Raw genomic sequence first — 89,904 nt, forward strand, 5'->3', positions numbered from 1 at the left:
CCGCCGTGTCACGGGACACGGTTACGGTCGTCGGCTCCGCGCCGTCGGGCAGTGGACGCGACCAGCGGATGTCCAGCGGCGCCGACATCTTGGCCCGCTTGGCGAAGAAGTTGCCAAACGCGGTCTGGAGGTGACGCAGGGCTTGCTGAAGCGGGACCGACGACACCTCGGTGACGAAGGCGAGTTCCCCGGTCTTCTTCCACTCGGTCAGTGCGGCGGAAGACTGGACGTAGGAGATTCGGCGCTGCTCGCCATACCAGGCACGGGTGCGCTCTTCAAGCGCCCGGTTGTAGACGAGGCGGACGCAGCCGAACGTGCGCGACAGCTCCGCCGCCTGCTCGTCCGTGGGGTAGAAGCGGTACTTGAAAGCCCGCTTCACCGTCTGCGTTGTGTCTCACATTCTATCAGTTCCCTTGTGAGCACCGTCCGTTGTGAGAATGGCGGAACGATCTCCGCCGCTGCGCGACTCCGCTCCGAGGATGCGTTCCCTCCCAGCCCTGAAGGACAGGGTTTCCACGCCAGGAGATTCCGATGAGCGTGGAGGACAGGGCACGCACCACCGGCGCCGAAGCGGCCGGCATAGCGCTGACCTGGCGCGAGGCGCCGCTGCCGGTGAAAGTGGTGATTGCCGGGATCATGGTGAACCGGCTCGGCGGCTTCCTCCAGGTCTTCCTCGTGCTCTTCATGGTCGCGCGCGGATTCCCCGAGGTGCAGGCCGGATTCGCGCTCGCCGCGCACGGCGCGGGCGCGGTTGCCGGCATTCTCCTGGGCGGCTGGCTCATCGGCCGTATCGGCGTCCGTCTGTCCATCGTGTTCTCGATGGCGCTCGCCGCCGCGCTCACCGTCGCGCTGCTGTACGCGTCCTCTTACCCGGCGATGATGCTGCTGGCGGGCGGGGCCGGGGCGGCGAGTCAGGTCTACCGGCCCGCGTCGGCGGAACTCGTCAGCAGGCTCACCGGTGAGCAGCGCCGCGTCATGGTCTTCGCGATGTACCGGCTCGCCACCAATGTCGGCACCACCGCGGCCCCGCTCATCGGCGCCGCGCTCGTCGCGCACTCGTACACGCTGCTCTTCTGGGGGGAGGCGGCCGCAGCCCTCGCGGTCGCTGTCCTGGCCCACCGGTTGCTGCCCGCCGACCGCCCTGCGGCCTCGCCCCGGGCGTCCGACGGCTCACCCGAGAGCCCGCTGCCGCCTCGCCCCCCGGACGGGGGCACCGGATACCGCACGGTGCTGCGCGACCGCTCCTTCGTCCTGTTCCTGGCCGCCATCCTCGGCTTTTCCGCCGTCTACACCCAGTACCTGTCGACACTGCCCCTCGCTGTGCGCGCCCACGGCTTCGACACCTTCGTGTACGGCAGCCTCGTCGCCGCCAACGGCGCCATCGTCATCCTGTGCGAGCTGGCCGTGACCCGGTGGGTGCAGCGCTGGTCCGCCCGGCTCGCCGCCGTCGCCGGCATCCTGTCGGTCGGCGCCGGACTCACCGCCTACGTACTCCCGTTGGGCGTCGCCGGGCTCGTCGCCGCCACCGTCGTGTGGTCCCTGGGCGAAATCATCGGCTCCCCGACCATGACCGCCTATCCCGCGCTGGCCGCCGCCCCCGAGAACCGCAGCCGGTATCTCGGCGCCGCGCAGGCGACCTTCGGCATCGGCTCCGCCGCGGGCCCCGCCGCGGGCGTCGCCGCCTGGGCCCTGATGGGTGACACCGTCTGGCTGCTGTGCGGCACCGTCGCCGCGTGCGCCGCCCTCGCCGCGTACTACGGGATGCCCGCACGCAACGGGCAACCGGCCCTTCCCGACCAGGAGAAGTGAGACCTCCATGCCCCCGGCCGTGCCCCGCAGACACTTCCTGAAGGCGACCTCGGGAGCAGCCCTGACCGGCGCGCTGCCCAGCGACGGCCTCGCGGCACCTGCCGGCGCGGCCCCCCACCGGCCGGAACCGGCCGCCGCAGCCTCCGACGAACCGGTGCGCCTGCGGTTCACCGACACCACCAACGGCGCCGCCACCGCCACCGCGGGAGGCGACCGGGTCGTCGCCGAGGTGCAGGGCGTGCTGTGGTCGGTGCCCGGCGACGGCTCGGCCGCAACCGCCCTCACCCCGCCCGACCTGGAGCCGAACCGGCCGGTGTTCTCGCCGGACGGACGGCAGCTCGCTATGAGCGCCTACCGCGACGGCGCCTTCCACCTCTGGCTGATGCACGCGGACGGCTCGCAGCTGCGCCGCCTCACCGACGGCCCCTTCGACGACCGCGCCCCCGCCTGGGCGCCCGACGGACGGACCCTCGCCTTCTGCTCCGAACGCGGAGGCGACCCGGTCCACGGCAGTCCGTACCGCATCTGGACGGTCTCCGTCCACGACGGCGCACTGCGCCAGGTCACCGGCCTCCCGGCACAGGATGGGCCGGTCCAGGACGGACCCTGGGAGGACTTCGACCCCGTCTGGTCCGCCGACGGCTCCCGGCTGTTGTTCGTCCGCGCCGCATACCGTGCCCCCACGCTCACCGCACGGACGATCGTCTCCGTCGTCCCTGACGGCACCGGGGCGCGCACCGAGCACACCGCAACCGAGGGAAACCTGCTGACGCCCGCCGTCTCGCCGGCCGGGCGCCTCGCCTGGCTGCGGAGCATCCCCGGGCCGCCCAAGACCGAGGCCATCGCGCTGTTCGTGGACGGCCGGCAGGTGGCCCTCGACGACGAGCTGGCGCCCGCGCCGCCACGCTGGATCGACGACGAGCAGCTGCTGGTCACCGTGGGCGGCCGGTTCCGGGTGATCCGCCCGCACCACGACGGCACGGGCCGCGAACTGGCCTTCCACGCCGCACTGGAGATCGCCCGGCCCAGCTACACGGTCAAGACGTACGCGCTGGAGGCCGAGCGGACCCGCCCCGTGCACGGCATCCACCTGCCCAGTCCGTCCCCCGACGGCCGCAGCGTGGCCTTCGCCGCGCTGAACGCCCTGTGGGTGGTCGACATCGCGGGCGGCACCCCCCGCAAGGTACGGCAGAGCGCGCCCACCGAGTACGTCCAGGGCCCGGTGTGGACGCCGGACGGCCGGGCCCTCGTCTACACCGACGACCGGGAGGGGCTGAACACCGTACGCCGCCGGGACCTGACCGACGGCACCGAGAGCGTGCTCGCACCCGGCGGGCGGGTCCACGCGATGCTCTCGCCCGACGGCACCCGTCTCGCCTGCCTGGACATGGCCGGCAACCTCCTCGTGCGCGACCTGGCCACCGGAGAGGAGCGCACGCTCGCGGCCCCGCTCGGCGGCGGCGGACTGCCCGGGCGGCCCAGCTGGTCACCGGACGGCCGCTACCTCGCCCTGTGCGACCGCAACCGCCTCAACTTCCGCTTCCGCGAAGGCCACAACCTCATCCGCGTGGTCGACACCAGCACCGGCGAGGACGTCCGCCATGCCCTCGCCCCCCACGCCTCCCTCTCCGACCGCTATGCCTCCGGCCCCGTCTGGTCTCCCGATGGGCGGGCCATGGCCTGTGTCAGCGAGTCCGCGCTGTGGCTGCTGCCCGTCACCCCCGACGGCACCCCGGACGGCGAGGCCCGCCGCCTCACCGACGAGCCCGCCGACCATCCCGCCTGGTGCGGCGACTCCCGCACCCTGCTCTACCAGTCCGGCGGCCGGCTGCGGTTGCTGAGCCTGGCCGACGACGGCACACCGGCCGGACCCGCGCGCACCGTGCCCGTCACCCTGCACTACCGCCGCCCCACCCCCGTCGACACGATCGTGCAAGCCGGCCTGCTCTGGGACGGCACCGGCTCCGCAGCCCGCGCGGACGTGGACATCCTCATCCGGGACGGCCGCATCACCGCGATCGAACCGCACCGGCCCGGCCGCGCGGCCGCCCGCACGGTGGACGCCTCCGCCGCCACCGTGCTGCCCGGCCTGTGGGATGCGCACGTCCACCCCTGGCAGTACACCTACGGCGCCCGGCAGGGCGCCCTCCAGCTCGCCTACGGCATCACCACCACCGTGTCCCTGGGCGGCTTCGCCTACGAACAGGCCCGGCTGCGCGAGGACATCGCGGCCGACCGGCTCTACGCACCCCGCCTGCTCGCCACCGGCGAACTGCTCGACGGCTCCCGCGTCGGCTACAGCATGGGCCGCGCCCACCGCACCGACGAGGGCTTCACCCGCTCGCTGGCCCGCGCCCGGGACCTGGAATGGGACTTCGTCAAGACCTACGTCCGAGCCCCCTTCCGGCACATGGCACAGGCCGCCCGCCACGCCCACGACCAGCTCGGCGTACTCACCGGCACCCACCTGTGCGCCGCCGGAATCCACGCCGGACAGGACCTCACCACCCACCTGCTGTCCACCGACCGCGCCGAGTACGGCCACGGCGCGAGCGCCGAGGGCTACACCCACCAGGACACCCTCGAGCTCTACAACCGCGGCCGCTTCCACCTGATCGCGACCCCGTTCACCGCCATGCCGCTGATCGGCGCCCACCCGGACGTCGCCGAGGACGACCGGGTGACCCGGATGATGCCGCCCTGGGACGTGGACCTCGTCCGGCGGATCGCGGATGACCCCCCGACCGGCCCCGAACTGGCCGTCCTGGAACGGGAGATCGACGCCTACCGCCGGGTCGTACGCGGCGGCGGACAGTTGCTCCTCGGCACCGACGCCCCGCTCTCCCCGGTGGGCCTCCAGCTCCATCTGGCGCTGCGCGCACTGCACCGCTATGGTCTGACGCCCGCCGAGGCCCTGACCACGGTGACCCGAACCCCGGCCCGGGTCTTCGGAGTGGACCGTGACCTCGGCACGGTCGAGCCGGGCAAGCTGGCCGACTTGACCCTCGTCGACGGCGATCCGTTCCAGGACTTCGACTCCCTGATCCGCACCAGGGGTGTCGTCCGCGGCGGCGTCCTGCACGAACGGTCGGGCCTTCAGGCGGCGTTCAGCCGGCCGACAGCACGGAGGGCACCGCACGGAGGCTGGAGCGCGGTCACCGAACAGATGGTCAGGGACGGCTGCTGCGAGGATCACCGCATGGAATGATGACGGCATGCCGACCCCCACTCCTCAGTCACTCGCCGAGATCCGTGACCTCATCGACACGCTCGACGGAGAGCTGGTCGACCTGCTCGCCCAGCGCCAGAACCTGGTGAGGGCCGCGGCGGCCCTGAAGACGGACGAACAGGCCGTGCGGGCCCCGGACCGCGCCGAGCGGGTCATCGCCGCCGCCCGGGTACGGGCCGAATCCGCCGGCCTGGCGCCCGAGGTGGCCGAGGCCGTGTGGCGGGCCATGGTCGGCGCGTTCATCGAGCTCGAACTGACCGAGCACCGCCGGACCACGGTGCCCGACCATGCCTGAGCGGCGCCGGTGACCTGTTTCGAGCCCGACCGAATCATTCCAGGTCGTCCCATGACCACGCAGGAGCAGGGTAGCCATCGGGTTCGCGTCCGAGCCGGAACTGCTCTGGGTTACCGATGAGCCCGATGAATCGATCGAAGTGCCCCGCGGCAGGAAGCCGTGCGGCAAGGGCATCGGCCTGCTCCTGTGCCCCCCTTCCGCAGCGTCTCCAGCAGCCGGGCTAACGCGTACGAATCGTCGAGGGGGGCTTGGGCGACGGCCCGCGCGGCCAGCGCGTCCACCTGCCCCCGCGCCCCGACCTCCCGCAGCGCGTTCAGCAGCGAGGCCACTACGTACGGTTCGTCGAGCGGGGCGTGGGCGGCGGGGTCGTGGGCCAGCAGGGCATCCACCTGCTCCTGCGCCCCCACCTTCCGCAGCGTCTCCAGCAGCGAGGCCACTACGTACGGGTCGTCGAGGGGGCGTGGGCGGCGGCCCGTGTGGCCAGCGCATCCGCCTGCTCCTGCGCCCCCACCTTCCGCAGCGCCCTGAACAGCAAGGCCATCGCGTCCGGCTCGTCGCCGGCGACGTGGGCGGCAGGGCTGCGGGCCTGCAGGGTTCTCGCCTGGTCCTGCGCCCTCACCCACCGCAACTGGTTCGGCGCCCAGGCCGCCACAAACGGGCTGTCGAGGGGGGCGTGGGCGCTGGCCCGTGCGGCCTGGTTGGAGCACTCGGCCATCTCATCTGCGTGGCCTCGCTGCCCTCGGTCAGCCTGGGCGTCATCCCCCTCGGTACTCCGCGTGACGCGGGCTGGCCGGTGGAGTCGTTCACGATCCACGACGACGCCCAGGTCAACGTGGAACTCGCTTCCGCGCACCTCACCCGCGTCGGTGCCGTTGATCGCCTGGTCCGCGTCACCGAAGGCGTCATAGGCCCCGCCGAGCCGTTCGTACTGCAGGTGCGCCAGCAGCCAGGCCGTACGGGCCCCGGCACGGTCCCCGCGGTCGATCGCGTCGTGCAGTCGGCCCGTCAGCCGTGCCACTTCGCCCAAGCCGTGGCCGACCCACTTCCGGTAGTCGAGCGCGGGAGGGATCAGGTCGTGCTCCATGACCGGGGCTGCGGCCGGCCCGCTACGGCCCTTGTCGATACGGACCGTGGGCCCGGTGACGGCGTCGGCGTCGTGGGCACACACTTGAAGGCGTACGAGCCTTTGCCCAGGCGGACGGTCAGCTCGCGTGTCGTACCCGGACCGACGCCCTCCGCCTCGTCGTACACCAAGCGGCTCTTCGGATCCTCGAGGAACACCTCGGCGGTTCCGTCGGACGTGTTGTGCAGCTCGAAGACCTGCACACCGGTCGACGGCGTGTCCCAGCCGTGTCCGCAGGAGCCGGGCGACACCTCGATGGTCGTGCGCGAAAGCCCGTCCGTGCCGGGTGCGATCCGTGTGTCAGGGTCAGGGTTCCGAGCACGGTGAGTAAGACAACGGGACTGACGACCGCATACAGGGAACGCGACCGCCGTCCGGGCCCCGGCAGGAGCACTCCGGGCCTTCCTCGCGTCGTACCGTTCGTGATCGCCTCATGCTAGGCACCGGCACGCACTCGAACGATCGCCCAAGAAAGTCCATGGACCAAGAGTTCCCTCCCGGTTCACCGATGATCTTACGAATCCATGGCCAAGGCTTTATTCGGGTACCGAAATACTGCACCTACGCTGGCATGCGCCTCCCACGCGCACCGGCACGGCGGACATGCGTGCCCTCGGAACACCGCAAGGACGATCATGAACAACAGGCGCAGGCAGCAAGTGCTCCAGTCGGTGACCCCTCTGCTCGCCGAGGGCGAGCGGGTCGAACTCACCTCCCTGGCAAAGGTCGGGTCCGTCTCCGTGAAGCGGCGGGTGATGACCACCGCGCTGGTCGGCGTCCTCACCGCAGGCGCGGTCATTGCCACGGTGCAGCCGCGTCCCATGTACTGGGCGCTCACCGACCGGCGGCTGCTGTTCTTCGACGCCAAGACTGCCACCGGCCGACCTGGCAAGCTGCTGATGGCCCTGCCCCGCGAGCTGACGGCCGCCGCCCCGGTGAGCAAGGCGCTGCTCGGCCTGGGCGTGCAGACGGTACTCACCCTCGAGGGGCAGGAGCAGGGACTGAAGCTCACCTTCCCGCCCGCCTATAAGACTGCCGGCCGGGACCTCGCCGCGCGCATGGCGGTCGCGGCCTGAGCCCACCGGTCGCGCTCGGCCACCCACACCGCGGGCGCGGGCCGCGGGCGCACGATTGAGGCACGTGCTGCCTTCGAATCCGACGGGACAACAAATGACCGCCGGGTCGTCGGCCCGGCGCTTCGTCAGCCACGCCACCACACCGGAACACGCTGACTTCTGTGGGCGGGGCACGTTCACAGCGTGGTGGTGAACTTCCCGTCGGCCGGCTTGCGCAGCCAGGCCCGCTCGGCCGGCCGGTTCAGCTTCGAACGCAGCGTCTCCGAGCGGGCTGGCTCGGTGGACATCCCCAGCTCGGCGCAGACCTGCTTGATCATGACCGGTGTATCCGCCCGCCGCGCCACGTCCATGATCCGCTGATGGTCCGCGGGCCGGACCGCCTCGTCCATGCCGCGCTCGCGCTGCGGCACCAGCAGTACCGTACGGCCCGCGACCTGCCCGGCAGGCTGTGCCGGCACCGCTTCTCGTTCCGTTTCGGCGTGCAGGTGTTCGGCCAGCCGACGCGCGACCCGCTCGGCGACGGCGAACTCCTCCAGTTCGTTGCGCACCTCTTGAAGCTGCTGGCTCAACTTCTCTGCCTGCGACTCCAGTTCGGCCCCGCGAGCTGTGATCAGCTCACGAAGGCCCGGTTCCGCAATCCCTGGCCAAACTGACGCACCTCCCGCCTGGATCGTACGGACAGGCACCTCGCTCACGCCGCAGAAACCGTGGATCCGTCATCGCCGGAACGGCAGATGATCTTGAGCTCCGGCAACCGCCCAGGACCAGCACGAGAGCACGATCAGCGACCCAGACCAGCCCTGTGTCCGTCAACTTCAACTTGGCGACGGGCTCACCCGGTCTTGGGGTAATGACCAGGCACTGGATGACTTGGCCTTCGTTGCGGTGGCGCAACCACCCGCAGCGAGGGTACGTGGGAGAGCGGGATCACTCCTGCCGGTCCCGTTCCACAGCTTGTTCGCGGTAGTAGGTGCGCCAGATCAGCCGGTGCACTCGCGTCCAGCGCGGAACGGATCGCACTCCGGGGGTGAAAGGCACGAGCATCAGGCTCAGGCTGAGCAGGGCCATCAGGCCCCAGATCAGGGCGTCGGCGTTGCCGGAAGACTTGAAGGGGGCGATCTGGTACCAGAAGGTGTAGAGCCACAGCCACGCCTGGCCCGGGTAGTTCCCGGTTTCGTTCATCATCCCCCACTGGTCGCCGCCGAGATGCTCGGCACGGGCAAGGGACTCGAGGTAGGAACCGTCGGAGAGGAAGAGCAGCGGACGGGTGTAGTCGGTCTGGTAGAACGTGCCCTCCGCCTGGAGTTCGCCATCCAGTGCGCCGCTGCGGGCCAGACCGAGAAGGCGTGCGATGAGGACGCGGACCGGGCCGTAATCGTCCTTTGCGGGGGTGCCGCCGCCGGCCTTGGTCAGGGCGTCGGAGTAGGCCGAGGTCCATGCCTGGTGCCGGGCCGCCGGAGCGCCGGCCCAGGTGGCGAGGGCCGCGCTGACGGCGGGTGGTTCCGGGGCGTCGCGCAGTGGACGCAGCACGAAGTCGTTTGCCGTGTCCACCGGGATGCGGACCCCTGCGGCGCTCTGCAGCCCGACCGGCCCGAGTTTCTGCGCCGCGCCCGGCGTGTGGTTGTACGGCGGCCCGTACTCGGCCGTGCCGCTGGTGCCGCCGAGCTCGGTCACGGCGGTCGCGGTGAAGTCGGCGCCGTCGGCCCGCGCCCAGGAGGCCAGGGTTACCGGCTTGACGTCGGGCGAGGAGAAGACGGCGGCCAGGCCCGCGGTGAGCAGCGCGACCACGACCAGTGCGATCGTGAACTCCTTGACCAGGTCGTAGGACCTGGTGGGGAAGGCAGCCGGGGCCGGCACGGCGGACTCACGGTGGCGTCGTTTCATCGCGCTGCCTCCCGCGTGGTTGCGTCCGCGGGACCGGTGGTGGCGTCGATCGGCGGCACGATCCCGCGCAGCCGGACCAGCAGGATGTGCCAGATCGTCAGCAAGGCCAGGGCGCAGGGCAGCAGGACGATGTGCCACATCAGCATCTGGCCGAAGTCCAGCACGTTGAAGAACGCGCCGATGCCGACCGCGTTGAGCCCGTCCTTGGCCTGCCCGGCGATCCACTGGGAGTCGAAGTTCTGCTGGACCAGGTAGCCGGTGAAGGCCGTGCCGATCGAGGCGAAGAAGCACACCGCACCGGTGACCCAGGTCAGGGCCCGCCGACCGCGCCAGGCGGCCATGAAGAATTTGCCCCACAGGTGGATGACCATGAAGAACATGAACAGCTCGACGCTCCACAGGTGCAGGCCGTTCACGTACTTGCCGGTTCCCGAGACATGCCACCATGCGGGCCCCTTCAGGGCCAGCACCCCGCCGGTGACCAGGACGACGATCAGCGCGGCCACGGTGAGCACACCGAAGACGTAGATCCATGAGGCCATGTACGCGGGCTGGGTGTCCGGCAGCAGCTTGTCCGGGGGCAGTGCCCGCACCGCCCGCCGCCGGACCGCCCCGGTCCAGCCTCCGCCGGCTCGGCCTGCCTCGCTCATCCTCGGCCTCGCCCTCGGGGGAAGGGCAGGAGCACGGCCGCCACGAAGACGACCAGCATCACCCCGATGACCACGAGGTTGGCGACAGACAGCTGCACCACTCCCCAGTGCACGTAGTGCCCCGTCCCGCTGAGATCGATGGGCGCGGAAAGCACGCGCTCGACAGAGTGCGGATGTCCTGTCATGAGCCGACTCCTCTCGAAGTCCGAGAGCAAGTAGAGCGCCTTGCAAGACACTCGGCCTGCTGACCCGGCCGGGCCATGGGCCGAACGGCTCAGTCGCGCGTTGTGCATCGGCCCACGGAGGTCCACCTGGCACGGATCGAGCTCCACCATGCAGCGCCACCAGGCAGCAAGCATGCTGCCGACGCGCCAACAGGTCACTGTGAGGCAGCACGATGTCGGTGCCGCAAGGAAGACCGCTAAGGAGGCGTCAAAGCTCCGTCGGGAACACATACTTGACCGTGGCGGACGATTCTCACGGGCGGCCGGCGTATGTCGTGCACTACGACAGCCGATCGCCGGACGGCACCATCAACATGAGCCGGCACAGCCAGACCGGCATGGGCTTCGGGTTCGTCGAGGTGATGGTGCTGGAGTTCGAGCGGCTGGCGTCCGTCTACGGGCGGGTGGTGGTCGGGGTGGCCATCCACCAGGGGACGGCGGCCCCCGCACCTTCGGTGACATATCCAACGCGGGGGTGGTCGTCATCGAGGGATACCAGCAACTGCTGGCGGACGACTTCGGCCGGGTCGCCGACGCCACGTCCGCGACGGTCGCCGAGTTCACCAGGAACACGTCCGGGGCGTTGGGAACTGCACGAGATGATCCGGGGCTTCGACAGTGACCCCGTGCTCCTCACCACGGAGATGGGCCGCATCGCGCAGTGAGCACGGCTGGTGCCACTTCCGGTCGCTCGGCGCATTCCGTACGTGTCGACGCGCGACGGGATGGCCGCGAGGCGGCCGAGCCCGGCCAGTGTGAAGGCGTTCGAGCCGAAGAAGCGGATCTCCCACGAGGCACTGGGCGTGATCCCGAAGTAGAACAGTCCCTGCACCAGGCAGGACACGCCGGTGAATGGGGCGCCGAGTCCGTGGACCCAGGGATGCGTGACGCGGCTGCGTGCCCAGGGGAAGGTCCACCCCGTACGCGTGCACAGGGCTCCGTGGACGACGAGCGCCAGGCCCGGCGTCATACCGACTCCCACGAACCACTTCATCGCCACTCCTCGGCTCGATTACGCGGGGCCGATGGCCGCAGGCCCTGGCCCGGTCGGACCATGCCGGGCCTCGGCAGTGTTCGGTGGCGCCGCACTGCCTCCCCGCCTCGCAGGCGCTGCCGTCAGAGCTCCTTGGCGGGCCAGTCCAGCAGCCGGGCGCCGATGACGGCGGTCTGGAGCATGTAGCGGTGGGCGGGGTCGGCGGGGTTGGCGTCGGTGAGCTGGTAGATGCGTTCCAGGCGGTATGTCATGGCCCTCACGCTCAGGGAGAGGCGGCGGGCGGCTTCGACTGCGACGCAGCCGGAGTCGAAATAGGCGATGAGGGTGTCGAGGAGGGGTTGGGCGCCGCCTCGGGCAGTGGTGAGCGGGCCGAGCGTGTTCACCACGAGGTCGGCCATGGCTTGGCGGTCGCGCGTGAGGACGGGATAGACGAGCAGGTCATTGGCGCGCAGGACCGGGTCGTCGAGGCCGAGGCGTTCAGCTATCTCCAGAGCGCTCAGGGCTTCTTCGTACGACTGGACGACTCCGCTGGGTCCGGGCTGCGGGCGGCCGATGACAACCCGGCCGCCGTCGGTGGCGGCGTGCGCCTGTTTGGCGAAGTAGGGCAGGACCTCGTCCTCGTGCCCGGGGGCGATGCACAGCAGCCGGCCGTCCTTGGTGGTGAGCAGGACGCTGCGGTTGCCGAAGCGGGCCAGCAGCGCCTGCTCCACTTGCCGGGCAACCGCGCTGCCCTCGTCGTAGGCTGCCGGGCCTTGCGCGACGGCGACCGCGTGGGCGTGAGACAGGCGCAGACCGAAGCGTTCGGCACGTTCAGCGAGGTGGCCCAGGTCGCTACGGCCGTAGAGGAGGTCGTCGATGAACTCCCGGCGGGCGGCCTCCTCCTGGCGCACGGCGAGACGCTGGGCGCGTTCGTAGCCCTCGGCGAAGGCGTCGACGACCTGCTGCACGGCGGCGAGCGTGCTGTCGGCCGATCCCGGTGTGTCCGGCCAGGCGGCGCGGGCTGCGGCGAGGTGGGCTCCTACCAGGGCGCGCAGGCCGTGGCCGGCGTCCGCGGCCCGTTCGCCCAGAACGCGCCGGGACTCGATCTCCTCGCGGGTGAGGCGACGGCCGGTGGCCGAGACCTCGGCCAGGATCCGGGCATAACCGTCCAGATACTGCTCGGGTATCTCCCGCTCCGTCACGCCGTCCCCCGGAATCTTGATGTGTCGGTGATGGTTTCTTAGCGGTTCACCGGCATGCAGACCCTAATGAACACTGCCGGGGACCGGCAATGCGCGGGTGCACGCCGGCCGGGCATCATGCCGTGCGGGGAGCACTGCGGAGGGTTCCGGTGCCGGACACCGGCAGGTGCCCGGGCCGGGGCCCGAGTGGAGGCGGTGCGCCGTCCATATGCGCTGTGTACGGGGAGGGGGTCGGAAGATGCGGACGCTCGTGGAGGCCGCCACCGGCTTTCCCCTGATCCTCTTCACTGCCGCCCTCGTCGTGGTCGTGTTCTTCTGGCTGCTGGTCGCGTTCGGCGTCATGCGCTCCGGCAGTTTCGACGAGGACCTCGACCTGGACGCATGGGGGATGGACGGGGTGCCGGTGGCGGTCGCGCTGTCCCTGTTGACGGTGTTCGCCTGGTTTCTCGGCGTCGGTGCGACAGCGCTGCTCGCGGCGCTCGTGCCGGCGGGAGTCGTGAGCGGGGTTCTGCGCCCGGTCGCATCGGTGGCCGCGCTGTTCGTCGCCTGGCGGCTGTCCTGTCTGTTCGTCCGGCGGCTGCACCGCCTCTTCCCCGACGAACCCGGGTCCGCCCGCCGCACGACTCGCGATCGCACCGGCTGAGCCGCGGCTCACCTCCGTCAGGGCCCTGCACTGCTTCCTACTTCAACTGCCTTACGCATCAAGGACGTATGCCATGAATGTCGTCGGTGTGCTCGCCGCTGTCTGCCTGCTTCTCGTTGTCACAGCACTGTTGGGCCTCTCGCGGCTGTTCCGCAAGGTGGAGCAGGGCAAGGCGCTGATCGTCTCGAAGATGCGGAAGGTCGATGTGACCTTCACCGGGCAGGTCGTCCTGCCGGTGCTGCACAAGGCCGAGGTGATGGACATCTCGGTGAAGACCATTGAGATCACCCGGGCAGGGCGGGACGGCCTGATCTGCCGGGACAACATCCGCGCCGACATCCGGATCTCGTTCTTCGTGAAGGTCAACAAGACCGTGCAGGACGTCATCAAGGTCGCCCAGGCGGTCGGCACCGCACGGGCGAGCGACCAGAAGACGTTGCAGGACCTGTTCCACGCGAAGTTCTCCGAGGCACTGAAGACGGTCGGCAAGCAGCTGGACTTCACCGACCTCTACACCAAGCGCGAGGAACTGCGCTACAAGATCATCGAGTTGATCGGCGTCGACCTCAACGGCTACCACCTGGAGGACGCGGCGATCGACTACCTGGAGCAGACGCCGCTGTCACAGCTGGACCCGGCCAACGTCCTTGACGCGCAAGGCATCCGCAAGATCACCGAGCTCACGGCCGTGGAACACGTGCGTACCAACGAGGCCCAGCGCACCGAGGAGAAGGAGATCACCCGGCAGAACGTCGACGCCCGCGAGACGATCCTGGAGCTGGAGCGCAGGCAGGCGGACGCCGAGATCAAGCAGCGCCGGGAGATCGAGACCTCCCGGGCTCGCGAGGAGGCCGAGACCGCGCGGGTGGTGGAGGAGGAGCGGCTGCGGGCGCAGAGCGCCTTCCTGCGCACGGAGGAGCAGCTCGGCGTGCAGCGCGAGAACCAGGCCCGTGAGGTCGCTGTCGCGCAGAAGAACCGCGAGCGGGTCATCGCCGTCGAGAACGAGCGCATCGAGAAGGACCGCCTGCTGGAGGTCATCGGACGCGAGCGCGAGACGCAGCTGACGAAGATCGCCGCTGAGAAGGAGGTCGAGGCGGAGAAGCGGGACATCGCCGAGGTCATCCGCGAGCGCGTGGCTGTGGACCGTACGGTCGCCGAGCAGGAGGAGTCCATCAAGAAGCTGCGTGCCCTGGAGCAGGCGGAACGCGACCGCCAGGCCGTGATCATCGCCGCCGAGGCGGAGGCCCAGGAGAAGCTCGTCAAGGACATCAAGGCCGCGGAGGCCGCCGAGCAGGCCGCCACGCACCGCGCGGCCGAGGAACTCACCCTGGCCGAGGCGCGGTTGAAGACGGCCGACCTCGATGCACGGGCCAAGCTGCGGCTGGCCGAGGGCGTCCAGGCGGAGGCTGCCGCCGAAGGTCTGGCCACAGTCCAGGTCCGCGACAAGGAGGCCGAGGTCATCGAGAAGGCCGGCCGTGCCGAGGCGGCCGCCACCGAAGCCCGGATGCGGGCGGAGGCGGAAGGCACCCAGGCACAGCTGCGGGCCGAGGCCGAGGGTGCCCGGGCCAAGGCGCTCGCCGAGGCCACGGCCATCGGCGAGAAGCTGAAGGCGGAGGCGGCCGGCCTGACCGAGAAGGCGGCGGCGATGGCTGCCCTGGACGAGGCGTCCCGCGGTCACGAGGAGTACCGGCTCCGGCTGCAGGCGGAGAAAGAGATCCGGCTGGCCGGCCTGGACGTGCAGCGGCAGGTCGCCGAGGCGCAGGCCACGGTGCTCGCGACCGGGCTGGAGAACGCCGACATCGACATCGTCGGCGGCGAGTCGGTCTTCTTCGACCGGCTGGTCGGAGCGATCGCGCTCGGAAAGGGTGTCGACGGCTTCGTCGAGCACTCCGGGACCGCGCAGGCCCTGGCGAAGCCGTGGCTGGACGGTACGTCGAGCTTCACCGACGACCTGAGCCGGATCCTCGGCTCGGTCTCGACGTCCGACGTACAGAACCTGACCGTGTCCGCGCTGCTCATGAAGCTGATGAAGTCCGGCGGCACCGACGCCGGCCAGGTGCAGCAGCTCCTCGACCGCGCGGGCGAGCTGGGCCTCGCGGACACCCCGCTCACCGCCCTGAACGGCAAGGCCAGGGTCTGATGATCCGCGGTGCCGGAGCTGCCGCACAGGGGACGGCAGCTCCGGGCCGCGACCTTTGAAGGGATGCACGATCCATGGCAACCGCCTTGGAGGCGACGTCGTACGACGCCCTCGACACCGGCACGTACGAGGTGCTGCGCGACCGGCTCACCGCCCAGGCCGCCGAGCTGGCCCGCGGAGCCGAACTCCTCAACGCCCGTCGCGTCGAGGAGTTCGGGGCCCCGCGGCTTGACCTCACGGGGACGGGCCCGCTGCGGACCGAGCACCCGTGCGTGCCCCGGGACGTGGTCTTGGTCGGGAACCGCCTGCTGTTCGGATGCAACGCCGGCCGGTCCGATCCGCAGGTGGCAGACGTCCTCGCGCTGTACGACCGCGACCTGGGCCGATTGCCCGAGAACGCCGTGCCGGGTCTGCTCGACGACCCCTCCTTCGTACGGGAGTTCACGGCTCTGCATCGCTACTACCGTCAGGCCCGCCTCCTCCGGCTGCGCCGCGTCGACGGCAGGCTACTGGCCGTCTTCCAGACCGGCGACACGACCGACGACATCCGGGTACTGCGCTGGACAGTGACCGAGGACGGGCAGGCGACGTTCCTGGACGCGCGCGGCGAGCGCGACCACGTAACCCCGCCCTCCCACGACTTCACCTGGGCGGAGGCGACCCGCGAGGACCATGTCCTGGGCCGTCACCCGCGGGTCTCCGTTCGGGGCGAGGTGTTCGTCTCTACGGTGGGCGGCACGCTCACCGTTACCACGGAGCAGGACGCGGAACTCTACAGCGAGCCTGTGGACGAGCCGCTCCAGTCCCTCGCCGACGCGGACATCGCGCACGCACGCGTGGGCGCGCTGATCCTGCTGCGGATCCGCCCCTACAAGGAGGACTCCCACCGCTATCTGGTCTTCAGCACCCTCACCAGGACCGTGGTGCGCCTCGATGGCGTCGGCCAGGCGTGCCGCCGCCTGCCCGAGGACCAAGGGATCGTGTTCCCCGGCGGCTACTGCCTGGCCACGGGCACCCACAAGACCTACGAACTCGACACGGTCGGCCTGGAGTTCGCACACGAGGTGCGCTCGCCCTACGGCGAGGACATCCTCTACGCCTTCCACGCGGGTGCCGCGGGACGCAGCCTTCTGCTGTCGTACAACATGATCCGCAAGGAGGTCGCCGCGCCGCTGCCCTGCCAGAGCTGGGCTCTGTTCGACGACGGCACCCTGATGCTGCTGCGGGCCGACGGCGAGGAGACTGCCCGAGTACATCCGCTCCAGCTGTGGTCCTCCCCCTACGTGTCCGACACCCACGCCGCCCCCACCGGTACCGGCCCGCTGGGCCGCGTGGGCAACACCGACCTGGTTCGCGGTATCGCCGACTGCCTGTCCATCAGCCACGCTGTCGCCGAGACCACGCCGACGGTCGAGGTGTACGAGGCGCTGGTCGCCGCCTGCGTCGGGGCGGCCGACAGCCACCACTGGCTGGGCGAGGCCGAACTCGGCGACCTGCGTGCCCCACTGGACTCCGTACGGGCCACGGCCGAGCAGGTGCTCGCCGAGTTCCGGACCGTGCAGGCGCTGACCCGTCAGGCCGCGGACGCACTCGACGAGGCCGCGGACAGGCTGGCGGCGGTGGTACGCCGGCTGCGAGGTGAGGCCCCCCGCGGTGCCGCTGCCTGGGCGAGCGGCCTGAGCGAACTGCGGCACGCCCAGGGCCGTGTTCTGACCCTGAAGGAGATGCGGTACGCCGACGCCGACCGCATCGACGAACTTGCCGCCGAGGCAGAGGCGGACCTCGCCTCATGCGGGCAGCGGGCCGTGGCCTTCCTCGCCCGCGAGGACGCCTTCGCCGAGCACCACACCGACGTCGAGCAGCTGGCCGCGGACGCCGAGTCGATCGGCAGCGTGGCCGGGGCGGAGCCCGTCGCGGCCCGGCTCGACGACCTCGCGGACACGCTGCGCACGGTCACCGAGGTCGTCGCCGGCCTCGACATCGGCGACGCCACCGTCCGTACGTCCGTCCTGGAGCGCATCGCCGAGGTACTCGGCGGCGTCAACCGCGCCCGCGCCCTCCTCGACGCCCGCCGCCGCACCCTGCGTGACAGCGAGGGACGCGCCGAGTTCGCCGCCGAGTTCGCGCTGCTCGGCCAGGCCGTCACCGGCGCGCTGGCGGCGGCCGACAGCCCCGAGTCGTGTGACGAGCAACTCACGGGCTCGCTGGTTCGGTTGGAGAACCTGGAGTCCCGTTTCGCGGAGTTCGACGATTTCCTCGGCGAACTCGCCGACAAGCGCACCGAGGTCTACGAGGCGTTCTCCGCCCGCAAGCAGAGCCTCCTCGACGCCCGTGCCCGCCGCGCCGAGCAGCTCGCGGCCTCCGCCGCCCGCGTCCTGGAGACGATCGCCCGGCGCGCGGCCACGCTCGCGGACGCCGACGTGGTCTCCACCTACTTCGCCTCCGACCCCATGGTCGCAAAGGTCCGCCGCGCCGCCGACGAACTGCGCGAACTCGGCGACCCGGTCCGGGCGGAAGAACTCTACGGCCGCCTGAAGGCCGCGCGCCAGCAGGCGGCCCGTGCCCTGCGTGACCGCGCCGACCTGTACTCCGACGGCGGCCGCACCCTCCGATTGGGCACCCACCGTTTCGCCGTCACCACCCAGCCACTCGACCTCACCCTGGTCCCGCACGGAGCTGGCCTCTCCTTCGCCCTGACCGGCACCGATTACCGCTCCCCGGTCACCGACCCGGAGTTCGCCGCCACACGCCCCTACTGGGACCGCCACCTGCCGTCGGAGTCTCCCGAGGTCTACCGCGCCGAACACCTCGCCGCCCGCCTGCTGACCGAACACGGACCGGCCGCCCTCGCACTGACCGACGACCTGCCTGCCCTCGTCCGCAAGGCGGCGGAGGAGGCGTACGACGAGGGCTACGAGCGTGGCGTCCACGACCACGACGCCACACTGATCCTCACCGCGCTCCTCCCTCTGTACCAGCAGGCCGGACCGCTGCGCCACGAGCCCGCCGCCCGCGCCGCCGCGCAGCTGTTCTGGACGCACGGCACCACGGCCGAGGCGCGCGCGACGTGGACCCGGCGGGCGGTGTCCCTCGCCCGGGCCCGCGACACGTTCGGCCCGGCGCCCGCGATCGCCGACCTGGAGGAGGAGCTGGCCGGGGCGATCGGAGCATGGTCCGGGCAGGACACGCCGGCATCGGCGTCGTACCTCTTCGAGGAGCTGACAACCGGCACCGACGGCTTCGTCCTCAGCGTCGGCACACGTACGCTGCTCGACAAGTTCCGTCTCGCTGTGGGCAGTTCGGCGTACGACGAGGACATGGCCGCCCTTGACGACCTCGCCGACCGTCGCCAGCTGGCCGAGGCATGGCTGTCGGCGTACGTCTCCGCCACAGGCGCACAGGTCGCCGTCGGAGACCTGGCCGAGGCCGTGGCCGCCGAGTTGTGCCCGGACCTGTCGCGCTACGGGTCCGACACCTCACCGGTGACCACGGTCGCGGGACTGCTCGGCACGCATCCGCGCATCACCGGTTACGGCCTGACCCTGCGGATCGACGAGTTCCTCGCCCGGACCAGGCGGTTCGCCGAGCAGGACGTGCCCGCCTTCCGCGCCTACCAGCGCCGGCGCACCGCCCTGGTGGCCGCCGCACGCACCCGCCTCCGGCTGGACGACCACCGCCCGCGCTCCATGGCCACCTTCGTCCGAGGCAGGCTCATCGACGAGGTCTACCTGCCGCTCGTCGGCGACAGCCTCGCCCGGCAACTCGGTACCGCGGGCGAGACCAGGCGCACTGACACGGGCGGTCTCCTGCTGCTCGTCTCTCCGCCCGGCTATGGCAAGACGACACTGATGGAGTACGTCGCCGACCGCCTCGGCCTCATGCTGGTGAAGGTCAGCGGCCCGGCTCTCGGGCACACCGTCACCTCGCTCGACCCGGCCGAGGCACCGAACGCCACAGCGCGCCAGGAGCTCGAGAAGATCAACTTCGCACTGGCGGCAGGCAACAACACCCTCCTTTACCTCGACGACATCCAGCACACCTCGCCCGAGCTGCTGCAGAGGTTCATCCCGCTGTGCGACGCCACCCGGCGCGTGCACGGGGTGTGGGACGGCGAACCCCGCACATTCGACCTGCGTGGCAAGCGCTTCGCGGTCTGCATGGCGGGCAACCCCTACACCGAGTCCGGCGAGCGCTTCCGCGTGCCCGACATGCTCGCCAACCGCGCCGACGTCTGGAACCTCGGCGACGTCCTGACCGGCAAGGAGGACGCCTTCGCGTACAGCTTCCTGGAGAACGCGCTCACCTCGAACCCGGTGCTCGCCCCGCTCGCCGGGCGCGACCGCGCCGACCTCGACCTGTTCGTCCGGCTCGCCACCGCCGACCCCTCGGCCCGAGCGGACCAGCTCGCGTACCCCTATGCGCCCGCCGAGGTGGAACAGATCGTCGCCGTACTGCGCCACCTGCTCACCGCGCGTGAGACAGTTCTCGCGGTCAACGCCGCCTATATCGCGTCCGCCGCGCAGTCCGACGCCACGCGCATCGAGCCGCCGTTCCGGCTCCAGGGCTCGTATCGCACCATGAACAAGATCGCCCAGCGTGTGCGCCCGGTCATGAACGACGCCGAACTCGCCGCGGTCATCGACGACCACTTCGCCGCAGAGGCCCAGACCCTCACCAGCGGGGCCGAAGCCAGCCTGCTCAAACTCGCCGAACTGCGCGGCAGGCTCACGCCCGCACAGGCCGAGCGCTGGGCCGAGCTGAAGACCGCGTACGTCCGCACGCAGGCCCTCGGCGGCCCGGCAGAAGACCCCCTCACCCGGGCTGTCGCCGCTCTCGGTCTGCTCGCCGACCGCGTGGCCGCCGTGGAATCAGCCATCACCCGTGTGACGGACCCGCGCAACCTTCTCGCCAGCCCCAAGGCCCCACACGCGGCCGAGCCCAAGGAGCAGTGATGACGTCCTTCCTTGTCCCCCTCGCCACCGCCGCGCTGATCGTCGCGGTCTGCACGGCCGTGCTCGTCCGCCGGGACCGACGGCGGATGCCTGCGCACCCCGAGACCTTGCGCATCGAGTCCGCCGCCACCCGCAACATCCGATCCACACGACGCAGGGCCCATGCCTACCAGAACCGGTTCCTGCGTGAGCACGAGTGACGCCGGCACAGGGCTTTCGGCCTTCCTTCGCCTTGACTCGCTCCCGCCCAGGCCGGTCCTCGTTCGCCCAGTGCGCAAACGAGGACCACGCGCTCCGCGCGTCCGACCGCTCCCTCACCGGAGGCGCGGCCTGCTCTTGGGAGGGCGCGGGTGGTGACGGCTGGTGGGCGTGAGGGGGTGACGGCTCATGGCGAAGGGGCGGACCGGACGCCGATGTCCGACCGTGACCCTGTGGCGTTGGCGGCGCAGCCCGCTGCGGCGGACCAGCGATCTCGTCGAAGCCTGGGTGCTGGTCGCCGCCTGGGTGCTGGCTCTGCTGGGCGGTGCTGCCGCGGGTGTGATGACGGCGGTGGTGGCTGGCCGGGACTCGGAGGGAAAACGGGCGGAGCGCCGGGAGGTCGTGGCTGTCGTCGTCAACATTGTGTCGGACGGGGTGGCCACCCGTTTCAGTGATGGCAGCCGAGTACCGGACGAGGTGCGATGGACGGCCCCGGACGGGCACACCCGCACCTGACGGACCAAGGTGACAGCTGGCGGCCGTGCGGGGAGCCAGGTGCAGATATGGACAGACGCACGGGGCGAGTTGGCGGCGCAGCCCGCTGATCCGCCGGAGGCACGGTTGCGGGCAACCATGGTTGGCGTGCTGGCAGCGGCTGGCACCGGCGGTCCGGTGTGGGTGGGCCCGCGTGCGGTGCCCGGGGCGCTGGACCGGCGGCGTCCGGGGCAATCGGTCATGGAATGGGAGCGGATCCATACGCACTGGGGTGGGAAAGCCGGCTGAGCCGGCGGCAGCCGACGAGTCCAGCCTCGAGGCGGGTCGACGGCAGCCCACACACACTCGGTGATCGATACAGCTGGAAGCGGTGTTCGACCTTTCTCTGCCTCAACTCCATGGTGTGCACGGCAAGTTACGCATCGATGCTCGTCCGGCACGGCTGCTGTCGTGTGCACCTGTTCAGGTGCCAGAACGGGGTCGGCGGAGAGCCACCCACGTCGATTGCATCACAATGTCAGGGGAACCCTCGCGCGACGGTTGGCCCACGTGCTGCGTGCCGCGGCCCGTGACGCTTCCCTCCGACGCGACACAGAACAATCAGGAGCCGACCGTGCGGGCACGAGACCTGGCAGTGGAGTACGAGACCGTGGGCGTCGACACCGACGCCATGGCGGCGGCACGGCTGATGGCCGAACACAGGCTGCCCGCCCTGCTTGTCCTCGATGAGCAGGGAGCGCCGAAGGCGATCCTGCCCGCCTCCCAGATGATCAAGACCTTGGTGCCGGCGTACGTCATCGAAGATCCGACGCTGGCTGCGGTGGTCGACGAGCGCCACGCCGACCGGCTGTGCCAGGCGCTCAAGGGCCGTACGGTGCGTGACTGCCTCTCCAAGAGCGTGCCCGCGCCGCCGGTCGCCGAGTCCGACGCGACCGCGCTGGAGGTCGCCGCGCTGATGGCGCAGGTCCGTAGCCCGCTGGTGGCCGTGGTCGACAAGGACAAGAGCGGCGTGCGGCTGCTCGGTGTGATCACCGCCGCTCACTTGCTCGAACGACTACTGATCGCCGCCTCCTGAGCCGAACGGGCCGTCCCCTTCGTAGAGGGGGAGGACTCGCTCCAGGCCCAGCCGGCTCAGCGTCCTGTGGGCCTGGGGAGGGGTATGGGTGACGACCACCCGCATGCCGTACAACCGCGCTGTGCGCAAAGCCATGAAGAAGACCGCATCGCCGTCGGAGCTCAGGTGCGACACGTTGCCCAGATCCATCTCAAGGACCTTCGGCCGGGATCGCAGCACGTCCCGCAGACGGTCTCCGACCAGCCCGGCGTTCCTGGACGTGATCTCCCCGGAGAGCCGGAGGAAGACATGGTCCGGTGACGAGGTGGTTATGTGACCGCGGCGACGGAAACGGTGCAGTGGATGCCGCATCGGTGGCTCCAGGACAGAGGACGGCCGACCGCCGACCAGCCGTCCCGGCACACCTGAGCCTCAATACAGGTCGCACGGCCTGCCCCCGCGGCGTGGGCCGGCCCGGCCGGCACCTGACATTGCCGGGCTCCGGCAATGTTCGCGCCGGAGGGGTGCGCATAAGGAGCCTGTCAGAGATGCATCAAGGACAGGTAAGGTTCTACCCGGTGTGCCGGGAAGCCTGGTCGGCGAGTTGAGGACAGTTCTCTCTTCCGATCGGGGCGTTTTGCCATGGTGCTGGTGGTGGTGTTCGGCGTCGCGCTGCTGGTGGCGGTGCTGCTGTCGGGCCTTGCGGCTCGGACGGTGCTCTCCACGTCCTTCCTTTTCCTGGTCGGCGGTGCGCTCGTCAGTGACGGCTTCCTCGGGCTGATCCACATCACTCCGGACAGCGAGATCGTGTCGGTGACGGCCGACCTGGCTCTTTTCGCGGTGCTGTTCACCGACGGCATGCACGTCGCATTGCCGAAGCTGCGTGCGAACTGGAGGAACCCGGCGCGCGCCCTGGGCCTGGGCATGCCGCTCGCGTTCGTCTTCATGGCCCTGGTGACCCACTTCCTGGTGGGCCTCGACTGGACGACGTCGTTCCTGGTGGGCGCGGTCCTGGCGCCGACCGACCCGGTGTTCGCCTCGGCGATCGTGGGCCGCAGCGAGGTCCCGGCCAAACTGCGTCAGCTGCTGAACGTGGAGAGCGGCATCAACGACGGACTCGCCCTGCCGGTCGTGATGCTCCTGATCGCCGCGGCCGGTCCGACGGCCACCGGCCTGGAAGCGTCCCCCGGGAAGATCGCGCTGGAGCTGTTGCTCGGCCTTCTCCTCGGCGTCGTTCTGCCCCTGTTCGCTGGCGGGCTGGTGCGGTTCCGGCTGCTGGGCGCGGAGCCCAAGCTGCAGCCCCTGCTGCCGCTGGCGACGGGGATCATCCTCTATGCGACCTGCCACCTCACACACGCCAACCCGTACCTTGCGGCCTTCTCGGCGGGTGCGGCCCTCGCGCACGTTTCGCCGGAGGCGAAGGCATCCTTCGAACCGCTCGGCGAGGCGCTGGCGGAGCTGGCGAAGTTCGCAGCGCTACTGGTCTTCGGCGCGCTGCTCACACCCCGGCTCTTCGGTGACCTGTCGCTCGGCGGATACGCCGCCGTGATCCTGGCGATCTTCCTGATCCGCCCGGCATCGCTGCTGCTGTCCCTGCTCGGTACCACCATCTCCCGCAAAGAGAAGCTCGTCGCCGCCTGGTTCGGCCCGAAGGGCTTTGCCTCCGTGGTGTACGGGCTGCTGGTGCTGCAGTCCGGCATCCCGCAGGCGAAGGAGGCGTTCACACTGATAGCCGTCTGCATCGCCTTCTCGATCATCGCCCACAGCTCCACCGACGTGCCCATCGCCCGCGCCTTCGACGTCGAGGACCTGGCGGGCATCCCGGACGGGCGCGACGACGCGGACGTCCCGAAGACTCCCCAGACCACGGCTCTGCAGGCCCACGGAGGAACCGGAGGAACGTGAACGACTGGCACAGCTGGGCCGCGATCGTCGTCTTCGTCGGCGCGTACGCCCTGATCATCAGTGAGAAGATCCACCGTGTCGCCGTGGCACTCGGCGGCGCGGGCCTGATGCTGGCGATCGGGGCGACCGACGACGTCTCGGCGTTCTACTCCGAGGACTCCGGCATTGACTGGAACGTCATCTTCCTGCTCATGGGCATGATGATGATCGTCGGCGTGCTGAAGAAGACGGGCATGTTCGAGTACCTGGCCATCTGGGCAGTCAAGCGCGCGCGTGCGAAGCCGTTCCGAGTCATGGCCATGCTCGTCATCATCACGGCCGTGGCCTCGGCGCTGCTCGACAATGTGACCACGGTCCTGCTGGTCGCCCCGGTGACCCTGCTGGTGTGCGAGCGCCTCGCGCTGCCCGCCGCGCCGTTCCTCATCGCCGAGGTGATGGCCTCGAACATCGGCGGAACCGCCACCCTGGTCGGTGATCCGCCCAATATCATCATCGCCAGCCGGGCCGGCCTGACCTTCAACGACTTCCTCGTCCACCTCGCCCCGCTTGCCGCCGTCCTGGTGGCCGTCCTTCTCGTCCTGTGCCGGGTGATGTTCCGCAAGTCCTTCGTCTACGACGAGGACCGCGCCGCCGAGATCATGGCGCTCGAGGAGGGCGAAGCCATCAAGAACCCGCGCCTGCTCGTCCAGGGACTGCTCGTCCTGGCCCTGGTCGTGGCCGGTTTCGTCCTGCACCCCGTGCTGCACTACGCGCCCAGCATCGTCGCCCTGCTCGGCGCGGGGCTGCTCGTCGCCGTCTCCGACGTCGACACCCACGACGTCCTGGCCGAGGTGGAGTGGCCCACCCTCGCCTTCTTCGCCGGCCTGTTCATCATGATCGGCGGCCTCATCGACACCGGCGTCGTCAGCCAGGTCTCCCAGAAACTGGCGGACGCGATCGGCGGCAACGAACTCGGCGGCTCCCTGGGCCTGCTGGGCGGCTCGGCAGTGCTGTCCGGCATCGTCGACAACATCCCGTACGTCGCCACCATGGCCCCCATCACCAGCGACCTGGTCCGCGCCATGGGCGGCTCCAGCGACCACGTCCTGTGGTGGGCGCTCGCCCTCGGTGCCGACCTGGGCGGCAACGCCACCGCCATCGGCGCCTCCGCCAACGTCGTCGTCCTCGGCATCGCCGAACGCAACCGGCAGCCCATCTCCTTCTGGCGGTTCACCAAGTACGGCCTCGTCGTGACCGCCGTGACCGTGGCGATCTCCCTCGGCTACGTGTGGCTGCGGTACTTCGCGTTCGCGTGATCGACGGCCGACGGATCGCGGTCGGCGTCAAACCCCCCGTCAAGGGAACCTGAGCAGGCGTCAGAGGTGTGTCAACGAACGCCGTCAACGGTCCGTGGCGTGACGTTGGACGGCTCGTGTCGATCATGGCCGGCACCACGCGCAGTCCCGAGGCGGGGGCCGGGACTGCCGCGCAGACAACGCACGGAACCGTCGCCCCCGCTCCAGGCCACCGGGGATCGCGGCCGAGCGGGGGCCGAGGCCGAACGGCCCGAGCGCCGCCTCCGCCGCGAGGCCGTGGTCGTGTGGGCCGCTCTGCGCCGCCGCTACTGGGCGACCGTGCCCGCGCGGCTGTGTCTTCTGCGCGCCGCCACGGCCTTGCTCGGCGTGCCCTTACCGGGACTCTTGCAGAAAGCCCCGGCGTTCACGCCGGGGATGAATGCATCTCAAGACCGCCGTGGAGGACATGCCGACGCCCGCCGCTCCATCGGCCACCAGCTGCGCACGCCGGCCGTAGCCGGTGAGGGCGACCGCCCGCCGAGAAGACCGAGGAGTCCGTCACCGACGACTTCGCGGAGTACCAGGAGCTGATCGGCCGTGCTCTGGCCACCGTGGCCCAGGCGGCCGCCCGCTGCGCACGGGTCGGCCGTCGCACGCCCGGTAAGTGGAACGCCCGAGCCTCGGCGAGCGCCCAGGGCAGGCCCGGTTGAGGAGCGTCCAGGATCGCGGGCGGACGGGCCGCGGGGAACAACTGCACATGGACGCTGGTCGTCTGTCGCCTCAGCTCGCAATCACGCGGTCGCGGCATAGCGCCTCCACTCCTGCTGGGCGCGTGGTGGTGCGACGGGCGGCGGTCCGCCGTCGAGAGGCGCGCACCGGATGGTCCCGTCGATCCGCGCTTGGCCAATTCCTGTGCCGACTGGTCAGAACGGGCCGTGGAGACTGCCCAGTCTGTCGGTCAAGCGCAGGTTCTCGGAGTAGTCGACCGGACAGGCGATCACGGAGACCGTGTCGTCGTCGAGGGCGCGGCGCAGCACGGGCAGCAGTTGGTCGGCGCTCTCGATCCGGTAGCCGCGAGCGCCGAAGCTCTCGGCGTAGGCGACGAGGTCCGGGTTGGTGAACCGGGTGTGGCTGTGGCGGCCGAGTTCGAGTTCCATCTTCCAGGTGATCAGGCCGTATTCCTGATCCACCAGGACGAGGACGACCAGCGGGATCCGCTCGCGGACGGCTGTCTCCAATTCCTGGGAGTTCATCAGGAACGAGCCGTCACCCATCATCGCCAGCACGCGCCGGTCCGGCCTCGCCAGCTTGGCGGCAATGGCGCCCGGCAGCGCGAATCCCATGGTGGACAGGCCGTTGGAGACCAGGCAGGTGTCCGGTTCGTAAGTGGGATAGAGGCGGGACATCCACATCTTTCCGGCGCCGGTGTCGGCGAGCACGATGTCCTGGCGGTCCAGCGCGGTGCGGACATCGGTCACCACACGCTGGGGCACCAGCGGGAAGGCATCATTGTCGCGTCCGTACTGGAGTTCCTCGTCGAGCAGGGTGCGGATCTTCTCGCTGCTTCCCGAGTCGTAGGTCAGTCCGTCGGGCAGTGCTGCCGTCAGTGCGTCCAGTGCCTGGGAGGGGTCTCCTTCGACGCCGACCGTGACCGGGTAGTGGGCGTCCACTTCGGCGGGGAAACAGTGCACGTGCACGATCCGCTTGTCGCCGTTCGGGTTGATCTTGGCCGGGTCGAACTCCTGGATCTCGTAACCCACACAGATCAGCACGTCGGCCGTGTCGAAGCCGAAGTTTCCGTAGTCGTGGCGCATGAAGCCGACCGCGCCGAGGGCGTTCGGGTGGTCGTCGGGGAAGACGCCCTTGCCGTGGAACGTGGTCGCCACCGGGATGTTCAGCCGCTCGGCGAAGCGTACGAGAGCGGCCGAGGCGCCTGTCCTGGCGGCGCCGTGGCCGGCCAGCACAACGGGGTGTCGTGCGGCGGCGAGCACCTCCACGGCCCGTGCGATCTGTGAGGGAGAGGGCGCATCGGCCCGCACCGCGTCGATCTGCAAAGGCGCAAGCGGCTCGGTGGGACCTTCGGCCTCGATGTCTTCGGGCACGGCCAGGAACACGGCTCCGGGCCGTTCGCTCTGCGCGGTCTTGAAGGCCTTGCGCGTCATCTCCGGCACCGCGTCCGGACACTCGATGCGGGCCGCCCACTGGGTGACGGGAGCGAACATCGACACCAGGTCGATGACCTGGTGCGACTCCTTGTGGATGCGGCGAAGCGATCCCTGGGCAGCCAGGGCCACCATGGGTGCGCTGTTGGTCGTGGCGTCCGCGGTGCCGAGCAGCAGATTGATCGCACCGGGCCCCAGCGTGGCCGAGCACACCCCGGCCCGGCCGGTCAGCCGACCGTAGATCTCAGCCATGAACGAGGCAGCCTGCTCGTGGCGCACCAGAATGTACCGGATCCCGGAGTTGTTCAGCGCATCGACGAAGCGGATGTTCTCCTCGCCGGGGATCCCGAAGACGTACTCCACGCCCTCGGCCCGCAGACAGCGCACCAGCAGATGCGCGACGTCCTCCACTGCTGCCGTGTTCCGCGACCCGGTCGCCCCTTCGATACCCATAGGGCGAACGTAGGCATGCCTCCAGGCCCCCGACCATTTGACGCAGCCGATCGGGGCAGCCCGTGGTGGGCGGGCGCACCACGGCTGAGTTCAAGCAACGCTCGGGCCATTCGGAGGTGCTGCGGTAGCACCTACCGAGGCTTGACCGGACGCTGGATTCGGATGTGGACGTCGCCGCCCTTCGTGCGGCAGCAAGTCTGGGAGGACCGTGTGACCGCTTCCTCGCCCGCCACCGACGCACCGCCGGCCCGGTACGACGACCTGCACGCGCTGGTGTTCAACTGCACCTTGAAGCGCTCCCCGGAGACCAGCAACACGCAGGGACTGATCGACCGCTGCACCGGCATCCTGGACGCCCAAGGAGTGCACGTCGAGGTCGAACGGGCCGTCGACTACGACATCGCCACCGGGGTGTGGCCCGACATGACAAAGCACGGCTGGGAGACGGACGCCTGGCCCGGCCTTTACCAGCAGGTCCTGGCAGCCGACATCCTCGTGCTGGCCGGCCCCATCTGGCTGGGCGACAACAGCTCCGTGATGAAGCGCGTGATCGAACGCCTCTACGCCTGCTCGAGCCTGCTCAACGAAGCCGGCCAGTACGCCTATTACGGCCGTGTCGGCGGCTGCCTGATCACCGGCAATGAGGACGGCGTCAAGCACTGCGCCATGAACGTGCTCTACAGCCTGCAGCACTTGGGCTACACCATCCCTCCCCAGGCGGACGCCGGCTGGATCGGCGAGGCGGGCCCCGGCCCCTCCTACCTCGACCCCGGATCGGGCGGCCCGGAGAACGACTTCACCAACCGCAACACCACCTTCATGACCTGGAACCTGCTGCACCTGGCCCGGGCATTGAAGGACCTGGGCGGCATCCCCGCCTACGGCAACCAGCGCACCGCCTGGGACGCCGGCTGCCGCCGCGACTACGAAAACCCCGAACACCGGTAGGAGAACCAACGGCTGGGGCAGCGCGCCCGTCCGACAAGCAGCGTCTGACCCCGAGCCAAGGCGGGAGAGGAGAACGCAGGAGAGCCGTCACACGTATCCCTCCCCGGGCGCTCCTGATACCTCCCGACTTCACGTCCCGCACACGGGTGGTCGCGTCGGGCCCGGTCCTCCTCGAAGGACGGGCGGTCGGATTCGCTCCGGTCACGTCGGCGCACGTCAGTACGGACGACGCGGCGACCTGGCGCCCCGCCGAACTCGAACCGATCACGGTCATCGCTGGCTTGGCGTGGGTAGTCCTGCATAGGGTTCGCAGTCCCTGGCGACCACGCTCTCAGCGCCCGCGCCATGGACGCGGTGGGGAACACCCGGCCCATGGAGCGGACTTGGAACCTGGGCGGCTTTGCCAACAACGTTGTCCACTGCGCTCCAGTGTTCTGCCGGACCCCGTCGACACCGCGTGACAACCGTTCTGGCGGCGAGCCGCGGGGTTGCCCGAGGCAGTGGTTCGACCGTTCGGCTGGCGGTCGACACCCGCTTGCACCTCAGGCCCGGACAGCCCACCTGACCTGTGCCGGCTTGGAAGTGTCCTTGTTGACCGGAGGAGGCGGCCGATGGAAAGTCGCGGGCACCCGCCGGTTCGGACCCGTCCAGTGGGCCTCGGCGCCGGAGACCGGGCGACAAGTCGGCGGGCGAGTGGCTGAAGCGCGTGCGCGGCGCCGTGGCGACCGCCGGTGCGGCGAGCGCTGCCTGGGCCCATGCGGCGGCGCAGCGCATCGGACAGATGCCCCCGCCCCCGGGTCCGTTCCGTCCAGGGTTCTGGCGCAGTCCGATGCGAGGGCCTTGGCTGACGTCGATGTTCGGTCTGGTCTTCCTGATCGGGATTCCCTGCTGTTCGTCACCGGACTGCTCTCCTACGCCTCCTGCAACCCCGGGCTGAGCCCGCTCAACGACGAGACCCCAGACAAGGGCGTGCTGGGCTTCTACCTCTTCAGCCGGCCCACGCAGCCGTACTGGCTCTATCGGTTGCTCCAAGCCGTGCGCGTGACGCTGGGCGTGGTCCTCGTGCCAGTGTTGCTGGCCAAGTCGTGGTCGGTGATCCCGAAGCGGTTCGAGTGGCTGCCGATGCGCTCCGTCGCCCACGCATTGGAGCGGCTGTCCCTGCTTCGTCTGCACTTCTACGGCGCCTCGGTGTGCATCGACGCCTTCGTCGTCCATGTGAGCTTCAGACTCCGCCGGATGACACGGGCCCTGCGCCCTCACAGCCTTGCCGCCGAACTGCGCACCGACCTCGCCCACACCGTGCCCGAACTCCCCGATCCCGACGGCCTGGTGGCGGGATCCGCCCTCCCGCCGACGATGACCCGCCGCGGCGCGGTGGGCACGGTGGGCGCCGGCTCGCGGCTCCTCCCCGTGGTGACCGCCGGACAGAGCATCGGCGGCCTGATGCGCGGCACGGCGCTGCTCGCACCACACAACCGCGACCCAGACCGCGGCCCGAACGGCTTCCAGATCAACAAGACGGCGGCGAAGGTTGGCGTCACCCCTGCGCTGGTCGGCCCCAGCTGGCGCCTGAAGGTGCACGGACGCGGAGCCCCGCCTCCGGCTTGCCGATCTCGCGGCCATGGCAGGCATGCCGGACGCCGGAAGTGTCCTGGTCGAATCCATCCAACCGCCGGGGCCCGTTCACCAGGGTCGTGCTGAAGGGCAACCAGATACGCGGCGTGAACAACACCAAGTGGGCCCACCGGCTCACCTTCAGGGGCGTGACCATGGCACGATGCGTCCGCTGGTACGGCTCCGGACCCCTGCGCCTTATGGTCCTGATCGCCTCGTTCGCCCTCACCGGCTACGCCATGGTGCGCCTGTTCGCCGTCCGGCCGCTGGAGGTGGCGCTCTGGTTCGTCGGTGCGGCCGTCCTCCACAACCCCATCCTGCTGCCCTTGTATGCGCTGGCCGACCTGCCGGCGCTCTCCGGGCTGAGGCACCGTGCCACCGACGCACCGATGGTGCCCAGGATCAACTGCCTGCGTGTCCCGGCCTTCCTGTCAGGTCTGCTCCTGCTGGTCTGGTTCCCCCTCGTCTTTCGTCTTGCTGTGCCCTACCCCGGTGACACCCGGCTGTCCGACGGCGTCTACCTCGGCCGCTGGCCGGCCGTCACCGGCGTGCCCTTCGCTGCCTCCGCTGTGGCCTTCGCGCTCAGGCTTCGCCGCGTACGGCGGGTCGGCCGCGGCGACGACAGCCGACCCGTCACCAGTCACGGCGCCACAGCGTGACCACCGATGAGGACGAGCTGTACGGCGCCGACGGGGATCCCTACGCGCTGGCTCTGCGACCGAGCCCGCGGGCCGGTGTACCTGCGGCCGGCGGCCGGGCACCGTGTCCGGATGCCGGCCTACCGCTGGCACGCACGGTCCACAGTGGCCGACAAGACCGTGCTGGAACGCTGCGTCGGGCCCGTCCTCGACGTCGGCTGTGGGCCAGGCCGTTTGCGCAGAGAACTCCTCGGCCCGGGAGTCTTCGCCCTCGGGGTCGACATCGCACCCCGCGCGGTCGCGCTGACCTGTGCCCTGGGTGGGCTTGCACTCTGCGGATCGGCCTTCGATCAGCTGCCGGCCGAGAGAGGCTGGCAGACTCTTCTGCCTCTTCTGCCTCTTCTGCTCATCGACGGCGACATCGGTATCGGAGGGGACCCGCGCAGCCTGCTGCACCGCTGTCGTGGGCTCGTCGCGCCGACGGGTCGCCTCGTCGTCGAGGCAGGGGCGCGCGGGCCGGGGCGCTGAGCGGTCAAAGTATTTAGTGTGTGAGTGGCGATTCAGTCGTTCATCTACCTAGACGAGTGTTCCGTGACGGAAGAGCAGCGGGCGCCCGAGTTGCCCGGCGCGCTTGGAGCAGAGCAGGCCGCGGACCTGCCGTACCAGCAGTCCGCCTTGGACGCTGCTCGCGTCGTGGCTCAGGGCGCCGCCGTTGTTGCTGCTGTGCTGGGTGCGGCGGGTCTGTTCGGCTGGGTCTTCGGCATCGACGTCCTGAGGCGCGTGCCCGGTGCCGACGCGACCATGAACGCCAACACCGCCGTGGCGCTGTTGGCACTCGGAATCTCCCTGTTTCTGGTGGCTCGCAGATGCGTCACGCCGTGGTTGATCACCACGGCCCGTGGGGCCGCAGCCCTGGTGGCCTTGATCGGCGGGCTCACCGTTGTGGAGTACGTGACCGGGGTGGGCCTGGGCATCGATGAGCTGCTCTTCAGGGACGACACGGTGCGGGTGGCGGCAGAGGCGCCTGGACGGATGGCACCGAACACGGCCACGGCACTGGTGATCGGGGGCGTGGCAGCCCTGTGCGCGAGCTCGTCCCGGCTTCCAGCCTGGACGAGCCAGGTCCCGGGCCTGGCCGTTCTCACGCTGGGAATGCTGCGGCTGTACGGGTTCGCGTATGCCGTACCCGAGCTGGAACGGTTCGGCGCCTACAAAGGCATGGCCCTGTACACCGGCCTGGCTCTGGTGCTGCTGGGCATGGCCGCCTTCCTCGCCCGGCCGGACCGGGGTCCTGCCGGCCTGCTGATGAACGCGGGTACGACGGGGGCGCTGGGGCGCCGCCTGTTCGCCACCGTCCTGGTCGTACCGCCGCTGCTGGGCTGGCTCGTCCTGGCCGGTGAGGACGCGGCACTGTTCGGTTCGCGTCTGGGCACCGCGCTGCTGGTCTGCGGGCAGGTGGCTGTGTTCACCGCGGTCATCTTCTCGGCCTTGCTCGTGGGCCGCCGTATCGAGGTGGCCCACGCCCGTGCGGAATGGCAGGTGCGACAGAACGAACTGCTGCAGGCGTTCATGGACCACACACCCGCGGTGGTGTTCATCAAGGACCTGGACGGGCGCTTCCTGGCGGTCAACACCACGTTCGAGGAGAGCCTGGGCCTGTCCCGCGAGCGGGTACTGGGCCGCCGGGACCGGGATGTCATGCCGTCCGACCTCGCGCGTCAGGCGCGGGCCGCAGACCTTGCCATGCTGGCAGGGGGTACCCCCGTGCAGCGGGAGGAGTTGCTCGCCCTGCCGGGCGGCCCACGAGACCTCCTCACCACTCTGTTCCCGCTCACCACGCCGTCCGGCAAGCCCTACGCCATCGGTGGCGTGGTCACCGACATCACAGAACGAGTCGCGGCCCAGCACGAGGTCCGGCGCGCTCACCAGCGCTTCCTGGCACTGCTGGAATCCGCGCCTGACGCCACCCTGATCACGGACGGCCACGGCACCATCATCATGGCCAACGCTCAGGTGCAACGATTGTTCGGACATGCGCCGGCCGACCTCGTCGGCACCCAGGTCATCGATCTGGTCCCCGTCCCGCGACGTCGACGGCACAGTGCCTTCCTCGGCGCCTACCTGCGGCAGGCGGACCCCAAGCCGATCGTCCTGGACCAGGGTCTGTACGGGCTGCACACCGACGGCAGTGAGTTTCCCGTCGAGGTGAGCCTCAGCAGCCTCCAGGCCGATGAGGGGAGGCTGGTGTTCCTGTCCGTGAGGGACATCACCGAACGCAGGCAGGCCGAGGCCGAACGCGCCGAGCGCTACGAGGAGCACCGACGCATCGCCTACACCCTGCAGCACAGTCTCATGGGCGAGCCGTCCCGTCTGCCCCACTTGCCCAGCGCCCACCGGTACCTGGCGTCCGTCCAGGACCCCGGAGTCGGCGGCGACTGGTTCGACGTCATTGCCCTGGACCGGGAGCGCACCGGCATCGTCGTCGGCGACGTGATGGGCCGGGGGCTGGAGGCAGCGGCCGTCATGGGGCAGCTGCGCGCAGCCTCCCACGCGCTTGCCCGCACGGGCATGCCTCCCAGTGAGCTGATGGCCGGGCTGGACGCGTTCGTCAATGACCTGGCGGACCAGCTCGTCACCTGCGTCTACCTGGTGGTGGACCAGAGCGGCCATGAGGTCACCCTGTGCTCGGCAGGACACCTCCCGGTAATCGTCCTGCCCCCGAACGGGCCCGCCCGCCGACTGCAGGCACCGGTTGGTGTGCCGCTGGGCGTCAATGATTCGTGCGGCGGCGGCGTGCCGTTCCGGCAGACGACCCAGCCGCTGCCACCGGGCAGCACTCTCGCGCTCTACACCGACGGACTGGTCGAGAGGCCCGGTACCGACATCGAGGCCCAGATCGACATCCTCGCCCACACTCTCAACGATGCGCTGAAGGGCGCTCCCACAGATCCGGACAGCCTCGATCAAGCCGCTGACCGGCTGATCAGAATCCTCATCCCGGAGACGGCCAAGCATGACGACGACGTGACGCTGCTCCTGATCGGGGTGCCCAAGCCCGATGCGGCACACTCCCGCAGTGAGCGTGTGAGCCCCCCCGCGCGCCGTGTTTCCGGCCCACAGTGACCGAAATCTGTACATTTATCTTGTAGGAGCTACGAGCTGTCAGGCGTGCGACGGTGGCGCCCGTGCCCAGAGACCACGCAGGTGAGGGCAGTATGTTCGACTTGAGTGCGCCGATCGTGGTCACGTTCCTCGTGTACGTGGCCGTCATGGTCGGGACAGGTGTCTGGGCGTACAGCCGCACTCATACCTTCGCCGATTTCGCCCTCGGGGGCCGCAGGCTCAGCGCGTTTGTTGCCGCCCTGTCCGCAGGGGCCAGCGACATGTCCGGCTGGCTGTTTCTCGCGTTTCCCGGCGCGGTGTACGCGGCCGGTGTCGGCGCCAGCTGGATCGCGGTCGGTCTGGTGCTCGGTACCTATCTCAACTGGCTGCTCGTTGCGCCGAGGCTGCGCACCTATACCGAGCGCGCCGGGAACGCCGTGAGCCTGTCGGCCTATCTGGAGGAGCGGTTCGAGGACCGCACCTGGATGCTTCGGATGGTCTCGGCGGTGGTCACGCTTGTGTTCTTCACCGTCTACGTCGCCAGTGGGCTGGTGGCCGGCGGGCTGCTGTTCGAGCAAATCTTCGATGTCAGGTTCGGGCTCGGAGTGGCCCTGACCGCCCTGGTGATCGTCATCTACTCGTGCCTGGGCGGCTTCCTCGCCGTGAGCCTCACGCACGTCATGCAGGCCACGCTGATGTTCCTTGCCCTGCTCGTGCTCCCCGTCGTCGGCATCGGGGTACTGGGCGGCTTCGGTGCGGTGCGCGACACCCTCAACAGCAAGACACCCAGCTTGCTGGACATGGGTGCCAGGGTCGACTTCACGGACGGACGGTGGTCGGCAGGCGGGTCGCTCGGCGTCGTTGCGATCACCTCCCTGCTCGCCTGGGGTCTGGGCTATTTCGGTCAGCCGCACATCCTGGCCCGCTTCATGGGCATCCGCAGCACCGGCGCCATCCCCACAGCCCGACGCATCGAAACCGGGTGGGTGGTCGTCGTGCTCACCGGCGCCACGCTCGTCGGCCTGGTGGGCATCGCGCAGACCGGCGCGCCGCTCAACGACCCGCAGACGGTGTACATCACCCTGAGCCGCACACTGTTCGATCCGTGGGGCGCCGGGGTGATGCTGATCGCCGTACTGGCCGCGATCATCTCGACCGCGGACAGCCAGCTCCTCGTGTCGTCCGTCGCTCTCACCGAGGACTTCTACCGCGCGTTCCTCAACCGACGCGCCTCGGACAGCGCACTGGTGTGGGTCGGTCGCGCCGCTGTCGTCGTCGTGACCGTGGTGGCCTTCGTGATCGCGCTCAGGGGCGGCGGGTTGCTGGGCATCGTCGCGTACGCCTGGGCAGGCTTCGGAGCCGCCTTCGGGCCGGTCGTCCTTCTCTCGTTGTACTGGCCGCGCATGACCTGGGCCGGGGCCATGGCCGGGATCGTGTCGGGTGCGGCAACCGTGCTGCTGTGGAAGAAGATCAATCCGCTGCTCGGCCCTCTCGAGTCGGGTGTGTACGAAATGGTCCCGGGTGTCGTGGTCGCCACGGTCGCCGCGCTGGTCTTCGGCAGGTTCGTCGGTCGGCCCCCGAAACGGGCCTTCTGGCGGATGCCGGGTGGCGGCGTGAGCCAGCTGGTGCTCACTCCCTTCCTCGCCCACGCACCGGTCGGCATCGCAGTCCTCGACACGGACCTGCGGTATGTGTGGGTGAACGAGCCGCTGGACCGAGAGATCCCCCTCGAGCGGCGGCTGGGCCGACGGCTGGCGGAAGTGCTGCCCAAGGCGGAGGCCGAGGCCCTTGAGGAGAAGCTGCGCGGGGTTCTGGAGACCGGCGATTCGGTGATGGACTACGAGTACCGCGGCCCCAGCCACACCGACCCCGACCACAGCCGCGCGATCTCCGCCTCCTTCTTCGCCATGAAGGACCGCCACGGCCGGAACGTGGGTGTCTGGTACATGGTCATCGATGTCACCGAGCGCTGGCGGGCGCAGGAACGCCTGGCCCTGCTCAACGACGCCGCTGCCCGTATCGGCAGCACCCTGGACGTGACACGGACCGCGCAGGAACTGGCCGACAACGCCGTGCCGTCCGTTGCCGACTTCGTCGCCGTCGACCTCTTGGACTCCGTCACGAGAGGTGAGGAGCCGGCCCCCGGGCCGGTCGGTATGGCGCCCGTCATCCGGCGCGCGGGGCAGCAGTCGGTGCGTCAGGGCTGCCCCGAGGCGACGCTGGCAGTGGGAGAAACGGTTCGGCGCGCACCTTGCTCACCCGTGACCCGATGCCTGCTGGAGAGCAGAACCCTCGTGGAACGGACTCTGGACCAGACCGCCAGCCTGTGGGTGACCCAGGACGAGTCGACAGGCGCGTCCATCCGCGACTACGACATCCGATCGGTGATGGTGGTTCCGGTGCGGGCGCGCGGGGTCACCCTGGGCGCGGCGACGTTCGCCCGTTCCCGGCGACTGGGCCCGTTCGAGGAGGACGACGTACGTCTCGCCGAGGAACTCGTCTCCCGCGCAGCGGTGTGCATCGACAACGCGCGCCGTTTCACCCGCGAGCGCACCGCGGCCCGTTCCATGCAGCGCTACTTGCTGCCGCAGGAACTGACGGGAGGGTCTGCTCTGGAGGTGGCGTCGTGGTATCTCCCGGCGGATGCCCCCACTGGTGTGGGCGGCGACTGGTTCGACGTGATTCCGCTCTCCGGGGCACGCGTCGCACTGGTCGTCGGAGACGTGGCCGGGCACGGCATCAACGCCGCAGCGACCATGGGACGCCTGCGCACTGCCGTACGCACGCTCGCCAACCTCGACCACTCTCCGGACGAACTGCTGGCTCATCTGGACGACCTGGTCATCGGCCTCATGGGCGCCCAAGGCAGCGACGGATCGACGGCGGCCGAGGACGCCGCCGCGGGTACCGCGTTCATGGGAGCCACCTGCCTGTACGCCGTCTACGACCCGGTCAGCAGGCGGTGCACGCTGGCCCGGGCCGGTCACCTCCCGCCGGTGATCGTCGGTCCCGACGGCAGCGCCGAAATCGTGGACCTGCCCGCCGGACCGCCACTCGGCCTGGGGTACCTCCCCTTCCAGTCCGTCGAAATGGAACTGGCCGAAGGCAGCCTGATCGCGCTCTATACCGACGGCCTCATCGAGTCCTTCGACCGGGACATCGACGTCGGACTCTCTCGGCTGGGTAATATCCTCGCCGCGCCTCGGCCGACACTGGAGGAGAGCGGCCGCAGGGTGATCGACGACTTGCTGGCCAATCCGCCGTCCGACGACGCGGCACTGCTCCTTGCCCGGACCCATGCCCTGCCCCGGGACCGGGTCGTCTCCTGGGATCTGCCCAGCGATCCGGCCACCGTGGCGCACGCCCGCGCCCTCGCCGCCCAGCAGTTGACGGAGTGGGGCATACCCGATCTGACGTTCACCACCGAGCTCATCGTCAGCGAACTGGTCACCAACGCCATCCGCCACGCGAGTGGACCGGTCTGCCTCCGCTTGATCCGGGAACGCAGCCTGATCTGCGAGGTCTCCGACGCCAGCAGCACCTCGCCACGCCTGCGCCACGCCCGGACCACCGACGAGGGAGGGCGGGGCTTGCTGATCGTGGCCCAGCTTGCCCACCGTTGGGGCACCCGCTACACGACGACCGGCAAGATCATCTGGGCGGAACAGGCTGTTCCGGACGGCGCCGCCACCTAGCCACCTCGCCCGCCACACCACCTCGGCTACACCACCGGGCGGGACGCCGATCCGCTCCGCGGTCACCGTCGCGGGTATCGTCGGCGTCTCCCGAAGAAGCTCGCGGATCTGCACCTCGACCGCGTCCACGGCCGAGCCCTGTTGTTCGAGATGCCCAGATGCCTCGCGATCGCCCTGATCGGCAACTGTCCGGCCGGTGCAGCCTGCGGATCTCTGCCCAGCCTTCCACGTGGATCGCCTTCCCCTCTGACCTTGATCACCAAGGCCAGGTCAGACGGAGATCACCAAGTAGGTAAGATTTGATACGCCGTCAGTGAGCCCGTGTCGAGCCGTCGCCGAGACGGGAATGGTGAAGTCTTGCTGGATCCCCCGCCGGCGTGAGAGGGCGAGATGTGCGCGGTCAGCTCGCCGCCGGCCGCCGGCCAGGGGCCGTCCCCGAGCGCATCCTGATGCTGCTTCGGGGAGTGTGGGGGCGCTGCCCCGCCTCCGGCTCGGCGCGGAAGGCCCCGCTCGGTAACCCGGGGCGGAGGTGGTGCTACATCTGCCTCAGCTCGGCGTGCACCGCCTCCGCGACGGCTGCCGTCGCGTTCTCCGCGAGCAGGATCGTGTAGTGGTTGGTGTCGTCGATCCGGCGGGTGGTGATCCGGTCCGGGTCGAGGTCGCCCGCGGCGAGGCGTCCCTCGTCGTACAGGCCCTGGGGTTCGTTCATCACTCCGCGCTGTGCCCACAGCAGGGTGCCGCGCACCTGGGGCTGGTGGACGGCGGCCAGCGTCTCGGTGTCGCCGAGGGGGCCCGCGCCGTCGGCCCGGATCGCGTCCAGGACGCAGCTGCTGTGCATCTCGGGGGGCTCGCCGGTCAGATCGCGGTCCACGTATGCCTGGACGTGCGGGCCCCAGTGGGCGGTGAGGGACGGGTGCTCGCGGAAGTGTGTGTGGTACGCCTCGAGGTTCGGGAAGGTCTCCTTGAGCCGGCGCATCGCGGGTCCGATGACGGACTCGATGGCCTCGTCGATGTCCGTGCCTCCCGGGATGGGGAAGCCGAGGCCGCCGTCGACGAGGACCACGCGGGGGAAGCGGTCCGGGTGCCGGGCGGCGGCCACCGCGGCGATGAAGGCCCCGAGCGAGTGGCCGACGAGCAGCGCCTGTCGCAGGTTCAGGTGGTCGAGCAGGGCGAGGATGTCCTCGACGTGGGCGGGAATGCCGTACGGCCCCGGCAGTGCGGCGCTGTGGGCCCGGCCGCGCAGGTCCGGGGCGTACAGGTCGACGTCGCCGAGCTGCTCGGCGGCGGCGACGAAGGCCAGGCCGTTGGCGGTGATGCCGTGCAGCGCGATGACCGCGGGCCCCTTGCCGGGCCACCGGGTCACGGCGAGGTCGCCTCCTCGCACCGGGACGGCGAGTTCCTGCGCAGTACGCATGGTCATGCGGACTTCCTCCTTCTGCCCGGTGCGGCCAGGCCGCCCGGGGCCACATGGACGGCCACCACGAACAGTGTGCCGAGGACGAGCATGGGTTCCACGCCCAGGTGCCAGCCCGGCAGCCGCTGGTCGAGGTAGGTGAACAGGACACCGCCGACGACCGGTCCCCAGCGGGTGCCGCTGCCGCCGAGCACCACCATGACCAGGAGCGTGAGGGTGAAGTCGGGTGTGCTGGTGCGGGGTGTGGCGCCCTCGGTGACGAGCAGGTGCAGGGCGCCGCCGAGCACGGCCAGTGCGCTGGCCAGGGTGAAGGCGGCGAGCTTGTACGCGAAGGGGCTGCGGCCGAGGACCGCGACCCGCTGTTCGTTGTCCCTGATGCCCTGCCAGGTCCGGCCGATCGGCCGCGCCGTGGCCGTCCACACGACGGTGGCGACCAGGGCGAGGTAGCCGAGGGCGAGCCAGTAGACGTTGACCGTGTTCTGCACGCCGACCAGCGTCGCGGGCACGCCCTCGGTGCTCAGCGTCAGGCCCTCTTCGCCGCCGGTCAGGCCGCCCGGGTTGCGTTCCACCCAGATCGCTCCGGCCTGCGCGAAGGCCAGCGTGACCATGGCGAACCCGATCGGTCCCAGGGCGACGGAGCGCAGCGAGACGGCGCCGATGAGGACGGCGAGCGCGGTCCCAGCGACCAGAGTGAGCAGCGCGGCGGGCAGCAGCGCCAGACCGAGATGGGTCATGGCCAGCTGGGTGCCGTACGCGCCGCCTGCCACGTAGAGGGCGTGCCCGAAGGAGAGCAGTCCGGTACGGCCGAACATCAGGTCGTAGCTGAGTGCGAGCCCCGCGAAGAGCAGGCAGAGCGCGAACAGCTGAAGGGATCCGGGGGAGTTGACGGGTCCGTCCAGCAGCACGGGGATGTTCAGCGCCGAGAACGGCAGCAGGAGCAGGACGAGCAGCACCGCGGCGGGTGCCAGGACGGTCCGCCCGCGGCGCAGTGCTCCCGGTCCGCCCGGCTCGGATGGGTTGGCGGGCGGTGCGGGTGCGGTGTTGGTGAGGGTCATGCCGTACCTTCCGGGTGCGCCCCGCCACCGGGGCGGGAGGATGCCTTTGCGGCCTCGGGGGGACCCGCGCCGAGCAGCTGCCGCAGCCTCCTCGGCAGGGTGGAGCCCCCGGCGGGGCGGCCGAGCACGACGACGGCGAGCAGGACGACCACCGCGAGGTCGCCGTATCCGCCCGCGTAGAAGTTGGCGTACTGCTGTACCAGCCCGACGACGAGCGAGGCCAGCGCCACCCCCGTCAAGGAGCCCAGGCCGCCGATGATGACGACGACGAACGCGAAGATCAGGTACGAGGTGCCGCCGTGCGGGGAGATGGAGCCGAAGTACAGCCCGCCCAGCACGCCCGCGAGCCCGGCGAGCGCCCCGCCGAGGGCGAAGACGAGCGCGAACGCACGGGTCACGTCGATGCCGAGCGCCCGCACCATGGCCCGGTCCTCGACACCGGCGCGCACGATCAGGCCGTGGCGGGTCCGGTTGAGGAAGAGCTGTACGGCGATCAGCACGGCGACGGCGGCCGCGATCAGGACGAAGCGGTTGACCGGCACCCGGGCGCCGAGCACACCGACGGTTCCGGTCAGCGCGTCCGGGACGGGGAAGGTGCGCGCCTCGGCGCCCCACGCGGTCTGCACCAGGGCCGGGACGGCGAGAGACAGGCCCACGGTGACCAGGATCTGCTCGCGAGGGCGGCCGTAGAGCCCTCGGATGAGTACGAACTCGACGACCAGGGCCAGCGCGAGCCCGACCACCGTGCCCACCACGACGGCCAGCAACAGCCCGGGCATCCCGCCGACGGTGGACGTGGTACGCCAGGCTGCGTAGACGGCCACGGTGAGGAAGGCGCCGTGGGCGAAGTTGAGCACGTCCATCAGTCCGAAGATCAGGGCGAGTCCGGAGGCGAGCAGGAAGTACAGCGCGCTCAGCCCGAGTCCGGTGAGGGTGAGCAGGACCAGGGTGTCCATCAGACGGCTCCAGGGGCGGTACGGCTGGCGACGCCGAGCAGCACGGTGGCCAGCTCGCGGTCGGCGAGGAGTTCCTGGGCACCGCCGGTGTGCACTACGTGTCCGGCGTCCAGGACCACGGCGTCGTGGGCCAGGCGCCGTACGACGGCGAGGTTCTGCTCGACGAGCAGCAGCGGTACCCGCTCGGCGGCCCGTTCGAGCACCTCGGCGACCTCGGTGACCACGCGGGGGGGCCAGGCCCTTGGTGGGTTCGTCGACGATGATCAGACGGTTGTCGTTGAGCAGGGTGCGGGCGATGGCGACCATCTGCTGCTGGCCGCCGGACAGGGTGCCGGCGGCCTGGTCGCGGCGGGCGTGCAGTTCGGGGAAGAGGTCGTGGACCAGGTCGTAGTGGTGGTGGGTGTCCGGTCGTTCGGCCAGGGCCAGGTTCTCGGAGACCGTCAGGCCCGCGAAGACGCCGCGGTCCTCCGGGGCGTAGCCGATGCCCGCACAGACGATCCGGTGGGTCGCCTCGTGGGTGATGTCCCGGCCGTCGAAGACGATCCGGCCGCCGGTGACCCGGCCGCCGTCGGGCAGCAGCCCCAGCACGGAGCGGACCGTGGTGGTCTTGCCGACCCCGTTCCGGCCGAGCAGGGCGGTGACCCCGGTGGCGGCCACCTCGAAGCCGACGCCGTGCAGGATCCGCGAGCCGGCGATCTGCACGCTCAGCTCGCTCACGGTGAGGACTGCGGTCACAGCTCGGCCCCCATATATGCCTCCTGGACGGCCGCGTTCGCCATCACCTCGTCCGGACTGCCGGTGGTCAGCAGGGTGCCGTGGTCCATGACCGCGACCCGGTCGGCGAGGCCCAGCACGATCTCCATGTGGTGCTCCACCATCAGTACGCCGCGGCCCTCCTGTCGGTGCAGTTCCCTGATCACGTCGGACAGTTCGCCGGTCTCCTCGGTGGCCGTCCCGGCCATCGGCTCGTCGAGCAGCATCAGCCGCGGCCCGGACGACGTCCCGCGCAGGGTGGGCGCGAGCAACATCGCCAGTTCGAGCTTGCGCCGGTCGCCGTGCGAGAGGTCCGCGGCGAGCATCGGCGCCCGCTCGGCCAGCCGTACGCGCTTGAGTACGGCGCGCACGTCCGCCGGGCCGACCCGGCCGGACCCGGCGGAGCGCGCCGCGAACTCCACGTGCTCGGCGACGGTCATGGTGGCGAAGACCGAGGAGGTCTGGAAGGTCCTCCCCAGCCCGCGCCGGGCCCGCCGGTGCGGCGGCAGGCCCGTGATGTCGGCACCGTCGAGGCGGATCGTGCCGCCGGTCGGCCGGGCCAACCCACTCACCAGGTTGAACAGCGAGGTCTTGCCCGCACCGTTGGGTCCGATGACCGCGAGGAACTCCCCTTCGGCCACGGTGAGCGAGACATCGCTGAGGATGCGGGCCCCGCCGACCGCCCAGCTGAGCCGCTCTGTCTGCAGTACGTCCGTCATCGCCTCAGCCGATCGGCTTCTCGGCCGGTGCCACCTGCTGGGCGGTGAAGGTCTTCTCGACCTTCGGCAGGTCGCCGGTGGCGCCGAACTTGGCCTGGAACATGGGCTGGAGCAGGGCGTGGTCGGAGGCGCGCACGGTCATCCGCCCCTTGACGCCGGGGAAGCTGAAGCCCTCCAGGGACTTGACCATGGCGCTGGTGTCGTTCTTCGCGCCGCCGGCCATTAGGGCCTGCACCACCATCTGGGCGGCGTTGAACCCGTCGGGCACGAACAGGTCCTCCTCCCAGCCCTTCTTCTTCAGGTACGCCCGCATCGCCTGGGCCTGCTCGTTGTCCGTGGCCTCCGGCACGTAGTGGGCGAGCAGCGTGATCTTGTCCTTGGCCTTGCCGAGCACGGGGTAACTCGCGCGCACGTCAAGGCCGGTGACCACGGTGGAGGAGTCCAGCACGCCCTGCTGGTCAAGGGCGTTCCACAGCGCGGTCGCGGTGGTGCCCGCCCACGAGACGAAGACCAGATCGGGCTTGGCCGACTTCACCTTGCTGGCGGTGGGGGTGAAGTCGGCGGCGGTGGGGGAGACCAACTCGGCCTGGACGTGGGCCCCTTCCGCTCCAAGGATGCTCTTGACCGCGCCGGAGCCGGCCTGACCGAAGGTGTTGTCCTGGGCGACGACGATGATCTTCTTGCCCTTGACGTCGCCGAGGATCGGCTTCGCCGTCATCACGTCCTGGTAGGTCTGCCGCCCCGACCGGAAGACGTACTTGCCCACCCCGGTCACCGCGTCCGTCGCGGCGGGCCCGGAGATGTACAGCGTCTTGTTCTGGGCGGCGAGCGGGGCGACCTGGACGGCAACACCCGAGGAGATGGTGCCCGCGACGATGTTCACGCCCTCCCCGACCCGCTGCTTCACCAGGGACACCGCCTTGGCGGGGTCGGCGCCGTCGTCGTCCTGCGTCACGGTGACCTTGACGCCGTCGACCTTGCCCGTCCCACCGGTTGCGTAGTCGAGGCCCGCCGCGAAACCGTGCAGGTACTGCTCGCCGTAGGAGGCCAGCGGGCCGGAAGTGGTGCTGACCAGAGCGACCTTGAACTCCTTCGGCTTGTCGCCGCCAGAGACGCCGGGGCTGGAACACGAGGTGACGAGCCCGGCGACCGCGACGGCCGCGACGAGGCTGGGGGTGGCAGATCTGCGCATGGCGGGACGGCTCCTCGGTACGGAGTGGGGGTCTGGGTGAGTTGCCCGTAGCGTCCCCGTCACCGTCAGAACCTGACAATGTGGGTATCCACCACCCGTTGTTGGACAGCAGTGGATGGCACATACATGCCGGGTGGGCTCCGTGCGGGTCCGCGAAGGGGGCGCCTGTGGATCCGGGGCACACCCGCCCGTCCGCAGAAGTGTTCGACTCATCCATTAGCGGTGCAGGCAGCGCGGTCGTAACGTCACGGAAACACCCCGGTCGCGTCGCCCCCCACGGCGCAGTCGGCCGACGGTGGCGTCACCGTCCCTTCCCCTGACGCCCCGGCGCAGTTGGGCTGCACCGGGACGGAAATGGAGACAGCGATGCGCCTACGACCACACAACCCTTCCCGCAGAGCCGACGGCCGACGCGCTCCCGCACTCGGTCTGATCCTGTGTCTGGTCGGTTTGCTGCTGGGCCTGTTCCCCGCACCCGCCCAGGCCGCGACCCTGACCGAGGTGACCGGCTTCGGCTCCAACCCCGGGAACCTACGGATGTTCCGCTACGTCCCCGACGGGCTGCCGAGCGGGCGGCCCCTGGTCGTCGCGTTGCACGGATGCACGCAGTCCGCGGCGGACTACGACGACGAGACCGGCTGGACGAAGTGGGCCGACGCCTGGGGCTTCGCTCTGGTGCTGCCGCAGCAGCAAGCAGTCAACAACGCCAACTCCTGCTTCAACTGGTTCCAGTCCGCGGACCTCTCCCGGGGCCAGGGTGAGGCGCTGTCCATCAAGCAGATGGTGGACAGGACGGCCGCCGACTACGGCACCGACGCCTCGCGCGTCTACGTCACCGGTTTGTCCGCCGGCGGTGCGATGACCTCGGTGATGGCGGCCTCCTATCCGGACGTCTTCCGCGGTGCGGCGGTCGTCGCCGGCCTTCCGTTCGACTGCGCCCGCTCCGTGTCCGCGGGGTTGGCCTGCATGAACCCGGGCTCGGACCTGAGCCCGCAGCAGTGGGGCGACAAGGTGCGGGCCGCCTACCCGTCCTACTCGGGCCCGTATCCGACCATGTCGGTCTGGCACGGCTCCAGCGACACCACGGTCAAGCCCATGAACATGACCGAGCTCGTCGAGCAGTGGACGAACGTGCAGGGCACGGACGCCGTGGCCGACGTCAGTGACACGGTCCAGGGCTACCCACACAGGGTCTACCGCGACGGCTTCGGCCGGGACGTGGTCGAGTCGTATTCCATCACGGGCATGGCCCACGGCCAGCCGGTCGACCCCGGCAGCGGGGCCACGCAGTGCGGTACGGCCGGCCAGTACCTGCCGGACATGAACATCTGCGCCTCCTACTGGATCGGGCGGTTCTGGAGCCTGCCCGCCCTCGACGGCGGTGGCGCGCTGCCCGCGCCGTCAGGTCTCGTCGTGACCGCCACCACCGACACTTCGGTGTCCCTGTCCTGGAAGGCGGTCGGCGGCGCCGCCTCCTACCGCGTCTACCGGGACGGCACGCAGGTCGGCTCCCCGTCCGGCACGTCCTTCACCGACACGGGCCTCGCGGCCGGTACGACGTACAGCTACACCGTCGCCGCCGTGGACGGCACCGGGGCGGTCGGGGCAGCCTCCGCCACAGTGGAGGCGACCACGACCGGCACCACCCATCAGTGCCACACCGGCAACAACTACGACCAGGTCCTCGCAGGCCGCGCCCACCAGAGCCTGGGCCACGTCTACGCCAACGGCTCCAACCAGTACATGGGCCTGTACAACCTGTACGAGACCCACACTCTGGAGGAGACTTCCCCGGGCTACTACGTGGTCGCCGACTCCGGCTGCCCGTCCTGACCCGCGCGGCGGCGGCTCACCGCGTACAGGCGCGCGGTGCGACACCGTGCTCCTCCCGGCTCTTCCCGTCCGGTCATCTTCTCGGCGTTGCTCACCGTGTCAACTCCTTGGTCCATCCTGTGGGGTGCGTGCTTTGAAGGGATCTGGAACCATACTCGGACGACCTCGGGCCGCTCGCCCGCCTCGTACCGCTCCAGCAGCTCCTGAAGCGCCCAGATGCCGCCGACATCGTCGCAGTCCGGCAGCGTCCGCCGCCCGCCTGTGCCCACCACGTGCCCCGGCCTCATCCGGGTCGGCCGGGCGGACCTCATCGACGGTGATCCGGTGCTCCCAGTCGTCCCCGAGGTCGTACGTGTACGACAGCCGCACCCCGGCTCGCGGCAGCACGTCCGCCAGCGACACGTCGTCCTCGTCGTCCCACCCGGAGTCGAGGGCGCCGCCGAGCGGGTCGCGGCGCGGACCCCACGCCGCGCGCCGTCCGTCCTCGAAGAGGTGCAGATGTATTCCATCCCATCCGAACAGCACCTGGACCACCTCGTGCAGGCCGCCCAGGGAGAGCCGCGAGGGAACCCGCACCCGCCGCCACACCGGCGGACGCAACCCGCGAAGTTCGATCTTCAGCTGGTGGACGGTGGGCCTGTCAGAAACCGCAGTGCTCGGCATGCGCCGGGATCTTCCCTTGCTCGGGACGTGCTCAGGGTGCACATCACCGCGCCCTCGACGAGCGGGCGACGTGCGCCGAATGGCTGACCCGCACCATTCTGGCAGCTTCGCCGGAGGACACGGTCCGGGTTGCCAATTGCTGATTCGGTTGTTGGCCGTGGTTGGCCAGGTTGTCCCTCGATGGGGTGAACGGGGGCTGATTGCCGAGGTCTTGTGCATGCGGGGAGCGCGGGAGCTGCCGTGGCGGCTGAGTTCGATGCGATCAAGCGGGGGACATTCGCGCCCGAGGAGTCGGTGGACTGCCTCCAGGCACGGCTGTCGCCCGGCGGGGACGGGGACGGGGACGAGGACGGGGAACTCGGCGCTCTGGCGCATGCGCTCGGCCACTTCCCGCTGGCGCTCTCCCAGGCCGCGGCGTTCCTCATCGACACCGGCATGCGCCTCACCGCGTACCGTGAACTGCTGGACGACCAAGGCGAGAAGCTGTCCGATCTGCTGCCGGCCACCTCTCCGGCCGACGAGCACTGCGGCACCATGGCAAGCGCCTTCCAACTCGCCCTGGAGCGGGCTGAGGCCCTGGCTCCCGCAGGGAGTGCCAGGGCGGCCCTCGAACTGCTGTCGATGCTGGCGCCGGACGGCGTCCCGGAGGCGGTGCTGCACACCACGGCGGCCCACCGCTGGATCACCGCTGGCACAGACGGCCCCAGCGACAAACCCCACCTCCGGAACCGGATCGCCGAACGGACCACCCTCCTGTCGTTGCGCGCCCTGCACCGGCTCAGCCTGGTCACGCACGACGTCTCCCGTAGGCCCGTCTCCGTCGAGGTGCACGCACTGGGGCAACGAGCGGCGCGTGAGACCGTACCGCAGCAGGCCCGCCCCTTCCTCGCACAGGCCGCCGGCGACGCACTGGAGGAACTCTGGTCGTCCACAGCGGAGTTCGAGCCCCGGCCGGAAACCGAGGCGGCCCTGTACCGCTGCGTCGAAGCCCTGCGCCGGACGACGGCCGCCGACCTGCTCTGGGACGGGCGCATGCATCCTGTCCTCCGTCGCATCGGCCCCTACCTGGCTGGACTGGGCCGTGACCGTGCAGCCCGGGACATCTGCCAGGAGTTGCTGGAGCAGGCGCGTGTCCGGCTCGGAGACCGGAATCGTGGCGTCCTGTTTCTGCGGTGCCAGATCGCTCAGGCCACCGGCGAGTTGGGGGAAGCGGCCTCGGCTCACGCGTCCTTGCGGGAAATCCGGCGGGAATCCGAACAGACCCTGGGCGCCACGGACCCCGACACCTTGGCGGTACGGCTGTACGAGGCCCGTTTCCAGATGGAAGCGGGCGCCGTGGCCGCCGCTCTGGAGCGCCTCACCGAGCTCACCGACCAGGCGGCCGAAGCGCTCGGCGCCGACCATGCTCTGGTGGTCGGGGCACGCAGCTATGGGGTTCTGGGCCGTGGTCTGGTGGGGGGCGCCGCTGGCGAGCGGGACGCCTGTGCCACACTCGTCGCCGAACTGGAGCGGAGCCTCGGTGCCGGGCACGCCCTCACTCTGAGAATCCTTGGCGACCTGGGCCGGTGGGCCGGCGAGGCGGGAGACACGTCCGCGGCTGTCGATTCGCACGTGCGGGCCGTGGCAGGGCTGGAGGCCGCCGCCGGCCGACTCCATCGGGACACCCTGATAGCCCGGCACAATCTCGCGTCCTGGCGGGGACTGGCGGGCGATCGCGAACGAGCGGTTGAGGAGTTCTCCATCGCGGCGCAGGACGCGGAGCGCGCGCTTGGTGCCGACCACCCGACCACGCTGACGTACCGCGTCAACCTGGCCTTCTGGCGCGGACTCGCCGGTGCCCCGGCCGCTGCGCAGGCCGACCTGGCCGACCTCCAGACCGCCGTCGACAAGGTGTTCGGCGCCGATCACCCACGTGCCCTGCGTACCCGGCAGCAGCGGGCGGAACTCTTGGAACTCTCCGGTGACCGCGACGGAGCGACCGCCCTGCTCACCGCCCTGCTGGCCGATATGATCCGGGTCCAGGGCAGCGACCACCCTCGCACCCGCGAGGTCGCGGAGTCGCTGGCCCACTGCCGCGACCGAGCGTCCTCCACCCGATGACCGCCAAGCCGCGCGGGCGGTGAGGCCGCAGATAAGCCCCCCACAGGCGCAGGGAGGACCCTGCGCCTGCCAGCTCTGAGTCCGGCTGTCCCGCCCCGTTCAGCGTAGCCCGGCCGCCGCGGGGCTGCTGTCGAGGAAACCGCCCGACTGGTGCTGCCACAGTTTTCGCGTAGGTGCTGTCCAGGGCGGGCAGCTCCTGGTGGGTGCCCTGCTCGACGATGCGTCCACGGCCGAGGAACTTCCGCTCCGGGGAGGGCCCGGACCGACCTTCGTCGGTCACGGCCGTCGGGGCCGGTGCGGGCGCCGTTGCCGACGGCGGGCGTCCGGTACGCCGGCGCGCCGTGCAGTCCCACTTCGCGGTGATGTGCCGACGTGGCCGGCGACCAGGGTGGCGGGGGTGACCGCAAAGACCTCGCCCCAGCGACGCCGGGGTATCAACCCGGAAAGGGCAGCGAAGCAGAACCGGTCCGCGGGCTCATAGCGGACCGGGCGGGCCGGCTGACGGCGCAGCACCGCGTTCTCGTGCCGCAACACGACCCCGCGTCCTTTGCCGCCTCACTGCGGAGCCGCACCGATGGGATCACCTGCAACGACGACTTTTCGAGCGGTACAGCCCGTTTGCTGCACACCTGAAGGGCGACGGGGAGCGTCCCGGCTAGCCGGAGACGGCCTTCGCCCAGCCCTGCGTGACCGTCTCCTTAGCCTTCTCCAGTTGCGCGTCCGTCGGGAACTGCGGCGTTCCCTCAACCGTCGGCAGTCGTGCGGCGGCGGCCTTGTCGAGGGTGCCGTCCTGCCTCATGGCGTCCATGAGCACCGGGCGGGCATAGGCGCGCAGTCGGAGGTTTTGGCCCTCTGGGCTGAAGAGGTACTCCTGCCACAGGCGGGCAGCCGCCGGGTGCGGGGCGTACTTGTTGATCGCCAGCGCGAAATACTGGGCGAAGCTGCCGTCGAAGGGGATCGCGACCTGCCAGTTCACGCCCTTGTCGCGGAGTTGGTCGACGTAGTGGAGGTTGATGTAGTCCCAATTGATGCTGATGGGGGTCTGGCCGTCCTCGACCGTTGCCGAGTCGGAATTGAGGGGGTTGAAGTTGCCGATCCTCTTGAGCTTGGCGAAGAAGTCGAGACCGGGCTGGATGTCGTCGAACGACCCGCCGTTCGCCAGCGCGGCCGCGTAGACGCTGTCGAAGGCGGTCGCCGACCGGGGCGGGTCGCCTTCGAGTGCGACCAGGCTCTTGTAACCGGGCTGCAGAAGATCCGCGAAGGTCGCCGGACAGACTCTGACCCGGTTGGCGTCGCAGCCGATGGAGATGTAGCCCCCGTAGTTGTTGTACCAGCGGGCCTTCGAGTCCTTCTGACTACGCGGGATCGAATCGTAAGCGGCTACCCGGTACGGCGCGAGCAGATTCTGCGCCGCGGCTTTCCGCGCGAACGTCTCGCCCACGTCGATCACGTCGGGTGCTGTCGGCCGGTTCCCCCTCTTCCTCAAGGTGTCGACCTCGTCCTCGCTGTGGCCCAGCGGATCCTCGACCGTGACCTTGATCCCGTACTTCTTCTCGAAGCCGTTGATCAGGCCACCGTAGTCGGCCCAGTCACGCGGCAGCGCGATCGCTCTGAGCGTGCCCTCCTGTTTCGCTGCAGTGATCAGTGCGCGCATGCCGCCCACGTTCTCGGCGGACCTAGCCACTGCGGGCTTCGCGACTCTGGCGGTCGGTGTGTTCTCGCAAGCGCTCAGGCCCAGTGCCACGAGAGCGAAGCAGCTGAAGGCCGCCGTTGCTCGGGCACACGGTGTAGTCACGACTGCTCCCGGGCATGGGGAACGAACTGGTCACCTCGACCGGCTGCCGACAGCACCACCGGGCCCGGAGCAGGGGCCTTACGCTGCGCCTCCCGGCTTCGTTGGGTCCATTGCGCCGACGAAGTGGTCATCGAGGCCAGGGTACCCGGCCGTCTCGATGGCGGAAGGTTGCTTGGGAAGCCTGCGATCAGCGTCTTTCCCCGGTTGAACGCGGCATTCGTACGCCCCGAGCCCAGCCGCACCCACGTCGGCACGCGGAATGCGTGAGTGTGGAGGAACGGGACGTACACGCTCACCTTAGGTAGCCGTGTCGTCCCATTGGCCGAACAGGATCTCGTCGAGTCCTTCCGCTTCCGGCGTGGCGCCGTGGTGCAGGGACCGTTCGGCCCAGATGACTTTGCCGGTGGGCGTGTAGCGGGTCCCCCAGCGTTCGGCGAAGCGGGCGACCAGGAAGAGACCGCGGCCGCCTTCGTCGGTGACCTTCGCTCGGCGCAGCCGCGGCGAGGTGCTGCTGCCGTCGGAGACCTCGAAGATCAGGGTGCCAGCGGCGGGGTCGCTGATCGGCACCGTGCGGAGCAGCCGTACCGCGATGGGCTCGGCGCCGTAGCGGATGGCGTTGGTGATCAGCTCGCTGAGGATGACTTCGGCGGGGAAGGCGACCTGCTCCAGCCCCCACTCCGTCAGCCGGCGGGCGCATGCGGTGCGCACCGGGGCCACCGCCGCCGGGTCACGGGGCACGTCCCACTCGGCGACCTGCTCCGGTCCGAGCCGGTGCGTGCGGGCGACCAGCAGCGCGATGTCATCCCTGGGACGGTCGGACAGCATGGCCTGCATCACCGCCGCGCAGGTGGCCTCCGGGGTGCGACCGGGCCCTGCCAGAGCAGCGCGCAGGGCCTCCTGACCGGCATCCAGGTCCCGGGTGCGGTCCTCGATCAGTCCGTCGGTGTAGAGCACCAGCCGGGAACCCTCGGGCACGGTGAGCTCTGCGGTCTCGACAGGTAGGCCGGCGCCGAGTCCCAGTGGCGGGGAAACGGGCAGCTGAGGGAAGTCGACGGTCCCGTCGGGCCGAACCACCGCTGGTCCCGGATGGCCGGCGGTGGCCATGGCCAGCTGCCCGGAGGTGGGGTCGTAGAGGGCGTATTGGCAGGTCGCCCCTGTGATCATCCCCTGCCCGTCCTCCGCGGCGGCGACCTCCTCGGCGTCGATCTGCGCCACCAGCTCGTCCAGCCGGCCCAGCAGCTCCTCCACGGGCAGGTCCAGGCTGGCGAAGTTGTGCACGGCGGTGCGCAGCCGGCCCATGGTCGCCGCGGCGTGCAGACCGTGGCCGACGACATCGCCGACGACCAGTGCCACCCGGGTGCCGGACAGCGGGATGACGTCGAACCAGTCCCCGCCCACCCCAGCCTGGGCTGGCAGGTAGCGGTAGGCCACGTCGAGGGCGGACTGCTCGGGCAGCGCGCGTGGCAGCAGGCTGTGCTGCAGGGTGACGGCCATGGCGTGTTCGCGGGTGTAGCGGCGGGCGTTGTCGATGCACACCGCTGCCCGGGCGGCCAACTCCTCGGCGAAGGACACGTCCTCGTCCTCGAACGACGGGGAGCCCATTGCGCGCCAGAAGTTCACCACTCCCAGCACCACGCCGCGGGCTCGCAAGGGAACCACGAGCATGGAGTGGATGCCGTGATCGAGGATCCGCCGGGCACGTTCGGGTTGTTGGGCCTGCCAGCCGTCGGAGGCGCTCAGTTCCCCGACCAGGACCGGTCGGCCCTCGGCCATCGCTGTGGAGACGGGGTGGGCCGGGACGAACCGGATCAGCTCGCGGACGGAGTGGAGCGGATGGTCCGCGTCGAGACCGGCGGCGGCGCTGCGGCGCAACTCGGTGATCCCGGCGGTCGCACCGGAGGACTCCTCGCCGCGCAGGACCGGATCCAGAAGTTCGACGGTGACGATGTCGGCGAACCGGGGCACCGCCACCTCGGCCAGTTCCTCGGCTGTGCGCTTCACATCGAGCGTGCTGCCGATCCGGAGCCCGGCGTTGTAGAGCAAATTCAACCGTTCGCGGGCCAGTTCCGCTCGGCCGGAGAGGGCCCGCAGCTCGGTGGTGTCCCGGAGCGTCACCACGCTGCCGACCGGTCCGTGAGGTGGTGTGAGCCGCTTGCTGACGGCGAGCAACCGATCGGCCGCCAGGTACACCTCGTCGGTGGCGGGGCGGTCGGAGGCCAGCAGCCCAGTGAACTCCTCATCCAGCCCCAGATCGGTGATGTGTCGGCGTTCCGCGTCCGCCGGCAGGTCCAGGAGCCGTCTTGCCTCGTCGTTGGCCAGCAGCAGCCGGCCGTCATCGCCGACGATCAGGACTCCTTCCCGCACTGCGTGGAGCACCGCGTCGTGGTGCTCGTACATCCGGGTCATCTCCATCGGCGCCAGGCCATGGGTCTGCCGCCGCAACCGCTGGCTCACCAGGCCCGACCCGCCTGCGGCGACGACAAGGGCCGTGGCGGTGCCGCCGATGAGGACCGGCAGCTGTCGGTCCACCCGGTGCTGCACCGTCTCGACTGTGACGGGCACGGAGACGATGGCGACGACGTTCCCGTCAGGACCCCTGACGGGAACCGCCGAGATCACGGAAAGCCCCAGGGAGCCCTTGAAAGTACTCGTGAACGGCTTGCCGGTCGCCGCCGCCGCGTAGGGCCCGATGACGCGTCTCCCGATCTGATGCCGGTCGCTGTGGGCGAGGGTGATCCCGTTCAGCCCGTACACGATGATGGCGTCGACGCCTGCGGCCTTCCGGGCAGCCTCGACGTGCGGCTGCAGCACCGCGGTCGGGTGCGCGCTGTTCAGTGCCGCCACGATCCCCGGGGAGTTCGCGAACGTCTGCGCCGCGGTGAGCGTCCGGTGGCGGGCGTCCGCCATGACGTCGCGTCGGGCCTGCACCACGAGCGCCACCAGGGCGGCGCCGACGAGCAGCATCACGACCGCCAGCTGGAGCAGGAAGACCTGGCCGGCGAGGCTGTGCATGCTCAGCAGCGAGTCCGACCGCCACGCCTCTCCCCCCTGACGGGGCCGACCGGGCCGATGAGTCCTCATGGACACATCAGACATACCGTGTCTGGATTGTCCAGAAGCATCGCTCATATTCCCTTTCTATCGTTTCTGGGTGACCGACCACACAGCGACCGTGACGGACCGGGCGCGCAGGGACGGCGACGAGCGCATGGGCCCTGCCGGGTGCCCGCAGTCACGCACAGTGCCTGATGTGCGGTGCGAGCCCTGCCCTTGCCGGAAAACTCATCCGCAGAGGTCAGGCCGCATGTCGATGCTCATGGAGGATGCCGCCGAGGCGGGCGCGGCTGGGTATGTCGAAGTGGGCGATGGCGTCCGGGTCGGTGACCGGCGCGGGGGAGCGGGTGCAGCAGGCGGGCGTTGCCGCTGCCCTGATGGGGCCGGTGGACGTTGTAGAAGTCTTCGAACTCGCGCAAAGCGCTCAGCAGATGGCGCTGGTTCCAGATCAGCACGCGGTCCAGCAGTTCGCAGCGGCAGGTCGTTACCCCGCGTTCCATGAGCGCGTTCATCCGCGGCATCCGGACACCGCTGAGCACGACCTGGATTCCCGCGTCCGCGAGGACGGCATCGAACAGGGCGGGATACTTCCCGCTCCGTTCCCGGATCAGGAACCCCTCGGCGGCGCCCAGGACGCGAATGCGCCTGCTGGCGTGCTCGATCACGGCGAACAGGTAAAGGCGCGTGCCGGTCAGGGTGACCGTCTCGAGGAAGTCGCAAGCCAGCAGGGGATGCGAGGAAGGGTGTGGCGCGGCTGTCACTTCTCGGTCGGGCGTGATGATGCCACGTGCCCGGGCCGCATGATGCGGATCACGCGGCCCTCACAGGCGAGGCAGGGTGGCGACTGCAACGGCGACGGCATGAGCCTGCCGTCGAGGTAGTAGGTGGCGGTGATCTGTGCGACTTCGTCTACCGTCACGTCGATGTCTGGGTCGGCGCGGACTGACGGGTCGTTCTGGCACTGCTGTGGCACGGTCGGCGACCGCTCCCGACGCGGATGTCCCGCCGCACATGCCGGTTCTTGCTGCGGGTGCCGGTTCATAATGAGAGCAGCAGCAACACGGAGCACTCGCGATGCCGGATCCCATGCAGACAGGGAAGCCGATGGCGGCGGCCGGGCAGGCCGCGGCTTGGTGGAACGTGCTGCCCGTCGCTTTGATCGTCTTCGACGGGGCCGGACGGATCATGCAGTGGGCGAAGGCCGCACCCGAGCTACTCGGTTACACGGCGGATGAGGTCATCGGCCGTGACGGTACCGACCTCGTCCCCCCAGACAGCCGGCGGGAGGCCGGCGCCGTCCAGGAGGCGGTCGCTTCAGGACGCAGCGTGACCGGGCACATCCCGGTGCGTCACAAGAACGGCTCGATTGTCGAGGTGGAAGTGTGGGCGTGCCCCGTCGCCGCGCAGAGCGGGGAGGGGTGGGACGTGCTGGTCCTCGCCGCCGACGTTCGTGCCGCGCGTCAGGTGCGCGAGGTCGGTGGCCTGCTGGACAGCCTCTTTGCCAGCTCGCCGGTCGGGTTGGCGGTCTTCGACACCGAGCTACGGTTCCAGCACGTCAACCGCACTGTGGAGGTCATGCACGGGCTACCCGGCTCGGCGCACGTCGGACGGCGGCCGTCGGAGGTACTGCCGGGGGTGAACAGCGAGCAGATGGAGGAGGCGATGCGCCGGGTACTGGCCACCGGCGACCCCGTGGTGAACTTCCGCCGCGTAGGCCGCACCCCGGCCGACCCCGACCACGACCGCGTCTGGTCCTGCTCCTACTTCCGCCTCGAAGACGCGGGCGGCAAGCCGCTGGGGATCAGCGCCTCGCTGATCGACATCACCACGCAGCAGAAGAGCGAGCTGGAGGCCGCCACGGGCCGGCAGCGCCTGGAACTGCTCAACGAGGCCACGCTGCGGGTCGGCACCACCCTCGACGTACCCCGTACCGGGCAGGAACTGGCGGACATCGCCGTACCGCGCCTTGCCGACATCGCCACCGTCGACGTCCTGGCCGACCTCACCGAAGATGCCGAGCCGATGATCAGCCTGTCCAGCGGCGCAGTCCTGCGCCGCCTCGGCAAGGCCCCCGTCTACGGCCTTGCGGCCGCCGACGTCCTCGCCCCCATCGGCCAGACCCTGCACTTCCCTGCAAGCGCCCCGTACACGCAGGCCGTCATCGACCGTCGGCCCTATCTCCTGCGTCGTATCGACGCCCGTGTCATCGCTCCCGCCGCCCGCTACACCGGCACTCCCGAACGGCTCCTCTCCCTGGGCGTGCACTCGATGATCATGGTTCCCCTCGCAGCCCGCGGCCTGGTCCTCGGCGTCGCCACCTTCCTGCGTACAGGTGACCGGCCAGCCTTTGACGCCGCCGACCTCGCGCTCGCCGGTGATCTCGCCGCTCACGCCGGTGTCTGCATCGACAACGCCCGGCTGTTCCACCGCGAACACGACACCGCGCTCACTCTGAAGCGCAGTATGCTTCCCGGCCGCCCGAAACCCCCGGCAGGCATCGAGATAGCCCACCGCTACCGGCCCGCCTCCGACGTCCACGAGGTCGGAGGGGACTGGTACGACGTCGCGACGCTCGCCCCCGGCAAGGGCGCCATCGTCATCGGTGACGTCATGGGCCACGGCATCCAAGCCGCCGCGATCATGGGACAGATGCGCACCACCGTACGCGCCTTCACTCACCTGGACCTGCCCCCCGACCAGCTCCTGCACCACCTCGACTCCGCGCTGCAGGAACTCGACAGCCCCCTGCTGGCCACCTGCCTGTACAGCGTCTGCGACGCCGCGGCCCATCGCTGTCACCTCGGCCGCGCAGGCCACCCCCCACCTGCCCTCGTGACACCCGACGGCACCGCCCGCCTGCTCGACCTGCCCCCCGGAGCCCCCCTGGGCATCGGGGGCATCTCCTACGACACCACCGAGATCACCCTCGACCCCGGCAGCATCCTCGTCCTGTACACCGACGGCCTCGTCGAAACCCGCGCAACCGACCTGGACGAGCGTCTGAACGAGCTGACCCGCCTCCTCACCGGCACCCACCGCGACCTTGACCAGCTGTGCGACACCCTCATGGACCACCTCGCCCCAACCCCCGCCGAGGACGACATCACCATCCTCGCCGCCCGCATCGGCACCCCCACACCCTGACAGGCTGGAGGTGTCCTCGGGGGGCCGCAGTCCCGGAGCCGAGCGCCACGCCGGAGGCTGGTTCTGACCGTGGCCGCTCGCTGCAGTGCTCGGCTCATGGCCTCAGGGAGCCATCCACACGTGGGCGCGCGTCGGCGCAGCGCGCGCGGAGCGGGCAGAAGGCAAGCAGCGCAGCCGGGTGTCTTGAACCCGCCCTGGAACGGAAGCAAAGCCAACCCATGCATGACGACGAGCTGTTGACGGTGCCCGACGTGTTGAGGCGGCTGAAGCTCGGCCGCTCCACGGTCTATGACCTGATCCGCTCGCGCCGTCTGCCTTCGATGGCCATCGGCCGTTGCCGCCCCATCCGGGCACGTGCCGTCCACGACTACAGCACCAACGAACTGTAGGCAGCCGCCTGATGGCCCAGCAACGCAAGCGGAACCCCAACGGCGCCGGCACCATGCCCAAGCGCAAGGACGGCCGCTTCCAGTGCGCGGTCTACGTGCTCCAGCCGGACGGCAGGATCAGGGGGGCGTGACTCTTGACTTGTCTTGGTGGCGGGCGCCAGGCAGTGCGTCCGGGGATCGTGCGTCGCGACCATTCTGAAGCGGCGCCCTCGACAGTGCATCCTGGCCGCATTTCGCATGCCATTCGGCCCTGGTCGTGACGTGGAGAGTGGTACGGCTGCCAGTGGCTTCCTTTCTCAATAGCATGGATGGGTGGGTTCCGCAGATCGCTTCGACGCGTTCCGGGCCCTGGCCGCCCGGCGCGGGCGGCCGGGAGGCCGGCGGATCGAGTCGCTGACCGAGGCGGCGGTTCGCCGCACCCGCGCCCGGCACAGCCGCCTGTCCGGCGGCGAGCAGTTCGTCTCCCTGCGCCTGCCGCTGTTCGCCGCCGCGCACGCCATGCTCAACTTCGCCCACCCCGACGCCCTGCGGCTGCTCGCCCTCGACGGGGCGTTCGCGGGCGTCGACGACACCGGGCGCGGTGAACTCATGTCGCTGGCCGCACAGTTCGACCTCGACCTGTTCATGACCGATACGACCTGTGGGCCGTGCACGCCGCGGTCGGCGCTGCCGCCCACTACGACCTCGCGCACTCCGCCGTCGACCACACCGTCTCCGCACTGCTGCTGTGGGACGGCGAAGGCCTGCACGCCGACGAGACCGAAGAGCTGACCGCCGTCCTCGGCTCGCCGGGCGCGCGCGGCGTCCACCGGGCGCGGAGGACGGAGGCGGGCCTTGTCGACTGAGATGCCGGCCGAGACGTACGGGGAACTCACCGGCGAGGGCTGGCGACGACTGCTCGCCGCCGCGCGCCGCAGGCTGGAGCGCACCGGCGGCGCCCTGGACGGCGAGATCGGGCTCAGCGCCCCCGGCGAGGCCGAACGCCGCACTGTCATCGGCGTCACCGGCCGCTACCGCCCCGAGACCGCCAAACGCCTCACCGTCCCCCTGCGTGACCTGGACAGCTACCTGTACGACCACCGCGCGCCGCAGGCTGGAGCGCACCGGCGGCGCCCTGGACGGCGAGATCGGGCTCAGCGCCCCCGGCGAGGCCGAACGCCGCACTGTCATCGGCGTCACCGGCCGCTACCGCCCCGAGACCGCCAAACGCCTCACCGTCCCCCTGCGTGACCTGGACAGCTACCTGTACGACCGCTACGGCACCGGCCTGCTCCAGACCCTGGGCCGCCTGCACGGCCCCCTGCGTGACCGGCCCGCCGAACGGGCCGACGAGTCCGCCCTGCGCACCCGCACCCTGGAGGCCGCCCGCGCCAGACCCCTTGCCGACCAGCACTGGTACACGGCATGGCTGGCGCGGATCGCCGCCGACGGCACCCTCACCCGCCTGGTGCGCCGCGGCGACGCCCCCTGCTCCAGGACGCCGTACGCGTCCTGGACAAACTCCCCAGTCTGTCGGGCCGGCGGGGCGACTCGCGAGCGCGGGGACAGGGTCTTCTCCCGCTGCCCGTACTCGCCGAATGGGCCACCGGCGACACCAAGTCCCTGATGCCTGGCAGCCCGCTCGAACAACTCGTCCTGCGCGCCCTCGCCCAGCGGACGGCCGGTGCCGGGAACGCCGATGCCGTACCCCGTGACCGGGCGGGCCGCCGTGCCCTGTGGGAGAGCGCCGGAGCCGTCGCCGACGACCTCGCCAGCCAGGTCCTCGTCCTGAACATCGGTGCCCAGGGCGAGAACGTGGTCTGCGACTGGCTGCGCGACGTCGCCGGCTTCGGTATCCCCTTCCGACTCACCCTCCACCGATTGACCCGCGACGACGTCGTGCCCGCCGCATGCGACATCCACGTCTGTGAGAACCCCGCCGTCCTGCGCGCGGCCGCCGCCGAACTCGAGGACCGCGCCGCGGCCCTGGTCTGCACCGAAGGCATCCCCTCCGCCGCCTGCCACAAGCTCCTCGCCGACGCCGTCCGCGCCGGGGCCCGCCTCAACCGGCGCGCCGACTTCGACTGGACGGGCCTGCGCATCACCGCCACCGCCGTCGAGTGTCACGGCGCCCGCCCCTGGCGGATGACCGCCGCCGACTACCGGGGCGCCCTGGACCAGGGGGAGTCCACCCCGCTCACCGGCTCACCCGCACCCAGCCCGTGGGATCCCGAACTCGCCCACGCCATGCGCGTCTCGGGCCGCTCCGTCATGGAAGAGCGCCTACTGCCCACGCTCCTGTCCGACCTTGGCTGAGGCGACCACCGCGTACGAGTCCGCCGCGGGCCGACGTCGGCTACGGGTGGACGGCTGGGCGCGCTGACGGTGAGCGCGGCATGATGATCGACCGTGTTGCTGAGACTGGCGTATCTAGGCGTGACGAACGCGGTCGCGATGCTGAGGCTGCGGCCGATGAGCGACCGAGAGAAGGATGTTGAAATCCTGGCTCTCCGTCATCAGATTCCGGTTTTGGATCGGCAACTGAGCGGGCAGCGGGTGCGGTTCCATCCCAGTACGACAGCCGGAGATCTTGAGCAGTTGGACCTCACGCCTCAGCCACCTCTGGTTGCCGCGAGCACGAACCTCAGACTCTTCGAGAAGGGACCTCCCACGGGGCGGGCGCCGGTGAGCCGGTTGCACCGCAGGGAGGGAGAAGCCCTGGAGAACGCTGTGCCGGACTGGACGTGCAACGCGACAGCGTGGTGCCAACGTCCGCGTTCCCGAGGAACCGCCTGAGGGAGTCACCCAGACCTTCGGCACCACGTGGCCCGACCTGCTCGCGCTGCGCGACTGGCTGACGGCCTACCACGTCGCCCTGATCGGGATGGAATCGACCGGCGTGTACTGGAAGCCCGTGTACTACGCCCTGGAGGACGCGGCCGAGTGCTGGCTCCTGATCGCCCGGCACATGCACAACCTTCCCGGACGCAAGACGGATGTCGCCGACGCGGCCTGGATCACCCAGCTCATCCAACACGGCCTGGTCAAACCGAGTTTCGTGCCGCCTAAGGACATCCGCGAAGTACCGGGCAGCGTAGCTGCGCGTTGTGCCTGTGCGGAGTTGTCGCGTGGACGCGGTCCGAGATGCCGGCCGTTAACCCGCCAGCCGTCGAGCGGAATCAAGCGGAAGGCCGGATGCCATGGCCTGGGAGTACCTGGCTTCGGGACTGCCTGGTCTGCAAGCCGGACGGCGCCCGCCCCCTGGGGGGCGCCGTTTCGTGCGGTTGCCGCGGGTGGGGGTCCTATCCGGTCATGGAGGGGGCGATGGGCGACAGGGCCGGGGCGAGCTGCATGCCGGGGGCCAGGCCGAGGGCGATGAGGGCGTCGGGCAGACCGCGTCCGGTGCGGGCCGCCTCCAGTGTGCCGGGGGTGGCCAGTGGGCGGCAGCTGGCGGCGATGATCTCGAAGAGGTGCTGTACCCGGCCGGGGCCGCGGGGCAGCAGCTGGCCGTGGAAGTCCTCGTGGTGGGCGAGGACGAGCGCGGTGAGGCCGGCGATGTGGGCGGAGGCTGTGATGGTGCTGTCGAGGATGGTGTAGTCGCCTTGCGGGGCGCACGAGAGGACCGCCACGCCGGGGGCGGCCGCGTCGATGCCGGGCCCGTGGCAGCTGAACGGGGCGGCGAACAGTCCTTCGGGTGTCAGCTGTGGCCCCGTGTGGGTGGCGGGGGAGGTGTCGGGCGGGTAGGTGCCGTAGGCGCCCAGCGCGCCCACGGCGAACACGGTGGGCAGTGAGGCGGGGAAGATGATCGGTCCGCCGGTGTCGCCCGCGGGGGCGATGCAGGCGATGCCCGCCGCGGCTGCGTCGGCCAGTTTGCGGGAGACCAGCGTCGACGGGTACAGGGCCGCCACCTGGATGTGGGCGATGTCCACCTCGCGTTCGATGCAGTGGTCGAGGGCGGCGATCAGGTCGCTGAAGTGTCCGCCGGGCAGCACCTGGCAGACCTCGAGCTCGGCGTCGACGGCAATGCCCAGGATTCCCTTGCCGGTGTCCGCGCCGGCGATGATGCCCGCCGCGTGGGTACCGGTTCCGACCGGGTCGTGCGCCCAGCCCTCCTTCGTGCCGTGCACGAGGTCGATGCCGGAGTGCACCCGTTGTTTCAGGTCGGGGTGGTCGATGCCGACACCCGTACCGATGACCGCGATCTTGATGCCGAAGGCGCGGAACGTGGGTGGCAGCCGGTCCAGCCGCATGGCCTGCTGGCCCCAGCCGTAGGCCTGCCGTTCCTCCAGTTCCGGGTACACCTGGGACAGCGGGGTGAGGGTGACGACGTTCTCCTGGGTCGCCGACAGGTCCGGGCGGTGGATCCACCGGTCGGTGTATCCGCCCGCGGGCCGGACGTAGAGGGACTGGAGGGACTGTTCGGTCTCTGTGGCCAGGGTGAGGGTGACCCTTCCGTCGGCGGCGGTGATGCCCTGGCTGGGCCAGGTCGCCCCGATGAGGAACACAGCGGCGCCGGCCAGCGGTTCGCCGTCCGGGCCGCACACGCGCAGCGAGATCTCCACGGCCTCGTCCAGCGGCGCGACCAGCCCCGGATCGGGCAGCGGCAGCATGCCTGCGGTCGGCGTGGTGGCGGGCACGGCTGCGGTCAGCGGCAGGTCCGGCTCGATGTGCACGTGCAGCGTCCGCATCACCGGCAGGTGGGTCTCGGCGGCCTCGACGACCGCGACTTCCGGGCAGGAGGGCAGGACCCCGGCCGACTGCAGCTTCTCCGACGGGATGAGTCTGCGCACCACCGTGACCTCTGGCATGCTCTCCAGCCGGTCGCACACCGCGTCCATGCCGACTTCGGGCACTCCCGGCGGAAAGAGCTGCTGCGGCAGTGGCGTCACCATGTAGCGCTGCCGACGCGGCTGCACCGCGATCGGTGACGGTGCGCCCTTCTTGCGTGGCGCCGCTTCCTCTTCGGGGCCCGGCCCGCCGGCCCCTGCGCCCTCGGCCTCGCTCTGGCGGTTGTTTTGGGGCTTGCTTCCGGGCATGTCCTTGACCATCACGTTTACCTTCACCACGTCTGTGTCGGTTGTTGGGTTTCTGATCCGGATGACGGGCGGCTCGCGCCTTCCACGGCTGTGCGGTGTGCCCGGGAATCGCTCCGGGCACACCGCACAGCGCGCCGTCTTATGTCAGCCGATGCCGAAGGGCTGGCTCATCTGGCCGAAGCCGGGCTGCTGGTACTGCTGCGGGTATGACTGCCCGAACTGCGGCTGGCCGAAGCCGCCACCCCACTGCTGCTGGCCGAAGCCGCCGCCCCACTGCTGCTGGCCCTGCTGGCCCTGCTGGCTCTGCTGCACCAGCGCCAGGATCGCGGTCGGCAGCGCCTGCTGCACCGACTGCTCCACAGCGCTGCGCACGCCCTGCAGCAGCGTCGTGTGCAGCGCCACAGCCAGGTACGGGTGCGCCTGGTGGGCCAGGCCCTGCTGCTGCAGCTGCTGCTGGACCTGCTGGATCTGCTGCAGTGTCTGCTGCATGCGCTGCGCGATCTGCTGGCTCGCCTGCTGGCAGGCCTGCTGGATCGTCTGCTGGACGACCTGCGTGAGCTGCTGCTGCGGGCCGGCGATCTGCTGGCCGAACTGCTGCAGGGGCGGGGTAGCGGTCATGACCGACATGAAGGCTCCTTCGATGCCATGGGAAAGCCAACATAAGGGGACAATGTTGGCTTTTTCGGAACAATTCCGACGCGCTGAAACTATGGCGACGTCGCGCCGCCCGCAATCGGGCGGGCCGCTCAGAAGCAAGGAATCCCCCCGATCGGATCCGGCGGCTGCTCCGCCCACCCCTTACCGCACACACAGCGTCACGGAGTTGCGGGCAGCAGCCACGAACCGCGACACCTCGACATGCGACTCACGGTCCCGAGGGCCTACTACAACAACCCGCCCGACACTCCCGGCACACATCACGGAACATCACGGAGAGCATGCGTAGATTAGGCAAGGCCGTGCCGCGATACGCGGTAGAGGCACGCCCGGTCGACCGGTGCTCCCACGGTCTTCGGGCACATGGGATATGGGGTAATTGGCAGCCCGACGGTTTCTGGTTCCGTTAGTTCAGGTTCGAGTCCTGGTATCCCAGCCAGCAGGGATGCCGCCGTGCCCCCACGGGGGCACGGACCGCCGACTGGGGACTGGGGACTGGGGACTGGGGCAGCTTACCCAGGATGGGGCGGCCCTCGGCGGCCTGCAGCACGCCACAGCAGCAGTGCGGCCGCTGCGGTCAACGAGGGGCAGCCGTCCCCACGCCCGCACCAGCCCAACCCCCCTTCCGGCGGGTCGCGGTGCAGCAACGGCAGCCCCAGGGCCTCACGCTGGCGATGATCACGCCGCCCGGGTCGTCGCCAGCGCGAGCTAAACGCGGTTCAGACAAGCACTCCCACCAGCACGGCGGCTCTCACCGTGAGCACCGCGATCGTCAGTATGACCACGCAGCCAGCACAACTGCCAGCCAGGTCCATCGCATGCCGCTCACCGTTCCGCCGGCAGAACAACGCACGGCACCAGCGACAATCTCCGCCGGCACCGTCCAGCCAGTAGCAGCAACGTGCTACCACCGAACATCAGCCCGTAATCCGCCAAAGGACCTTGACCAGCAGGCCCGGCCCCACCTTGGAGGTGGCCCAGCCGGGCGACTGGGCGCAGGCTGGAAGGCGTGAGCATGGATCCCCCTCCCGGCGCTGAGGGTGTGCTGCTGATGGCGCCAATGCTGGCGGTGATCGGCCCGCCGCCCGAGCCCGAGACGGAGGCGGAGTACGCCTACGAGACGCTGTGGAACGGGGCCCGGGTCATCGCCCACCTGCCCGGGGACGCAAGCCTGCGGCTGCTGTCGCAGACCGGGATGGATGTCACCGCCCAGTACCCCGAACTGCAGATCCTGGCTTCCCTGCTGCCGGGGCCGGAAGCGGTGCTTGACGGGGAGATCGTCACGCTCGATGACGGCGGGCGGCCGTCGGTGGAGCGGCTGCAGCAGCGCATGAATCTGCACCAGCCAGAGGCGGTCACCCACGCCCGCGAGGATCTGCCCGTTCAGCTGATGCTCTACGACATCCTCTACCTCGGCGAACCGGTCGTGCAGCTGCCCTACACCGCCCGCCGCGATCTCCTCGACGACCTGGGACTCGCCGGTCCGGGCATCAGCGTGCCGGCGGCCTGGCCCGCGCTCGCCGCCCAGGCCCTCCAGCACAGCCTCGCCGAGGGCTTCGACGGCGTGGTCGCCAAGCGCCTCACCAGCCCCTATCTGCCCGGCCGCCGCACCCGCGACTGGATCAAAATCAAGCACATGGAAGATAAGAAGCCATCCACATTCGTGGGCCGTTAATGTAACGAGCTTTTCGTCGCTGCCGTACAACCTGACCCAGTCGCGCCAGGTGCGGCGGGCGGTTGTGCCGTCGGCTCACTCCCCAATGACCGCCGGACCGCTGGCCACGAACTGAAGTCGGACCAGGTGCTTTGTCTCGCCGCCCGCCGGGCGCCAGCTCATGGCCGCTCTCCCAAGGCGCGGGCCTGACGGCGCAGCTCCACCCTGGCCGCCGGGTTTCGGTCCGGGCCCGACCAGTACGGGTGCCGTGGCGTGCACAGCGGGGCACGGCGAGCGCCGCGTACGTACGCTGCCAGTCCGCTTGCAGCGCGATCAGGTCGTGGGGGAAGGGGGCGTGCTCCATACCCCAAATTAGGTCCAAGTCGGCATGCCGGATCCGGCCTCCCGGCATCGTTAGTGTTCTCTGACGCTGAACCTTGACCGATGGCCACTGATTCCCACTGATCTCCTCGGCTTGTTGTCGGAGGTGACGGGTGCTGATCCCTGCGGTAGGCCGGTGGTATGCGGTACGCGCAAGGTGGCGGACTGACCGCCGAGCGGCGGCAGTTTCGCGAGCGGATCCGGTATGAGGCCGGCGAGCGGTTTGCCCGCGGTGCGAAGACCGCGGTCATCGCGAAGGATCTGCGCGTGAGCGAGCGGTCGGTGGAACGCTGGCGCCGTGCATGGCGGGAGGGCGGGATGGAAGCCCTCGCCTCGACGGGGCCTGTCAGACTTCCCAGGCTGTCCGATGGCCAGTTCGCCGAGTTGGAAAAGGAGCTGGCCCTCGGCCCTGCCGAGCACGGGTGGGAGGACCAGCGGTGGACCCTGGCCCTGATCAGAGCGCTGATCGCCTTCACGTTCGGCATCGACTGCTCCATGGCGGCGGTGTGGCGGCTGCTGCACCGGCACGGCTGGTCCTGGCAGAGTCCCGCCTGCCGTGCGCTGGAACGCAACGCGCAGGCGGTCGCTCTGTGGAAGAAGGACGTGTGCCCGCACGTGGAATGACCGCGGCGGCGCTGGGGGCCTTCGTCGTCTTCGAGGACGAGGCCGGGTTCTCGATGACACCACCGCGGGCCCGCACCTGGGGCCGGCGTGGGCACACGCCGGTGGTGCGGGTGCGGGGCAGGTCCTGGCGCCGCTGGTCGATCGCCGCCATGTGCTGCTACCCGCCGGGCGAGCCCTCCCGGCTGATCTACCGGCCGCGCCAGCACCGCAAGCACCGGGGCAAAGGACGCAACAGCTTCGCCTGGAGCGACTACCGCAACCTGGTCGTCCGCGCCCTCTCAACACTCACCTCGCCGCCGGGATGCGCGGGTACGCGGACGCACACGACTGGCTCACCATCGTGCAACTGCCCTCCTACGCACCGGATTTGAATCCGGTAGACGGGATCTGATCGCTGTTACGGCGCGGCCCGCTGGCCAACACCGCCTTCACCGACGACAACCACCTCGAACGCACCCTCCGCCGAGGCCTGCGCCATATCCAACTCCACCCCGACCTCATCGACGGCTATCTTGTCAGCACCGGACTCACCCTCACCCGCCACCCGACAACAATCCGAAGAGATCTGTAATGCCGTTTGTCAAGCAGCGAGGGCAGCCGGCGGCGTGAGCTCGTAGGGTCGTCCGTCACGCAAGAGGGCCCAGAGGACGTTGACGCGGCGGCGGGCGAGCGCGAGGACGGCCTGGGTGTGGCGCTTCCCCTCGGCTCGCTTGCGATCGTAAAACCGACGGGATTCCTCGCGCTTGCGGAGGTGGGGCAGGTCACCATGTCACCCGATCGTGCAGCAGACCCGAATGCTTCTGGCATCGCTCATTGCCGGGGTGATCCGGAAAGGGTTGGCCCGCCTCGCGGCGTGGGTGGCGAGGCGGGCCTGATGAGGGGGACCGATGCTGGGTTGATGCGAGGTTCACTCTGGCACCGGCAGCGTCGCGTGGCGGGTATCCGCGGCCGTGGAGACCCGTGAGGGTGACGTGTGGTCACGCGTGTGGAGAGCGTCAGGGGTCGGGTCCGGTCGGGCAGCGGTGATCCTGGGCGTGCCCCTCCCGGTGTGGGAGGGGCACTGCTGCCGACGGCGTACCCGCTGCGCAGTGCCTTCCGGCCGGGCCGGCTGCCACTGGAGAAGGTCCTGCATTACAACGAATGGCAGGGCGGCGGCAGCAGGTGACCTACGACCGGGGCCCTTGCGTGTGTTGCCACGGGGCGGTCCCCGACCGTGACGGTCAGCAGGTCGCTTGCCTCCGTGTCCTCCTGGGAGTTTCGTGCGGACGCATTGCGCATTGTTGGCGCAGATCCTCACGTCCCAGGGCCATGACGCTCCGGTGGAGTGGCGACGAGCCGCTCACCCTGCAATGGCTCCTGCCGCGCGCCTCCACTGAGTCCACAGGGCCCATCGCAGCCACTGCGGCGGAGTCAGGGCCGACCGCCAAGCGGAGACTTGTGATCCCACATTCGATCAGCAAGCCGCAGCCCAGCGCCAGGGCCGGCGCCTTTGCGTCGAAGACGGCGTGGTGGGTTGTGCCGCAGATTTGTGCGATGTGCTTTGTTCGTCCAATCCAATGTAATGTATTGCATTTAATGCAGCACTGCTCGGTCGTGAGTACCTCAATATGCGCTGGTTGCGGCCTTTAGATGGCGCGCCATAGCACTGAGGGACGGAAGTCGCCGTTCGGTGACTGCGGCAGGGATGTGCCAGTTCGGTCGTGCCAGGAGAGACGGTTTTAATGTATTCAGACTGACAGTAATTGTCTGTCGAATTGCTGCTGAGATCGGCTCGGTGAGTGGATTTTTCGGACCGGACCGGTGTGCTGCAGCAACGTATCGAACCAGCCCTGTATCCCTTGGACGCAATGTGAGGCGAAGGAAGGCTGGAGACGATGATTGAGCGAAGGAAACTCCTCATGGCCGGTGCCATGGGGGCTGCGGCCATGCTTCCACGGGGTGTTCTGGGAGCGCGGGCGTATGCGGCGATGGTGCACCCGCCAGCAGGGTGCAAGGACCCCGCGGGGACGCCCAACACCCCTGCGCTGGAGAAGTTCGTCGACCCGCTGCCCAGGCCGATGACAGCTGTCCCGGACCCTTCCGTCTATCCGGGCGCCGACTACTACGAGATCACGATGCGACAGGGATCGTGGCGCTTCCACCGGGATCTCGGGCCGTCACCTGTGTGGGGTTACTGGGCCACTAACCCGCACGACCCTCATAAGCCGATCGGCATGGGCTATCTCGGGCCGACCATCAGCGTGATCACGGACCACCCGACGGTCGTCAAGTGGCGCAACGAGCTGCCGACCACCCATCTGTTCCAGTTCGTGATCGACGCCATTCGCAACGGGAACCCCCAGCTCACCCCGATCCCTCCGCCTCCCTACAAGCCCGTACCGCCTTTCCCCCCGAACATCAACGTGTGGAACGTCGTACACCAGCACGGCGGTTACACAGCACCACAGTCCGACGGCATGCCGCTGCAGTCGTTCAGCCCGGACGGCTTCCATGCTGAGTCCTACACCACCCTGGACCCGAGCCGGGTCAAACCCAACGAAGCGATCTACGGCTACACCAACCACGACCGTTCGTGCATGCTCTGGTATCACGATCACGGCATGGGGATGACGAGTCTCAACGTCTATGCGGGCCTTGCCGGTCTGTACTTCATTCGGGATTCCGCCGACGAGCGGCTCGGGCTGCCGCGAGGCGAATTCGAGGTCCCCCTCATTCTGCAGGACCGGACCTTCCACCGGGACGGCTCACTCGCCTACACCATGACCCAGAGGGAAGGCGAGGACACTCCGGTCGTCAATGGGAAGGCATACCCCTTCCTGGTCGTCGAGCCGCGACGCTACCGGCTGCGCATTCTCAACGCTTCGAACGAGCGTTTTTGGCGGCTGAGGTTCGACGTCGTTCCCAGAGACGTACTGCTTGAGCCCCGACTGCCGTTCTGGCTGATCGGAACCGATGGCGGCTTCCGCACTCCGCTGCAAATGCACGATTTCCTGATCAGTCCAGCTGAGCGGTACGACCTGATCGTCGATTTCAGTCGGATGCCCATGGGTACGAAAGTCACATTGACGAACTACCCGGGAACGCAGGTCCACTTCCCTGGCATCCCCGGCTGCGGACCGGAAATCGCGGAAATCATGCAATTCCAGGTCACCAAGCCACTGTCCGGAGGTGGGGACAGGACGACGCCCCCCAAGAAACTCAAGCTGCCGACCATCGCGCCCATCAAGGCGACACCGCGCACCCATCGGCGGGAATGGGTCGTGTACCAGCATCAACTCTTCGGCACAATGACGTTCAATGCGGTGCCCTTCATGGAGCCGTCCCAGGACTTCATCAAGGAGGGCTCGACCGAGATCTGGGAGTACATCAATCCCAATCACGACGCCCATCCGATGCATGTCCACCTCGTCAACTTTCAGGTGCTGGACAGGCAGCCGATCGACGCGGTCCGCTACCAGACGGATTACGACAAGTGGATTTACGGTGGCCGCAAACCGGAGGACCGACCGGTGTTGGCGAAATATTTCACTGGCCCACCGATTCCGCCGGACCCGGATGAAGCAGGGTCCAGTAAGGACACGGTCAAGGCTCATGCGGAGATGGTGACCAGAATCATCATTCAGGAATTCATCCCGCCGACGGATACGATCGCGTCAATTCCGGGCAGCGGCGCTGAGTTGCCGGCGACATACATCCACCACTGCCACATTCTCGAACACGAAGACGACGACCTGATGCGCCCATGGACGATCGTCGGCCACGGCGACCATGGCGATGGCGGCCACGATGGCGGCCACGGCCACTGAGGGGATCGATCGACCCGCGTGTGCCGGCCAGCGCCCAAGGGGCCGGGACCACGACTGACACCGTGCCCCAACCCTCCCCGGATCGTTGCAGGTACGGCACCCGCAAGAGGACGGATGTTCTCGACCCTCGGATACCGCACCCTCGGAATACTGTACTGACCGCGGGTCAGGTCACGGACAGTCCGCAGTTCATCCCGGTGCTCAAGAAGTTACGGGCCCCCGCGACCCGTCGGCCGCCCCCGCACCCGGCCGGACGCCGTCGCCGCCGACAAGGCCTACTCCTCCCGCGGCAACCGGGCCCACCGGCGCAGACGCGGCATCAAGGCAGTGATCCCGGAGAAGAAGGACCAGGCCGCCAACCGGAAGAAGAAGGGATCGTCCAGCTGGAACCTCACCTGCCCGGTGAAGCTGATCGCTGACTCGGTGCCGTCCGGCGTCGGCTTGGGCACGAGTTCGACGGCCGGCTCCCCCTGGGCATCGGCGGAGACTCGAACAGCGGCGGGTGGGCCGGGCCCTGGCCGGACAGCACCATGCCGACCCTCGAAAACCAAGCCCGCCTGCTCGACCAGGGCGTCGGTTTGCTCGAATGCGCCCGCCGCCTCCAACTGGCCCTGAAAACCGTCAAACGCTACGCCCGCGCAGACCGGCCCGAACGCATGCTCCGCGTCCCCAAGTACCGCGCCAGCCTTGTCGACCCCTACCGCGAACACCTGCGCAAACGCGGCGCAGAGGACCCCGGCGTCCCCGTCAAGTACCTCTTCGAAGAGATCAAAACCCTCGGCTTCACAGGCTGCCTGAACCTCCTGCACAAGTACATCAGCCAGGGCCGCGCGGACGCCGACCGCAGCCACATCTCCCCGCGCAGGCTCGCCCGGATGCTGCTGACCAGGCCCGACAACCTCAAGGCCGAGCAACACAAGCTTCTGGACAAGCTCACCACCGCCTGCCCCGAGATGACCCAACTGGCCACCGACATCAGGGACTTCGCCCCGCTCCTTACGCCGCACGCCGACAATGCCGACGCGCTCACGTGCTGGATCGCCCAAGTCCGAGCAGCCGACCTGCCTCATCTACATGCCTTCACCCGGGGCCTGGACCGGGACATCGACGCCGTGATCGCCGGGCTCACGCTTGCGTACTGCAACGGTCCCACCGAGGGCGTCAACACCAAGACCAAACGGATCGCACGCCAGATGCACGGACGAGCAGGCTTCACCCTGCTTCGCCACCGCATCCTTCCCGGATAACGGCACGCTCCGTCACCACCGAAAGCGAGACAGGGCCCGGGCAACTATGAGTCTGCGGGTAAGAGTCCGTCGGGCCGCACCCGCCCTGGCGATCCATGGCTCAAGGGCGTGCTGGGCCAGGCCGCGATCTCCGCCTGCCGGACCAAGGGCACCTACCTCGCCGCCCGCTACCGACGCCTGGTCGGACGGCGCGGCCGTCGGCGGGCGCTGGTCGCTCTGCAGCACTCCATCCTGATCTCGATCTGGCACATGTTCACCCGCGACATCGAGTACACCGACCTCGGCGGTGAGTACTTCCTCGAACGCACCGGCAAGGCCCGCGCCACCCGCCGCCTCGTCAGCCAGCTCAACCGCCTCGGCTACCAGGTCAACCTCCAGCCCGTCGAGACCACATGAACGCTCCTGGCCTGCACAGACGGGGGATTTTCGTATCAGAGGTCGAGGACGACTTCGCTGGTGGGTTGGCTGCAGCAGACGAGGATGGTGCCGGGCTCGGGGAGTTGGAGGGGTGGGGTGGTGTAGGTGGTGTCGCCTGCCACGAGGTGGGTGACGCAGGTGTGGCAGACGCCTGTGCGGCAGGACCAGCGGGTGGGGATGTCGCAGGCTTCGGCGAGGTCGAGGAGTGACGCGTGGGCGGGTGACCACGGGGTGGTGATGCCGCTGCGGGCGAAGGTGATGAGCGGGCCGGTGCCCGGTGGACCGGGTGGTTGGTGCGGCCGGATGGCGGCAGTGGCTGTGACGCCCGGGTTGATGGCTGGCAGGGCGCTGAACTGCTCCGTATGGATCCGCCCAAGAGGCAGGCCGTGCTCGCGCAGGAAGCCGCCGAGGTCGTCCATGAAGGCGGACGGTCCGCAGAGATAGGCGTCGGCCTCGGTCGGGATGCCCATGGCCGCGAGTGATGGGGCGGTCGGACGGCCCTGGGTGATGTGCGGCTCGTCGGGATGTGGGGCTTCGGAGGTGTAGTAGATGTGCTCGTGGGCGTTGGGGAGTTGCGCCAGGAGTGCCTGGGTCTCGTCCGCGAAGGCGTGGTGGGCGCGGTCGTGGGCGGTGTGGATCCACCAGACGGGGCGTGGGTCTCGTGTGTCGGCGAGTCGGTGGAGCATGGCAAGCACGGGAGTGGCGCCGATCCCCGCGGAGATGAGGACGATCGGGCGGGTGTCTCCTTCGAGTACGAACGTTCCGCGGGGGCTGGCGATGTCCACGAGGTCCCCGCGGTGGAGCGTGGCATGGATGTAGCTGCTGACTTTCCCGTGGGGCTCGTGCTTGACGCTGATGCGGTAGGTGGTGGCCGTGGGCGCGGAGGACAGGGAGTAGCTGCGCACTGCGGGGGCGGCATCGCCGACGGTGAGGCGGATGGAGAGGTACTGGCCGGGTCGGGCCTCGGGCAGGGATGTGCCGTCGGTGGTGTCGAGGTAGATCGACGATACATCGGGGGTCTCGGGGACGATGCGGGCGACGCGCATGGCCTTGAAGCCCGGCCATCCTGGCACTTCCTTGGGCTGCTGGGTGCTGGCGCGTTCGCCGGGCCATCCCGGTTCCTGTTTGGGCTGCTGGGCGGCGGCGAGTTCGTGGAAGGACTGTTGCCATCCTGGGCTGAGGGCGGGGATGTTCAGAGCTTTGCACAACTTCGCGGGATCGCGGTCGGGGAGGTACAGCAGTGCGTCGGTGTCGGCGACGCTGAGTTCTTCGGGGCCCTTGCGGATGAGAGTGATCTCGTCGCCGGCCTGTACGTGTCCATCGGTGAGGACGCGCAGGTAGAAGCCGGGGCGGTGGTGGGCGACCAGCAGGGCGGCCATGGTGGGTTCGCCCAGGCGCAGGCCGACGCGGTAGCAGGTGACGCGGGGCTGGGTGACTTCGAATTCGGCTTCGCCGATGCGGTACCGGTCGCCGATGCACACCTCGTCGTCGGGCAGGCCGTCGACGGTGAAGTTCTCCCCGAACATCCCGTAGGTCAGGTCGTCGCGGCCCAGTTGCTTTTGCCAGTACTGGTAGGACTGCAGCTGGTAGACGAGGACGGCACGTATTTCGCCGCCGTGCCCGGCCAGATCTCCTTGGCCGTCTCCATCGATGTTCAGCCGCCGCACCATCCGGGGGCCGTGCACGGGGGACTTCCAGGCTCCGGTGTGGACGGTCCTGCCCTGCCAGGAGACGTCCTTGGGCATTCCTACGTTGACGGACAGCAGCGTCGCCATTGCGGACCTCCTGCGGGATGGCCGACCGGGGACAGCCCCTCATGGCGCTGTGATCTGTGCGCTCGGGCCGATCCTAGTTCGTTCGCCGGGGCCGCCGCGATTCCGTGATCATGAATCGTTCGGTGCGTTCGCTGAGATTCTTCGAACGGTGGGACCGGCGCGGAAGGCCATGCGCATTCGTTTTTCCTCGGTGGATCATTCATTTCGCGCATGCCTGCAAGGTGGCGGGGCTGTGCCGCGCTGCACCACACTGATCACATGGAGTACAAGTTCGAGGTCGTCATCCTGCCCGTGAGCGATGTCGACCGCTCTTTGGCCTTCTACACCGAGCGTCTGGGTTTCAACCTCGACGTGGACTACGGACCCAGCCCCGATTTCCGTGTCGTGCAGCTGACGCCTTCGGGCTCCGCGTGCTCGGTGCAGATCGGGGTCGGTCTCACCGACGCAGAGCCCGGCTCGGTCAAGGGCCTGTACCTGGTGGTCCCCGATCTTGAAGCGGCGCGGGCCGAGCTGGCCGGTCGCGGCGTCGACGTCGGGGAGATCCGGCACAAGGCGCCTCTCGACACCTGGCAGGGCGGCTTCGAGCCCGGCGTCGACCCGAAGCGCCGCGACTACGCGAGCTTCGTCGAGTTCACCGACCCCGACGGCAACGCGTGGACGCTGCAGGAGCGCGGTTTTCGTCCCTCGTGAGGTGAGGTCGCCGCTTCCGGCTTCCTGACTTTGCTGTACGTTTCCGGGCCTGTGCCCGCTCATTCCGGCTCGGCGGTCCGGCCGTACGGCGGGGTGCACCCGTAGCCGATCACTAGGAATCACGCATGGCCACTTTGCGGGCGCTGGAGTGCCTGGTGGCGTTGGTCGACGAGGGTTCGGTGACCAAAGCCGCAGGTGTACTGCACATGTCGCAGCCGGCGCTGTCTCATCAGATCGCGGCGCTGGAGAGGGAGCTGGGCACCCCGGTGGTGGAGCGGCTCACGCGGGGCATCCGGGTCACGGTTGCCGGGCGGGCCGTTGCCGAGGAAGCCCGCGTGGCCTTGGCGGCCGCCTCGCGCGCGGTCCAGGTGGGGCGGCGCGTGGGGGAAGGGGTGGGTGGCCGTTTGCGGATCGCGTGCGCGGAGACGATGACGGCCTGGCTGCTCGTGCCGGTGCTGCGGCGCTGGCGTACGCACTGGCCTGAGGTGCGGCTGGACCTCATGGAGTTCACCAGCGCGGACCGCATGATCGAGTATCTGATGGGCGACGGCACGGACCTGGTGGTGGGGCCGGAACCGACGGCCACCTCCGCGCACGTCGACGTGCTGGGCCGCGAGGAAATGGTGGTCGTCGCCTCGCCCGGACACCCGTTCGCGGACCGGGCGTCCGTCGCGGTGGAGGAACTGGCCGGTGAACCCTTCGTGCACTACGACCCGGAGAACGGCATGGGCGTGTGGATCGACCAGTTCGTCGCTACCCGGCAGACCGATCTGACCGTCGTCCTGCGGACCCGCAGCCCGCGGACCGCCGCCCAGCTTGCGGGGGCCGGCATGGGAGTGACCATCGTGCCGGTGTCCGCGCTGGCGGGACGGCCCTCGGCCCTGGTACGCCGTCTGGAACCACGGGTGCACCGCGATATTCTCGCCGTCACGATGGTTCCCTCCGACGCGCTCGTCCGAAGGTTCATCGCCGACCTGCGGCGGCGGGGACTGCCCAAGGTGAACACCGCAACAGGTGACCGGCCGGGCGATCGTCCTGCCGCGAAGGAGTGAGCCCCGCCGCCGGTCAGCGCCTGAGAACAACCCGTCCACGCGCCTCCCGACCGTGAACCGGTGCGTCCTGGCGTGCCCGGCTGCCACACCGGCAGTGCTCCCTGCACCGCTGGAGAAGTTCCACCCGGTTGCTCGCGAAGTAGCGTCCGGTGCCCGAGGCTGGGGCGATGACAGAGCCTGTTCAGGAGCCAGGAGAGTCAACGCCGTTCGGCGAGGAGCGCGATCCTGCCCGGGTGGTCGCCTTCAGCGATGCCGTCATCGCCATCGCCATCACACTGCTCGTCCTGGAGATCCGCCCGCCGCACGACACTCGCGACCTGCTGCACGGCCTCGCCACGCTCTGGCCGTCCTACCTGGCCTACGCCGTCACCTTTATGCTGATCGGGCAGGTGTGGGCCAACCATCACATCATGTTCGACCACATCCGCAGCGCCGACCGGGTGGTGCTGTTCCTCAACACCGTGCTGCTGATGGACATCGCGTTCCTGCCCTTCGCCGCCTCCGTTCTGGCCGAAGCATTCCGCGACGGACACGGGCAGCGCACCGCCGTCGTCTTGCATGGCGTCGCGTTCGAACTCGCGGCCGTTCTGTTCAACGTCATCTGGTGGCACGCTCGCCATGATCGCCGGCTGCTCGCCACCACCATCGATGCGGCCGGCGTGACGGCGATCAGCCGGCGCTTTCAGCTCGCCCTTGTCTGGCTCGGCACCGGGACCCTGCTCGGCGCCCTGCTTCCCGTACTCGGCGTGGCCGTGATCTCCGCCTTCATCCTGTACTACTGGCTGCCCATCGCTGGCGAGATCGCCAAGGCGAGGCGTCGGCGTGACCGCAGGGATCAGACATGACCGCCGATGGTGTTACCCGGCGGCGCCGTCGCGGGTGCGCTGGTAGTGGCGCCGTGCCTTCATTCGGTTGCCGCAGACGGCCATCGAGCACCAGCGTGCCTTGTTGGTCTTGCTGCGGTCGATGAGGAAGAGCCGGCACTCCGGGTTGGCGCAGGGCCGCAGCCGGCCGGGCATCGTCTCCAGCAGTGCGCTCCAGGCCAGGACGGCCTCCACTGCCATCCGGCGTTCCGCGGGGGCCTCCAGTTCCCACGACACTCCCGCAGACGAGAGGTGAGGACGGGAGGTGACGTCTTTCAGGAGCGGGGCCAGCGTCGGGGCGGGCAGGCTGCCGCGCACCACGCCCTGCAGGCCATCACGCGCCTGCAGGAGGTGTCGGTGCTCTTCTGTGCTGCCGCTGCCGCCGTGGGCCTGCTGCCAGGACTTGGCCGCTTCCGGATCTGCCAGATGGTCTTGGACGACGCCGTTGACGACCGGCGTGGAGTTGAGGAGCTCCAGCAGTGCGTCCTGCTGTTCTCGGCCGCTCACCATTGCCGCCTCCTAACCAGATCGATTCGCTTGACAGGTTACACGACCACGGTCAATCTAACTAGGTAAATAAGTTTGATCGGTTAGTTTCATGCCTCGCTGAGCAGCTGCACCAGCCGGACGGGCAGCAGCGGCGGCAGGAAGGACAGGGACTCGTGATCGCGTGCCAGGACGTCACCGACGCCCCCGACAAGCAGCACGAACGGCTGCGCCTGGCGGCGGGCACCGACCAGGCGGCCGCCAGGTCAGCCGACCGCGTCCCGGCGACACGTACGACGCTTGCCACCGAACGCGTCAAGGCCCTGCTGGCCGCTGAAGCAGGCGGTGCCGTGGCCTTGGTGGCCGCCCTCCTGGCTGCTCTGATCTGGTCCAATGCGTTCCCCGGCGCCTACGAGGCAGCGTGGGAGGCCCGGCTGAGCCTGGGTCTGGGCAGCGGCCGACTGGGCCTGGATCTGCGCACCTGGATCGACAGCGGCCTGATGACCCTCTTCTTCCTGCTGGTGGGTCTGGAGGCACGGTCGGAACTTGACCTGGGTGAGCTGCGGGAACGCCACCGTCTTCTGCTGCCCGTGGGAGCCGGGGTGGTGGCGATGGCCGTGCCGGTCGGGATCTACCTCGCGGTCAACCACGCCGGCCCCACCGCCCACGGCTGGGGAGTGGCCATGTCCACCGACAGCGCTCTGGCGCTCGGCGTCTTCAGCGTCATGTCCCGCCGACTGCCGGCCAGGATCCGGACGTTCTTGCTCACGCTGTTTGTCGTCGACGACCTGGTCGCCCTCGTGGTGATCGCCGGCTTTTACAGCCACCGCCTCCGGCTGCTGCCCCTGGCCGTTGCCGCCGGTGCCTTCGCGGCCATCCTCGCTGGCCGCGCACTGCGCCCGCTCCGCCGGGGCGCCGTCGTTGTCGCTCTGGGCGCCACCATGTGGGCCGGATTGATGGGCAGCGGCGTCGACCCGGTCGTCGTCGGCCTGGCGATTGGTTTGGTCACCTCCGCCTACGCGCCGACGCGCAGCGACCTGGAGCGGGCCACCGGGCTGGTGCGGCTGTTCCGTGAGCAGCCCAGTCCCCGTCGCGCCCGCTCCGCCACGGCGGGGTTGGTCTCCACATTGTCGGAGAACGCGCGGCTGCAGCACCGCTTCCATCCCTGGACGACCTATGTGATCGTCCCGCTGTTCGCCCTGGCCAACGCAGGCGTCACGGTTGACGCCGGGCTGCTGGGGGGTGCTGTCACCGCACCCGTCACCGTGGGCATCTTCCTCGCCTACGTCGTCGGAAAGCCCGTCTCGGTCGTCGTCACCTCCTGGGCCGTGGGGCGTCTCAGTGGCGGTCGGCTGAGGCCGCCCGTCGGCTGGGCCGCCATCGTCGGCAGCGGCGCCCTCGCCGGTATCGGCTTCACGGTCTCCCTGCTCATCGCGAACCTCGCCTTCACCGGCAGGTCACTGCAGGAGGCCAAGGTAGGCATCCTGGCGGCGGTCGTGGCATCCAGCGTGCTCGGCTGGGCGGTCTACCGCTTCACCGCGCTCCTGCCCCGTGCGGCCCGTCGCCGCGCCCTGCTCGGGGCGGAGCCGCCGCTCTCCGACCTGGTCGGCAGTGTCGACCCTGCCCTGGATCACATCCGGGGGCCACAGGACGCGGCGGTCACCGTCGTCGAGTACGGCGACTACGAGTGCCCGTACTGCAGCGACGCCGACCCCGTCACCCGCGACCTGCTGCTCTCACGCCCCGACGTGCGCTACGTGTGGCGCCACCTGCCGCTGAGCGATATCCACCCGCACGCACGTCTGGCGGCGGAGGCCGCGGAAGCCGCAGCGGCGCAAGGAGCCTTCTGGCCCATGCACACCCTTCTGCTCAAGCGCCAGAACCGGCTGGAGATGAGCGACCTGCTCGGCTACGCCGCGGAGTTCGGTCTGGACGTACGCATGTTCTGTGAGGATCTGCGCCGCCGGGTCCACGCCGGCCGGGTCGAGCGTGACATAGCCTCGGCCGACGCAAGCGGGGTCTCCGGGACACCCACCTTTTTCTTCAACGGTCAGCGCCATCACGGTGCTCACAACCTCGGCGCACTCACGCAGGCCCTGGAGGCGGCGCGCGAGGCAGCCGAGCATGCCCGCTCAGGGCCGGTGCCCAGGGAACAGCTCTGCGTCCTGCGTATGGCAGCACGCCGGTACCGGACCCGTGTGCCGCGTGAGCTCACCGGGCCGGGCCGCTCGGGTCGCCGCACTGCTGCCCGCGCGGGTACCAGGCCGGTGCCCGAGCATCTCGGGCCGGTCGGCCACGAGAGCCCGCAGAACCGGGCCGACGCGCCTCTGCTGCAGCGCGAGCCGGACAGGCGGTCATCTGCCGCCTGAGTGGACGCCAGGCGGGCGGCTGCGCTGGCTGATGCCCTTTCACGAGCGGAGTCTTAGGGCAGGCCGACGTCGGGCCGCCTGGGCGCAGCGTAGTCCCCGACCACAATGAAATCTAACCTATTAAATCGTCTTGACAGGTTAGATCGGGTGTGCTCGACTGAATGTAACCGCCGAAACTCGATAGAAGGGTTAGTGAGATGGCCTCCGCAGTCCACCACCGCACCGCCACCGTCAACGGTCTCGAGGTCTTCTACCGGGAGGCCGGCAATCCGAAGGCACCCGCCGTGGTTCTCCTCCATGGCTTCCCGACCAGCTCGCACATGTTCCGCCACCTGATCCCGGCGCTCGCCGACCGGTACCACGTGATCGCCCCCGATCACATCGGGTTCGGCCAGTCCGCGATGCCGAGCCTCGAGGACTTCCCGTACACCTTCGCCGCCCTCACCGAGGTCACCTCCCGCCTGCTCCAGCAGTTGGGTATCGAGCGGTTCGCGATGTATGTGCAGGACTACGGAGCCCCCATCGGCTGGCGGCTCGCGCTCCAGGCCCCGGACCGCATCACGGCGATCATCACTCAGAACGGCAACGCCTACGAAGAGGGCTTCGTCAAGCCCTTCTGGGACGGCGTCTTCGCCTACGCCAAGGCCCCGGGACCGGACACCGAAGCTCCCATGCGCGGCGCTCTGACGGCCGAGATCACCCGTTGGCAGTACATCAACGGAGTCGCCGACCCCAGCCTTGTCAGCCCTGACAACTGGGTGCACGACCAGGCGCTGCTGGACCGGCCCGGCAATGACGAGATCCAGCTCAAGCTGTTCCGCGACTACCCCACCAACGTGGACCTCTACGGGCAGGTCCACCAGTACTTCCGCGACTCCCAGGTTCCGCTGCTGGCGGTCTGGGGAGCCAACGACGAGATCTTCGGCCCCGCTGGCGCGGAGGCGTTCTGCCAGGACCTGCCCGATGCCGAGATCCACCTGCTCGAGTCCGGGCACTTCGCCCTGGAAAGCCACCTCGAGACCATCACCGAGTACATCCGCGACTTCCTCGCCCGCGTCCTCGCCTGACGCGCAGGGCGTCGATGCGGCTGCGGCGGCCGCGGTCACCCCCTTCCGCCGCAGCCGACAAAGGACCCGCCATGCGACACCTCGCCCAACACGCCTTCAGCGCCACTCCGCAGACTGTGAGCACTGCTCGCGACTTCGCGATGCGGGCCCTCGACACCTGGGGCGGGTGCCGACGCCGCGACGACATCCGGGCCTGCGTCTCGGAACTGGCCGGCAACGCCGTCCAGCACGGCAGCCCGGATGGCCGCGACTACCTGCTCCGCCTTGTCCGGCACCCGCACTGCCTGCACGTCGAGGTCCACGACAGCGCCCGCCACTCCCGGGTCCGCATCCCGTACGCCTCACTGAGCGGGGAATCCGGGCGAGGCATGCGCATCGTCCAGGAGCTCTGCGACGACTGGGGAGTCCGTGACCTGACCGGCGAGGGCAAGGCCCTCTGGACCTGCTTCCGCCGCCCCGAGGCCCGCACCTCCCGCTGCTCCTGCACACCCTGACCGTCAACAAAACAACCAGCCCGGGGTGCGGCCACCGGCACCCCGCAACCGGAAGGAACCCGTCATGGGACTGTCCTGGCAGCAAGGCCCTCTCTCCGCCGGCGCGATCGGGCACTTCCTCACCCCTGAACCCCTGCCCGAGCGTCTCCTGTTCGCCGAGCGGTTGCGCCGGCGCATGCGCGCGAAGTTCAACGACATCTGGATCGCTGACAGCGAGAACGTCATCCTGCTGCACGAGCCGGGCCGCTACCCCGTCGCCTACTTCCCCCGCGAGGACATCGACGACAAGGCCCTGGTTGCCAGCGGCAAGGTCACTCACCACAAGGACCTCGGCGACACCGCCTGGTACGCGGTGCACACCGGCGACCGCAGCACCGAACGCGCCGCCTGGGAGTTCACTGCGCTGCCGGAGCACGCCACCGAACTCCAGGACCGCATCGCCTTCGCCTGGCGCGCCATGGACGCCTTCTACGAAGAAGACGAACGCATCCTCGGCCACGCCGCGGACCCCTACCACCGCATCGACATCCGCAACACCTCCCGCCTCCTGGAAGTCCGCCTCGGCGACACCGTGGTGGCCCGCTCCGAACACCCCGTCGTGCTCTACGAATCCGGCTTCGCCCCGCGCTGGTACGTTCCCCGCTCCGACATCGACGAGACCCAGCTGCACGCCGTCGAAGGCCAGACCTTCTGTCCCTACAAGGGCCTGTGTGACTACTACGACATCGGCGACGTGCACCGCGCCGCATGGTCGTACCGCAACGCCTACCAGGAGGTCGACCGGATCGGCGACCTGGTGTCCTTCGAAGCGGACAAGGTAGAGGTCTATCTCGACGGCAAGCGCCTGCACCTCGAGCCCGGGCAGACAGTCGTCCCCCACGGCGTCGACCGCGGCCTGGACGTCGACGAGGTCAAGGCCCACTGACCCCCACGAGCGCCTCCGGCCGACGCGCGGAAGACGGGCGTCGTCGTCCGTACCGCCCGCATCGCCCGACACCTGGCCCAGCCGGAGTACCACGGGCCACAGCTCCCGACGACGCTGCGGGAGCAGATCGAGGAGTACAACCGGGTCTCACCGCCACATCGGGTCGGTCCGCACGTAGGTCTCCTCGCGATCGAGGCTTGATCACAAGGAGGTGAGGATCTTCGCCTCCTTCTCCGGGGCGATCCCGTGCTCTGCCCACCGCGGGTGGTCCACGGGACGCCCGTCTGAAGCGAGCCAGGCCCACGTGTCCTTGATGGTCTCAGCAAGGGGCCGGCAGCGGAGCCCGGCGGCCACCGCTCGGCTGGAGTCGACCGACCACACGCCCGCGTGCGTCCGCCACAGCGGCAGCTCGGTCCACTGGCGCACGCCCTGCTCGCCCAGGACGGCCGGCTCCACCCATACCGGCTTCCCGGCCCCGCCGGTAACGGCAGGCACTCGGCGACGAAGTCAGCGAAGCTGATTCCCTGCGGGTGGGTGACGTTGAAGCCGCCCCTCGTCTCGCTCGCCGCCTGGTCCAGGGCGAACGCGGCCACGTCGCGGACGTCGACCGGCTGGATAAGCTGATTGCCCGGCGCCGGGATGAGGATACGGCCGCCGCACTTGGCTCGAGTCAGCCACCAGGGTAGTCGGCCAACGTACTCGCCGGGGCCCAGGATGACGCCCGGCCGCAGGAAGACCGCCCCTTCGCCGAAAACCTCGGATACGGCGCGCTCCCCGCCGGCCTTCTGGAAGCCGTACCTCGTGGGGCTCCCGTCCTCGCCCGTGTACCCGAACGTGCTGTCCGCGTCCGCCGGACAATCCAGTAGCGCGGAGTCGTCCGTGAGGGGCTCGTTCGGCCACCCTTGGTACACGGACACGGTGGAGATATGCACCCAGCGCCGGGCCGCTTCTCGGAGAGCCTTTGTGGCCGGCAGGACCTCGCGGGGCGGGAAGTCCGAGCTGGACGTGTCAATGACCGTGTCCCAAGACCCCTGCTGGGCAAGGCGTTTCAGTCACCGAGATCCGTACGGTCCCCGTGGATCGGCTGCACGCCGTCAACGTCGCGTCCGGGGCGCCCACGGTTGAAGGTGGTGACGTCCCACCCCCGTTTCAGCGCGTACTCCGTAATTGCCTTGCCCAGGAACCACGTTCGCCGATGACGAGATCCTCATGCGCCGATCCTGCCTTGTCCCTGGACAGGAACGACAGAGGCGGCCGGGTCAGGTGATGGGCTGGCGCAAGGAACGGAGTCGGTCGGCGAGCTGGTACGAATCCATCTGCAGCGTGCGAATGTCGTGCAGCAGGTCTCGCCGGACCTCGGACTTCGTGTTCGTCGGGGCTCTCCTTCATCGAGGCCTGGAACAACTACCTTTGGCCGACCCTCATCCTGTCCAAGAAGCCCGACTCGCTCATCCAGATCGGCGTCCGTTCCTTCCTCGGGGAGGCAGGTGACGACTGGGGCGCGATGATGGCCGCCGCGGGCCTGGCCTGCATTCCGATCTTCCTGATCTACATCTTCCTGCAGCGCTACATCGTGGACGCCTTCGTCCGCTCCGGCCTGCGCTGACCCCTACCTGCGATCTCACCGACGTGTGCTTCAGGGCAATACGGGCCGCAGCATGTCAAAGGTGCTGAGGATGTGAGACTCCAACGCGACGCGGCCGAAGTCTGCGTCCTCCGAGCACCGCGCTGCGCGCCATCGGCAGGAGGCTCGACGGGACGAAGGCCTCGACCGCCACCGCTCTCAGGAAGCGTGCGGCACTCTCGGGCGGTTCAACTTCTCGGTCGGGTCCGGCTGTCTGAGGAACAACCCGCTCACCCTCATCGCCACCGGCGCCGTGCTGTGGCCGGCCACTGCACTGCTCACCGCGGTGCTCACCCCTCACCGATCCCGCCAGGAGGGCGTCCTCGGTCTCGCAACTGGTGCTGAACCGGCACCCGTTGACCGTGTTCTGCGCGCGGGAGGGGGAGTGGCTGCCGGAGGTCAGGAGGGCGAGGCTGTCGATGTCGATGTCGATGTCGATGTCGATGTCGATGTCGACGTTGCCGAGGTCGGCGGCGGTGCGGTGCAGCCGGACGGAGTGGGGGCCGGCGCCGAGCGTCAGCGGCAGGCGGGCCACGCCCCAGGTTCCAGTCGGACGTCGCGGGAAGCGTGAACGTCTTGTCGGCGCCGCCGTCCACGCTGAGGCTGAGGGTGCGCGCCTCGTGGTGGCCGTCGCTGCCGACGGCGTTGGCGTAGCGCACGGCAAGGTCGTAGGTACCGGCACCGGTGAATTCACGTCAGCGGCCAGGGAGTTGTTGTCCACCTCGAAGCCGGCGAGGAAGCCCTTGCCGGTGGATCCGCTGTGATCGGAGGCCAGGCCGGGGCCGTCGTACTGCTGGTCCTCGGCCTCGCACAGGGCGTCGACGGCGCAGACGTCGTGCTGCCAGGGCGCCGCGAGTACAGGCGTCTGCCCTGCCTTGAAGGATGTGGTCAGGTTGTCGGCGTCGAAGGGGCCGGAGCCGACCCGGTAGCGCAGGGTCATGGCGCTGGTGGTGATGGTCAGCACGCCGTCGTCGACGAACGAGGTCTAGGGGGGCGGTGTGAAGGAGCTCCGGCCGATCGCGTTGAAGGTGGCCCGGTCCTCGAAGTGGCCGTCGCCGGCGTACTCGGTGCGGATCAGGGTGGGTGACAGGACCTCGAACCGGGCGTCCTGCACCGTCACCGTCACCGTCACCGTCGCGGTGCGGGCTTGTGGTGCGCGGTGCCCGCTGTGGCTACGCCCGCTGTGACCAGGCACAGACCCACCACGGCACCGGCCGCGACGACAGCCGGTGCGCGCAGCGTGCGGCGGGATCTCGACGAGCAAGGTTTCACAGCACTCTCCGCCTCCGGCCCAGCCACGTCTGGGCGACGACCACCACGGCCAGAAAGGCACCGCTGACGACCTGCTGGTATGCGGAGTCGAGCGAGCCGATCTGGTTGATCACGTTCTGGATGACCTTGAGCAGCATCACGCCGACGAGCGAGCCGCTGATGAATCCGAAGCCGCCGCTGAGCAGGGTGCCGCCGATGACCACGGCCGAGATCGCCTCCAGCTCCATGCCGGAGCCGAGGATGGTCACGCCGGACACCAGCCAGGCCGCGTTGAGGGCGCCGGCGAGCCCGGCGCACAGGCCCGACAGCGTGTAGACGGAGATCTTCGTACGGGCCACGGGGGCGCCCATGAGGGCTCCCGCGTCCTCGTTGCCGCCGACGGCGTAGACGTACTGCCCGAATCGGGTCCGGCGTAGCACGACGGCGCCGAGCACGAACAGTGCCACGGTGATCCACACGGGCACGCCGATGCCGAGCAGAGAGCCCTGCCCGAGGGTGGCGAAGAAGGAGTCCTTGTCGACGAGGTACGTCTTGGAGCCCTCGTCGGTGATGGCCAGCAGGATGCCGCGGGCGCCCAGCATTGCTGCGAGGGTGACGATGAACGGCGCCAGCCGGACGCGGGCGATCAGCAGTCCGTTGACCAGGCCGATCAGTCCGCACACGGCGAGCGGCAGCAGGAGCGCGACCGCGGTGCCGTACTGTGAGCCCCAGGCGGCGAGGACGCCGCCGAGGGCGAACAGGGAGCCGACCGACAGGTCGATGCCGCCGGTGACGATCACGAAGGTCATGCCGAGGGCGACGATCGCGAGGAACGCCGAGGACAGCGCCATGTTCTCGAGGTTGTCGCCGGTCAGGAAGGTGTCGAAGCTCAGCGACGCCACGGCCATGGCGATCACGAGGGTGACCAGGGCGCCGTGCTGCTGGGCGAGCGCGCTCAGCCGCTCGGAGCGGTTCATGCGCCCGGGGTCGTTGTCCTTGGCGCTCACGGTGTCGGCCGGTGTGCCGGCCTCTTCGGTGTGCGTGGTCATCTCCTGCCTCGTTCCCGGGCCGCGTAGACGGCGAGGACGATCACCACGGCCTGGGCGATCTGGGTCCACGACGGCGGCAGATCGTGCTTGATGAGCGTGGTGGTGAGCAGCTGGATGAGGACGGCGCCGGCGACGGTGCCACCGATGCGCACCCGGCCGCCGCTGAGCGGGGTGCCGCCGACGACCACGGCGGTGATCGCGGACAGTTCCATCAGAGTGCCGAGGGAGGTGGGGTCGCTCGCGGTGAGGCGGGCGGTGGCGAGGACGCCGGCGATGGCGGCGAGGGCGCCGGAGCAGACGTAGACGACGACCAGGACTCGGCGGACGGGGAGTCCGGCGAGGCGGGCGGCCGGGCGGCTGTCGCCGATGGCCAGGACCTGGCGTCCGAAGGTGGTGCGGCGCATCACGAAGGCGACGAGCAGGGCGAGGGCGGCGGCGATGAGGACCAGGTAGGGCACACCGAGGACGTCGCCGGAGCCGAGCGAGGCGAGGCCGGGGTCGCGAACGTCCTTGAGCTGGGGCAGGAGGACGAGGGCCAGTCCGCGTCCGGCGACCATCAGGGCGAGGGTGGCGACGATGGGCTGGACGCCGACGAAGGCGATGAGCGCGCCGTTGGCGACGCCGACGACGACGCCTCCGACGACCGCGCTGAGGGCGGCGATCCAGGGGCCGTAGCCGAGGTAGAGCGAGAGCAGGGAGGTGGACAGGGCCATCACCGAGCCGACCGACAGGTCGACGCCCTCGGTGCCGATCGCCAGTGCCATGCCGAGGGCGACGATGAGGACGGGGGCGACCTGGACGGCCTGGGTGCGGAAGTTGGCCGCGGAGGCGAAGTGCGGGGTGAAGGCGAAGTTGAACAGCAGCAGCACCAGGACGCCGGCGTAGACGCCGTAGTCCTGGAGCAGGCGCAGCAGCCGGTCGCGGTCCAACGAGCCGCGTGCGAAGGTGAGTTCAGCCATCCTTGCCTCCAGCGGGTACGGCCGCGATGGCGCGCATCAGCTCGTCCTCGGTGACGGCGTCGCCGGTGAGTTCGCGGACGACGGCGCCGTCCTTGAGGACCACCACTCGGTCGCTGCCCTCGATCAGCTCCTCGGTGTCGGAGGAGATCAGCAGCACGGCGAGGCCGTCGTCGGCGAGTTCGTCGATGAGGGCCTGCACCTCCGCCTTGGCGCCGACGTCGATGCCGCGGGTCGGCTCGTCCAGCAGCAGCACCTTGGGGTGCACGGCGAGCCAGCGGGCCAGCAGCACCTTCTGCTGGTTGCCGCCGGAGAGTTCGCCGACCTTCTGGTGGGGTCCGGCTGCCTTGATGCGCAGCCGCTTCATGAACGTCTCCACGATCTTGTCGACGCGGGTGTCGTCGACGAGGCCGAAGCGGGAGAGCGCGGGCAGTGCGGCGAGGGCGATGTTCTCGCGCACCGACAGTCCGGGCACGATGCCCTCGGCCTTGCGGTCCTCGGGCAGCAGGCTGATGCCGGCGCGGATGGCGGCGGCGGTCGAGCCCGCCCGCACCGGGACGCCGGCGACGACGATCCGGCCGGCGCCGGTGGGCAGCGCCCCGGCGATGGCCTTGGCGGTCTCGCTGCGGCCCGAGCCGAGCAGCCCGCCGAGGCCCACGACCTCGCCGGGCCGGACCGCGACGGACACGTCCTGCAGTCGGTGACTGACCGTCAGCCCCTCGGCGCGCAGCACCGGTGCGGCGGCGGTGTCGTGCGAGCCGGAGAACTTGGTCATGCCCTCGACGCGGACCTCGCCGATCTCGCGGCCGAGCATCATGGCCACCAGTCGCAGCCGGTCGAGGCCGGCGAGCGGTCCGGTGTGCACCACGCGTCCGTCGCGCAGGACGGTGACGGTGTCGCAGATCTCGTAGAGCTCGTCCATGCGGTGGCTGACGTAGATGACCGCGACGCCGCGCTCGCGCAGCATGCGGATCACGCCGAACAGGGTCTGGACCTCTCGGGGTTCGAGGGAGGAGGTCGGCTCGTCCATGATGACGACGCGGGCGTCGACGGCGACGGCGCGGGCGAGGGCGACCATCTGCTGGGCGCCGACGCCGAGTTCGCGCAGCGGGCGGCGTACGTCGACGCGGATGCCGAGCCCGCGCAGGGCCTCGTCGGCCTCGCGGTGCATGCGCCGGAAGTCGATCAGGCCGAGGCGGCCGAGGGGTTCGCGGCCGAGGTAGAGGTTGCGGGCCACGCTCATCAGCGGGACGAGGTTGACCTCCTGGTAGATGGTGGAGATGCCGGCCTGCTGGGCCTGCAGGGGGGTGGCGAAGCGGACCGGTTCGCCGTCGTACGTCACTTCGCCGGCGTCGGGCCGGTAGACGCCGGTGAGCAGTTTGATGAGCGTCGACTTGCCCGCGCCGTTCTCGCCGACGAGAGCGTGCACCTGCCCGGCGCGCGCGGTGAAGTCCACGTCGGACAGCGCGCGCACGCCGGGGAAGGTCTTGGACAGGTGGGTGACCGAGAGCACGTCAGTAGGCCTTGGCGAGGTCCGACTGAGCGTTGCTCTTGGCGTAGGAGCTGTCCTTGATAACGATGTCCTGGCCCACCTTGTCGCCTTTGGTGAAGGTGTCGAGGGTCTGGAAGGCGAGCGGCCCGAAGCGCGGGTTGGACTCGATCACGCCGTAGATCCAGCCGTCGACGATGCCCTGGACGGCGTTGCGGGTGCCGTCGATGGTCACGATCTTGACGGCTCCGGGCTTCTTGCCGGCGCCCTTGAGGGCGTTGACGGCGCCGAGGCCCATCTCGTCGTTCTCGGCGTAGATGCCGGTGATGCCGGGCCTGGACTGGATGAGGTTCTCGGTGACCGACTGGCCCTTCTCGCGGGCGAATTCACCGGTCTGCTTGAACACGATCTTCAGGCCGGGGGCCTTCTCCTTGATGCGGTCCTCGAAGCCCTTGGTGCGCTCGGTGGTGACGTTGTTGCCGGCCGCGCCGAGCAGGATGGCGATCTCGCCCTTGCCGCCGGTGGCTTCGATCATCGAGTCGGCGGCCCGCTTGCCCTGTTCGACGAAGTCGGAGCCGATGAAGCTCACATAGTCCTTGCAGGCCGCCGCGTTGATCTTGCGGTCGATAGTCACGATCGGGATGTGCTTGGCGGCCGCGGTGCGCACCACCGGCTCCCAGCCGTCGGAGTTGAGCGGGGCGATCACCAGCAGGTTCGCGCCCTTGGCGATGAGGTCCTGGACGTCGCTGATCTGCTTGGAGAACTGCGACTGGGCGTTGGCGGTGAGCAGCTTCACGCCCCGCTTCTGGGCCTCGGCCTTGATGGAGGCGGTCTCCGCGATCCGGAAGGGGTTGGCTTCCTTCTCGGACTGGGAGAAGCCGACGGTGACGCTCTTGAGGTCGAGCTTCTGGCCGCCGTAGGCGTCGATGGTGCAGGTCGGCCCCGAGCCGGTGCCGGGCGAGGCGACCACCTGGCCGGCGTCGTCCTGCTTCGAGGCGGAGCTCCTCTTGTCCGAGTCGTCCTCGGACTTGGTGCATCCGGTCGCGAGGGCGAGGCTCGTCACGAGGCCGACGGCGAGGAGGGTTCGTGCGGAGGTGCGACGGACAAGTGCGGTGGGCTTCATGGGTGTCCCCAAACGGCGCGGGCCCCGGGAGGTGAGAGCGCTCTCGGGGAGGCTGGCTCTTGCGATCAACTCGGCGTGCACGTCGTTCAGGGGAGGTTTTTACATCGTTGGAAGAGTCGTGTAAAGCCTTCCGTCCGAAATCTCGTCACCTCCGGCCGAGGGTGCTCTCCCGCTCAACAAGCCTGAACTGTGCGGCCAGTTCACGTCCGCCGGGCTCCTCACGGCCCGACAGGCTGCGCAGAAGCGAGCCGACGGCCATCTTCGCGATGGCCTGCTTGTCCGGCGACACGGTGGTCAGAGTGACGGCGCCGAAACGCCCCTCGGCGATGTCGTCGAAACCCACCACGGCCACGTCCCAGGGCACCCGGAGACCGCGCTCGTGCAGCACCCGCATCGCCCCGATCGCGATCAGGTCGTTGAAGGCGAACACGGCATCCGGGCGCACGCCGGCGTCCAGTAGCTCGGCCATCGCCCGCGCCCCGTCGTCCCGGTCCCAGCCGCCGACCGGCACCACCAGGCTGTCCGCCGCGGGCACCCCGGCCGCCGTCAACTCCTCGCGCCAGCCGTCCAGTCGCAGGTGGGCGGGCCGGTTCACGGAGTCGGTGCGCACGCCGAGGTAGGCGATCCGGGTCCGGCCGCGGCCGAGCAGATGACGCACCGCGCACCGCGCCGCGGCCACGTTGTCGATCGCGATGTGGTCGAAGGGCAGGTCGTACTCGCGCTCGCCGAGCAGCACCAGCGGCACGTCGTCGGAGCGGCCCTGCAGATCCTCGGCCTCCAGCGCCAGCGGGCTGAGGATCAGCCCGTCGATCACCCGGCCGCGAAAACCCTGGCTGACCAGGATCTCCTGCTCACGCTCGCCGCGCGTGTGGTCGAGCAGGACGGTGAACTCGTGCTCGGCGGCGGCGTCGATCACGGCGCCGGCCAGCTCGGCGAAGTAGGGGTTGCCCAGTTCGGGAACGGCCAGCGCGATGATTCCCGTACGACCCTTGCGCAGATGACGCGCGGTCAGGTTCGGCCGGTAGCCGAGCTCTTCGATGACCGCCTGCACCCGGGCCCGCATCGCCGGGGTGACGTGCGGATAGTTGTTCACAACGTTGGACACGGTCTTGATCGAAACGCCCGCGCGTTCCGCCACGTCCTTCAGGCTGACCCGCAAGGGATCTCCTCAGCATCGATGGGTGCCCCGGCCACGAGGCTTTGTCATGCCCCCTGGACAGAGGCCGGGAGCCGTGCTCTCATGCCAACTGCCGTTCCTTCCAACGTTGTACAGACTGAAGCAACGAGCCGCCACCCTTCCTCAGCCAAGGAGGATTCGTGCGCATCAGCCCCGTCCATAGACCCGTCCGTCAACGCCTCGCCCTGCTGCTCGCCGTGGTACTGGGCTTCGCCGGCCTCGCCGCGGTGCCCGCCGCGAGCGCGACCGACGATCCCGTGGAGGTCCACGGCCTGAAGGGCGAGTACTACACCCAGTCCGCCCCGGGCGCCTTCGATTTCGACCAGCTCAAAGCCACCGGATTCGACCCGAACCTCGACTTCGACACCCTGGAGCCGCGCCTGAACTTCGCCACCGGCCGGTCGGACGACGTCAGCGTCCGCTGGACCGGCAAGATCGTTCCGGAGGAGACCGGATCCACCACGTTCTCGATCATCGGTGACAACGGCTTCCGGCTGTGGGTCGACGGAAAGCTGGTCATCGACCACTGGGTCGACGACTGGGACCGCGAACAGACTGGCGCACCGGTCGAGTTGACCGCGGGCAAGGCGTACGACATCAAGGTCGAGTACTTCGAGCACTACGGAGGCTCCAACCTCCATCTGCGCTGGACCCCGCCCGGCGGCACCAAGACCGCCGTCCCGCAGTCCGCGTTCCGCCTCCCCGACGGATGGGCCTACGACGGCGCCATCTCCACCAACGTCCTCGCGAACGGCCGCACCCTCAAGCTGGACTTCGCGCAGCCGCTCGGCGCACCCCCGGCCGGCCTCAGCAGCCACTTCGACGCCGTGATCGGCGGCGCCACCTGGCCCCTGGGCGACGCGAAACTGGACCCCGCCGACCCGCGGACCCTGCTGGTCGTGCTGAAG

67 protein-coding genes, 1 tRNA gene and 10 pseudogenes are annotated in these 89,904 nt (G+C 69.7%); 43 read left to right on the forward strand and 35 right to left on the reverse strand.

Annotated features, from left to right (window positions below; all coding sequences use genetic code 11):
• Positions 1–379: transposase (locus AB0I54_RS38640; RefSeq protein WP_363300983.1), on the reverse strand; the 379-nt coding region annotated here is incomplete at its 3' end.
• Positions 380–531: 152 nt separating this feature from the next.
• On the opposite strand from AB0I54_RS38640, the gene AB0I54_RS38645 reads away from it, so the two are divergent.
• From AB0I54_RS38645 to AB0I54_RS38655, 3 genes are read left to right on the forward strand one after another with little or no spacing between them, the layout of a single operon-like run.
• The gene (locus AB0I54_RS38645; protein ID WP_363300984.1) at positions 532–1,809 is read left to right on the forward strand and encodes an MFS transporter; all 1,278 of its coding nucleotides are present in this window, start codon (positions 532–534) and stop codon (positions 1,807–1,809) included.
• Positions 1,810–1,816: 7 nt separating this feature from the next.
• A complete protein-coding gene (locus AB0I54_RS38650) occupies positions 1,817–5,017 on the forward strand; it encodes an amidohydrolase family protein (RefSeq protein ID WP_363300985.1) in 3,201 nt (1,066 codons plus the stop codon).
• Between the two features lie 7 nt (positions 5,018–5,024).
• Positions 5,025–5,333, forward strand: coding sequence for a chorismate mutase (locus tag AB0I54_RS38655; RefSeq protein ID WP_363300986.1), 309 nt, complete (start codon positions 5,025–5,027; stop codon positions 5,331–5,333).
• Between the two features lie 436 nt (positions 5,334–5,769).
• On the opposite strand, the gene AB0I54_RS38660 is transcribed toward AB0I54_RS38655, so the two are convergent.
• On the reverse strand, positions 5,770–6,501 hold the full coding sequence (locus AB0I54_RS38660) for a hypothetical protein (RefSeq protein WP_363300987.1): 732 nt from the start codon (positions 6,499–6,501) through the stop codon (positions 5,770–5,772).
• A gap of 590 nt (positions 6,502–7,091) precedes the next feature.
• On the opposite strand from AB0I54_RS38660, the gene AB0I54_RS38665 reads away from it, so the two are divergent.
• On the forward strand, positions 7,092–7,532 hold the full coding sequence (locus tag AB0I54_RS38665) for a hypothetical protein (RefSeq protein ID WP_363300988.1): 441 nt from the start codon (positions 7,092–7,094) through the stop codon (positions 7,530–7,532).
• Between the two features lie 176 nt (positions 7,533–7,708).
• On the opposite strand, the gene AB0I54_RS38670 is transcribed toward AB0I54_RS38665, so the two are convergent.
• From AB0I54_RS38670 to AB0I54_RS38685, 4 genes are all read right to left on the reverse strand, one after another.
• Positions 7,709–8,080 (reverse strand): hypothetical protein, encoded by a 372-nt coding sequence (locus AB0I54_RS38670; RefSeq protein ID WP_363300990.1) that lies wholly within the window; start codon positions 8,078–8,080, stop codon positions 7,709–7,711.
• A 379-nt stretch (positions 8,081–8,459) separates the two neighbouring features.
• Positions 8,460–9,416: a hypothetical protein gene (locus tag AB0I54_RS38675; RefSeq protein WP_363300991.1), complete on the reverse strand. Its 957-nt coding sequence runs from the start codon at positions 9,414–9,416 to the stop codon at positions 8,460–8,462.
• On the reverse strand, positions 9,413–10,066 hold the full coding sequence (locus AB0I54_RS38680) for a cytochrome b N-terminal domain-containing protein (protein ID WP_363300992.1): 654 nt from the start codon (positions 10,064–10,066) through the stop codon (positions 9,413–9,415). The genes AB0I54_RS38675 and AB0I54_RS38680 overlap by 4 nt, the downstream gene beginning before the upstream one ends.
• A complete protein-coding gene (locus AB0I54_RS38685) occupies positions 10,063–10,251 on the reverse strand; it encodes a hypothetical protein (RefSeq protein ID WP_363300993.1) in 189 nt (62 codons plus the stop codon). The genes AB0I54_RS38680 and AB0I54_RS38685 overlap by 4 nt, the downstream gene beginning before the upstream one ends.
• A 281-nt stretch (positions 10,252–10,532) precedes the next feature.
• On the opposite strand from AB0I54_RS38685, the pseudogene AB0I54_RS38690 reads away from it, so the two are divergent.
• Positions 10,533–10,955, forward strand: a pseudogene (locus tag AB0I54_RS38690) (TerD family protein); the annotation flags it as partial.
• Positions 10,956–11,406: 451 nt separating this feature from the next.
• Here the strand turns inward: AB0I54_RS38690 and AB0I54_RS38695 are convergent.
• Positions 11,407–12,465 carry a helix-turn-helix domain-containing protein gene (locus tag AB0I54_RS38695; RefSeq protein ID WP_363300994.1) on the reverse strand — a complete coding sequence of 353 codons (1,059 nt, stop codon included), beginning with the start codon at positions 12,463–12,465 and terminating at the stop codon, positions 11,407–11,409.
• A gap of 238 nt (positions 12,466–12,703) precedes the next feature.
• On the opposite strand from AB0I54_RS38695, the gene AB0I54_RS38700 reads away from it, so the two are divergent.
• From AB0I54_RS38700 to AB0I54_RS38725, 6 genes are all read left to right on the forward strand, one after another.
• Positions 12,704–13,108 carry a hypothetical protein gene (locus tag AB0I54_RS38700; RefSeq protein WP_363300995.1) on the forward strand — a complete coding sequence of 135 codons (405 nt, stop codon included), beginning with the start codon at positions 12,704–12,706 and terminating at the stop codon, positions 13,106–13,108.
• A gap of 73 nt (positions 13,109–13,181) precedes the next feature.
• The gene (locus AB0I54_RS38705) at positions 13,182–15,248 is read left to right on the forward strand and encodes a flotillin family protein (RefSeq protein WP_363300996.1); all 2,067 of its coding nucleotides are present in this window, start codon (positions 13,182–13,184) and stop codon (positions 15,246–15,248) included.
• Between the two features lie 74 nt (positions 15,249–15,322).
• Positions 15,323–20,200 carry a DNA repair ATPase gene (locus AB0I54_RS38710; protein WP_363300997.1) on the forward strand — a complete coding sequence of 1,626 codons (4,878 nt, stop codon included), beginning with the start codon at positions 15,323–15,325 and terminating at the stop codon, positions 20,198–20,200.
• Positions 20,200–20,400, forward strand: a complete 201-nt coding sequence (locus AB0I54_RS38715) for a hypothetical protein (protein WP_363300998.1) — start codon at positions 20,200–20,202, stop codon at positions 20,398–20,400. The genes AB0I54_RS38710 and AB0I54_RS38715 overlap by 1 nt, the downstream gene beginning before the upstream one ends.
• A gap of 223 nt (positions 20,401–20,623) precedes the next feature.
• Positions 20,624–20,914 (forward strand): hypothetical protein, encoded by a 291-nt coding sequence (locus AB0I54_RS38720; RefSeq protein ID WP_363300999.1) that lies wholly within the window; start codon positions 20,624–20,626, stop codon positions 20,912–20,914.
• A 592-nt stretch (positions 20,915–21,506) separates the two neighbouring features.
• Positions 21,507–21,968, forward strand: a complete 462-nt coding sequence (locus tag AB0I54_RS38725) for a CBS domain-containing protein (RefSeq protein ID WP_363301000.1) — start codon at positions 21,507–21,509, stop codon at positions 21,966–21,968.
• Here AB0I54_RS38725 and AB0I54_RS38730 read toward each other — a convergent pair.
• Positions 21,948–22,319, reverse strand: coding sequence for an STAS domain-containing protein (locus AB0I54_RS38730; RefSeq protein ID WP_363301001.1), 372 nt, complete (start codon positions 22,317–22,319; stop codon positions 21,948–21,950). The genes AB0I54_RS38725 and AB0I54_RS38730 overlap by 21 nt on opposite strands.
• Before the next feature lie 270 nt (positions 22,320–22,589).
• On the opposite strand from AB0I54_RS38730, the gene AB0I54_RS38735 reads away from it, so the two are divergent.
• Both AB0I54_RS38735 and AB0I54_RS38740 read left to right on the forward strand, forming a co-directional pair.
• Positions 22,590–23,852, forward strand: coding sequence for a cation:proton antiporter (locus AB0I54_RS38735; protein ID WP_363301002.1), 1,263 nt, complete (start codon positions 22,590–22,592; stop codon positions 23,850–23,852).
• Complete coding sequence (locus AB0I54_RS38740) at positions 23,849–25,147, forward strand: ArsB/NhaD family transporter (RefSeq protein ID WP_363301003.1); 1,299 nt, start codon at positions 23,849–23,851, stop codon at positions 25,145–25,147. Before AB0I54_RS38735 ends, AB0I54_RS38740 begins: the two co-directional genes overlap by 4 nt.
• Before the next feature lie 902 nt (positions 25,148–26,049).
• On the opposite strand, the gene AB0I54_RS38745 is transcribed toward AB0I54_RS38740, so the two are convergent.
• Complete coding sequence (locus tag AB0I54_RS38745) at positions 26,050–27,741, reverse strand: acetolactate synthase large subunit (protein ID WP_363301004.1); 1,692 nt, start codon at positions 27,739–27,741, stop codon at positions 26,050–26,052.
• A gap of 210 nt (positions 27,742–27,951) precedes the next feature.
• Between AB0I54_RS38745 and AB0I54_RS38750 the strand changes: the two genes are divergently transcribed.
• The 6 genes from AB0I54_RS38750 to putP all read left to right on the forward strand — a co-directional run bounded on the left by AB0I54_RS38750 (position 27,952) and on the right by putP (position 37,738).
• Positions 27,952–28,689, forward strand: coding sequence for a flavodoxin family protein (locus AB0I54_RS38750; protein WP_363301005.1), 738 nt, complete (start codon positions 27,952–27,954; stop codon positions 28,687–28,689).
• A gap of 840 nt (positions 28,690–29,529) precedes the next feature.
• A complete protein-coding gene (locus AB0I54_RS38755; RefSeq protein WP_363301006.1) occupies positions 29,530–30,390 on the forward strand; it encodes a hypothetical protein in 861 nt (286 codons plus the stop codon).
• A 20-nt stretch (positions 30,391–30,410) separates the two neighbouring features.
• The gene (locus tag AB0I54_RS38760; protein WP_363301007.1) at positions 30,411–30,962 is read left to right on the forward strand and encodes a hypothetical protein; all 552 of its coding nucleotides are present in this window, start codon (positions 30,411–30,413) and stop codon (positions 30,960–30,962) included.
• Between the two features lie 111 nt (positions 30,963–31,073).
• On the forward strand, positions 31,074–31,469 hold the full coding sequence (locus tag AB0I54_RS38765) for a class I SAM-dependent methyltransferase (RefSeq protein ID WP_363301008.1): 396 nt from the start codon (positions 31,074–31,076) through the stop codon (positions 31,467–31,469).
• A 63-nt stretch (positions 31,470–31,532) separates the two neighbouring features.
• Positions 31,533–34,064 (forward strand): SpoIIE family protein phosphatase, encoded by a 2,532-nt coding sequence (locus tag AB0I54_RS38770; RefSeq protein WP_363301009.1) that lies wholly within the window; start codon positions 31,533–31,535, stop codon positions 34,062–34,064.
• A 92-nt stretch (positions 34,065–34,156) separates the two neighbouring features.
• Positions 34,157–37,738: a sodium/proline symporter PutP gene (gene putP / locus AB0I54_RS38775; RefSeq protein WP_363301011.1), complete on the forward strand. Its 3,582-nt coding sequence runs from the start codon at positions 34,157–34,159 to the stop codon at positions 37,736–37,738.
• Positions 37,739–37,783: 45 nt separating this feature from the next.
• Here putP and AB0I54_RS38780 read toward each other — a convergent pair.
• From AB0I54_RS38780 to AB0I54_RS38810, 7 genes and pseudogenes are all read right to left on the reverse strand, one after another.
• Positions 37,784–37,973: pseudogene (locus AB0I54_RS38780) on the reverse strand (IS21 family transposase); the annotation flags it as partial.
• A 300-nt stretch (positions 37,974–38,273) separates the two neighbouring features.
• Positions 38,274–39,158: an alpha/beta hydrolase gene (locus tag AB0I54_RS38785; protein ID WP_363301012.1), complete on the reverse strand. Its 885-nt coding sequence runs from the start codon at positions 39,156–39,158 to the stop codon at positions 38,274–38,276.
• Positions 39,155–40,207, reverse strand: a complete 1,053-nt coding sequence (locus AB0I54_RS38790) for a branched-chain amino acid ABC transporter permease (RefSeq protein ID WP_363301013.1) — start codon at positions 40,205–40,207, stop codon at positions 39,155–39,157. Before AB0I54_RS38790 ends, AB0I54_RS38785 begins: the two co-directional genes overlap by 4 nt.
• On the reverse strand, positions 40,204–41,163 hold the full coding sequence (locus AB0I54_RS38795) for a branched-chain amino acid ABC transporter permease (RefSeq protein ID WP_363301014.1): 960 nt from the start codon (positions 41,161–41,163) through the stop codon (positions 40,204–40,206). The genes AB0I54_RS38790 and AB0I54_RS38795 overlap by 4 nt, the downstream gene beginning before the upstream one ends.
• Positions 41,163–41,898 (reverse strand): annotated as a pseudogene (locus tag AB0I54_RS38800) (ABC transporter ATP-binding protein). The gene AB0I54_RS38795 and the pseudogene AB0I54_RS38800 overlap by 1 nt, the downstream one beginning before the upstream one ends.
• Positions 41,895–42,635 (reverse strand): ABC transporter ATP-binding protein, encoded by a 741-nt coding sequence (locus tag AB0I54_RS38805; RefSeq protein ID WP_363301015.1) that lies wholly within the window; start codon positions 42,633–42,635, stop codon positions 41,895–41,897. The pseudogene AB0I54_RS38800 and the gene AB0I54_RS38805 overlap by 4 nt, the downstream one beginning before the upstream one ends.
• Before the next feature lie 4 nt (positions 42,636–42,639).
• On the reverse strand, positions 42,640–43,827 hold the full coding sequence (locus AB0I54_RS38810) for a substrate-binding domain-containing protein (RefSeq protein WP_363301016.1): 1,188 nt from the start codon (positions 43,825–43,827) through the stop codon (positions 42,640–42,642).
• A gap of 429 nt (positions 43,828–44,256) precedes the next feature.
• On the opposite strand from AB0I54_RS38810, the gene AB0I54_RS38815 reads away from it, so the two are divergent.
• Positions 44,257–45,660, forward strand: coding sequence for a PHB depolymerase family esterase (locus tag AB0I54_RS38815; RefSeq protein WP_363301047.1), 1,404 nt, complete (start codon positions 44,257–44,259; stop codon positions 45,658–45,660).
• On the opposite strand, the gene AB0I54_RS38820 is transcribed toward AB0I54_RS38815, so the two are convergent.
• Positions 45,627–45,932, reverse strand: coding sequence for a hypothetical protein (locus AB0I54_RS38820; RefSeq protein ID WP_363301051.1), 306 nt, complete (start codon positions 45,930–45,932; stop codon positions 45,627–45,629). The two genes, AB0I54_RS38815 and AB0I54_RS38820, sit on opposite strands and share 34 nt — an antisense overlap.
• A gap of 22 nt (positions 45,933–45,954) precedes the next feature.
• A pseudogene (locus AB0I54_RS38825) lies at positions 45,955–46,542 on the reverse strand (plasmid pRiA4b ORF-3 family protein); the annotation flags it as partial.
• 21 nt (positions 46,543–46,563) lie between these two features.
• Here AB0I54_RS38825 and AB0I54_RS38830 point away from each other — a divergent pair.
• Complete coding sequence (locus AB0I54_RS38830) at positions 46,564–48,423, forward strand: hypothetical protein (RefSeq protein WP_363301017.1); 1,860 nt, start codon at positions 46,564–46,566, stop codon at positions 48,421–48,423.
• 655 nt (positions 48,424–49,078) lie between these two features.
• On the opposite strand, the gene AB0I54_RS38835 is transcribed toward AB0I54_RS38830, so the two are convergent.
• From AB0I54_RS38835 to AB0I54_RS38845, 3 genes are all read right to left on the reverse strand, one after another.
• Positions 49,079–50,167, reverse strand: a complete 1,089-nt coding sequence (locus AB0I54_RS38835; protein ID WP_363301018.1) for an extracellular solute-binding protein — start codon at positions 50,165–50,167, stop codon at positions 49,079–49,081.
• A gap of 348 nt (positions 50,168–50,515) precedes the next feature.
• Positions 50,516–53,230, reverse strand: a complete 2,715-nt coding sequence (locus AB0I54_RS38840) for a SpoIIE family protein phosphatase (protein ID WP_363301019.1) — start codon at positions 53,228–53,230, stop codon at positions 50,516–50,518.
• Between the two features lie 302 nt (positions 53,231–53,532).
• A complete protein-coding gene (locus AB0I54_RS38845) occupies positions 53,533–53,793 on the reverse strand; it encodes an integrase core domain-containing protein (protein ID WP_363301048.1) in 261 nt (86 codons plus the stop codon).
• A gap of 553 nt (positions 53,794–54,346) precedes the next feature.
• On the opposite strand from AB0I54_RS38845, the gene AB0I54_RS38850 reads away from it, so the two are divergent.
• The 6 genes and pseudogenes from AB0I54_RS38850 (at position 54,347) to AB0I54_RS38875 (ending at position 60,163) form a co-directional block, all read left to right on the forward strand.
• Complete coding sequence (locus AB0I54_RS38850) at positions 54,347–56,416, forward strand: SpoIIE family protein phosphatase (RefSeq protein ID WP_363301020.1); 2,070 nt, start codon at positions 54,347–54,349, stop codon at positions 56,414–56,416.
• Between the two features lie 218 nt (positions 56,417–56,634).
• Entirely contained in the window at positions 56,635–56,805 is a 171-nt protein-coding gene (locus tag AB0I54_RS38855; RefSeq protein ID WP_363301021.1) for a helix-turn-helix domain-containing protein, read from the forward strand.
• A gap of 312 nt (positions 56,806–57,117) precedes the next feature.
• A complete protein-coding gene (locus AB0I54_RS38860) occupies positions 57,118–57,576 on the forward strand; it encodes an SbcC/MukB-like Walker B domain-containing protein (protein ID WP_363301022.1) in 459 nt (152 codons plus the stop codon).
• A gap of 280 nt (positions 57,577–57,856) precedes the next feature.
• A pseudogene (locus tag AB0I54_RS38865) lies at positions 57,857–58,521 on the forward strand (TIGR02679 domain-containing protein); the annotation flags it as partial.
• Positions 58,522–58,683: 162 nt separating this feature from the next.
• Positions 58,684–59,100, forward strand: a complete 417-nt coding sequence (locus AB0I54_RS38870; RefSeq protein WP_363301049.1) for a DUF2399 domain-containing protein — start codon at positions 58,684–58,686, stop codon at positions 59,098–59,100.
• A gap of 538 nt (positions 59,101–59,638) precedes the next feature.
• Positions 59,639–60,163, forward strand: a complete 525-nt coding sequence (locus AB0I54_RS38875; protein ID WP_363301050.1) for a transposase — start codon at positions 59,639–59,641, stop codon at positions 60,161–60,163.
• On the opposite strand, the gene AB0I54_RS38880 is transcribed toward AB0I54_RS38875, so the two are convergent.
• Both AB0I54_RS38880 and AB0I54_RS38885 read right to left on the reverse strand, forming a co-directional pair.
• The gene (locus AB0I54_RS38880; protein ID WP_363301023.1) at positions 60,087–61,820 is read right to left on the reverse strand and encodes a S8 family serine peptidase; all 1,734 of its coding nucleotides are present in this window, start codon (positions 61,818–61,820) and stop codon (positions 60,087–60,089) included. The genes AB0I54_RS38875 and AB0I54_RS38880 overlap by 77 nt on opposite strands.
• A 144-nt stretch (positions 61,821–61,964) precedes the next feature.
• Complete coding sequence (locus tag AB0I54_RS38885; RefSeq protein ID WP_363301024.1) at positions 61,965–62,447, reverse strand: hypothetical protein; 483 nt, start codon at positions 62,445–62,447, stop codon at positions 61,965–61,967.
• A gap of 394 nt (positions 62,448–62,841) precedes the next feature.
• Between AB0I54_RS38885 and AB0I54_RS38890 the strand changes: the two genes are divergently transcribed.
• From AB0I54_RS38890 to AB0I54_RS38905, 4 genes and pseudogenes are all read left to right on the forward strand, one after another.
• Positions 62,842–62,916, forward strand: a tRNA-Gln gene (locus AB0I54_RS38890).
• A gap of 576 nt (positions 62,917–63,492) precedes the next feature.
• On the forward strand, positions 63,493–64,152 hold the full coding sequence (locus AB0I54_RS38895) for a hypothetical protein (RefSeq protein ID WP_363301025.1): 660 nt from the start codon (positions 63,493–63,495) through the stop codon (positions 64,150–64,152).
• 501 nt (positions 64,153–64,653) lie between these two features.
• On the forward strand, positions 64,654–65,136 hold the full coding sequence (locus tag AB0I54_RS38900; protein WP_363301026.1) for a winged helix-turn-helix domain-containing protein: 483 nt from the start codon (positions 64,654–64,656) through the stop codon (positions 65,134–65,136).
• Between the two features lie 53 nt (positions 65,137–65,189).
• Positions 65,190–65,707, forward strand: a pseudogene (locus AB0I54_RS38905) (transposase).
• Between the two features lie 9 nt (positions 65,708–65,716).
• Here the strand turns inward: AB0I54_RS38905 and AB0I54_RS38910 are convergent.
• A pseudogene (locus tag AB0I54_RS38910) lies at positions 65,717–65,869 on the reverse strand (IS110 family transposase); the annotation flags it as partial.
• Between the two features lie 1,165 nt (positions 65,870–67,034).
• Here AB0I54_RS38910 and AB0I54_RS38915 point away from each other — a divergent pair.
• From AB0I54_RS38915 to AB0I54_RS38930, 4 genes and pseudogenes are all read left to right on the forward strand, one after another.
• Complete coding sequence (locus tag AB0I54_RS38915) at positions 67,035–68,942, forward strand: multicopper oxidase domain-containing protein (RefSeq protein ID WP_363301027.1); 1,908 nt, start codon at positions 67,035–67,037, stop codon at positions 68,940–68,942.
• Between the two features lie 152 nt (positions 68,943–69,094).
• A pseudogene (locus AB0I54_RS38920) lies at positions 69,095–69,320 on the forward strand (transposase); the annotation flags it as partial.
• 179 nt (positions 69,321–69,499) lie between these two features.
• A pseudogene (locus tag AB0I54_RS38925) lies at positions 69,500–70,189 on the forward strand (transposase); the annotation flags it as partial.
• Between the two features lie 108 nt (positions 70,190–70,297).
• A complete protein-coding gene (locus AB0I54_RS38930) occupies positions 70,298–70,585 on the forward strand; it encodes a hypothetical protein (protein WP_363301028.1) in 288 nt (95 codons plus the stop codon).
• A gap of 35 nt (positions 70,586–70,620) precedes the next feature.
• On the opposite strand, the gene AB0I54_RS38935 is transcribed toward AB0I54_RS38930, so the two are convergent.
• Entirely contained in the window at positions 70,621–72,381 is a 1,761-nt protein-coding gene (locus tag AB0I54_RS38935) for an MOSC and FAD-binding oxidoreductase domain-containing protein (protein WP_363301029.1), read from the reverse strand.
• 258 nt (positions 72,382–72,639) lie between these two features.
• Between AB0I54_RS38935 and AB0I54_RS38940 the strand changes: the two genes are divergently transcribed.
• From AB0I54_RS38940 to AB0I54_RS38950, 3 genes are all read left to right on the forward strand, one after another.
• Complete coding sequence (locus AB0I54_RS38940; protein ID WP_363301030.1) at positions 72,640–73,071, forward strand: VOC family protein; 432 nt, start codon at positions 72,640–72,642, stop codon at positions 73,069–73,071.
• A 125-nt stretch (positions 73,072–73,196) separates the two neighbouring features.
• Complete coding sequence (locus AB0I54_RS38945) at positions 73,197–74,123, forward strand: LysR family transcriptional regulator (protein WP_363301031.1); 927 nt, start codon at positions 73,197–73,199, stop codon at positions 74,121–74,123.
• A 167-nt stretch (positions 74,124–74,290) separates the two neighbouring features.
• On the forward strand, positions 74,291–74,968 hold the full coding sequence (locus AB0I54_RS38950) for a TMEM175 family protein (protein ID WP_363301032.1): 678 nt from the start codon (positions 74,291–74,293) through the stop codon (positions 74,966–74,968).
• Between the two features lie 12 nt (positions 74,969–74,980).
• Here the strand turns inward: AB0I54_RS38950 and AB0I54_RS38955 are convergent, their stop codons facing one another.
• The gene (locus tag AB0I54_RS38955) at positions 74,981–75,496 is read right to left on the reverse strand and encodes a CGNR zinc finger domain-containing protein (RefSeq protein ID WP_363301033.1); all 516 of its coding nucleotides are present in this window, start codon (positions 75,494–75,496) and stop codon (positions 74,981–74,983) included.
• Positions 75,497–75,648: 152 nt separating this feature from the next.
• Here AB0I54_RS38955 and AB0I54_RS38960 point away from each other — a divergent pair, with 152 nt between their 5' ends.
• The 4 genes from AB0I54_RS38960 (at position 75,649) to AB0I54_RS38975 (ending at position 80,327) form a co-directional block, all read left to right on the forward strand.
• Entirely contained in the window at positions 75,649–77,841 is a 2,193-nt protein-coding gene (locus AB0I54_RS38960; RefSeq protein ID WP_363301034.1) for a Na+/H+ antiporter NhaA, read from the forward strand.
• Positions 77,842–78,038: 197 nt separating this feature from the next.
• Positions 78,039–78,908 carry an alpha/beta hydrolase gene (locus AB0I54_RS38965; protein WP_363301035.1) on the forward strand — a complete coding sequence of 290 codons (870 nt, stop codon included), beginning with the start codon at positions 78,039–78,041 and terminating at the stop codon, positions 78,906–78,908.
• 71 nt (positions 78,909–78,979) lie between these two features.
• Positions 78,980–79,402: an ATP-binding protein gene (locus AB0I54_RS38970; protein ID WP_363301036.1), complete on the forward strand. Its 423-nt coding sequence runs from the start codon at positions 78,980–78,982 to the stop codon at positions 79,400–79,402.
• A gap of 64 nt (positions 79,403–79,466) precedes the next feature.
• The gene (locus AB0I54_RS38975) at positions 79,467–80,327 is read left to right on the forward strand and encodes a DUF427 domain-containing protein (protein ID WP_363301037.1); all 861 of its coding nucleotides are present in this window, start codon (positions 79,467–79,469) and stop codon (positions 80,325–80,327) included.
• Between the two features lie 201 nt (positions 80,328–80,528).
• Here the strand turns inward: AB0I54_RS38975 and AB0I54_RS38980 are convergent, their stop codons facing one another.
• The 9 genes and pseudogenes from AB0I54_RS38980 to AB0I54_RS39020 form a co-directional block, all read right to left on the reverse strand.
• Entirely contained in the window at positions 80,529–80,822 is a 294-nt protein-coding gene (locus tag AB0I54_RS38980) for a hypothetical protein (protein ID WP_363301052.1), read from the reverse strand.
• A gap of 140 nt (positions 80,823–80,962) precedes the next feature.
• Positions 80,963–81,259, reverse strand: a pseudogene (locus AB0I54_RS38985) (NAD-dependent epimerase); the annotation flags it as partial.
• Positions 81,260–81,988: 729 nt separating this feature from the next.
• Positions 81,989–82,915, reverse strand: a complete 927-nt coding sequence (locus AB0I54_RS38990) for a hypothetical protein (RefSeq protein ID WP_363301038.1) — start codon at positions 82,913–82,915, stop codon at positions 81,989–81,991.
• Positions 82,916–82,936: 21 nt separating this feature from the next.
• Positions 82,937–83,071, reverse strand: a complete 135-nt coding sequence (locus tag AB0I54_RS38995; protein ID WP_363301039.1) for a hypothetical protein — start codon at positions 83,069–83,071, stop codon at positions 82,937–82,939.
• 148 nt (positions 83,072–83,219) lie between these two features.
• Positions 83,220–84,251, reverse strand: a complete 1,032-nt coding sequence (locus tag AB0I54_RS39000) for an ABC transporter permease (protein WP_363301040.1) — start codon at positions 84,249–84,251, stop codon at positions 83,220–83,222.
• Positions 84,248–85,210, reverse strand: a complete 963-nt coding sequence (locus AB0I54_RS39005) for an ABC transporter permease (RefSeq protein ID WP_363301041.1) — start codon at positions 85,208–85,210, stop codon at positions 84,248–84,250. The genes AB0I54_RS39000 and AB0I54_RS39005 overlap by 4 nt, the downstream gene beginning before the upstream one ends.
• Entirely contained in the window at positions 85,203–86,720 is a 1,518-nt protein-coding gene (locus AB0I54_RS39010; RefSeq protein WP_363301042.1) for a sugar ABC transporter ATP-binding protein, read from the reverse strand. Before AB0I54_RS39010 ends, AB0I54_RS39005 begins: the two co-directional genes overlap by 8 nt.
• Before the next feature lies 1 nt (position 86,721).
• On the reverse strand, positions 86,722–87,819 hold the full coding sequence (locus AB0I54_RS39015) for an ABC transporter substrate-binding protein (protein ID WP_363301043.1): 1,098 nt from the start codon (positions 87,817–87,819) through the stop codon (positions 86,722–86,724).
• Between the two features lie 145 nt (positions 87,820–87,964).
• On the reverse strand, positions 87,965–88,978 hold the full coding sequence (locus AB0I54_RS39020; protein ID WP_363301044.1) for a LacI family DNA-binding transcriptional regulator: 1,014 nt from the start codon (positions 88,976–88,978) through the stop codon (positions 87,965–87,967).
• A gap of 158 nt (positions 88,979–89,136) precedes the next feature.
• On the opposite strand from AB0I54_RS39020, the gene AB0I54_RS39025 reads away from it, so the two are divergent.
• The coding region (locus AB0I54_RS39025) for a PA14 domain-containing protein (RefSeq protein ID WP_363301046.1) at positions 89,137–89,904 on the forward strand (768 nt) is incomplete at its 3' end.

The organism is Streptomyces sp. NPDC050625, assembly GCF_040654755.1.
Classification (GTDB): domain Bacteria; phylum Actinomycetota; class Actinomycetes; order Streptomycetales; family Streptomycetaceae; genus Streptomyces.

Coding starts and splice junctions, on each gene's coding strand:
- AB0I54_RS38645 (WP_363300984.1), top strand. CDS start 532: ATGAGCGTGGAGGACAGGGCACGCACCACCGGCGCCGAAGCGGCCGGC.
- AB0I54_RS38650 (WP_363300985.1), top strand. CDS start 1,817: ATGCCCCCGGCCGTGCCCCGCAGACACTTCCTGAAGGCGACCTCGGGA.
- AB0I54_RS38655 (WP_363300986.1), top strand. CDS start 5,025: ATGCCGACCCCCACTCCTCAGTCACTCGCCGAGATCCGTGACCTCATC.
- AB0I54_RS38665 (WP_363300988.1), top strand. CDS start 7,092: ATGAACAACAGGCGCAGGCAGCAAGTGCTCCAGTCGGTGACCCCTCTG.
- AB0I54_RS38675 (WP_363300991.1), bottom strand. CDS start 9,416: ATGAAACGACGCCACCGTGAGTCCGCCGTGCCGGCCCCGGCTGCCTTC.
- AB0I54_RS38680 (WP_363300992.1), bottom strand. CDS start 10,066: ATGAGCGAGGCAGGCCGAGCCGGCGGAGGCTGGACCGGGGCGGTCCGG.
- AB0I54_RS38685 (WP_363300993.1), bottom strand. CDS start 10,251: ATGACAGGACATCCGCACTCTGTCGAGCGCGTGCTTTCCGCGCCCATC.
- AB0I54_RS38700 (WP_363300995.1), top strand. CDS start 12,704: ATGCGGACGCTCGTGGAGGCCGCCACCGGCTTTCCCCTGATCCTCTTC.
- AB0I54_RS38705 (WP_363300996.1), top strand. CDS start 13,182: ATGAATGTCGTCGGTGTGCTCGCCGCTGTCTGCCTGCTTCTCGTTGTC.
- AB0I54_RS38710 (WP_363300997.1), top strand. CDS start 15,323: ATGGCAACCGCCTTGGAGGCGACGTCGTACGACGCCCTCGACACCGGC.
- AB0I54_RS38715 (WP_363300998.1), top strand. CDS start 20,200: ATGACGTCCTTCCTTGTCCCCCTCGCCACCGCCGCGCTGATCGTCGCG.
- AB0I54_RS38730 (WP_363301001.1), bottom strand. CDS start 22,319: ATGCGGCATCCACTGCACCGTTTCCGTCGCCGCGGTCACATAACCACC.
- AB0I54_RS38735 (WP_363301002.1), top strand. CDS start 22,590: ATGGTGCTGGTGGTGGTGTTCGGCGTCGCGCTGCTGGTGGCGGTGCTG.
- AB0I54_RS38745 (WP_363301004.1), bottom strand. CDS start 27,741: ATGGGTATCGAAGGGGCGACCGGGTCGCGGAACACGGCAGCAGTGGAG.
- AB0I54_RS38765 (WP_363301008.1), top strand. CDS start 31,074: ATGCCGGCCTACCGCTGGCACGCACGGTCCACAGTGGCCGACAAGACC.
- putP (WP_363301011.1), top strand. CDS start 34,157: ATGTTCGACTTGAGTGCGCCGATCGTGGTCACGTTCCTCGTGTACGTG.
- AB0I54_RS38785 (WP_363301012.1), bottom strand. CDS start 39,158: ATGACCATGCGTACTGCGCAGGAACTCGCCGTCCCGGTGCGAGGAGGC.
- AB0I54_RS38790 (WP_363301013.1), bottom strand. CDS start 40,207: ATGACCCTCACCAACACCGCACCCGCACCGCCCGCCAACCCATCCGAG.
- AB0I54_RS38795 (WP_363301014.1), bottom strand. CDS start 41,163: ATGGACACCCTGGTCCTGCTCACCCTCACCGGACTCGGGCTGAGCGCG.
- AB0I54_RS38805 (WP_363301015.1), bottom strand. CDS start 42,635: ATGACGGACGTACTGCAGACAGAGCGGCTCAGCTGGGCGGTCGGCGGG.
- AB0I54_RS38810 (WP_363301016.1), bottom strand. CDS start 43,827: ATGCGCAGATCTGCCACCCCCAGCCTCGTCGCGGCCGTCGCGGTCGCC.
- AB0I54_RS38840 (WP_363301019.1), bottom strand. CDS start 53,230: ATGCACAGCCTCGCCGGCCAGGTCTTCCTGCTCCAGCTGGCGGTCGTG.
- AB0I54_RS38845 (WP_363301048.1), bottom strand. CDS start 53,793: ATGCCGCGGATGAACGCGCTCATGGAACGCGGGGTAACGACCTGCCGC.
- AB0I54_RS38850 (WP_363301020.1), top strand. CDS start 54,347: ATGCCGGATCCCATGCAGACAGGGAAGCCGATGGCGGCGGCCGGGCAG.
- AB0I54_RS38855 (WP_363301021.1), top strand. CDS start 56,635: ATGCATGACGACGAGCTGTTGACGGTGCCCGACGTGTTGAGGCGGCTG.
- AB0I54_RS38880 (WP_363301023.1), bottom strand. CDS start 61,820: ATGCCCGGAAGCAAGCCCCAAAACAACCGCCAGAGCGAGGCCGAGGGC.
- AB0I54_RS38885 (WP_363301024.1), bottom strand. CDS start 62,447: ATGTCGGTCATGACCGCTACCCCGCCCCTGCAGCAGTTCGGCCAGCAG.
- AB0I54_RS38895 (WP_363301025.1), top strand. CDS start 63,493: ATGGATCCCCCTCCCGGCGCTGAGGGTGTGCTGCTGATGGCGCCAATG.
- AB0I54_RS38900 (WP_363301026.1), top strand. CDS start 64,654: ATGCGGTACGCGCAAGGTGGCGGACTGACCGCCGAGCGGCGGCAGTTT.
- AB0I54_RS38915 (WP_363301027.1), top strand. CDS start 67,035: ATGGCCGGTGCCATGGGGGCTGCGGCCATGCTTCCACGGGGTGTTCTG.
- AB0I54_RS38935 (WP_363301029.1), bottom strand. CDS start 72,381: ATGGCGACGCTGCTGTCCGTCAACGTAGGAATGCCCAAGGACGTCTCC.
- AB0I54_RS38940 (WP_363301030.1), top strand. CDS start 72,640: ATGGAGTACAAGTTCGAGGTCGTCATCCTGCCCGTGAGCGATGTCGAC.
- AB0I54_RS38945 (WP_363301031.1), top strand. CDS start 73,197: ATGGCCACTTTGCGGGCGCTGGAGTGCCTGGTGGCGTTGGTCGACGAG.
- AB0I54_RS38950 (WP_363301032.1), top strand. CDS start 74,291: ATGACAGAGCCTGTTCAGGAGCCAGGAGAGTCAACGCCGTTCGGCGAG.
- AB0I54_RS38955 (WP_363301033.1), bottom strand. CDS start 75,496: ATGGTGAGCGGCCGAGAACAGCAGGACGCACTGCTGGAGCTCCTCAAC.
- AB0I54_RS38965 (WP_363301035.1), top strand. CDS start 78,039: ATGGCCTCCGCAGTCCACCACCGCACCGCCACCGTCAACGGTCTCGAG.
- AB0I54_RS38970 (WP_363301036.1), top strand. CDS start 78,980: ATGCGACACCTCGCCCAACACGCCTTCAGCGCCACTCCGCAGACTGTG.
- AB0I54_RS38975 (WP_363301037.1), top strand. CDS start 79,467: ATGGGACTGTCCTGGCAGCAAGGCCCTCTCTCCGCCGGCGCGATCGGG.
- AB0I54_RS39000 (WP_363301040.1), bottom strand. CDS start 84,251: ATGACCACGCACACCGAAGAGGCCGGCACACCGGCCGACACCGTGAGC.
- AB0I54_RS39005 (WP_363301041.1), bottom strand. CDS start 85,210: ATGGCTGAACTCACCTTCGCACGCGGCTCGTTGGACCGCGACCGGCTG.
- AB0I54_RS39015 (WP_363301043.1), bottom strand. CDS start 87,819: ATGAAGCCCACCGCACTTGTCCGTCGCACCTCCGCACGAACCCTCCTC.